The organism is Companilactobacillus sp. FL22-1, from assembly GCF_043951805.1.
In the GTDB taxonomy this organism is placed as follows: Bacteria; Bacillota; Bacilli; order Lactobacillales; family Lactobacillaceae; genus Companilactobacillus.
In genome coordinates this window covers 1-115343 of the sequence record NZ_JBINJY010000007.1, presented here as the reverse complement: position 1 = coordinate 115343, position 115343 = coordinate 1, and the positions used below count along the sequence as shown (strand labels likewise).

Here is a 115343-nt window from a genome sequence, read left to right as displayed (position 1 = left end):
TTTCGACTCAATCCGCTGAAAGCAAATTTTCAAAATGTGGCCTATTCATTAGACCAACCGATCCCCTATAGTAATATTGGTTATTATGGTGATATTGACGGTAACTCAATCGATCATTTGTCTGGCTATGTTTACAGTCAAGAACCTAGTGCAATGTATGTGACCGAGATCGTTGATCCACAAAAGAGCGATAAAATTCTCGACTTGTGTGCCGCACCAGGAAGTAAAACTACTTATATTGCCTCAAAAATGGCCTCTAAGGGACTTTTGGTTAGCAATGAGATAAATTCCAAGCGGGCCAAAGTATTGTCCTCAAATATCGAAAGAATGGGGATTACTAATACAGTTGTGACGAATAATTCCCCAAAAGATTTTGAGAAAAAGTTTGCCGGTTTCTTCGATAAAATTTTAGTCGATGCGCCTTGTTCCGGTGAAGGGATGTTTCGTAAGGACCCAGAATCGGTTCAGTATTGGTCTCTGGATTATGTTGAGCAATGTGCTAACCGACAACAACACATCTTAGATTCAGCCTATAAGTTGTTGAATAACGGTGGAGCATTGATTTATTCGACTTGTACCTTTTCGCCTGAAGAAAATGAGCAAAATGTTGCTTGGTTTTTGAATAAGTATCCCGATATGCATTTGGCAACAGTCAAAAAATATCCTGGTATGGAAGATGGTCGACCACAATGGGCTGATGGTAACCCAGAATTAACTAAGACGTTGCGAATGTTTCCTGATCAATTCAACGGTGAAGGCCACTTTATGTGCAAATTGGTCAAAGATGGTACTCCGGTTGAAGTCAAAGAACGTAAAATTAACGATGGCTTGAAAAAAGATGATTTCAAGTTTGTTCAAAAATTCAGTCAAGCTAATTTGATTACTCTTAAAGAACAAAATTGGTTAAAGATTGCTGATTTCTTATATCAGGCCGCTAGTTTGGATAATCGTTTCAAAGGTTTGCATATTCTTAGAAATGGTCTTAAACTAGGTGAATTCAAAAAAAATAGATTTGAACCCGATATCGCAATGATATTGGCGCTCAAACCTACTGATTTAAAGACAGTTTATGAATTAACGACGGAACAATTTGAGAAATACTTGCATGGCGAATCGATTATTTTGACTGCCAAACCTGATTTTGATAATAAATGGATCGGCTTGTCTTTTCAAGAAAAGCTATTCAGTTGGGGCCGTTACAGCAATCAGCAAATAAAAAACGTCTATCCCAAAGGATTAAGACGTTAGAAGTTGATTTGGCGTTGCTGCATATAATTTATCAAGCTCTCATCGAAAACGATGGGGGCTTTTTTGATGTCGTTGACCGATTTAGCACCAATAGCCGCCATAATGATTCGTAATTGTTTAATGAAGTCGTCGAAAAAGACTTCTGTTTCTTCAAAAGAATGTTTTTGGAGATGATGCAAGACTAGGCCTGACATACCCACAGCCTTTGCTCCCAGACGAATTGCCTTGACAACATCTAGTGGTGTGCGAATGCCGCCTGAAGCAAAAATCGTCATTTTATTTTGATAAGGGACCGTTTCTAAGAGAGCTTCAACAGTCGTCAAGGATAATTGATCTAAATAAGTTAAATCTAAGTCGTGGTTTCGAGCACTCTCGATTTGGGCAAAGTCAGTGCCACCATGACCAGATATATCAACGTTGCGAACTCCTATTTTATAGAGCTGAGCAATGTTTTCTTGGCTGATTCCAAAGCCAACTTCTTTGACGATTACCGGCACGGAAACATTTGAAATAATATCTTTAATATTATCGAGCCAGAAAAATTCCTGATCGCCTTCGGGCATAGCTAATTCTTGCAAAACGTTGAGATGAATCTGTAAAACGTCTGCTTTGATAAGGTCAATCGCCGTTTGTGCTTGAGTGGCATTAGCCTTACCAGAGACATTGGCTATTACTAGGCCATGAGGATTGTTTTCTCGCAAAGTTGTAAATGAACTTTTAGTTTCTTTAGGTAATCTGAAATAGACTCCCATGGAGCCACTGGATACGGGAATGTTAAGCTTACTTGCTAGCATGGCTAATTGTTGGTTGAATTTTTCAGATTGTTTTGAGCCACCAGTGATCGCATTAAAATAAAAGGGCACACTAATTTGGTGGCCCAGAAATTGTGTCGACATATCGATGTCTTTTATTCGTAATTCAGGTAGGGCATCATGCAAGAGTGAAACTCGATTAAAATCGGCAGATGCTGTTTCCTTAAAAAATTTTTCTGCTAAGAAAAGATGCTCAACTTTACGTTGAATTTGTTCATCTTGTTTAGGCATGAGCAATTATGTCTCCAATTTTTAAAGTCAGTGGGGTGATCCCAACTTGTTGCCATTCTTTTTTTAGTTCGGCTATATCAAGGGACTTATCACTGAGGACAATACCACAGTCACCACCGCCTGCACCGGAAGTCTTGGCCGAACCGCCAAGTTTTTCGGCAATATCACAAAGCTTTTCTAATAGTTCTGTTTCAATATGAACATCGCTGAAATCGGCTAAATCAGCCAATAATTGACGATATTCGCTGAACATTTTTTTGATTTTTGTGGAATTTTTAGTTTTGAAACCGTCAATTAAATCTTCGACGTTTTGACGGCTGGATTGCAAAAAGTGTTGATACTTATCGACCTTTTGTGCCTTAGTTAAGGCAATTCGGTCGACTAAGATCGAAGTTGAAGCGGGTGAACCAGTCCAACCGACGGTTAACTCCAAGTCATCAGGCAACTCTAAACTGTGAATCTGTAACTTAGGCCAATCTAGTGAAAGAATTTCAGTAATACTGTGATTGCGGACCATATTGAAGATCCAGTTACGATCAGGTGAATAGTAAGCTACAATGCCTCCAAAGGCGCTAGCAGCGATATCGCCTAAACTACCATTTCCTTGAACAGATAGATGGGAGATGGCAGCTATTTTATAAATATCCATTGCAGAAAGCTCCAAGTGATAGAAATCACCTAAAGTCTTTACCACTGCAACAGTAACAGCAGCAGAAGAACCCAGACCGTATTTTTTACCATCTTTTGAGTCTAACTCGCTAGTTACTAATAAATCATAATAATTTAACTTAACGTCTCTTTCGAGAGCGTATCTTTCAACGAACTTGATGGCCGCCAAGATATATTGCAACTGACTTTCAGAGTCATCAAAGACAAGCTGTGTGCCTTGACGATTCCAATGAATCAATTCTTTATTCAGATTTTTCGACTGAATCGTACCACCGTTTTGAGTTTTATTGATTGTAACAGTGACGTACTTATTGACTGAAGTTAGGACGGCAGGGAAACCTGTTTCAACGACAGCATATTCTCCAGCCAAATATAATTTTCCAGGTGCTTTTCCTGTAGACAAAAATATCATACCTTTCAATTTGTATCAGACGAGTTGAATACCAGGACCGATGTTTGCGATCACAGTAGAGACGTTTGATAATTGTTGTTCGATGTATTGCTGAACCTTTCGAAGAGATTCTTTCGTACAAATAATTTTAACATTCGGACCGGCATCAATTGTAGCATACGCAAAGATACCTTTTTGCCTAATTTCTTGAATTAATTGAATGATTTCAATGGTTTCCGGAGCAAAATATGTGAACGAAGGATTTGCTGAAAGCGTTAAAGCATGCATACTCATCGCATTGTGTTCAGAAATCTCACCGATTTTTTGTAGATCTTTTTTGGCAATTGCTTGCTTAATTTCATTTATCTCTGAAGCCACTAGTGTAACCCAATTTGAGTAAAAAGGGGAGGTCTTTACGCTATTTTTCATTCCTAAAGTTGAAGAAATTTTTTTACTATGCTTGTCAACAACTACAGAGAGTAAGGAAAGGTCGATATTTGGATTTTCATCAATTGGCGCGGCAAAAGACGATTGATTATCAGTTCCAGCTTGCCATTCGACAAAACCACCATAAATCGACCGACAGGCTGATCCAGAACCATTGCGCGCCAAAATCGACAATTGTCGTGAATCTAATTGCAATTGTTTAGTTTCATTGATTGCCACAGCTAAAGCTGCAAAACCTGATGCTGAGGAGGCAAAACCGGCAGAAGTTGGGACGTGGTTGACACTGTCAATTTGAAAATGTTCCGTAAATGAATACATCTGACGGACGGTGTTTAAATAATTAACGATGCGCTGATTTTTTGTGTCATCTAAGAGTTGCTCATTTAAATAAATCACGTCATGGTCAGAATCGATGATAGTGGCCTTGGTGTCGGTATAAAAACGATCGAGCGTCAAAGAAAGACTATTAGTGAAGGGCAGTTTCAATTGTGGATCTTTTTTACCCCAATACTTGATCAAAGCGATATTTGTATAGGCCCGTGCTGTCCTAGTCATTATCCGATTCCTCCGCATAAATTGATAAAGGTTGAATCCAAGTTTGTTCAGCTCCGGATTTAATTAATGCTTTTTGAATCATTTGAGCGTTCTTCAAATTTCTGGCTAAACAAATGATACAGCCGCCACGACCGCCACCAGTGATTTTGCTGCCCAAAGCTCCGGCATTGTTGGCGGCATCGATCAATTTGTCAGTCTTGGGGATCGACAGTTTGAGTTTGGTTAAAACTTCGTTGGCTAAGGAGAAAACTAAGCCTAATTTTTTTAAGTTTCCATTCGTCAAATATGAACTGGCTTTAGTAGCGTAGTCGCCTAATTGCTCTAGATAGGCACCAGTTTTTTCAGGCTGGTCGTCATACATTTGTCTGACATCGGCAACAGTTTCTTTAGTACGTCCTTTGACGCCGGAATCAGCAATGACGATGAAACCGTCCGAGTTGAAATTAAAGTGTTTAGGTGCATCGTTTTTACTGAATTTGATGGGGTCTTCGGAACTGACTGTTAAAGCATCTAAGCCACTGGCCTTGCCATGAGTGACAGTTTCAGATTTATTTACGTAATCTATTAATGTCTGATGATCTAATCTTTCTCCAAAGGCATCAAAAAAGGCACGTGTAATGGCGGCAGCAATTGCAGCTGATGACCCCATACCTCGTTCGATGGGTAAGCCACTATCGATACTGATGGTGTAATTTTGATGAGATGTATTCAATTTTTCATCTAAGAGTGCTATCAAATATTTCACGCCTGACAGTGAATCGGGGATGCGGTCGATTTTACCAGCGTAATATTTTGAAATTAAATTATTTTCAGAACTTTGTTTTATTTTTACAATGACGGGGGTACTTAAGAGGGGGATTGCAAAGGCTGGGTAGCCATAAACTACTGCATGTTCTCCCATAATAATCGTTTTCCCGTGACTTTTACCTATTCCTTTAAGCACATGCTCACCTCATATTCTCTAAGTCTATATTTTATACATCTATTGCACCGATTTCCACCTTATGTCCATCAACTATGATAGAATTTTTGCGGGTGAATAATTATGACATTAAATTTTGTACTTGGTAAAAACCAATTTGATCATCATCAAAAGCTGATGGAATTGTTCCAACAAGATTTTCAAACTGATCCAGAGGGTCAATTTTTCTTTCTGGTTCCGAATCACATAAAATTTGAATCGGAAGTAAATATTTTAAAATCATTTGATAAAGGTGATGACAAAGTCATTGCTACTAATAACGTCCAAACTTTTTCGTTCTCACGACTAGCTTGGTATTTTTTGCGTGACAGCAGTGATTATAACCGTGAAACATTAACGCAAACTAAATCGGCCATGCTTTTAAAAGAAATTGTGCAAAGCAATCAAAAGAATTTAAAAGTATTCAAGCATATGGTTGATAAACCAGGGTTCATAGACCAAATGATCACTCAATTCGATGAATTTATTAATGGTCAAGTGCAGCCAGATGACATTGGCGAGATCCTAGCTCAAAATCAAACGGATGTTTTTGCAGATAAAATCGGTGAATTAAATTTAATCTATACAGAATATCTCAAAAAAATTGCCACTTATCAAACAGCTGATTATCAATTGAATGCTCTGGCAGACTTTTTAAATCAGCAATTAGATACTAGTCACTATCATTTTTATATTGAAGGTTTCTCTAACTTCACCGCTACCGAGCTTAATCTTGTCAAAGCGATGATGATCAATTGTGCTGACTTGAACGTCTCTTTGGTGATCGAGAATACCAGTTTGAATCAATTGTCCGATCAAGAATTCTTTTATCGGCCACTGCACACTTACCAGGAGTTATTGGAATTTTCTAAGCAGCAAAAAAATGCTAGCCATGTGTATTTTAGTGATCAATTACGAGTTAGTCCCGATTTGGCTAATTTAGAAAATTACTGGATTCAATCAAGCGGCACAGGTTCAATTCAGTCCCATCACTTGGATAATCAAAACTCGATTCAAATTTGGAAAGCAACCGATAAGCAGACAGAAGTTTCGGCCATTAGCTCCTATATTCGCCGATTGGTAGCTCGTCAAGGGTATCGTTATAAGGACTTTTTAATTGTCAGTCGAAATCTATCTGAATATAGCTCCTTTATTGAGTCTTTCATGGAAAATAACGAAGTCCCATATTTCATTGATCTGCAAAAGAAAATGGCTAACCATCCCTTTAAGCGTTTGATCGATCTCTTATTTGCCATTCATGACTTAGGTATGCAAGAAGATGACGTGATCAGTCTCTTACGGACAGAGCTGCTGATCCCAGAAGTCTTTAAAGACGATATCGTTGGTTTTAGACAAGCAGTCGATTTAACAGAAAACTATGTTTTGGCAAATGGCATCACCAAACGGGGCTGGTTGGGTGACGATTTCAGTCCGAATGTCAAGCTTGATCAAAAGGTCGATGCGGTTCGTATCAGTGAATTTGAACAAATCAATTTGATCAAGAATTTTGTCAAAGGCATTTATCAGCAATTGACGAAGTTCCTAGATAAACCCAAAGATTCCCTGACTAGTGCGACAAAGCTTTATAGCTTTTTGACTACTCAAGGTGTCTTTGAAGTATTGTTAAAGTGGCAACAACAGGCGACTGAACAAAACAATCTCACTTTGGCTAATCAACCCGAGCAAATTATCAATCTGTTCAATCAAATCTTAGATGAATATGTCAGCATTTTTGGCGAGAAAACTTTTAATTCAACTGACTTTATCAGCATTTTGGATGCTGCTTTTGAGAGTGCAACTTATTCGCAGATTCCTTCAACTCTTGATGCCGTCAGCATTTCTGAAATTGGGATGATTCAGCCCAATAATCGTAAAATTACCTTTATTCTCGGCAGTACTACCAGCAATATGCCTGGGGCAACTGTCTCTAATAACTTGGTTACTGATGATGAACGAGGATTCTTAAATCAAAATCTAACTGATGGCAAGTTTTTGAAAGACTCAGATGAGGTTGTGAATAATTCCGAACCATTCTTACATGACTTAATTTTTACTACTGGTTCGCAGCGCTTGATCTTCACATACCCTAACTTATCGGAAGACAATAAGAAACAAGAATTATCCAGCTATGTCAAGCGAATTATCAATCATTTTGACCTGACAGTTGAAGATAAGTTGGCTAATCCGCAAATTGACGATGTTAATTACAATCACGTTTTGGAATACGTTGGTTCTAAGGACTCGACTTTGAATTATTTGATTCGTGTTTCTCGGCTGGCTTTGGATAAAAAAGTCGAGCTGCCAAAGATTTGGAATTATGTCAAACAGCAACTGACCAATAGAGCTCCCGAATCGACTGATTTTGCATTGAGTTCATTGACATATCAAAATAAGCCTGCTGATTTGGACCCACAGACCGTCAATGCTTTGTATGGCGACAAGATTCAAGTTTCAATTTCACAACTCGAAACTTTTTATATGAACGAGTACGAGTATTTTCTCAAGTACGGGCTTCGTCTGGCACCAAGGCAATTATTTGAAATTACGCCAGCTCAAACTGGTTCGGTTTTTCATGCAGTGTTAAATAGCTTAGTGAAATATTTGAACCAAACCGGCAAACGTTTAACTGACTTTGATGATTCAGAAATCGATCATTTGGTCAGAGATTTGTTTGCAAAGCAGGCCGAATTACCCGAAAATAAAATCTTTAAATCATCGGACCGAATGCTGTATATTGCTGACAAGTTGCAGAGTACGTTGGTTCAGTTGGCCAAAAATATGAAACTGCAATACCAACGTAATAACTTTGTACCAAAACGTTCCGAAGTAACTTTTGGCCGTTTGAATAACGAGGAAGACTTGCCTTATATGACTTATCATCTGGCTGATGGGCATGAAATCTACGTGCGTGGGAAAATCGATCGTATTGATGAAATGAGTTTGGACGACTTAACTTATTTAGCCATTATTGACTATAAGTCAAGTGATCGGAAGTTTGATTATGCTCAATTTCTTGATGGACTTACTATGCAAATGCCAACTTATATCCAAAGCGTAACTGACAATTTAGACCGCTTTAAAGAAAGTAATAAGGATATCAAGATTGGTGGAGCACTGTACGAGCATATCGTCAATCCGTTCATCCAGCTGTCTACAAAAAAAGTACCGTTGCATCAACAGATTCTGGCTAACTTTAAATTACAAGGAATTTTGTTAGATGATAAAGAATTATTGGATAATTTTGATTTACAAGCTCGGAATAAAAATCATACTCGCTCAAGCAATTCACCGGTGGTAAGTTTTAGCAAAAAAGACGTAATCAGTGATGCAGATCTCTTTAAGATTTTGAATTACAATCGACGTTTGATTAAAAATGCTGGTGAGAAAATCTATTCTGGTAAATTGGCGTTGAATCCATACCGCTATGATAAGAAAACCGCTCTACAATACAGTGATTATCGACCTATTTTTGAATTTGATGCAATGTTACCGGAAAACGATTATCACGACATTATTAATTACAACAAAGAAGACGTCTTAGAACGAATTGAGGAAATTTTGGAGGGAGAAGAAAATGCCTAAGTGGACTGACGATCAAATTAAAGCAATTGAACATCGAGGACATGACATTTTAGTCTCTGCCGCCGCTGGTTCAGGAAAAACTACCATCCTGATTGAAAGGATCTTACGAGAACTAAAGGGTGATCAAAATCATCAACCAGAAGATGTTGATAATCTGTTAGTGGTTACTTTTACTGAAGCCGCTGCACAAGAGATGAAGGAACGTCTTTTGGAGGCTTTGAAAAAAGCTGTGAATCAAGAAGACGACCCGGAAGTTAAACGTCATTTACAAAAACAGATTTTTCACATCCCGATGGCTAACATCAGTACGATTCATGCCTTCTGTTTGAGTGTTATTAAAAAATTCTATTATGTGATCGATCTTGATCCTAATTTCCGCTTGTTGAGTGATGAAACCGAAAAGTCGATCATTCAAGAACAAGCTTATGAACAGATTCGTGATAACTATTACGCCAAAGCTGATGAGGACTTCATTGCTTTGACTGATAATTTTACTGATGACCGTTCAGATGACGGACTCAAGGATATTGTGTTTAAAACTTATGACTTTGCAATCACGAACCGCGACACGACAGCTTGGTTAGATAACTTAGTTAAACCTTATCAATTTGACAAGAGCTTTGCTGACAGTGACTTTTACCGAGATGATTTCTTGCCTCAAATCAAACAACGGCTTGAGGATTTACGCCAATACAATTTAGAAGCACTCGACCTTTGTTCACCTGATGAATTAGCTTCATCGTATTCAAATGTCTTTCAAGAACGAAATGAGAAGTTAGAAGAACTTGAGAATTCACACTTTGGTTCATATCAAGAGTTAAGAGAAGCTGTCACAAACTTTAAGACGGCTGCTAAGAAGGAGCCTGTAAAAGCAGATGACAAAGCGGGCAAAGATCAGACAGTCCTAGAGGCTGCCACCAAAATGAACAAGGAATTTACTGCTCGACGCAACAAGATCGTCGAAGACTATTTTTTGAAGTCGGAAACTGAAATTAATCAATCATTAGTTGCAGCCCAAAAGTTGATCGCCAAATTAGTTGAAGTAGAGCGACGCTTCATGAAGAAATTTGCCAGCTTAAAAGCAAACAGTCACGTCTTAGACTTTAACGATTTGGAACATAAGGCGGTCGAAATTTTAACAGGTGCAGTCGATGGTCGAAAGATTGCCCAAGAGTATTACCAAAATAAATTTGACGAATTGATGATCGATGAGTATCAAGATGTTAATGAAATGCAAGATAGAATCATTGATCTCTTATCAGGTGAAACTAATCATCGCTTCATGGTCGGTGATATCAAACAATCGATCTATGGTTTCCGTCAGGCCGCACCACAACTTTTCACCGAGAAATATGACCGTTTCCAAAAAGCAGACAATGATAACGAGTTAGTCCAGTTATCAATGAATTTCCGTTCTGCAAAAGCAATCGATGATTTTGTCAATCAAATTTTCACGAGGGTGTTTGACAAACAAATTGGTGATATTGACTACGACGATAAAGCTAAACTTGTGACAGGTACCAAATTTCCCAAAAATGTCGATACTAAGAATGAGTTTGAAATCTATTCACTCCCAGAAGCCAAAGAAGCTGATGAAATAACTGATGGTCAAGCGGAGATCACTAAGCGACAAACTCTGATCAGTGCCGCAGCTAAAAAGATTCAAAGTTTGATGGACCAAGGTTTTGAAATTTATGACAGTAAATTAAAAGCTACAACAGAGGCTGAAAAAATTCGTCCGATGAAGTATTCGGATGTGGCTATTTTGGCTCGGACCCGCGATAGCAATACTGATATTGTTTCATATTTCTCCAAAGTCAATATTCCAGTTATGGTAACTGATGCTCAAAATTACTTCCAGACCACTGAATTGCAGATCATGATGTCGATGTTGAACATTATTGATAATCCTTATCAAGATATTCCATTGGTGGCAGTCTTACGTTCGCCAATCGTCGGTTTGAATGAAGAAGAGTTAGCGAAGATTCGTCTGATTGATAAGCGCAATATGTATTACACCGCGATTTTAAAATATCTAAAAGCAACGGATGATATCGACCAACATATTCAAAATAAGTTGAAATCATTCTTATTACAGCTCGAGAATTACCGTGATTTTGCCAATAAGAACAGTATTGCTCGCCTGATTTGGAAAATTTATCAAGAAACGGGAATTTTGGAATATGTTTCGGGTATGCCCGGTGGTAAACAACGTGCCGCTAATTTACACGCACTCTATCAGAGAGCCAATGCTTATGAAGAAAATAATTTTAAAGGCTTGCATCAATTTATTAATTTCATTCAACGGATGCAAAGTTTAGATAAAGATTTATCACAACCTAATAGTATCGAAGCTAACGATGATACCGTCAAAGTCATGACCGTGCATGGTTCAAAGGGCTTGGAATTTCCAATCGTGATTTACTTAGACATGGATAAGAAATTCAACCTTAAGGATGTCAATGCAAAGACGGTTTTTGACGCAAGAAAGGGTATCGGAATCACTTTAATTGACATTCAAAATCGCCTAAAGTATCGAATGCCCCAAAGAGGTATTATCAGTAATCAAAAGAAGATCTCAACGGTTTCTGAAGAGATGCGTCTGCTGTACGTTGCACTGACTCGCGCTAAACAAAAGTTGATCATGTTAGGCTTTACTAAAGATAAAGCAAAGCTCTTTCAAGACTTCGATAAAACTAGTAATGGCAAGCTGATCAATGCTTCAGCCCGATTGGCTGCTGGTAGTTTCCAAAATCTCGTAGGGATGAGTACCCTCAATGGTGTCGATAAATCTGATTATTTCGATCAGAAAATGAAACTTGATTTTAAAATCATTCCCGTCACGAGTGCTAGTGACCAGTCCAATCAGATTATTATTCCAGAACAAGCAGTTGGTGAAATTAACGATACGTTTAAAGAATCAGTCAATGGTATTTTAGATTTCAATTATCCGTATCAAGAATCAGTTGAGACGACAGCTTATCAGTCAGTTTCTGAGATTAAAGGTTTGTTTGCGGACCCTGATGATGAAAACATGGCTGAAGATTTGATCAGCGACCAGTCTCGCTATAATTTAGGTTCTTTCTCAAAGCCAAACTTTTTAACTAAAACAAAAAAGGTTACGAGTGCCGAAGTGGGTAGTGCTACGCATTTGGTCTTGCAAAAAATCAAGATTGAAACGACGCCCACAATCTCAGACTTTGAAAGCTTAGTTCAAGATTTGGTGAATCAAAAATTGTTGACGGCCGAGTTGGCTGAAAAAATCGACTGTCAAAGTCTAGCTGACTTTTATCAAAGCGATTTAGGACAACTGATCGTTGAAAATCATCAACATGTCAGTCGGGAATTTCCTTGTTCAATTTTAATGCCCGCCACCAAATTGTTTAAGAATGAAAACAAGAACTATTCCACTAACGATAAGATACTAGTTCATGGTATTATTGATGGTATGATTGAGTTGAAAGACGGAATAACGATTTTTGATTATAAGACGGATAATGTGACAGATAAAAATCGTAATGAATTAGTTTCAAAATATTCTGGACAAGTCAATTTATACGCAGAAGCAATTTCTGCCATCAAAAATCAACCCGTCAGAGGGAAATATCTTTACTTTTTGAAGGTCAATCAAGCAGTCGATCTTCAAAAATGACAAAGATGAGAGGTGAATGATTTGAAAAATACTTACGCTGTTGTTGATCTTGAAACGACCAATTCTAATTGGCATGACAACGGGCGTATAATTCAATTCGGCTGTGCTCTTATCGAAAATGGTGAAATTACGCACATATATGATCAGAAGATCAATCCCAAAGTGCCAATTCCTGGCAGAATCACGGCACTAACAGGATTAAGTGACGAAGATGTCAAGGATTCACCTACATTTGAAGAAGTTGCACCTGATATTTTTAAACTATTAAAAAATCGAGTTTTTATCGCTCATAATGTGAATTTTGATTTAACTTTTTTAAACCGTGAATTAAAACGAATCGGAATGAATCAATTAAATGTCAAAGCGATTGATACGGTTGAATTATCGCAAATACTTTTTCCAACTATCAGCAGCTATAAATTGCAAGATTTAACGAATTATTTGAGTATCGTGCATAAGAATCCGCACAGTGCTAATAGTGATGCTCATGTGACGGCAGAATTATTTCTCATTATTTTAAAACGAATTCAACAGTTACCACTAGTAACCTTAAGATCATTAGCTAAATTCGGTAAAAATACGATTCGGGAAACTAATTTGGTCTTTAAAACCATTTTGGAAGAACGTGAACAATCATCTCGGACCGAAGTTTTACCCGCTTTCTTGTTTGAGAAGAATGGCTTGATCTTACGAAAAAAAGATTATCACGTCACTGAACAAATCGACCATTCGACTAAATATCCAGCCACACGTGAAGCCAAAAAAGCCATGCTTGACGGTGTTTTGGATTATCGGGTCAATCAATCTAAGTTAATGGATAACATTTTCAAAACTAGTCAGCATCGTGACAAAACTAAAAAGTGGAATTTGATTGAAGCACCAACGGGTGCAGGGAAGACTTTGGGCTATTTATTACCCATGTCTTATTTGATTAACAACGATCAAAAACTGGTCATCGCTACGACAACTAAAGTTTTACAACAACAGATCGTTGAACAGTCGATTCCTTTACTGAATCAAGTTACCAATAGCAATTATCATGCGGAGATCGTCAAAAGCAGCTACAACTTTATCGACCTTGACCGTTTTTATGAGGCCTTAGACAATTATCGCTTGCATAGCCATACAGCCATCTTGAAAATGAAAATTATCGTTTGGCTGACCATGACTACTACTGGCGATTTAAGTGAACTGCACTTGACGAATTATAATATTCCGCTTTTTAGTATCATTCGTCATCGTGGTGAAGCCAAAGAGAATACGGCCTTTAGTAATGACGATTTTTGGCTCTATCAACAAAATCGTTATTTTGAAGCCAAAATCTTAGTCACCAATCAGGCTTTCTTGTCGCGACACTTAGACAGTCCTTATTGGGGTGGTAATTCATACTTAGTTATCGATGAAGCCAATCATTTTGCAGGCAGTCTGCGTGATGCAAGTTCACCAACGATCGACTTTTTGCAATTGAATGAATATGTCAAAAAAATCAGTGATATTCTTTATCAAAATCGGGTCACACTGCGCTATGCTTTTACCGAGGTCACGACGCAACTGTGGAATTATCAAGACTTACAAGATATGGAAACTCATTTTCAAGCCGTCGATGAATTGATGGAACGCTTGGAATACAACATTTTTGGTAATTATATCCGCAATAAGGTCAGTTTTAAGGATCGTGAGAACTTTGTCTCAATCTTGGACAGTAGTAATAATTTTGGGAAAGATAATCAGGCCTTGACGGAGTTGTTGTCGGATCTGATCGTTGAATTATCACTGATCTCTAATCGGGTTGAAACTTTATTCGACCAATATAATTTTCAAAAGAATTTCATTTCAGTCGAGTTGTCAAAAGTTATCTCTAACTTGACGATCGAGAATAGTAAGTTGATCGTGGTCTTGAAAAATCTCGATGAACTTCTCCAAGCAATGCAAAGCGAGAAAGATAAGTTTGGCATTCAATTAGAAATGCGCGATTACTATGATCCTAAAACCTTAAAAATCAGTTGGCGCCAATATGACATTCGTAACTTGATCGATCAAACGACTGACAAGTTCAGTCAGATCTTTGCGATTGGGGCGGCTATTACGATTCAAAAGGATTTCTCACATTTCATTTTGGACACGCAGCTGAATCAGAATCAGATCAATCAGATGGTCATTTTGCCAGACAATAACAGCATTTCGAAGAACAGTAAAATCTACTTACCAAGCGATTTATTAGACATTCAGAGTCTTTCTAGCGATGAGTACTTTGAGATGGTTACCAAGTATATCGTCGATGTCTTGGACCATTTAGATCATCAAACGATGATCCTCTTCAATTCTCTGAATACTCTGAGCAAAGTCTATGAACGCTTAATGGAAACTGACGTTAAGGAAAAATGGGAAATTCTGGCACAAGGTGTAACGGGATCGAATGAAAAGATCAAGAAACGCTTTGCCATCGGACAGAGATCAGTTTTGCTCGGAGCTAATTCTTTTTGGGAGGGCGTCGACTTTCCCAAAAAAGTTTTGGAGATTCTCATTGTGACGCGAATTCCTTTCGAATCGCCAGAACAACCCGATGTGAAGATCAAGCAAGATATTTTGAAACAACAGGATATGAATGTCTTTAAAGTTGACTCTTTACCAAATGCTATCTTACAATTACGCCAAGGATTGGGTCGTTTGATACGGACACCGAACGACCGAGGCGTCATCATACTGTTAGATAACCGCATTTTGACGAAGAGTTACGGCAAAACAATTTTAGACTCATTACCGAAAGGTTTACCAGTAGTCAATGAAAATATGGATTTAATTAAAAAAGATATAAATGAATTTTTGAATTAGACAAATTATTGCTATACTATTTTTGTTAATTAGAAAAAGGACGTATTATGAATAGAAGCACAAAAATTTTATTGACTATCTCGCTGATTGCACTTGCAGTCGTTTCGGTATTAACTTATATCAATCTCTCGTTTGCACCATATTCGAGTGCTAAGTCTCAGGCTAATCAAATCGCTAAGGACCGAGCAGGCATTGTTACGCCGGATTATTTTGGCAACTATACGCGTGATAAACAGTATTACTCTGTTGGTGGTTTAACTAAAAATCAAAAATATCGCTACATAATTATCAATGCTAAGTCTGGTAAAACAGAAATCATCAATAAGAATAATGCTCCGGTTCGTCAAACCGTGATGGACGAAGTAATTTCCAAATATAATGCCAAAAAGATCCTCCATGTTAATTTAGGGTTATATAAAAATAAACCTACTTGGGAAGTAGCGTTTGAGAATAAGAATGGCAGCATCGGTTATAATCTAATCGATTTTCGAACTGGTCAGAGTAAACAGATTATCAATAATATTTAAAACATAAAAAAAGTCGGGACAATTTGGTTTCTCGGGCTTTTTTTATTCAGCGGAGTAAAATATAAAATGAACGATGAATTATTTAATGACTTTGTTGACAGTGGTTCAACGACTATCAACAATTTAATTCTCAAAAATTATCACAAATTAGGCATGACAGAACAGGATCTAATAGTTTATTTGGCCTTGTCCATGTATGCTCAAAAGGGTAACACATTTCCGATGGCAGCTGATTTAGCTGTCGATACAGGACTTGATGAGACGACGATCTACGCCATCATTCAAGGGATGATCAAACTAGGAATCATTGAACTTAAAACCGTAATGGATCATCACCAGCAGCGTGACCTCTATTCATTAACACCAATCTATCATCGAATCAAGAATTTATTAGCTCAAGAACAGCAATCGAATCAAAAGGATAAATTGATGTCTGAAACTGAAGAATTATTCAAACAGATTGAAGTTGAGTTTGGGCGGCCTCTGTCTCCAATTGAGCAAGAACAGATTCATCAGTGGATCGACGACGACCATTACAGTATCGACTTAATTAGTTTGTCGCTACGAGAGGCAGTTTTGAATCAAGCTTATTCATTGAAATATATGGATCGAATTTTGATCAGTTGGGAAAAGAGCAACATTAAATATGCAGAACAACTGCAAGAACGGCGAAAGAAGTTGGGTTATTAATGTTAAAAGATGAACAAATTGTTTGGGCAATTCATCAAATGGAAGAGGATATTGGACCAGTCGGGCCATCACTTGATTCCCGCACACCATTTCAGTATTTGGTTTCGGTAATTTTAAGTGCTCAAGCAACTGATGTTTCGGTGAATAAAGTTACTCCAGTCTTATTTGCCAAATATTCTGAACCAAAGGACCTGATGAAGGCTGATATTGCGGATGTGGAACAAATTATTAAGAGTGTTGGGCTCTTTCACAACAAGGCCAAAAACATCATTAAAACTGCCGCAGTCGTCCACACAGAGCTTAATGACGTCGTCCCAGAAACTAGAAGCGGCATCATGGCACTTCCTGGAGCGGGTCGAAAGACAGCTAATGTCGTGTTGAGTGACGTGTTTAATCAGCCAACATTTGCCGTGGATACACACGTTTCAGCTATTTCAAAGCGTCTGCATTTTGTCGACCAGAAGGCTAGTCCTTTGGAAGTTGAAAAAAAGATCGTTTCGGTCATGGAACCACAAGAATTGCATTGAGCTCATCATACGATGATTGAATATGGCCGTAAGTATTCTATGAAACTTGATCCTGCTAAAGAAACTAATCAATTGATTATTGAGTGTGACCGACTGAACACCGAAAATGAAGCCAATTAAGTTTTGAATGCATTCAAATAGCCCTTGATTCCGAAGAATCAAGGGCTATTTTGTCGCTATTAATTACAGATAAATCAACTTATTGATTAGAATCGGTCGCACTATTCGTGCTTGCACCATTAGTTGATGAACCACCATTGCTGGACGTTCCACCATCGGTCGAACCACTAGAGTTGCCATCAGAGGAACCACCACCAGTTGTACCGCCGGTATTGCCACCAGTTGAACCGTTGTTATTACCAGTAGTCCCACCAGTATTGGAATCGGTATTACCAGTATTAGTGTTGCCAGAACTGTTGGAATTATCAGTTGAATTATTCGTTGTATTTTGATTATCTGAACCAGTACCAGTTTCAGTATTGCCATCAGAATTAGTTGTACTATTCTCATCCGTTGAAGACTCTGAAGTACTGCTTGAAGGACGGTTTGTTGTCACTTCATTGCTGCTTGAGCCCGTGGCGCTACTTGTACTGTAGTCGGAATCTTTGTAAGGATTATTTGGTGCATGACCCTTAACAAATAATTCTTTAGTGTAACTAGATGAACTTGAACTAGGGGAGGCGACTACTGGTGTAGTTGATCCAGAGTTCTTGATCATCATTGAAACAACCGAGCTAGGTTTCTTCCAGTTAGGGTTGCTGTTAGTTTGGCTAGCTAAGTAACTCATTTCCGCCTTGTAAATCTTGCCGGCAATCGATTGTTCGCTTGAAGAAATACCACTCTCGTTTGGAGAATCATAACCTGTCCAGACACTCATTGAATAGTTCTTGGTATAACCGTTATACCAAGAATCCATTGCAGTTCCACTTAGAGCAGGATTTGAGGCGATTGCCTCGCTGGAATAATTAGTTGTACCCGTCTTACCAGCCTGATGTAAGCCAGAGATGTTAGCGTAAGTTGCATAGGTTGCCGGAACACCTTTCAAGACATCGGTGATCATATAAGCAGTCGAATCTTTCATGGCTTGAGTACCAGACTTATCGTAGTTATGAACGATTCCATCAGCGGTCTCGATCTTAGAAACATAGTATGGCTTGTAGTACGTTCCACCGTTAGAGAAGGCCGCATAAGCACTAGCACCTTGAAGTGAAGATACTTTACTACCGATACCTGCTGATAGTCCTTCGTCACTTCCAATCGTGATACCAAGTTTCTTGGCAAAACTCTTAGCGCGAGTAAAACCAACTGTTGAAAGAGTTCTGATTGCAGGCACGTTTCGTGAATTGACTAGAGCTTTTCTTAAACTCATTTGTCCTTCGTACTGTTCATCCCAATCCTTCAATTGGATATCGGTTCCGGGATAAGTATATTCCGTATCTTCCAATTGATGGTAAGTTGACCAATTGAGATATTCGATTGCTGGAGCGTAGTCTAAGATAGGTTTCATAGTTGAACCATTGCTACGGCCAGTTTGAACAGCCCGATTAAGACCAAATTGAATATCACCCAAGTTACGCCCACCAATCATGGCAACAACTTTACCATTGTTAGGGTTAACGATAGTTGCTCCAACTTGCATTTTAGAATCAGGGAACTGGACGTAATTAGAAGTATTCACGATGTTATAAAGACGTCTTTGAGCATCGTAATCCATATTGACAGTAATTTTTAGATTATCTCGATATGGATCAAAGCCTTTTTTCTTAACTTCCGTTATAGCTTCTTTAATATATGGATCAGAAACAATTCGTTTTTCATTATTACTATTTGAGACTTTCTTGTATGGTTGTAAGCCAGAGCTGATTGGCGTGTTAATAGCTGCATCAGCTTGAGCCTTAGTGATTTTGTTGTTTTCGTACATCGCCCGAATAACTAGATCCCGACGTTGTTTTGATTCGGTAGGGTGGGTGTAAGGATCGTAGTTACTAGGAGCATTAGGTAAACCAGCAAGCATTGCCATTTCCGGCAAAGTAAGCTGTTTTAAGGTTTTTCCATAGTAATACTTTGCACCGGTCTCCATACCATAAATACCATTATTCAAATAGACCTTGTTCATGTAAAATTCGAGAATCTGTTGTTTAGAGAATTTTTGACTGACCCTCATGGCCAGCCAAGCTTCTTGCATTTTACGTTTAAATGTTTGATCTTTCGTGTCTGTGGAGAAGACAGTCAACTTGATCAATTGTTGCGTCAAGGTACTTCCACCTTGTAAAGTACCCGTAGTAGCATTGTTAAAAGCCGATTTTGCGATTCTAACCGGATCGATACCAAATGGCTCGTTGTAGAAGTTCTTATCCTCAATAGAAACTACTGCATCTTGCATCTGCTGTGGAACTTTATCAATCGTCACATAATTTCTTTTATTGTCTCCGAGTGAAGCGATGGTCTTACCAGTCGAATCAACAATCGTCGACGAACCGCCACTTTGAAGATTTTCTTGACTGACGGCTGGAGCACTAAAAGCATAATATATGAAGATAAACAAAAATATTCCGACTAAAACGGCTAATATGGAAGCAAGCCACTTTAAGATATTTTTGAAGGTAAAGATATTTTTATTATTCATTATTTCTCCTTCCCACTTTCTATTAGCTGCTGTACGGCATCAATATAGGGTAAAGTAGGATCGTAATTAGCCTTAATTTCAATTGAACTATTTACGATATCGTTTAATTGAATTGATTTGGCCCCCTCATGTTTTTGCGCATCCCAATGTTCAAATAGATCATCAGCTGGCATTACAAAATAGCGTTTTAAGGTCACATACTTTATAATGACAAAACAGATGCCACCTTGTTTTTGGCACAAGCGAAGATGATCGATTTGATGTTGATGAAAATTCTTCAATGGAAATGTATTTTTATTCTTAGTTTCCTTAGCCTCGAAATCGACGTAATGACCACGAAAAACACCATTATAGTCCGTTGTCGAAGCTTGTCTAAAGTAAGCTTCTTTGATAACTGCTCGACTACGTTTAGGATAATCGACCTTTACGATCTGAATAGGTGTTGGTTTTTTGTAGATCACTGCAATTTCATGAGCTCGATAGTACTTATTACTTTCATTAATTTCTTCCTCAAGAGTCATTCCACGATCGCCAAAAATCATTTTTTTCTTAGCGGTGGTATCGGTAGATGCCTTATTGGAGAGATTCGATGGACGGTTAAAAATTTGACCATCGGGGTAGTTTATTTTCAAAATATCAACTCCTACTGAGCAAATTATACCATGATGGTAAAGAGAATCATTATTAGGGAGGTTCTTTATGATTAAAAATTTATGGATCACTGGTTACCGATCTTATGAACTAGGTATTTTTAAAGATAATGACCCAAAAGCAAAAGTTATTCAAGACTTTTTTGAACAACGTATTCTCAGTTATGCCGAAGACGGCCTAGAATGGGTGATTACTGGTGCGCAAATGGGGACTGAACAAATTGTTGGGAAAGCTGTACAACAAGTTAAGAAAAAAGATTATAATATAAAACATGCAGTAATGCTACCATTTGCTAAATTTGGCAGCCAATGGAATGAGAACAATCAGCTATTGTTAAATGTTTTTTTAAGAAATGCGGACTATGTTAATAAAATTTCTAATATGAGTTACTATAATCCTAGGCAATTAAAAGTATGGCAGGAGTTTATGTTAGAACATACCGATGGGGCGCTGATCTTCTACGATCCTGATAGTGGTGGCAAACCTAAGTATGATTATGAGGCTATCAAAAACTACCAAGCTCGGGGTATTGATTACCAATTAGAACTCATTGATTTTGATTCTATGCAAGACTTTGCTAATATGTTGTATGATAGCTAAGAGAAGCAAGAATTTGACAATAATTAACACTGGGGTGTTTAAAAATGAACAACATGAATAATTCAATGAACCAACAGCCACAAGCAAGTAATGGAAATGGTAATGATTTTTCAATCAATTATCAACCAAACGACATTTTACAAAAAGAATTCAAGACTAAAATGCGTGGTTATGATCCAACGGAAGTTGATCAATTCCTTGATGGCATCATTAAAGATTACGAAACATTTATCAATGAAATCGACCAATTAAAGAGCGAAAATGAAAGTTTGATGAACAATCGTGGCAACGGTGCGATGAATAATCGTCCAAATTTTCAACAAGCCAGACCAAATAATCATATGAGACCGGCTCAGCCTAAGCCAGCAACTAGTGCTACAGCTGAAGCCTCAAAGAATTATGATATTTTGAAACGTTTATCAAATCTTGAGAAGCGTGTCTTTGGTCATGATTTTGCTAATGGTGTTCCAGAAGATAATGATGCTAAACAATTTGCTTCTGCTGCAGTGCCAAATAATATGGCTAATCACAATGGCTTCGAAAGTGGTCACACTGAAATCAATCCAGGTATGAACCAAAACAACCTGAATAATGGTTTCCAAAATCAAAATTCAAATAATTTCCAAGCAAATCGTCCTATGAACAATGGATCAAATCCATCTCAAAATAATTTTAATGGAAATTTTAATAATTCTAACAATTCTAACCAATTTTAGTGTATACTATTTAAGTCGGTAAATTACGAGTAATCGCGGTCTAGTTATCTAGGCTGAGGAAGGTCCACGCCCGCGCGAGCTGCGATGCTGGCAGTGTTTGTGCTTGGCCTAATAAGCCAAGGTACCTTTTAAGGTAACGGCAGCGAAAGCACTAAGGTCTTTGACTATGTGTGAATAGCTTGAAAGTGCCACAGAGACGTATTATTGCGAGAAATTGCAATAGTGGAACGAGGTAAACCCCGCAAGCGGGCAACCCAAACTTTGGTAGGGGCGCTTCACAACGAGAATTGAATCTACTGTGAAGACTTAATTGTAGATAGATGATTACTAACTGTATTAGGGCGCCATCCTAATACATGAACAGAACGTGGCCTATAGGAGTTTATCGAGGCAAAAGGGACGACTTGTTCGTCCTTTTTTTATACAAAAATTTAAAAAAATAAAAAATAGAGGAACAATATGAAATTAATTGCGACGATGTCGAGTGGCTTTGAGTCTGTAACAGCTAAAGAATTACAAGATTTAGGATATAAAACTAAAACTGAGAACGGTAAAGTTTATTTTGAAGGCGAATATGAAGATATTGCCAGAACTAACTTGTGGCTCCGCAGTGCTGATCGAGTTAAAATCTTGATCGACAGCTTTAAAGCAACGACTTTCGAAGAGCTATTTGACAAAGTTTATGCAATTGATTGGGATAATTGGTTACCTCTAAATGCAGCTTTTCCAATTAAAGCCCGGACGGTTAAATCACAACTTCATTCGGAACGTGATATTCAAGCCATCACCAAAAAAGCCATCGTCAATAAGATGGCCGATGTTTTCATGCGTCGAGGACGTTTACCTGAAACAGGGGCTAAATTTCAGATTGAAACCCGTATTCATAAAGATCTAGTTGAAGTTACTTTAGATACAACTGGCGAATCATTATACAAACGTGGTTACCGAATCGAACACGGTGCTGCTCCTTTGAAAGAAAACTTCGCTGCCGCCATGATTTTATTAACTGTCTGGCATCCCGCAGAAGATCCTTTCATGGACCCAACAACCGGTTCCGGTACAATTGCAATTGAGGCTGCTCGTTTGGCTAAGAATATTGCCCCCGGCATCCAACGTCATTTCTTGTTTGAAGACTTCGATTGGTTCGATAATAAGATCCTCGACAATCTCAAAGAAGAGGCTCAAGCAGGTGTAAAAGATATCGACTTAGATATTTTTGCTAGTGATATCGATGGCTCAATGATCGATGTGGCAAAATTGAATGCCCATGATGCCGGAGTTTTGCACGACATTCAATTTAAGCAAATTGCCGTTAAAGATTTGAAAATTGAAGGCGAGTTTGGAACGATCATAACTAATCCGCCATACGGCCAAAGAATGAGCGATATGGAAAATGTCCGTAGACTATACAAAGAAATGGGAGAAGTCTTTGCGACCGCTCCCACATGGAATAAGTATATTTTGACTAGTGATACTGAATTTGAAACTTATTATGGTCAAAAAGCAACCAAGAAGCGTAAGCTTTACAACGGTTCTTTAAGAACTGACCTTTATCAATACTGGGCTAACAAGCATTAAAGGCTATCCCGGCGATGCAAGTCCCAAAGAATTACTAAAATAATAACAACCGTGATGATTAATGAAAAGACCCAAGACCAACCTTGGTCAGCAATTGGCAATTTCATATTCATACCGTAAAAACCAGATACGATCGTGGGAATACTGAGAACAATTGTGTAAATTGTCAGTACTTTCATGGTCGTATTTGTTCTATTATTCAAAATATTGTTGTAAGTGTTAGAAATACGATCAATTATATCAGCAGAAAGGTCGACTTCGTTTTTGATCTGTTCAATTTCAACCAAGGAATCATGTAAATGTTCCCGTGTGGTTTGGCTAAAAGATAACGATTGAGAATTGCCCGTGGCAGTCATTTGTAACTGCTTGATGACGGTTAGATTACCATTGATCGCCGTACTCAAATAAGTCGTTAAATCTTCTAAGTCAGCCAATTCTAGGATCTGATTCTCTGATGAATGGTGTTTCTTGATCAAAGCTTGAATATGATTTCTTTGACCGTCAGTTTCGCTGATTTTATCGCTATAGTCACTAGAAATTTGATCCAAGGTGTTAAAAATAAACTCCCATATTTCCTTTTGCGTTCCCTCACTGAGACGGTACTTGGCATTTACCAAATAATCCTTAATGTAGTGGGTGGCATCATTGGTAAACAAAAACAATTGTTGTTCTTTGATGGCAAAAGAAATTGGTAATACCCTTTGTGACAGATCCTCGGTCTGTTCATTTTCGTTTTGAACGTTATAAACGATCAAAAAGGTATTAGTCAATTCATCGTATTCAAATCGAGCGCGTTCATTATCATCATCTGCGTAATCTAAAATTTCGTTATTTAAGTTGTACTTTTCAATTAAAATACTTCGATCATCATCTGATAAACTGTCTTCGGAATGAATGTCGATCAATTGTATTTTGGAATTTAATACTAATTCATTAATCATTTTTTTCTCCTCAATAACAATAATCATAGCAAAAAAAATAAAGAAACGAGAATATATTTCTCATTTCTTTATTTTTTTGCTAACAATGATTAAGGAGTAAAGAGTTTACCTAAATCTTCCTTAGGAATGCCTTTGAAATAATCATCTAAATCGAATTGATCGAGAACTTTCAAGATTTCGTCACGGTCGAATTTAACATTCAGCAATTTGTCTTTAATATCGGTCACATCTTTCATACCAAAGAAATCACCGTAAATTTCTACATGTTCGATTTTACCGTTTTCAACATTATATCTGACATCGACAGTTCCCATATCGAAGTGTTTTCTCTGTTTGGCCGTAAATGCTGGAGATTTGCCATAAACCCAATCCCAATTGTAATAATATTGTTCCTTGATCTTGTCAATTTCCTTTTGATCAGCTGGTGTCACAATATATTCACGGTCTTTAATTTCAGCTAAATCATTAGCATGGAATAATTCCAACAATAGACGGTCACGGAATTGTTCAGTAGTTAAGTTTTGGTACTCAGGAGCTAAGTAAGGGCGCAAATTAGTTACACGACTGCGAATTGATTTGATTCCTTTAGAAGCAATCTTATCTTTTTGGACGTGTAAAGCTTTAGTTAAAACGTCTAAGTCAACATCCAGTGATAGAGTACCATGAGAGAATGTTTTACCATTTCTAGAGTACATGGCATTGCCAGAGAATTTTTTACCATCAACTAATAAGTCATTTCGACCAGAAACTTCAGCAGTTGTGGCTCCCATTTCATGCAAAGCATTAATGATAGGTTGTGTAAATGATTTGAAATCACCGAAGTTCTTATCATCTGAGTCCACCACAAAACTAAAGCATAGATTGCCAAGATCTTGGTAGACGGCACCGCCACCAGAGATCCGCCGAGTAACAGTGATATTGTGTTCCTTAATATAATCACTATTTATTTCTTCCATCGTGTTTTGGTTACGGCCAACGATGATACAAGGTTTCTCAATATAAAATAGCACTAATGGTTCGTCGAATTTTACATTATTCATCAAATATTGTTCTGTAGCCAAATTATCACGAATATCACGATCTTTCATCACAACGTAGTACATAGAATAAACCTCCTCAACTATTTGGAAACGTTTTTATCGTAGCACAGTTTGTGAAAATCAGAAACTATTTATCTTCACTTGAACGAATCTTTAACATTTTTTGGTGAACGAGCGTGTGAGCTTGGCGATTATCTTTGTCTGCAATATGCTTGGCAAAGTAGCCTGGAAACTGATTGAGGTCGATTAAAATTTCATCAAGGATCGGTTGGTAATGCTTGGAATAGTGCTTATCCAAACTGTCAATCACAATCTGACTGTCAGAATGGATAAAAACTATCTCATCATTCCACCGTTCGGTTATAATCTTATCTAGGGCAAGTTTTAATGCCAAAAATTCCAAATAGTGGTTATCTAGGTTATCATGTTGGAGAGCCTCTTTATAAGTATCCTTATTTTTTGTTATTACAAATGCTACTACACCAAGATTTAGATTAGTATTTAGTCCAGCATCGGTGTACAATTTAATCATATTATTTAGAACCTTTCAGGAGAAATTATGTCAAAGAAACATTTCGTTCAACCAACTGGGGCATGGGGTATCATCATGTGGTCGATAGCGTTAAGTTTGTTTTGCTTAGGAATTATTTTACAATTAGAGATAATGAGTTTCAGCATCATTCCATTTTTAGTTTGGATAGTCGATGCGGCTTATGTTTTCTATATTATAACTAATTCTTGGATCAAGATAACTGCTGACCAAGTAATCATCAAAGAACCATATTATAAAACACGTGTCTTTGAACAGACTAATGTTAATATTACGGCAAATAAATGGACTTTGAAGTTTGATTTCAATAATCATGATTTCTTTCCATTTGAGATTACTTCTACTAAGGGAATTTTAAATATTATCAAAGAAGAAGCGGGTGAAAGCAATGTCATTTCCAAGTGATATCGAAATTGCTCAAATAAATGAGCACGATAAAATGAAAAACATTAACGAAATTGCTCAAAAGGTCGGTTTAACACCGGAAGATATTGAACCATACGGCCATTACAAAGCTAAGTTTTCTGGCCGAAGTATTCTTAAAAGTATGGAAAAAGACGATGGTAAATTGATTCTGGTCACATCGATCAATCCTACACCGGCCGGTGAAGGTAAGTCGACGGTTGCTATCGGTTTGGCTGATTCATTACAATCATTGGGCAAAAAGACTGTTTTAGCTTTACGTGAGCCCTCACTAGGACCAGTTATGGGTATGAAGGGTGGAGCCACTGGTGGTGGTTACGCTCAAGTTGTACCAATGGAAGATATTAACCTTCACTTTACAGGTGACATGCACGCATTGACTAGTGCGGTCAACACCTTGGCAGCCTTGATCGATAATCACATTCACCAAGGCAACGATTTAAATATCGATCCAAGAATAATCGTTTGGAAACGTGCGTTAGATATTAACGACCGTTCTTTAAGAAATATCGTGATCGGTTTAGGTGGACCTTTCAGTTCTGTTCCTCGGGAAGATCACTTTGAAATCACTGTTGCGAGTGAATTAATGGCTGTTTTATGTCTTGCTCAAGACATTGATGACTTAAAAGAACGAATCTCCAATATTTTGATTGCCTATACTTACGATAAAAAGCCAATTTTCGTGAGAGATCTTAGAGTTGAAGGTGCCATCACTGTTTTGTTGAAAGACGCCTTAAAGCCTAATCTCGTTCAAACTTTGGAAAATACTCCAGCTATTATTCATGGTGGTCCATTCGCAAACATTGCCCATGGCTGTAACAGTATCTTAGCTACCAAACTAGCGATGAAGTTAGGTGACTATGCCGTTACCGAAGCCGGATTTGGAGCTGACCTTGGTGGCGAGAAGTTTCTTGATATCGTGACACCAAAACTAGACTATGCGCCAAACGCAATTGTGATCGTGGCGACTGTTCGAGCCTTGAAATACAATGGTGGTCAAAAACTCGATGATATTAAGAATGAAGATTTGAATGCTTTGAATCTAGGATTCAAGAACTTGAAACGTCATATTCAAAATATGCGCTACTATCACATTCCCGTTGTGGTAGCGATCAATAAATTTGAAACAGATACTGACAATGAGATCAAGCTCTTAGAATCACTTTGTGACGAAGTCGGAGTTGATGTTCAATTAGCTGAAATTCACCACAACGGTAGCAAAGGTGGTCAAGAATTAGCCAAAGCGGTCATCAAGGCCACAGAAAAAGAAGCTAATTATACAAGACTTTATGAAGACGGCGAGACAACTGAAGCTAAGATCGCGACGATTGCTTCTGAAATCTACGGTGCCAATAATGTCGAATATAGTAGTAAGGCTAAGAAACAATTACAGATTCTAAAAGACCAAGCATGGGACGATTTGCCAGTCTGTATCGCTAAAACTCAGTATTCACTTAGCGACGATCCTAAACAACTTGGTTCTCCACGTGATTTCACCTTACATGTCACAGATATCGTACCTAAGTTAGGAGCCGGTTTTGTCGTTGTTCTGACAGGTAATGTTATGACGATGCCAGGCTTGCCTAAAAAGCCAGCCGCTTTAGGAATGGATGTCGATAATGAAGGAACAATTGGGGGACTATTCTAGTGCAGTTGATTTATTGGCTGCTCTTCGCAGTCTTAGTCGTCAGTGACCAAAGTTTGAAATATTACGTTTACACCAATATCGCTCCAGGTACAATCCACGATTTTATCCCGGGGTTATTGTCGATCACGCATATTACCAATACTGGTGCCGCTTGGAGCATGTTAGAAGGGAAGATGCTTTTCTTCTATTTAGTAACTATCATTGCAGTGGGCGTGTTGATGTATTTATTTGTCAAAGCTGATAAAAAAGAATACCTCTATCGTTTTTCGTTGATCTTTTTGTTAGCCGGCACAGTTGGGAATGCCATTGACCGTTTTACAAGACACTTTGTAGTTGATATGTTCAATTTGGACTTCATCAATTTCCCAATTTTTAATTTAGCCGATACTTTTATAACTGTCGGAGTTATCTTAATCGTGGTGTCGTTAATTATCCAAATAGCAGGTGAGAAAAATAATCAGTAAGTCGTATGAATTAGAATATCAAGAAGCTAAAAAAACACGTTTGGACGCCTTTTTGAGCGAACAGATCCCAGAAATGACCCGCTCACGTCTTCAAAAACTCATTAAAGATGGTGACGTCTTGGTTAACGACCAAGCTGTTATTAAGACTGGTGCTAAGTTAACTTTAGGTGACAAATTATTAGTCAATGTCCCAGAGGAGGAACCAATCAAGGCGATTCCAGAAGACATTCCTATTGATGTAGTGTATGAAGATGACGATGTGATCGTGGTTAATAAACCTCAAGGAATGGTTGTCCATCCTGCGGCTGGTCATCCTGATAAAACCTTAGTCAACGCTATCTTATATCATTGTAAGATCAATGACGATGACGTGATCCGACCAGGAATCGTGCATCGGATCGACAAGGATACCTCGGGCCTGTTGATGATTGCCAAAAACGATCTTGCTAAACAATCTTTGATGAAGCAGCTTAAAGATAAGAGCAATTTGCGCGAGTACTTAGCAATCGTTCATGGTAACTTTGAAGAGAAGACCGGCAAGATCAATGCGCCACTAGGTCGTTCCAAGTTTGATCGTAAGAAACAAGCAGTGGTTGAAGATGGTCGAAATGCGGTGACACATTTCACGGTCTTAGAGCAATTTGAGAACTATTCACTTTTAAAATTGAAATTAGAAACTGGTCGAACACATCAGATTAGAGTTCATATGCAATATATCGGACATCCCGTTGCTGGAGATCCCTTGTATGGACCAAAGAATACTTTGCCTGGACATGGACAATTTTTACACGCTAAGACATTAGGCTTTGTTCATCCAAGAACGAATCAGTGGATGGAATTTTCCGTGGAACCACCAAAGATTTTCTTAGACACGTTAGAACAATTACGACATTGACAGCCGTAAGCTCGTGCTATAATCTAACAATAGAATTGTGTGCGATGAAAAACTAAAAGCACTCACTTTGTGAGTGCTTTTTTGAAAGTAGGGAAAATTATGGCTAAAGAAATTATTGATGGTCAAACAATGACACGTGCATTGACCCGGATCACTTATGAAATTATTGAAAGAAATAAGGGAATCGACGATCTTGTTTTAGTAGGGATCAAAACTCGGGGTGTTTTTGTGGCCCACCGAATTGAATCCAGATTGAAACAATTAGAAAATATCAAAATTCCAGTGGCAGAATTGGATATCACACCTTATCGTGATGATCAAACTCACGAGGAAAAAGATATTTCAGCCGTAAAAACGCAACCATTAGATATCGATATAAATGATAAACATATTATTTTAACCGACGACGTTCTTTATACAGGCAGAACCATCCGTGCAGCTATGGATGCTTTGATGTCGGCTGGACGTCCCAAGAAAATCTCTTTGGCGGTATTAGTTGACCGTGGTCACCGTGAATTACCGATCAGAGCTGACTTTGTCGGCAAGAATATTCCAACTTCTCAAAAGGAAAAGATCAAGGTATCGATGAAAGAGATCGATGGCGAAGATAAAATCGAAATCGAATAAATAATTTGAGGAGTTGCTAGTAATGAAACGTTATTTAATTTTAGAAGATGGTACGGTCTTTCCTGGTGAAGGCTTTGGATCTTCTATCATTACCACGGGACAGTTGGTAATCTCAAATAATCGTACAGGAATTGAGCAATCCGTTACTGATCCAGATACTGAGGGTCAGATTTTGGCTTTCACAATTCCTTCAGTTGGTAACTCAGGGATAAACCGTGATTTTTATGAATCAATCAACTCACAATGTAAAGGTGTCGTCATCGGCTCCTCTAGTTTAGCGACGGTTGATGGTTCAATTCCATTTGAAAATTGGATTACAAGTCTGAAGATCCCCGGCATTAAAAATGTTGACGTACGAGCTTTAGCTAAACATATTGCTGAACATGGTGAGATGAAGGCCAGTATTATGGACACGCACGATGAACATGCAATCGACCAGATCAAAGCTCTAGTTTTGCCACCAGACTTAGTTAAACGGGTCTCGACGAGACAATCTTATCCCAATCCAAACATGGGCTTAAAAATCGTCATCGTCGATCTAGGGTTAAAGTATTCGATCTTGCGCCAGTTGTCGTATCGAGATTGCAATTCAATCATTGTTAATTACAATTCGAGTGTTAAAGAAATCGAAAACCTCCATCCCGATGGAATGATCTTTTCCAATGGACCTGGTGATCCCAAAGATCTACCGAAAGTGATTCAAACGATTCAAACTTTACAAAAGAGTTATCCTATTTTAGGCATCGGTTTGGGCAATTTGTTGATTGCCTTGGCCAATGATTGCCAAATAGCCAAATTAAAAGAACCACACCATGAATCTTCTTTAGCAGTTAAAGAAGTTGCCAGTGGCAAAATTGATTTTGTCAATCATAATCATTCTTATACCTTGGACGAAAAATTTATCGGTGGCTCGGACTTCATTGTTACGAATGTTTGTGTTGCTGATGGTTCGATCGAAGGAATTCGTCATGAATACTTGCCCATTATGGGGGTACTTTTTGAACCTGAAGCAGCTCCTGGACCAACTGATGGCTATTATGTTTTTGATGAATTTATCGACTTAGTTGAATCGGCCAAGAAGCAAGAAGGAGCTAAAAATCAATGGATTTAGATGATATACATACTATCTTAATTATCGGTCCGACGAGCAGCGACAAAAATGTTGATCTTTCGACCGCTCTTTATGATACCGTCGATATTTTGCACCAATTGGGTTACAAGACCTCAATTATCGTCGAAGATCCAACCTCATTATTATCGTCAGGTAGTTTCTTTGATAAGACGGTAGTCGAAAAAGTTACCGGTGAAAATGTACTCAATTTTGTGCAGAAGTACCATCCCGACGCTATCTTACCAACAGTCGGCGATCGGAATGCTTTAGGAATCGTCTCCAGTTTGAACGGTAAACTAGCTAATACCAAAGTCTTAGGGGCCAGTTTCTCTGCTTCTTTAGCAACCTTCAAACGGGAACTTTTCATCAAAAAATTAACCAAAGCTCACTTGCCAGTAATCAAGTTTGTTTCTTCAGATGATGAAAAAGAAATTTACAGTTTTATCCGTTCAATCGGGTTTCCGATAATCGCTCGTCGACGTTATTCGAATCGCCATTCGAGTGGCTGGACTAATATTAATAATCTGTTTGAACTCGATAACTTTATGGCCATGGAAGATATTTCCGACAGTAAGATTGAAATTGAACGAAGCATCAGAGGTTTCAGTGAGTATTCATTCACAATTTTACGTGACCGCTATGATAATTCGGCGTTGATTGGCACAATTGAAGATATCGAACCCATCGGTATTCACCATTTGGACTCTAACTTAGTCTCGCCAGCTATTTCATTGAATGATTCGAAGTTGCAACGTTTAAGAAACTTTTCGATAAAACTGGCTCGAGCCTTCAATATCATTGGGGTCTGCACAGTTCATTTTGCATACAACCATACGACGAATGAATCTTATATTACGGAATTTATTCCTCGTTTGAGTGAAGAAACGAAGTTTTTGGAATATGCGACAAGTTATCCCATCGCGACGGCGGTAGTCGAATTGTGTTTAGGTTATCATTTGGATAAATTACAACTAGACGCCGGAAATCCTTTTAATGGGGCGGCCGAACCATTTGTCGACCATTTAACTTCCCGATTCCCACAATGGAAGTCAGATGAGCAAATTTACTTGGGACCAAGTAAGACCTCAGATTCTAGTATTGTGGTCAACGGTTTTAGTTTGGAAGAAGTGCTCAATAAGGGGGCCTTAAATGATAAATTGAACAACAACTTTGACCGTTATAATCAGTTACGCAAGTTAGACGATGACGATCTGTTTGAAAAGATCATCCATCCGACGAGCTGGATTTTAGATGTCTTGTCAGAAGCCTTGCGGCGGAAATTTGAAATGCCTATGCTTTCAGAGATTACCGGGGTCAATTTGCCATATTTACAAGCTCTGCAAAACATCATCGACAATAGTCTGATCATTCGAGAAGGCGAGATCGATGGCAACAATGTTGAACGAATGGTCAATATGGGTGTTAAAGGGGTTGGTCACAGTAAATTACTGTTAGATAGTTCCGATATCGTGACCCGAACAGTAGTTAAAAATAAACGGGCTGTGTCGGTCGCAAACAATGAATATATCAATCACAATTATTTTGTTACCAGTGGTATCAGCAATGAACTGCAACTCAGCGACAGAAAGAAAATCATTGTCCGCACGCCGATCATTACTTCAAAAACCGATATCATGATTCGGCAATTTGTCTTGTTCCAATTAGCCAAGTCAATCGATCAAAATGGACTTGAACCCATTATCATTGGCCGTGAACCATGGAATGCTCCGTTGTCAATGCGACGCAAAGTTGTCGAAATTGATGACCCGCACATGGAAATGAAGAGTTTGGATCTGATCAAGCGTGAAAATGTCTTGAATATCATCGACCTTTCGAAAAATATCGTAAATACTGAAGATGGTCATGTCTTTCAATTCAGCGCCCAAGAGATCAAAAATATGGACCTCACTGGTGACTCAATTCTCAGAGTAATGGTCGTCAGTGATGGGAAAAATTATTTAGCCCCATCAGTAATTTATCGTGCTCAACGAGACAAACATATCTATGAAGTGAGTTCGATCAATAACTTCATGACAGCAGAAGATCGAGCTGAGGTAGCTAATTTAATCAATCAGGAGTTGGCAGAAGATAACCAAGTGGATATTTTCAATTTTGAGATGATCTTAAATCACGATCACTGGTTAGTAACTAAGAAGTATCGGGGGATGACCAACGATATTATTCGCCACGAACTAGCTAGTTCCGTTCATGTTTTAGATACCTTAGTGAAGTTATTGCTTGGTAACAAGATCGATGATGACCTGTCGCTTGAAAAAATCTTTGATAATTTTGATGAACAGTATTTGTTAACAATTGACGATAAACGTTATCAGTTGCTAGATAAACAAGAAGCTCAAGCGAAACTAAAAGAATTACGTCCTAAGAAAAAATAAAAGCCACTGGCTGATCGATTATTCAAATCATGAAGATTGAATAATCAGTCGCCGTGGCTTATTTTTATTTAACGCGTAACTTTTCTACTAACTTGCGGTCAGGATCGACTAAGATCGTCTTTTGACCTTCAAAGATTACAAAGCCAGGCTTAGCACCATTAGGCTTTCTAATATGTTTGATCTGGACATAATCGACTGGTACTTTGCTAGAATCTCTAGCCTTAGAATAGTAGGCTGCAATCGTAGCAGCTTCAGTGATTGACTGTTGGTCAGGATCACTATCCTTTAAAATAACGTGTGACCCGGGGATGCCTTTTACGTGTAGCCAGTAGTGATTCTTTTGTGAAAGTTTCATTGTTAACTGGTCGTTTTCAAGGTTATTTTTACCAACTGTGACTTCGATACCGGCTGAAGTTTGGAAGTTTTCACCGATTTTTTTCTTGCGCTTTTTAGGAGCATTCTTACGCTTCTTCTTAATGTATCCGGAGTCGATCAATTCTTCAACGATACCATCAACATCGTCAATATCCACATATTCCAAGGAAGCCAAGACTGATTCAAGGTAATTGACTTCATTAGTCGTGATTTCCAGTTGTTCTTTGATATGAGGAATCGAATTTTGAAGCTTACGATATTTCTTGTAGTAGCTTTGAGCGTTCAAAGAAGGTGAGTATTCTGGGTTGAGCTTGATAGTTACTTCTTCGTTATTGTAATAATTAGTCAAAGTGATTTTGCTAGAACCATGTTGAATTTTCGACATATATGTGGTCAAAAGTTCGCCGTAGAGGTTATATTTGTTCATCACATCAGTTGAATCCAGTTGTTGATTCAACTTCTTGATTTTAGACTTATCTTTTTTCAAAATAATGCTAAGACGATGAGTAATGCTCTTAGTTTGTTGTTCAATGCGGTCAAGGCGAGCTTTGTCCAAGTAATAATTATCGAGCAACTCACTGAGTGAATCGTATTCGTTAACCTGGGTGGTGGTATTTTCAAACGCAATTGGGAAGAAACCTAGTTTGTGTTTGTCATTATTGGCTGTATTAGGGTGAATCTGGGTTTGATAGGCTTTGATAAAGTCGTTCAAGTTTTGACCATTGGCCACTTTTTGCACTAATTCTTTGGAAGTGTCGATTCCGATTCCTTCATACTTTTGTCTGATATCGGCTGCGGTCAATCCAGTTAAATCCGTCTCAGTAGTCGAAAAGGGATTGATTTTATTTTGGGTTGGTGGCAATTTATAATCGTCTCCAGGCAACAGACCACGAAAACTATTATTTTCCGGCGAAACTCGTTTGATCAGATCAACAATCTTATCAGTGGCTTTTTCCACTAAAAAGATATTGCTGTGTCGGGCCATGATTTCCGTGATCAAAGTATAGTCATGGATATCGCCTAATTCATTTTTAGCTGAAAGGTCGATTGAAACTACCCGATCATTATTTAATTGGCGAAAATCTTGGACGATCGCACTGGTAATGTATTTTCGCAATGACATTACAAACGTTGACGGTTTAGCTGGATTAGCAAAAGGTTGGTCAGTGATCTGAACGCGAGCATATGAAGGGTGGGCTGATAATAAGAGCTGCCGATTTTTTCGGTTGCTCCGGATCGTTAAGATCAATTCGTTGGCAAAAGGTTGCTGAATCTTACTGATCCGACCGCCTTTCAAGTTTTGATTCAATTCGTCTACCATCGCATGGGTAAACATTCCATCAAAAGACATATTTTACTTCCTTTCTTAATTTACATTACAATTTCTGAAACTTTTAATCCCTAACAAATATAAAATAGCGTGAATATGATATAATCTAATGGTTATACAATCATTATACGTAACCAAACAAGGAATTGATAAATTTATGAAAATAGCCATTGTAACAGATAGTACATCTTATTTGCCACAAGAGATAGTCGATAAATATAATATAACAGTTGTGCCGATCGAGGTAGTATTTAATACTAAAACATACCGTGAAGACATTGATATTACAACATCCGAATTCTACGATATGCTTCAAAAGTCACCCGAATTACCTTCGACGGCTCAACCTTCCATTGGCGAAATGATGAAGGTATATGATAAATTGGCTAAAGAAGGTTATGATACCGTAATTTCAATCCATTTGGCAAGCACGATTTCTGGCTTCGTTAATAATTTGAAGAGTGCAGCTCAAACAATTGAAAATATCAACGTCGTGGTTTACGATTCCCAAATCACCGTTCGTTTGATGGGATACTTAGCTCAAGAAGCAGCCCGCATGGCTCAAGAAGATAAACCACTTGCAGAGATCATCGATCGCTTAGATGCCTTACGTTCATCTATTGGAGAATCTTTTGTCGTTGATGATTTGAAAAATCTCGTCAAGGGCGGCCGTTTATCTAATACCTCTGCCGTAATTGGAACGGTTTTAAATATCAAGCCCTTGTTAGAGTTTGATGATCAGTCCCACAAAATCGTCGCTTACGACAAAGTTCGTTCAATGAAGAAGGCTAAGCTCAAAGCCGAAGAAAAGCTCAGCCAAGCCATGAACGATAGTCCGTATCCTTTAAGATTATTAGTTCTTGACGCTGATGATCCAGAAGCTGGTGACCGTTGGGCAGATGAAGTGCATGAACATTATCCAGACGCAACTTTAGACCGTTCATATTTTGGACCTGTCATTGGAGCTCATTTAGGAAAAGGCGCTTTAGCCGTAGCCTGGATTCGTGATTTTGATAAATCTTAAAGAAATTATTGTGACTCAACAAAAAGAAATTTTTGTTGGGTATTTTTTTAAACCGTTTACTATTCCAAACTATGTCAATTAAAGTTATACTTTAAGAGTAAAAAAGTTTTTTTATTTGCTGAGATATTATAAACTTGTCATTATAGTTTATTAATGTATTTAGTGAGTTAAAATAAACCTAGTAATGATTTCTACAGTGAAAAGGGGAGTAGTATCATGTTTTCAAAAACCAAAAGAGCCGCAATTTTAGTGGCTGCGAGTGCACTGCTTGCTACAAGTTTAGGAGGTAACGTTGTTTTAGCTGATGTCGATTCTAGTATTGATGGCACGACAACCAGCGTAACCACACCTAATAAGACTAACACTAATGCCGATTCAAATCTCGCATCAACCACCAAGAGTACAGCTAATTCAACTGATACTAGTTCATCTAATAGTAGCAGTACTAATAATTCCACTAATGCCAGTACCCAATCTGGATATCAAAACATTGATACCGCTTCTGTTAAAGCAGCCATGCTGGCTGAGTTAAATCGTTTGCGAGCTCAAAATGGTTTGTCACCATTGACATCAGTAAATATTTTGAACAATTACGCTCAAAAGAGAACTGATTCCTTTATCAATGGCGGTGGAGTAGATAACCATGCTGGCTGGAACTCAGCTGAGATGTATCCTTATAATCTGACGGCGGAAGAAAATATCGCTCAAATGCCTTATTCGATGATCGGCTCAACTGATCCCACAGTCATTGCTCAAAAGATGACTCATGAATTTTATGCGGAAATGTATGATAGTCAACCAAATTATGGTCACCGTAAGAACATGCTCAATCCATACATTAATTACGTTGGAGTTGGGGTAAGTATTTCTAGTAATGGAATGATTTATTTCTCTCAAGAAATGGGAAATGATCAAGCTGCATACAGTAAATACGATCCAAGTGATGTTTACGCATATTACCTAACAAATAACAATGATTATGCTAACGTTTCGCAATATGATTTGGCTGACTCACACAAGAATGATCCCGATTACGCTAATAACGCCAACCGTGTAACTGTCGATCTTCGTGGTGGAGTTTCAACTAAAGATGCCGTTACTGTTTTATATGACCGCAATGGCAACAAGCGGACTGATCTAGCCTTAGGACCAAACAGTAACTGGATCTCTGATTTGATTGCTGTCATTGATGGTAACTATTACTATCACGTATGTACTAATGGCTTTGTTTCAGCTAACGATGCGTTGCCTTGGGCTTCATTTTTAGCAGGTGCCAGTGTCACAACTACTACTAAAGCAACTGTTTACGACAACAATGGTAACGTTACTGGTGCCGTTCTCGATGCTAATAGTAAGTGGGTTGTTGACCGCCGGGCAGTAAATCCTAAGACCGGTATCAAGATGTATCGTGTTGCTACTAACTCCTGGATTCAAGAGAATCAATTGAAGCAAAACTAGTAAAGAAGTAAGTATTATTTTTTAAAATATCAAGAAAAGACCTCTCTGATTCAAATAGTTTCAGAGGGGTCTTTTTTGTGTTGTTTGAAATGAATCTTACTTAATGCTATTTTTTGTTTCTCGTCTGATTGATCGTATCACGGATCTCTTGTAGCAAGGAATTAGTTTGGAATTCATCCTTTACGGCAATAATGGCATACAAAGTATCAACCAGTGAAATTTGAGCAATGATAGCGTGCAAGGCTTCATTTTGATATTTAGTCTCATCAGAAACGGACAGTAAACAAACGTCTACCAGTTCAGTTAAAGCTGAATTGCCATAACTAGTAATACCAATAATTTTAACGTTATTTTTTTTGAGTTCAGAAACAATCTGTAAAGTGTCTTTGTTTTCGCCACTGTGTGAGATGACCACTGCGCAATCCTTTGAGGTCATTTTAGCGGCCAACATCAATTGCATATGATAGTCAGCTGAATAATAGGGCTGTTTATCGGACCGCAAGAATTTGTGAAAGCCATCTTCAGCCACGATCGAAGATGCACCCAAACCAAAGAAGCCGACGGCTAAGCTATCTGTGATGATGTTGATTGCCGAATTCAATTGTTTATTGGTCAAAACTTGTACCGTTGCTTCCAAGGTAGAAATATTGGCTTGAAAGATTTTTTTAGTGATCGCCATATAAGAATCTTCTTTGGTAATATCCAAAAATAACGTACCTGAAGCTTCCTTATTAGAAGTTAACAAGCTTATTTTAAAGTCTTGAAAACTATTGAATCCTAATATCTTGGCGAATCTCGAGATGGTTGAGATGGATACTTTGGCGTCTTTAGCTAAATCATTTATAGTCAGATCAGGCGCAAACTTATCAGTAGACAATATGTAATCAGCAATTTCTTTATAAGTTCCCTTTAAGTTGTGATAATAAGTGTGAATCACATAATTCATGTTTTTTACCATAGTCTTTACCTCACCTATAAAATACCATATTTTTTAGTTAAAGAAAATAATTTTCAACAAATAAATTGATTCTTGAAAATTATTTTTGTATAATAGGTTTTGTTGAAAACGGTTACACAGGAGATGTTTATTGATGAAATTAGCAATGATAGGCCTGGGAAAGATGGGCATGAATTTAACAGAGAATTTGATCAGAAATGGCAATCAAGTTGTCGCCTTTGATTTAGATGAAAGTGCCAAAGAGTTAGCAGCAACCAAAGGGGCACAGACGGCAAGGGATTTAAACGATGTGGTTAATCAATTGGAAGCACCAAAAATCGTCTGGGTAATGTTACCAGCGGGCAATCCAACAGATAATACCATCAAAAAATTGAGCGAATTATTAAGCAAAGACGACATCGTAATTGATGGTGGTAATTCATTTTATGAGGATTCCTTACGACACAACGAGATCCTCAAACAAAAACAAATCAATTTCTTTGATTGTGGAACTTCTGGCGGAATGAGTGGTGCTAATCACGACGGCAACTTTATGATCGGTGGAGATAATTCCAAATTATTCTCATACATCGAACCGATTTTTCAAGGGATTGCCCAAAAGGATGGTTATCTCTACACCGGAAAAGCCGGCAGCGGTCACTACTTGAAAATGGTCCATAACGGGATCGAGTATGGCATGATGCAAGCCATTGCAGAAGGATTCGATGTTTTGGAACACAGCAAGTTCGATTATGATAACGAAGCAGTCGCAAAAGTTTGGTCACATGGTTCTGTAGTCAGAGGTTGGTTGATGGAATTGGCTGAATCAGCTTTTGCTAAAGACCCTGATCTCGATCAACTAAAGGGAGTCATGCATTCATCTGGAGAAGGCAAATGGACCTTAGAAGAGGCTTTAAAGCAACAAGTACCAACTCCAGTCATCGGCTTGTCTTTGATGATGCGTTACCGCTCGATGGAGGACGATACCTTTACCGGAAAAGTTGTCGCCGCTTTACGAAACGAATTCGGTGGTCACGATGTGGTTAAGAAATAATTGAACCAGGAGGAATTTCAAATGGAATATATGATTGGCGCAGACATAGGTACGACTAGTACTAAAGCAGTTTTGTATGACATGAATGGAAAAGTTATCGAGTATGCGAACAAAGGTTATCAACTATATCAAGATACTCCCGATATGGCCGAGGAAGATCCAGAGGATATTTTTAACGCTGTCGTTGAAGTACTGGGTCAAGTCATGCGTAAAGGTCAAGTGAAACCTGATGAGCTCAAAGGAGTTTCCTTTTCTTCAGCCATGCACAGTCTAATTTTGATGGATGAAAACGATCAACCGTTAACTCGGGCAATAACTTGGGCTGATAATCGTGCTGCAGCATACAGTGAAGAGCTCAAGCAAAATGGTCTCGGAGCTGAAATCTATGCCAAGACCGGTACACCGATTCATCCGATGGCACCGCTCTCAAAAATGCTCTGGTTAAAGAATGAACAGCCTGATTTATATCAACGAGCTAAGAAATTTATCGATTTGAAAACATATGTCTTTTTCCGTTTATTCGGTGAATATAAAATGGAATACTCGATTGCTTCGGCAACGGGGATGTTCAATATCTTCAAACTAGACTGGGAAAAACAGGCCCTCGACTTACTCGACATCACACCAGATAAATTACCTCAATTAGTTGAACCGACTGACTCAATCACTGGAATCAACGAGAATTACGGTCAATTACTAGGTATCAGCGAAACAGTCCCATTTGTTTTTGGAGCCAGTGATGGGGTACTTTCCAATTTGGGCGTTAATGCGATTGATCCTGGTGTCGTCGCTGTTACGATCGGAACATCTGGCGCAGTCCGAGTAGTGGTCGACAAGCCGGTAGTTGATCCCAATGGAAACTTATTCTGTTATGCCCTAACTAAGGATAAGTGGGTTGTAGGTGGTCCGGTCAATAACGGTGGAATCGTATTTCGCTGGGTCAGTGATCAATTGTTTGCACCCGAAAAAATCACCGCTGAACAGATGCAAGTCTCTTCATACGATATCTTGACTCAGATTGCTGAAAAAATTCCAGCTGGTTCTGATGGCTTGCTATTCCACCCATACTTAGGTGGCGAGCGGGCACCAATTTGGAATGCCTATGCCAGAGGATCGTTCTTTGGTTTAACACGTCAACATACACGTGCCCATATGGTCAGAGCCGCTTTGGAAGGCATCGTCTATAATCTCTACATGGTTATGTTGATGATTGAAGGCGTCGCCGGCAAACCTAAGAGCATTCAAGCAACAGGTGGATTCGCCCGTTCTGCTTTGTGGAGACAAATGCTGGCCGATATTTTTGAACAAGATGTTACGATCCCGGAAAGTTTTGAAAGCTCTTGCCTTGGAGCAGCAGTACTGGGGATGTATGCACTTGGTTATATCGATGATCTTTCAGCGGTTAAAAATATGATTGGCGTAACTAATGTTCATCATCCAGACGAAAAAAACTTTCCAGTATATCGTGAATTATTACCAATCTGGATTCGCTTGTCGAAAATCCTTGCTCCAGAATATAAGAGTATTGCCGAGTTTCAAAAGAAACACATGCAGGAAAAACAAAAATAACTCGTCTTTAGACGGGGATTAATAAAAGCTGATGCGCAAGCATGTACCCAGCTGATGGAGGTTTATTATGACACCTTTTATTGTATTGATATTGGGGATTGCACTACTTTTATTATTGATCATCAGAGTTAAAATGAATACCTTTGTCTCCTTGATCATAACTTCAATCGCAGTCGGAGTGGGATTAGGGATCCCCCTGACAAAAATTGCCACGAGTATCCAAAACGGGATCGGGAGTCAATTAGGCGAACTTTCAATCGTCTTTGGTTTTGGAGCAATGTTAGGACGCTTAGTCGCTGATGCGGGTGGAGCCTATCGCATTGCCCACACCTTGATTCAAAGATTCGGTAAAAAAAGATTACAACTAGCAATCGTTTTAGCTTCATTTATTATCGGAATTGCCTTATTCTTCGAAGTCGGAATGGTACTGTTGGTACCGATTGTCTTTGCCATTGCCGTAGAGGCCGGAGTGTCAATTCTGTACTTGGGAATTCCAATGGCCGCAGCCTTGTCTGTCACCCACGGATTCCTGCCACCACATCCAGCTCCAACCGCAATCAGTGCAGTACTTGGTGCTAATGCTGGTCACGTTTTACTTTATGGTATTATCGTCGCTATTCCAGCTGTTATCGTTGCCGGTCCCGTATATACAAAAGTTGCTGAAAAATTAGCCCCAAAAGCTTTTGATCGTAAAGGTAATTTATCAGCATTGGGACCACAAAAAGAATTTAAACTTGATGAGACACCAGGATTTGGTATTTCAGTTTTGACATCATTATTTCCAGTTATCTTGATGGCCATTACAACAATTTATCAATTAATGTTTAACAATGGACATTTGCCTAAGAACCTCACAACCTTAGATTCAATCATTGCCTTTATTGGAACGCCTTCAATCTCAATGACAATTTCACTACTATTAGCCATGTACACTATGGGATGGGCAAGACGATTTAAGACCCCAGAGATCATGCATTCAGTTGAAGAAGCAGTCAAATCAATCGCTATGTTGCTACTAATTATCGGTGGTGGCGGTGCTTTTAAACAAGTCTTAATCGATGGCGGCGTCGGAAATGCAGTTATGAAATTATTCTCCGGTTCCAACTTATCACCATTGCTTCTCGGTTGGTTAATTGCCGTAGTTCTAAGAGTGGCACTAGGGTCTGCTACGGTAGCTTCATTGACCGCTGCCGGCTTGGTCTTACCATTAATGCAATCATCAGGTATAAACTCAGCCTTGATGGTTTTGGCCATCGGTGCTGGTTCCTTAGCTGCCTCACATGTGAATGATGCAGGTTTTTGGATGTTCAAAGAATATTTTGATCTGACGATTAAAGAAACCTTATTGACATGGACAGTTTTGGAAACAATTATTTCCGTAGTTGGTCTGATCGGCGTATTATTACTCAGCTTAGTTATTTAAAATAATCTCTTCAAAAGGCAGGACGAATCCTGTCTTTTTATTTTTGAAAAGGGCAGAAATCCTTCCCACTGACCAGATTGGTATCTTGTCAAGATTAAGGACAGACTTGACAAAAATTATACTTATTATTATTGTATTTATGAAAACTGAATATGATTTCTTCGGGGCAGGGTGTAATTCCCGACCGACGGTAACAACCTAGTTGAAGTCCGTGACCCGCGCAAGCGGTTGACCCAGTGCAAGTCTGGGACCGACAGTAAAGTCTGGATGGGAGAAGAAAAATTATTGCTTTATTTATTAGGCAGTAGTGACTAAAAATGGCTATTTATAGTCTTATTTGGTGATTCCTACTGGTGAAATCTATTTGGCAATCCATCACAAGACCTCGTTATCAAAAAAAGATAATGAGGTCTTTTTTTATTCTAGGAGGTGTAATTTGTTAAATGATTATATGAATTTAGCAATTGAACAGGCCAAACTTGGTGGAGTAGCAACTTTTCAAAATCCCCAAGTCGGAGCCATTTTGGTAAAGGACAATCAGGTAATAGCCAAAGGATATCACCATTATTTTGGCGGAGATCATGCTGAAGTCGATGTTTTAAAACAGGTGACCAATGAACAGAGTCAAGGTGCAACATTGTTTGTAACACTCGAGCCATGTTCTCATTTTGGAAAAACACCACCTTGTTCCCATCGAATCGTCGAGGCCGGGATTAAGAAAGTGGTAATCGGTCAATTAGACCCACATCCGATTGTAATGGGAAAGGGTGCAGATTATCTAATTCAACATGGGGTGACAGTCGTCAAAGATATTTTAAAAGATAAAGTGGAAAAATTGAATCCGCACTACAACTTCTTTTATCGTTGGCAACGACCTTGGGTAACTTTAAAAGTCGCGATGACTTTGGATGGAAAGATCAATCAAGGGCATGCTCAAAGAACTATTATTTCTAATAAAGATAGCTTTGTAGATAGTCAAAAACTTCGGGCTCAACACCAAGCCATACTAATTGGAGAACATACTTTAAAAATTGATGATCCAAAATTAACAGTAAGAACTATAAAAATGGCTCATCCACCGGTCAGATTAATTGTCTTAACAGATGCCGCAACGATTTTGAACAAGAGTCTCTTACAAGATAAATCAGTAGAAACTTGGCTATTGGTCAAACAAGACACTACGAATAATCGACTGGCAAAATACGAAAACGTGCATGTCTTAAAAGGAAATTGGATACCGCAAAATATCGTTGCTTTTTGTTATAAAAAGGGTTGGCAATCACTGCTAGTAGAAGGCGGCTCATATTTACAAGCCCAATTCGTTCAGAACCATTTAATCGAACAGTGGATCAGTTATCTTGCACCAAGAATCTTTGGCGGAAATGCATTGCCAGCGGTGGTTAATCAGGCTGGATTGGGTCGGGACATCCACTTTACAAAACCAAAAATAAAGTATTTCGACGATAACTTGAGAATAAGTGCACTAAGAAAAGAGGAATAAGCAATGTTTTCCGGGATAGTACAAACCCAAGGCATCATTCAAAATATTCAGCAAGTCCAAAAAAATCTTCAATTGAGTATTAAAACATCAGAACTTTGGATTGATAAAGTCAAAAATGGTGACAGTATTGCGATTGATGGTGTTTGCTTAACAGTTGTAAATAAAGATAAGACGAATTTTGATGTGGAAGTCATGCCAGAAAGCATCAAACGGACCAATTTAAAAGATCTATGTGTGAATCAACAGGTCAATTTAGAAAAGGCTTTACGGCTTCAAGATCGAATTGATGGTCACATCGTACAAGGACATGTTGATTTTTGTACAGAGCTCATCGAACAGCAAGCCGATCAAAATGCTTTAAAATTAATATTTTCTTTACCAAAAGCATACCAGCAATTCGTAGTTGAAAAAGGTTCCATTGCGATTGATGGCGTCAGTTTAACTGTTGTTTTGACAACTGGAGATTCTTTTGAAGTAGATTTGATTCCGTACACAAGGGAGAACACAGTTTTAGGTAATTTAAAGAAACACGATAAGGTCAATGTTGAAACAGATATTTTAGGAAAATATTTAGTTCGACAAATGGATTTAGGGGTGAAATTGAATGGATACAAATAGTAAAGTTGAAACTGCAATTGCGACTTTAAAAAATGGTGGTTTGATTATTTTAGCTGATGATGAAACTAGAGAAGCGGAAGGCGATATGGTTGGTCTAGCAAGTAAAGCTACAACTGAAAGTGTGAATCGAATGATAACTTCCGCCCGGGGCTTACTGTGTGTGCCTGTAGCACCAGAAGTTGCGGATAGATTAGACTTGAAGTTAATGACGAGCGAAAACGATGCTTTTGGAACTGCCTTTACCGTGTCTATGGATCACAAAAGTACCACCACTGGAATTTCAGCCCAAGATCGGGCCAGAACCATACGGGCAATCGCTAATCCTCAAAGTCGTCAAGCTGATTTTTATCATCCAGGGCATATTTTTCCTCTGATTAGTCGAAAAGAAGGCTTACTGGAACGACGAGGACATACCGAAGCCGCAATTGAATTGGCAAGATTAACCGGCGAATCACCAGTCGCATACATTTGTGAAGTGGTTAAAAAAGATGGCTTGATGGCACGCCGAAAGAATCTCAAATCTTTAGCTGAAGGTTTACGAATTCCGATGTTGACGATTGAAGAAGTAACACAATACTTAGTTAAAAAAAGTTTAAAAAGGCTAGAACCGACACCCACAGTTAATTTGCCCACTAAATATGGTGATTTTAAGTTAACTGGTTTTAAAGTGCCTGGTCAAAATCAAATTACTTTAGCCTTACAAAAGGGAGATCTTGACACACAAAAGCCAGTTTTAGTTCGATTACATTCGGAGTGTTTTACAGGCGATGTGTTTGGATCTTTACGCTGTGATTGTGGCGCACAACTACATCATGCGATGAGGGAATTGGAAAATAATGGCTCTGGATTAATTCTCTATTTACCTCAAGAAGGCCGTGGAATTGGCTTATTCAACAAACTAAAGGCTTATCATTTACAAGAAAATGGGGTCGATACTTATGATGCCAATGTACAGCTTGGTTTCTCTGCTGATGGCAGAAATTACAATCAAGCCAGTATCATTTTGCATCAATTAGGAGTTAATAAAATAAAATTATTAACAAACAATCCCAATAAAGTTAAACAATTGACTGATTATGGGATTGAAGTTATTCAGAGAGTACCCTTAGAAATTCCAGCTAATAAGTTCGATTATGATTATTTAAAAACCAAGCAACAAAAGTTTCATCATCAATTAAATTTGAATGAGGTAAATTAAAAAAATGAAAACATATAGCGGCAGTTACAACGGGAATGGACTAAAAGTAGGTATTGTAGTAGCCAGATTTAATGACTTTGTTACAACGAAGCTATTGAATGGAGCCATTGATACTCTAAAGAGAAATGGAGTGTCAGATGAAGATATTGAGGTCACTTGGGTACCAGGAGCTTTTGAAATTCCTTTGGTCACACAGTTATTAGCAAAAAAGCAACAATATGATGGATTAATCGCATTAGGAGCAGTGATACGAGGAGAGACATCCCACTTTGATTATGTCTGTAACGGCGTGTCAACTGGAATTGCCAACGTCAATTTAAAAATCGAAACACCTGTCATGTTTGGCGTTCTTACAACTGATACGATCGAACAGGCTATGAATCGTGCTGGCCTCAAGGGTGGTAATAAAGGCAGTGATTGTGCTTTGAGCTTATTAGAGATGGTTAATCTAAAAAAGCGTATTTTTGAAAAATAAAAGCTTATGAATCGGAAATAGACATCTTAAAATAAATCTTTAGTCAAGAGAGAACCTGATATTATTGGGTTCTCTTTTTAATATTGTGATATAGGTGAGAATCAGAGTATTCCTAGAAATGAATTATCAAAATTAAAGTAAACTAAATAACACCTCATAGTACAAGCTGATGTTGGTTGGAGTGTGTGTTGAGGCGGAAATTATAATCATCCAGAAATTTATTAGCTTCATTCCGATTTTTAAAGATAATTATTCGTTTTTTATTTTGATACTGCTGTAATAACTCATAGATTTCCGGCAATTGTTCTTTCGAAAAATTAATGATCCATTCTTTAAATTCAGGATCAAAAACTTTTTCTACCCATGGCAAGTCTTCACGTGGATGGCCAACACGTGATTCAGCTCCATTCAAACAAACTTCGACAGGATAATCTAATAGAAATACCGTGTCACATGCTTGAAGGCGCATCTCAATCGTTCGTTGATAATTACCATCAATGATCCATTTATCGCCTTGAAGTATCTTTTTTAATTTGCTGTCAAATTCCGCTTTAGTATAGTTAGTTTGATCTTTTTTGTGCCACAGCAAATCCAAATAAAGCAAGGGTAGGTCAGTTTTATCACGTAACTTTCTAGCAAAAGTACTTTTTTCAGTACCGGGACAACCTAAAATAATTACCTTTTGCATTTGATTTTTCTTCCTTAATTTTCTAATTTCAAACTTAATTTAATAGTAGTACCAGATTCTTAATTATTAGAAAATTTGATAAAACATTTTCATTTATATAAACTGTGAGTTTTAATAATCGAATCCAAAAATAATTTAGTAGGTTTAGAAAACACTTGATATTTTTTCCAAATGAGATTCACATCGGTTTTAATTTCAGGTGAAAGAGGTACACAAATGTAGTCAGTATTTGAATAATCAACTAAATTATCGAAAACCATTGCAATACCCAGATCACTTTCAACCATTTTTTGGGCACTCAAATACATACCAAAAGTACCAACAATATTTAAATCTCGAGTATGAAACCATTCATATAACAAACCATTATCAAGTGATTCCTGATAAAGAATCAAAGGCTGATCTAGCAAATCTTCTGGAGTTAGAAAGGCCTTTTTTGCTAAGGGATTATTCCGTCGCATCAACATTCCAAACCGATTTATTTGATGTAGAGAGATGTGCTGATAGATATTTTGGTCAACATTGCCAAAATAGAGTCCTAAATCAACTAATCCATTATTAACCATGTTCAAAATTGATTCATTATCGCCATTTTTAAGTTTTAAAGTAACTTTGGGATTATCAGAAATCAAAGCTTTTGCTCGTTCACTAATATAACGAATTGAATCGGTTTCACTGACACCTAATAAAATGTCACCAGCAATTTCATCATTACTGGCCGATAATTCAGCAGTTGTTTTAGCGGTTAATTTAATAATTTCGTTAGCTCGTTTTCGCAAAAGAACTCCATCTGGAGTGAGGGTTACACGTTTATTTTCTCTAGTTAACAACTTTTTACCAAATTCATTTTCTAATGCTTTGATCTGACGAGAAAGGGCCGGCTGTGAGATGTGTAGATATTCAGCTGCATGGGTAATATTCTCTTCTTGAGCAACAATGAGGAAGTTTTGTAATTGTTGTAATTCCATTTTTGTCCTCCATGGTTTTGACATGCATACAAGTTATGTCACATCATACTTAATCAGTATTTAACATTACACCCGATTGCATATATAGTAAATGACATAGAAAGGACGTAATTGTTTATGCCGAATAAAAACGAAATAATTGCGATTCTTAAAGACGCCGGATTGTCTGATTCATGGATAAATAATTTCTTACGATTACCAGTAACTGAACAAAACAATTTGTTAGAAGGATATCGAACTGATATTTTAGAACAGCTGCATGGCTCCAAGAAAAAATTGGACTGTCTCGACTATCTGCGTTATCAATATAAATTTTCACAACAAGAGGAGAAATGACATGACTAAATTAGCAAACGACACTAGAGTTTTTAAAATCAATCCCGAAATTGACGTGCAAAACGTACGATTTCAAAACCGTTATGGATTCACTTTAGCAGGTCACTTATATTTACCATTGAACTTTGATGATATGAAACAATATTCAGCTATCGTAATTTCGGGGCCTTTCGGAGCAGTCAAAGAACAATCAAGTGGTCTTTATGCTCAAACTTTAGCTGAAAAAGGATTTGTAACTGTAGCTTTTGATCAATCAACTACTGGAGAAAGCTCTGGATCAATTCGCAATGTTGCTTCGCCTGATATTTTTGTAGAGGACTTTTCGGCAGCTGTCGATTTTGTAGGAATGCAGAAGTTTGTTGATAGAGAAAGAATTGGGGCTATCGGTATTTGTGGTATCGGTTCACACGCTTTAACAGCAGCTTCAATTGACACAAGAATCAAGGCTGTGGCAACCTCAGTTATGTATGATATGTCAGATTCTATGTGGAAAGGTTTGAATTTTAATCCCAAAACTGACGAACAACGGAAAATTGAAAAAGATTATTTAGCACAACAACGTTGGATTGACGCTGACAAGGGAACTTTAGCAAATGGCCCTCATGAATTGAACTTTGATGCTAACAACAAGCCTATGACAGACATGGTTGGTCTACCCGACAAATTACCAGAAAATGCTGATCCAGTAACAGCAGCTTTCTTCAACTATTATAAAGGCCGCGCTTTCCATCCACGTTCCGTAAATTCGACTAATGGTTGGACCGCCACAACTCCATGGGGATACTACAATTTCCACTTGCAAGCACATATCGATGAAATTTCACCACGTCCTGTTTTAATCGTAACCGGTGAGAAAGCCCATTCCCGTTATATGGCAGAAGAATCATACAATCGTATCAAAGATCATAAAGAATTAGTCGTTGTACCAGGTGCTGACCATGTTGATTTGTATGATCAGATGGATAAGATTCCTTTTGATAAATTTGATTCATTCTTTAAAGAAAACTTGTAATAATCATAAGAGGAGTAGAGAATATGACTTTAAAAAATAAAGTGGTAGTAATAATGGGAGCTTCTAGTGGAATAGGTGAAGCAACAGCTAATCTTTTGGCAAAAAGTGGAGCCAAATTAACCATTGCTGCCCGGAGAATGAATCGATTGGAGAAAATTGTTCAAAATAATGTTGGAGCAGAAATCTTACCTGTTGCAGCTGACGTTTCAAAGGCTGATGAAGTGCAAAATGTGATTGACAAAACTGTTGAAAAATATGGCCGAGTTGATGTGATGTTTAACAATGCTGGTATCATGCCAGTCAATAATTTAGATGCGATTGCTCGCGATGAATGGCAGAATATTATGGATATCAATATTAAGGGTGTTTTGAATGGTATTGCAGCGGTTTTACCTGTAATGAAAAAGCAGCAAAGTGGTCACATCATTACTACTTCATCCGTTTTAGGATATGAAGTGTTGCCAGGTTATGCAGCATACTCAGGTAGTAAATACGCTGTACGTGCAATTATGGAAGGCCTTCGCCAAGAAGAACGGACTAATAATATTAAGACAACCGTTATTGCTCCGGGTACTGTTCAGACTGAATTATTCAATTCTATCAATAATCAAGAGATAAAAGAACAGCTTGAGAGTTTGAAGAATCTTCCTGGAGCGGATATGCAAGCCTTACAACCAGAGGAAATTGCGGAAGCAGTAGCATTTGTGATCAATACACCTAAGAATATGGCCGTCAATGAAATGGTTATTAGACCTACTGGTCAAGAAGTTTAATTTAATCGAGATTGAAGCTAATATAAAATACCGTTTAATTAGATAACTACCAAAAGTTGTCTTAATTAAACGGTATTTTATTAACGAAACTATTTTAAAACTATTATAAAATGAATATGCTTTTTCAATTCTATACTTCAATTATGTAAATAGTTGTAATTTTTTGATTATTAATAATTATCCAAAATCAATCTGATCCAACATAGCTTCACGTGATTCCTGATCCAATCCCAAATATGCCAAGGTCATCTGTTGACTACTGTGGTTCAATAACCGCATAACCAAACCAATATTATAATTTGACTGAACGTAAACCCGATAGGCTCCAGTTTTCCTCATAGTATGGGTACCCAAATAATTAATATCAAGTAAATCACCGGTTTTGGCCATTACTTTATAAAACTGCTTTTCAGTTATGTGCCGGTCTAGCCTTTGCATAGATGGGAAGAGCCAATCTGATTTCACTTTGTTTTCCAACAGCCATTTTTGATAGATCAATAAATCGCGAGTGATCGGTTTCAAATACAAAGTGTTCGGTTTGCCCGTTTTTTTATCGTGAATAAAGGCCGTTTTTCTCAACTCGTCATAATTATCAAACACATCGTTATATTTTAAAGCCAAGACATCTGAAACTCGAAGTAGGGTAGCCTTGCCAGTTTGGAAAATCGTGTAATTTCTTCTGCCATATTTAAAATTGCGTAATAACGTATCTTGAACTTCACTTAAAATATTACTGTCTTTAATCGGTAAAACTAATTGTTTCATTATTTCTCCATTCAAATTCAATCTATAAATTACTAAAATGGTCATCCATTAATCTTTGTTTTACGACAATTTCGATTTTAAAGGGTAAAATAGGCCGTTTTATAGGTTATTTATAACGGGGACTATTATTAAGTATTAATGATAAATAACCCCTAGACTTATATTGTAATTTTTTGAGACTGATGCGTCAATGTTTTACAGGGGTCATTTATTACAAATAACCCCTATTTTTGACAAAATTTAGCTATTTTTACAAATCTTGATTCTAAGAGTCGGTTGCCATATTTAACGGTCAACTACCCATTGACGTTTCATAGAATGCGCCTCTCAGCACCATCAAAATTAGGTCCTTAAAAGATAGAATTCGGACCAATATTCTAGAGCCACAAATCAACTGTATAATGACAATCAAGAAGTCTCAAAAAAAGTATGTCTCCCTGCGTAAAGAGAACATGCCTTATAGTTTTTTTACTGTATTTAATACATATTTAGATAAGTAGAATAGGTCGGGGAGTAATCGGTTTGTCCCAAGCTAAATCAATATCTTCCAACTTATAAGTTTCAAATGGAGTAGTCAGCTCTCCCTTAGCAGTCAAATCAAAAACATAACTGATTCCTTCTAGGTAATCTTTATCGGTCACACTTTTGATACCACTTCCTAATAACTCGATACCGGAAGCCCGTAAAAAGGCAGATGGCAGATCAATATCAGGCTGATTTGCGGATTGTCCAAGATTAGCAAAGCGTGTTGGGTAATTTCCCGGAGCGACTGCAATGGCATTGATTATTGCTAAAGCACTGTCGCCCCACAAGTAATCAATAACAGCGTCAACTTTATCAATTAGATATGGTTGTAAGTCTTTAATAAACTTTTCTCTGCCTTGAGGAGTTGTCACATCAAATGCGACAAAAGCATCGGCACCCAATTTTGACAACTTTTCAGCATTACGTCCGGTGACGATAACTTTTTTTGCACCTAAACTGTAAGCAATCTTAACAGCTAAGCTACCAGCACTGCCAGTAGCTCCATTTATTAAGACTGTCTGGCCTTTCTTTAAGTGAATTCGTTTAACTAAAGCGGTCCATGATGACATTCCAGGATTGGCAATAGCTGCTGCCATTATATCATCGACCTCATCTGGTACTGGTATGATCTGACTTTTATCAACTAAAGTTTGTTCAGCAAAAGCCCCAAAGGGAGCCACTGTTGTGAAAAAATAGACTCTTTGGCTATCTAATAATCCAACTCCATCCATACCGGCGACATTCGGATATGTTTTTGGCGAAGAATAGTGTTGACCAGTTGCACGTAGCTTAGCCAGATTATTCAATGAGGCTGTAGAAACGTCAATAACCACACTGTTGCCTGATGCAATCGGATTTTTAAAATCTTTATATACGGGTCTTTGACCTAATTTGTCAATAACTGCTGCCTTCATAATGAAACGCCTCTTTTCTGTTTAAACAGAAATTAGCATTATTATATGAAATTTGCAAAGATAGTGTAAATACGTTAAGGCAAGGAATATCTATCTTGGAAGTTTTGAAACCAATTACCTAAAAAAATGGATTGTCTCCTATAGAATACGGGGAACAATCCATTTTTTTGAAAACTTATAAAAATATTCTTTAAGTCTGTTAATTCAGTAGCGGTTAGTTTACTCCAAAATTTTAATAATATCTTTCAAATCTGATACTTCATAAGTAGGTGAGACTTTTTCATTCGCAACTTGATAGCGATTGAACCAAACACTATCGATTGACGCATTATTTGCCCCTTGAATATCAGCCGATAGGGAATCGCCAATTACTAACATATCTTTTCTCTGATATGGTTTTAGTTCATCTACGACGGCATCAAAGAACTTGGCATTTGGTTTGCTATAACCGATATTTTCAGCTAAAAACATTTTATCAAAGTAGTGTTCAGTCGCTGAATTATGGAGCATCTGCTTTTGTTTTAAAATTGTTCCGTTGGAGATTACTTCTAATTGATAATCTGCTTGTAAAGTTTCTAAGAGCATTTTGGCATGGGGCATTAATTCATGTTGAGTATAAAAGATCTCTTCATATTGTTGTTCCAGACCTACGCTGTCAACTTTTTGATCAAAGTAATCGAAGTAAGCTTGAAAACGAGTGTCGTTAAGTTGTTGCCGTGACAACTTGCCTTTTTCCAAATCACCCCACATTTTTTGCTGCAAATGGTGCCAGTGCAAAATGCGATCATCGGTAAATGTAAATGAAAAAGGCAATTCGAGTTTTTTGAGCGATTTTTCGGCGTTTAAGTCGGTGTCAAATAACGTTTGATCCAAATCGAATAAGATAACTGAATACTTCATGACTTCTCCCCCTGGTTAACTTGATTTAACAATAATTACTACTCATTATATCATTTTCAACTCGATTAATATTGGCTGATTGTAGGGGCAAGAAATGTTCAGATTGTCTATTGGAACTTCCAAAATCTGCATGCTTAGGACTATTTCGGAAGTCTTAGTGTGAGTAAGATTTGATGAAAGGTCGCTACTAATTCTGATAATTTTTCAGAAAACACTCAGTTTCTATAAGTTGAATCAAGAAAGCAACTGCCTAAAATTATAGCTGCAATCAAAATCAGTAATGTTTGCGTTAGAAATTATGTTATAGGGATGATTTTTTAATTTAAATTAGTTAGAAGATGATTTTTGTTGAACAAATTATCCAAACGTATGCAGTACAACGTTTTAATTGGCATGCTGTTTGTTTTAATGAGTATTGCAGCAATTGTAATTCTGAATTATCGGACTGGTTTGATCTTCTCAACTGGCGATTATCATTATCATGTCAATCGAATTCAAGCACTGGTATATTCATTTCAGCATGGTAACTTTTTACCAAAAGTGGATGGCTATTTCAGTGGTGGCTACGGTTATGCTTCCAGTATGTTCTATCCTGATATTTTCCTTTATCCAGCGGCAATCTTGAAATTGTTAGGAGTTTCATTGACCACTGCTTACTTAGTTGAACTCGTTTTGATCAACTTTGTAACTTTAGTTATTTGTTACTGGGCAGGGAAGCGGCTAGACTTTTCTACCAGACGGTCCTTATTGTTCACTAGTTTGTACTTTTTGGGTGCCTATCGTCTGCAAGTACTCTTTAGCCGTCAAGATGTCGGAGAATTGCTGGGGATGATGTTTCTCCCACTGATTTTGTCGGAAATGATCCGCTTTAAAAACGATGCCCGCAATCACTGGTACGTTTTAGCATTTGCGATCTTCGGTTTAGCGATGTCGCATTTAATTTCACTCGTAATGGCCATAACCTTTATGGCAATGTTTGTGCTCTTGAATTTTCAGAGCTTTTTTAAACTCAAGATAATTGCCAGTTTTGCCAAAGCAGCTGTTTTAGACTTCGGTTTAGTAGCTTGGTTCTACTTGCCTTTGATCGAGCAAACTTTGAGTCAAAAATTCACTCTTTCAACTGATCCACTCGTTAGCATCAATAATGAAAAGTTACCATTGAATCAACTAGTAACTAACTCCTTAAACAACCAGGTTTTCCATGCGTCGACGGTTAATTTAGGCTTAGTGATTTTTTTAGGTTTAGTTGCTTATACGATGTATAATTTTTGGCACAAAGAAAATCTCAGTTTGACCATCATTGCCCTAAGCTTGTTTTTCGCCTGCACACAATACTTTCCCTGGAACTTTTGGAAAGGTGACCCCTTGAAGATGATTCAATTTCCTTGGCGATTCTTCTCAATTATTTCACTGATCGTGGCTTACTTTATTGCTAAAGATGATTTACATCTGATGAGCATCAAGTACTTCAAAACTGCTTTAGTCTTAGGACTATTACTGTTTAGCTTTGATTTATCGCAAGATACTGTCCAAGCTTCTGCTTATGATTTGAAGACGTATTCTTCATATGATGAGCTCAGTTCTTTCATGATTGGGGCAGGACACGAGTATTTGCCAAGTAAAGTCGATTACAACGAGATTAATTCCAGTCGCCAGCTACAATATAATCCAAAAGATATCAATATCGATCGAACAACTATCAACGATAATGAAGTTAAATTCAACTTTTCTACTAAGAAAGAAAATTCTGCCGTCGTCTTGCCCTTATTTTACTATAAAGGTTATCAGGCAACGATGACTGGAAATGGGAAAGCCACCACACCAATGGAAAGTAGTCATGGCCTGGTCAAAGTCGTCCTTAAGGGCAAAGGATCGGTTTTAGTTCAGTATCACTATACTTTGGTTCAAAAACTCAGTCTGTTGCTTTCAGTTTTAACGGCAATCGGTAGCCTAGGATATGTCGTTTTTAAGAAAAAATTTGCAAGAATTAGACATAGAGTAATTAATGCATACTAAGCTATAGTTTTTTCGACTAATCTGTTATACTATCCATAAACAAGGGAGTAACTTGCAGAGATGTGGTTGCCTGTGACAAAATCGTCAACAAGACTTCGGTCTGGTTTTGTCTTAAAAAGTGAGACTTGTACGCCTATTTAGCGTGCAAGTCTCTTTTTTTACCCGGTAAATCGAGAGGAGAGTTCAAATTGAAAGAAAATCAAAGTACCACTCGTTATTATGCTTTAGATACCACAGAATTAATAAAACGCTTCGATACTGATGAACAAGGTTTGAACCAAAATGTTGCTGAACAACGTTTGACTACTGATGGACCCAATGTCTTAGCCCAAGGCAAGAAGCAGACTATCGTTCAGAAGTTCTTCAACCAATTTAAAGACTTCATGATTATCGTACTGCTGATTGCGGCAGTGATTTCCGGTGTAGTGGCTCAGGAATGGGCTGATGCTGGATTAATTCTTCTAGTTGTGATTATCAATGCAGTTTTTGGGGTTTTCCAAGAGTCAAAGGCTGAGGAAGCAATTGATGCTCTAAAAGAAATGTCCACTCCGGAAGCACATGTACGTCGTAATGGCAAGATGGAGACTGTCAGCAGCGAAAATCTCGTCGTCGGCGATATCGTCTTGTTGGAGGCCGGCGATATAGTGCCCGCTGATATCAGATTGATCGACTCGGCTTCAATGAAGATTGAAGAGTCAGCTTTAACCGGTGAATCAGTTTCAGTTGAAAAAGACACCCAAGTTCTATCAGATGAGGATATTCCTTTAGGTGATCGGAAAAATATGGCCTTTATGAACAGTAATGTTACTTACGGTCGAGGAACAGGAGTTATCGTCGCCACTGGTATGCAAACCGAAGTCGGACACATTGCCGGAATGATCAACAAAGCCGAAGATAACAGTACCCCTTTACAAGAAAATCTCAATTCTTTAGGGAAAACTTTGACTTGGTTAATTTTGATTATCGCCGCCGTCATCTTCGCAGTCGGAATCTTCAATAACCCTACTGGCTTACCGATGAATCAATTGATTGTTGAAATGATGTTAGTAGCCATCTCACTAGCAGTAGCTGCCATCCCTGAAGGTTTACCAGCGATCGTGACGATTATCTTAGCATTGGGAACGACCCGCATGGCGAAACGAAAAGCTTTAGTGAGAAAGTTACCAGCCGTGGAAACACTTGGTAGTACCGATATTGTTGCCTCTGATAAGACCGGCACTTTAACTCAAAACAAAATGACCGTCGAAAAATTCTATCAATATGGACAGTTGCATGATGCAAGCGACAAGATCACTGGTGCAGACAAGCTCTTACAAGTGATGACTTTTAGCAATGACACGAAGATTCAAAGTGATGGAGCCTTAGTCGGTGACCCTACCGAAACAGCATTAGTCCAATTTGGCTTTGATCACGGCTATCAAATCGAAGACGAATTGAAAAAAGAACCTCGTGTGGCTGAAGTACCATTTGATTCAGAACGTAAGTTAATGTCAACGATTCATCAATTAAGTAATGGACAATATCTGGTAGCTGTTAAAGGGGCACCCGATATGTTGTTACAACGTGTAACTAAGATTCAAGCTCAAATTGATCAGATTCGTGACTTTACTAACGAAGATCAAGCTGCCATTCTTCAACAGAATAAATCTATGGCTACTCAAGCATTACGGGTTCTATCGATGGGTTACAAAATCATTGATAAGATTCCGGAAACGCTTGATTCATCGACTGTTGAAACTAACCTAATCTTTGCCGGATTGGTTGGAATGATCGATCCAGAACGTCCGGAAGCTGCTAAAGCGGTAGAAGATGCTAAAAATGCTGGTATCAGACCACTAATGATCACTGGTGATCATCAAGACACCGCGGAAGCAATCGCCGCTCGATTGGGAATCATTGAACCGGGCGATGATGATGCCGTTATTACCGGGGCCCAGTTGGATCAGATGAGTGACCAAGAATTTGCCAAAAAAGTTAAACAATATTCAGTCTATGCCCGTGTTTCACCTGAACATAAAGTAAGAATCGTTAATGCTTGGCAACAAAAGGGCAAAGTCGTTGCAATGACAGGCGATGGTGTTAACGATGCTCCAGCCTTAAAGTCAGCTGATATTGGTATTGGGATGGGAATTACAGGTACCGAAGTTTCCAAAGGAGCTTCCGATATGGTTTTAGCCGATGATAACTTTGCTACGATCATTGTCGCTGTTGAAGAAGGCCGGAAAGTTTTCTCCAATATTCAAAAATCGATTCAATACTTATTGTCAGCCAACCTAGGTGAAGTTTTGACTTTGTTTATGATGACGATTCTTGGCTGGGATATTCTCTTACCAGTTCAATTGTTATGGATCAACTTAGCAACTGATACTTTTCCAGCGATTGCTCTAGGAGTTGAACCAACGGAACCAGGTATTATGAAACGCAAACCAAGAGGGCGTAAATCAAGTTTTCTTAGCGGCGGTATTGGTTCAGCCATCGTTTATCAAGGAATCCTTGAAGGTGTCATCACTTTAAGTGTCTACGCTTTAGCTTTAATGTTCCCAGTCCATACAGGTAATGCTGCTATGCACGCTGATGCTTTAACCATGGCATATGCAACTCTAGCTTTGATTCAGTTATTCCATGCCTTCAATGTTAAATCAACATATCAGTCAATCTTTAAGATCCATCCATTTAGAAACAGAGTCTTTAACTTAGGAGTTGTCGCATCATTTATTATGGTTGCAGCAACAATCGTTGTCCCAGGCTTCAACAAATTATTCCATGTGACAGAATTGAATCTGCTGCAATGGAGTATCGTTTTAGGAGCTGGCTTGTTAATGATCTTGATTGTGGAAATTGTTAAATTTTTCCAGCGTAAAGCTAATAAGAACTAAATTAGTTTTAACAGCAGTCCAGCAGTATAATAGCTGCAATATTACTAAAAGGGATGTTTATTATGCGTCGATTCTTAGTCATGATGTACCCAGGATTTTGTAACTACGAAATTGCTTTATTAACCGAAACTTTGGCTTTTACCAAAGACAAATGGCAATTGACTACTGTTGCTGCGGAAAAGAAACTCTATGAAGGTGAAGACCACATGCAAACTTTAGCCGAAAAGGAGTTCTCCGAAATCGATTCTCTCGACTATCAATTGTTGATTCTTCCCGGGATCACTGATTACCATATTCCTTTAGCTGATAGACGAAATATCGACTTTTTAAAGCAACTGAATACTCAAAGTAAACGTCCGCTGATTGCATCGATCTCTAGTTCACCAATTCTATTGGCCAAAGCTGGATTGTTGGATCAAACCAAGTTTATGGCAGGGCTATATGAAGAGGCCTATGATGAAAATACCTTTATCCCCAAACAGAATCTAACTCGAAAAGTTGTTGTAGCTGATAAGGGAATCGTCACTGCCAGTGGTCAGTTCTTTCGTGAATTTGCGATTGAGGTGTTACGTCAATTGGATTATGCCGTACCTGATGATTCTTTTGCTCCAGCACGAAAAGAGCCGCCGTACACAGATGAAGAATTGACTTACCGTTAAACCTTTGTATCTTCTTAAAATTTTTTTGCATTTGAATAGCCACTAAACTCATCTAACTAATGAAGTTTAGTGGCTATTTTGGTTGCCAATTTACTTTGTTGACGCTACTTATCGATTAGTATTTTTAATTTGAGCATAAAAAAAGAGGCTATCCGATAAATATTAAAGGATAGTCTCAAACCTATGTTGTTGGAGTTACCTCATCTTGTTCCTTTAAAGAATCGCAGACCGTCGTCTGTTTGAAACTTTAAACCGAATCATAACCTAGGTCAATCATCAAATACTAGACATTTCTACCTAACATTGAAAAAGAAGAAACATGTCAACAAAGAGGTTTTTTCTTATGCCTTGAGCATGCTATTCATGTAACTCGATCCCTTTTAGGGTCAGACGACCACTTCGACGAGTGGTGAGGTCTTATTTTAAATCTAATCGCCACACTGGCTTCTTATCAGTCTTTAAAGTTGAACAAAACTTAGCTTGTTCATCTTAAACTTTAACGGACCTGTGACCTTTATAGAGGTCACATCAGATATTATTTTCTACCCGGATATGGGGAAGAAACATATGGATAAAAGAGGTCTTATGCCCTAAGCACATTGTAATAATAACACGGTTAAATGATTATGTATCCTTTAAAGGATAGACGTATCGAATAGCCTGTAAACCTTGATTTGACGGCAAAAATCAGCTGTATATTTTTAGCCCCAATTTAAAATTTGAGTTAAACACAATTGACTATTTTAAAATGGAATATCATTTTAGGGATGATAATTTTGGTGAAAAAAATTTCGATATGACTAACGATAACTAAAAAAAGCCTCTTTGACCAATTTGAAACAACTATTTTGACATATTGTATGTTAAGGCCCAGCTTAGTACCTCTTGATTTACCATACCTTAGATTGTCTATATACTAAATTTGATAATTAATAATAATGTATAAACAAGGAGAATTTTATGACAACTAAAATTGGAATTAATGGTTTCGGAAGAATTGGGAGACTCGCTTTTCGTAGAATTGCTGAATTGCAAGGTTTGGGTCAAACTGATCTTGAAGTAGTGGCCATTAATGATTTAACCTCACCACACATGTTGGCACATCTTTTAAAATATGATACGGCGCACGGTAATTTTAAGATCGATGCGATTACCAATGATGACGATGCGATTATAGTCGACGGTAAACGCATCCCTGTGTATGCGGAAAGAAATGCTCAAGATTTGCAATGGGTTGAAAACGATGGCGTCGATATTGTCCTAGAGTGTACCGGATTCTATACTTCGATGGAAAAATCTCAAGCTCATTTAGATGCTGGCGCAAAGCGTGTTTTAATTTCGGCACCTTCTGGTAAAATGCCTACAATTGTCTACGGCGTCAATGAAGATACACTAACCAACGATGTGAAAATTGCTTCGGTTGGCTCCTGTACAACTAACTGTATTGCCTTACTAGCAGACGCTTTAAACAAAGAATTCGGTATCAAGGCTGGATCTATGACTACAATTCATGCCTATACAGCTACGCAAATGTTGCAAGATGGTCCCGAGCGTAATGGAAATGTTCGTGCAGCCCGTGCCGCTGCCCAAAATATTATTCCACATACTACTGGTGCAGCTAAGGCTTTAGGATTAGTTATTCCCGAACTACAAGGTAAGATGGACGGTCATGCGCAACGTGTACCCGTTGTAACTGGTTCGGTGACTGAACTTGTAGCCACTTTGGATCAAGAGGTTACTTTGGATGAACTAAATGCTGGTATTAAGAAGCATACTGATAACAGTATCTCATTTGGTTATAACGACGACGAAATTGTTTCATCAGATATTATCGGGTCGACTTATGGTTCGATTTTTGATCCAACGCAAACACAAATCGTTGGCAATGGGGCAGATCAAGTTGTTAAAGTAACCGCTTGGTATGATAATGAATCAGGCTTCACGGCCCAAATGATTCGTTGTTTAGAAAAATATGCAACCTTAGACTAAGTTTATACTAAGTCGTTAAAGTGTTGCCATATTCAAATAGCCACTAAACTTCATTTTGTAGATAAGTTTAGTGGCTATTTGGTGTCTTAAATGAATTCAATAGTGATAGCGACATTGAATAATTATTATATAGAGCTGATGCGATAAATATTTTCGTAAGTCAATCAATTGACGTACCTGATAGCGTACATTATATTATTCATTAGTAAAAAAGGAGGTATAGAGTCATATGCAAAGAACGGTCAATCCAACCCAAGCACGTAAGGATTTTTATAAAATAATCAAATCCGTAAATGAGGATTCTACTCCTATCGAAATTAATGGTAGATCCGAAGAGGACAGTGCAGTGATTATGAGTTCTAAAGACTATAGAGCCTTGCAAGAGACACTTTATCTCATGCATGATGGGAACCGCTTAATAAAGTACATAAAGCCGCTAAAGATGATTCAGGAGGCCTTGATATTACTAATGGTGTTGATTGGGATAAAATCTAATGCCAAAATATCAGGTGAAATTTCGTAAGTCATCTAGGGGCGACTTGAAAAAACTAAAGCATAGTCCATTACGAAAGAAGTTTGACGAAATAGTCCAAAAATTATCTGATAATCCATCTGATCCATCTGATAGTTTCGAAAGACTGGTCCCTCCAGAAAATAATTATTATTCTAGAAGACTTAATATTCAACATAGGATAGTTTATTCAATCGATGAAGAACACAAAATAGTTTATATTTATTCGGCTGGGAATCATTACGAATAATCAATAAAAGCAGTTATCTCGGATATGAAATCATTCGAGATGACTGCTTTTTGTGTATTTCTGATATTATTCAATTATAACTTTCCATTCGTAAACTGAGCCTCACCATTACCGAAACTCCAATCATCTTTACCATGAGGAGTAATATTTATCATGACATCCTATCGATGGTGGTCGCTTTGCTCTTGAAGCTCATTAGCAAGAAATTGGACGTTTGATTATTGATAAATGGGCACTATAATCGAGATTAGAAAATCACAAAACGCCACATGATCTGTAAATTTAGATTATGTGGCGTTTTATTTGCGTAAGAAAAGTTATTCTATCATTTTTTATTATTGATAAAATCAGCTAATCCCTGAATATCAATATTAGTTAATTCTCCTATTTCAGTTATCGGACCGATACTATTCTTTTCGATTCTTAAAATCTGGCCAGTATCAATATAAGATTGTTTTCTTAAACCCGATTCTTTCCATTGAATAATCTGATAATATTGTTTTTTTATTGAATTCGATTTTTTATTGAATTTACTAGTTATTTTATAGAAAGTTAATCTTTCATCAACATCTTGTAAGACAAGAACCGGACGTTTTTTGCCACCATATTACCATCAGTATAAGCTACATAAAGCGTGACAATCTCATTAATACCCGTCATCGTCATCATCCTCATACATTTTTTCTAGTTCTGTACGAGAAATATCTTTGACCGGTAAATCCTTAGTTGCTTCTAGCAGATTTTTCGTTGCAACTTCGCGCTCAGTCAATTTAAGATTTACAGGGTAGGAATCCGTAGCAACAATTCTTTTAAATAACATTGTAATAGCCGTAGTAGAGTTCATTCCTAAACTTGATAGAACATCTTCAGCTTTGGATTTTAGTTCCGGATCAACCTGAACTTGAATACGGGCTTTACGAATATTTTTACGTGGTTTATCCATAATACATACTCCCTTCAAATTTAAGCTTTTGCTCATTTACTACTCATATCATACTACTTTATGAGTATTTTAACACTCAATAAAGCTTATACATCATACTATATTTTCTTGTTTGAATTTTACCCACATACCAGAATTGTATTGCCTTAGCTGACACTGAAGATGTTCTTCCGCTATATTGATTCAGATAAGACTCCAAGTTTGATCAGTAAAGATGCTATTTCTTTCCGGTTACTCTAAATAAAGTGTTTTACTGTGATAAAATTCGATTTTTGCAAGTTTCATTGCTTGCTTAAGCAAAGTTTTCTTTGAATTTAAGGGGAAATCTTTTTGATAAAAACCTCTTTCTTTTATCAAATATTGATTATCATGACAAATTAAAGTCAAACTACGATCTTTTTTGTAAGTTAATATTTTTAAAGTCAAATCATCATTATTTTTAAACTGAGTTTTAATAATACTTTTTAGTTGAGTGATTTTTATCCTTTTCGTAATTTTTTTTGAACCTCCTTGTCAAAACTTCTTTTTTGCAGACTAGTACTCAAATAAAAGACAGAGGCAAGGTGATCTTTTAAACAAAAAGCTATTCGATAATTTTTTGAATCAAGATGAACCCTCATTTCAAAAGTTTGGTGGTCCTTATCTGTTCGAATTGGTTTGATTCTGTAAAAGTTATTATTTAAATTAGTAATTACTTTAGTTTCGATGATATTAATATCTTCGATACGGTTCTGTTTTGGGAATGAATTCTTTATTGAATCTGAAATAATTACGTTGAACAATATTATCAATCCTTTAGTGTTTAATAAGTTAACTTTTAAATAAATTAAGTAATTCGTCAAGTTATCTCAAGAACATTTTTACAATAATGAACTCATTGCATCCCAGCATAGATGAAACTAAAACCAGGGCCGCTGCCTGAAATTTATACTGACTCAATGATCAATTTCTCCGCTATTTAATCCCAAAATATCATAAGGACTGAGATATCTTGATTTCATGATAATATCTATAATCTCATCTGGACTCTCACGTTCTTTTTGATTCAACCATAATGACGATTATTATACATACGGCGCAAATGCCAAGCAAATTGATATGCTATCGAATACTTTTCCACTCATTTTCTTTGCGATTGCATTATTAGTTTGTTTGACAACTATGTCTCGTATGGCCGAACAGAAGCGTCAAAAAAGTGGAATCCTCATTTAAAAATATCATTTTTCCTGAAGAATCCAAGGTAACGTTTAGAAAAATTGATACAGTTCGCCCAAACGTTATAGAGTCCGCCAATAAATTATATGATAATAATACTGATCTGATGAAGAAAATAGGGAACTGAGATACTTCCAAATATATAATTTAAAATCTGTGATTTTTAATTTGTAATCAAATTTTAACTTATGAAGATTTTTCTAACGTGATATATTAAAATCCTGTTGTTAAATATAGGAGGGTATTAAATGCCACGTAATTTAAAAGAAGAAATTGTTTTCACTGCCATCATGGCTGGATTGATGGTACTAGTAATGACGGGATATAATGTTGCCATGGCTCAAGGACTCAGTAATGAGCTGCCAATGGCGATTCTAAGTGGTTATCCACTTGGCTTGATAGTTGCTATTATCTTGGATCTAATCGTTGCCTTGCCACTACAGTTATTGATAGTTGGACCAATTGCTCGTGGAGTATTAGGTACAATGCAAAAAGCTAGTGTTAAAAACGAAGAAACAGTTGAAGATGAAATTTAATGAAAAAGCATCTCAATCAGAAAATAAAGATCTGATTGAGGTGCCTTTTTTACTAGTTATTTAGATTAGTAATGATAACGACATTGAATAATAATGATTGAATCCTTTGTTACGGTATAAACAATACGATCTGTTTTATTAATTCTTCGAAACTAACAGTTATCGAGGTTATATTTCAAGGGTTCAGGCTCCGATTCCTTCAAAGGGATGTCGAACGATTTCATCGATTATTTTATTCAGTGATTTCAGAGTCTTTCGATCCTGCTTTTGCCAGTATTGATAGTCAAAAAGGGCACTGATCGTAAAGGAAACTCGATTAATTTTCATGAGATAGTTTATCCCATTCAGCTTTTGATAACGTCTTTATATCACCATTTTTCAATTGACTTAAAGACTCATCCAAGTTTCGACGATTCTCTGCCGTACCAAATAAATACATCGTTTCCTTCCAAGATTCATATTCTTTCTCAGACATGATCACAACATTACGATTCTTTGGTTTTGTAATAATAACGTGATCATCGTAATCAACCACATCATCGGTAATTTTTTTTAGGTTTTTTCTGGCTTCCGAAATATTAGTAGCAGTAGTTGCCATAAGTAACACTTCCATTCATCAGTGATATTGTACTATATTACGTACAGTTCATCACTTTATTGTACTTGATACAGCACCTTTTAAAACGATTTTGTCCTATCAATATCAAGGATAAAGTGATAGGTTAAAACCTTCCTAATAAAGTTTCTACTTTGCTATTGTGATTCAATAGGACAAATTTTAGGAACTATACCAGCTAAGTTGTTAGGCAATAAGTTAATTTCAACGATTTTTAATAAAATTGGCTTGATAGGAGCAAGTTTGAATATTCCTATTTATTCTATAAGGATATTAAAAGTATTGGTTTCAGTATAAAGTTTTTCATATTATATATTTGAACCTGTAAGTACAATTCAAACGTATGACATCGACATGCCAAAATTAAATATTTGCATTAAAAGTTCTGATGCCAAAAGAACTGACTTTAAATAAATCCGTTAGCTGAAGAAAAACTGTCGGCCGACGTTGAAATGTTATTTCTTTAGACAACTTCTGCAAAAATGCTTGAGCTAGATTACTTAATGGAATTGAATCAAGTTAAGCAAATAAAAAAACAATTCGATTATGAATCTCTAATAACAGACAACAGAAAGATTCAAAAGGAATTGCTTTTATTTTAAATTAAGAACTTCATAAAAATAGAGAAGTAATTTGGCTGAAGAGAGCTATTTGTTTATTTGAGGTTACATAATACATATTATAGGAAGTTAGATATTTTTACCAAATAGGGCTAGTTTATTTAAATAATTTAATGTATCAGTTCGATAATCATATTTCTCAATGATCTCATTCAACGCCTGATCATTATGCGTGAAAGCTTTGCCGTCAGTAAATATTTTGCGATACAGTTCAATAAATGGCAATTGATTCTCTGCTGCGAACTCTAATTCATCTTTGATCGAGTAATCAACTTTTCTGAAGTCGATTCCAGCATAACTGTCGGCATTAAAAGTTAAAATTGCATACTGAGCGCGTCTGTCAGCACTGAATTTTGACCAAGCTGTATATGGTTGACCAATTGATCCAGGATTAATGATTAGTTGATCGTGACTGCTAGTTCTTAATAATTGATGATGTGTATGACCATAAATAGCCATATCATAAGGTTTGCTGAACAATAATTGGTCAAAATTCGTCTGTTTTTCATATGGTAAAAGCTGATGACCATAGTTTTGGGCTGGATAATTGTGTGATAAAGCTATTTTTAAGCCATTTACCGACGTTTCTAAGGCAATTGGCCAAGCCTTGATTTGCTGAAGATAGCGTGATTCAAGGTGATCCTTAACGTATTTGACTAATTCAACAATGTAGGGCGTTTGTGGCTGGTCCAGGTATTTTTTCCCGATGGCTACAATATCCTCAAATAGGAAATCGTCCCAATTACCACGAATCATCAGAGTAGTATTAATTGAATTGAGCAATTTTAAGATTGAATTTGCTCCAGGTCCTGGCATTAAAAGGTCGCCAAGAAACCAGTATTCCGAAACTTTTTGCTTTTTTGCGTCAGCAATTACACTACGAAAGGCCGTATAATTGCTGTGGATATCTGATATTAGGGCTACCTTCTTCATTTTGCTGCCTCCCTGCTTAGTCCCTCTTGCTTCAAATTCATTTTACACTTTCTGCTCCTGACCGTTAATTAATGTTTTTGTTTTCTATTATTATGTTTTCGTAAAACATTTATTTAAAATATTTGTTTTAAGTTATTTTTTGCATCAAATATATGCCTTAAATTGCTCATTTCACGATTTCTAACCATGAGTTCATCATTGGACATTCATAGAATACGCTTCTCAGCACTTTCCCACCCCATTAATTAGTCATTATTTGACATTTATTTAGACTAATAACCTATTACATCTAATTGAATCCTTGATATAACAGTGTTTTTAATTATTGCTCTCCTACTCCCTTTTTTTGGCTAAAAAGGCAAAAAAAATAATCAATTATTGAATTGATTATTTAACTGACCTGTTCAGCTTGATAAGTCTTGATTTCTTGAATGAAACTTTCACCGTATTGTTCTAGTTTTACCTTACCTACTCCACTCACAGCCAAGAATTCTTGGCTATTAGTTGGTAAACGAACGCACATATCTTTCAAGGAACGATCCGAAAAGATCATAAACGGTGGTAAAGCTTGTTTACGTGCAAATTCCAACCGCAAACTCCGTAGCTTTTCAAATAAAGCGACATCAAAACTACCATCGGCCAATAAGGTCTTACTTGGGGTGACTTGATTGACATCATGCTTCTTAGCGACATTCAATTCCCCTTTTAGAACCGCTGCGCCTTTTTTAGACAGCATCAAAGTCGGATACTCGCCGCCACTACTCTGCAAGAAGCCATTAGCGGACAAGAATTCAATGAGGCGACTCGTCTCTTTTAAAGTACGGTCTTTAAAAATGCCAAAAGTTGATAGTCTTTCAAAGTGACGCCAATCGTTTGCAACATCATCTTTACCGACTAACACTCTGGTAGTTACCTTTTTGCCATATCTTTGACCCATTCTCACGACGCAACTGAGAATCTTTTGTGCATCTGCCGTCACATCATCCAAATCTCGATCATCTAAACAATTAGAACAGCGGCCACAAACAGTAGTATCGCTCTCACCAAAATAATTCAAAATGAATTTCATTAAACAAGTTTCAGTTTCAGCATAACGACTCATTTCGAAAAGTTTATTCTTCAAGCTTAATTTATATTGGTCATCCCCCATTGATTTATCAATGAAGAATTGGTGCAACCGCAAGTCAGCTGGCGTATAAAGCAAAATTGCTTCAGCTGGTAAGCCATCACGCCCTGCACGGCCAACTTCTTGATAATAGCTTTCAATTGTTCCAGGAATAGTAAAATGAAGCACGTAACGAACGTTAGTCTTATTGATCCCCATACCAAAGGCATTGGTCGCGACAATTACATTGATACGATCGAATAAGAAATCCTCCTGCTGAAGATGGCGTTCTTCATCGCTAAGACCCGCATGATACCGACCAACGCTGACATCATTTTCTTTTAAGAAGTGGTAAATATTGTCAACGTCTTCACGACGGCCAGCATAGATGATCCCTGACTCATCAAGATGAGCTTTCACATAATTTAAAATATATTCCGGTTTATCGACGCCACGTTCAATCTTTAAAGCCAAATTATCTCGATTGAAACCAGTCTTAACAATATTTTCTGCTGGTACATCCAAAATACTTGCCAAGTCATCTTGCACTTGTTCCGTAGCCGTAGCCGTTAGAGCCAGCCAAGCTATTGAACCTGGTAATTGTTTCAGTGGTTGAATCATTTTCAAATAGCTACCACGAAAATCATGACCCCAAGATGATAAGACATGTGCTTCATCGATTGCAATCAATGAAATATCTAATCCTGACAGCCAACTATAGAACTCATCATCGACGATCTTCTCTGGCGCCACAAATAAGAGCTTGACCGCACCGCTCTCGATATAGCGCATTCTTTCTTCACGGTCATGCCACTCAACTGTACTATTCAAATACGTAGCCGGAATCCCAGCTTCAATTAAACTGTCCACTTGATCCTTCATTAAAGAAATCAGTGGAGAAACGACTAAGGTTATTCCTGATAAAATAGTTGCCGGTAACTGGTAGCAAATTGACTTGCCACCACCAGTTGGCATGATCCCCATCGCCTTTTTACCGTCCATGACCATTTCAATCAGTTCTTTTTGACCAGGTCTAAAAGTGTCATAACCAAATTCTTCTTTTAAGATGGCCTCTAATTTCAAATTTAAGTCTCCTCATCACATGAAAATAATCTTCTTAAAGCATATCACAAACTACTACAACAAAATTATCTTGATGCCTTTACACCTAATTGAAATTACGAAAGTCCAGGCTATTTTTCTAACTCTAAGAGTGATTTCTTCATTGACATCCCACCACGATAACCACCTAATTGACCGGTTTTGGTTATTACTCGATGACAAGGAATGACCATCAAGAGTGGATTTTTTCCGACTGCTGTACCGACGGCTCGACTTGCTTTATCATGGCCGATCTTTTGTGCTAATTGAGTATAGGTCGTCGTCTGGCCGTAAGGAATCTCTTGCAGAGCCTGCCAGACATTTTTTTGAAATTCAGTTCCAGAAATATCGAGCGGTAAAGTGAATTGTTTACGTTGACCACTAAGATATTCTTTGATCTGGTCAAAATAAAGCTTATTTAGTTTAGTTTCAACTAATTCAGCGTCAGGATAAAAACGGCTTAATTCTGATACATCCTGATCTTGTGATCCAACAAAAGCTAAACCTTCTTCGGTTGCTGCAATTAAATATTTATGACCTAGGATTTCATAGTCTTGATAAAAGATTTTTTTCATTATTTACACCTACTTTCAAAAGTTATGGTTTTATTTGCCAAATTTTTCTTTATATTCCTTGACTAAATCATGTGATTTATTCAGAAACTTCGAGCTGTCAGTAAACGTTTGACTGACAAAGTCATAGAAGATCATGTCAACCAGCATAAATTGCGCTAAGAGTGAGTTAGTGGCTGCAATCCGATTGGGACTCTCTTTAGGCTGTGAAGTATGGACAACAATTTGGGCAAGCTTACTCAAATCATTCGTTCCAAATTGAGTAACTGCCGCCACGGTCAACCCAGAACTTTCTGCAAATTTCGCTGCCGCTAGAGCTTCAGGTGATTCTCCCGAATTTGAAATGATCCAGAGAAGATCGTCATGATTAGCATTTACCAGTTTAGGCAACAAAATGTTCAAATCATTGTCAGCCATTGTGGCATAACCTAAGCGATTCCATTTTTGAGCGATATTTTGTGCAGTTAGATACGACGCCCCCACGCCAAAGACAAAGACGTTAGTGGCTTTAATGATAGCTTTGACTAAACTGTCAACCGCACTTTCATTGACTTGATCGGTCGTTTCCGCGATCGACTGCAAAGCATTGTTCAACAGCTTTTCTTTGATGGAATCAAAAGGCTCCTGCGCTAAAATATCGATTTCTTTACTGGGATTAGCTTGATCCTTAGTTAAGTCTGATGACAACAGAATCTTTAACGTCGTGAAGCTGTCGATCTCTAAACGTTTGGTCAAGCGAATGACTGAAGCCGGACTAGTTCCAGCAACGGTTGCTAATTGTGCCGCAGTCATTTTGATGGTTGCTTGCGGATTCTCTAAAATATAATTAGCAATCTTACTTTCAGCCGTTGATAATTCATTCTTAGCATTGACGATCCTACCTCTAACTGACATGTGACCACTCCTTTTACGTTACATTTTATCAAACTAGCTTGCCACCGAAGAGAATTTTTTGATCATTAACGATAAAGTGAGCTTTTCATTCAATAAAAAACTAGTTGCTAACGGCACCTGTTCAATCAACTTATTGCAAATTCGAAAAAATTAATTATAATTGAACTATTAACAATGTAAGCGCATTAGTAATTTTACCACGGTCAAATACCAGTAACTAATTGCTATGAACTTCAAGGAGGAAGATTAATTATGGGGTTATTCTCTAGAAAAAAGAAAGTTGACGAATTCGTTGCACCAGCCACTGGTGATTTGATTCATCTTGAAAAAGTTAGTGATCCAGTCTTTTCCCAAAAATTAATGGGTGATGGTTTTGCCATTGCTCCTAGTGAAAGTGAGATCGTGGCACCGATCGGTGGTGTCATTGGTACCGTCTTTCCTACTAAACACGCTTTAATGATTACAAGTAAAAATGGTCTGGAAGTCATGTTACACTTGGGAATCGATACGGTTGAACTAAAGGGCGCTCCCTTTGAAGTTTTTGTCAAAGAAGGCGATACAGTTGCCTCCGGAGAAAAATTAGCTACGATGGACTTAGATCAAGTCAAAGCAGCTGGTAAAGATACTTCCATCATGGCAATTATCACTAATTCTGATGCCGTTAAAGCAATGGGTGATTTTTCTGATAAGAATGTTACGGCCGGGGACGCTGTTTTATCGATCGATGTTAATTAAATATCTTTTGAGCTAGGATGATCTAGCTCTCTTTTTTTACGCTCAGATATAAAAATGTATAATATTTAAGGAAGGAGGTTTTATTATGGTCAAAATTCCCTACTTAACTGGCTTTGAAGCCCATTTAAAAACGCGTCATATTTCCGAAAAAGCTCACACGGAGTATCTCAACTCGTTAACTGATTTTTTCAACTATACGATTCAACATAATCTCGATTATAAAATCTCCGAGGATATTAAAGAGATTCATGAAGCCGACGTACGTCATTTTAAAGACTTCATGCTTGATAACTTGAAATTATCCGCTAGTACGATCAACAAAGTACTTAGCAATTTGAACGTTTACTTCAAATACCTCTTCAGCGTTAAAAAAACACCGGAAATACCAACTTTAAACATTAATAGTGTAACTGTCCCTAAACAAAGTGATTTCCCCGTAGAAGTCTTTTTAAAGCTTGATGATTACCTTAAAGCTGATCTAAGTATTTATACTCGGCTACTGATTTTGATCATCGCTAAAGGTTTCAATTACAAAGAAGCGATGGCTGAAGGCTTTTATCGCAAATTTCAACAGATCGACTTCAATCAAACCGAACAACAATTTTTAAATTTATATCAAAACTTTATAGAACCTTATCGTTCATTTTGGAATAATGATAACCTATTCTTGAGTCGCAACCGAGGAGCTAATTCGCCTCTTTTGACCGTCCCCGCTATTCATCGTGACCTCAAAAGAGATAGTGAAATAACTAAGCTTGATCTGGCGCCCAAGAAACTATATACAACTTTTATCCTCTTAGCCTTGAGTACCAATAGTCTGACAACTGATCAGCAAAGAGCCCTCGATGCCTTAGATACCCCTTCTTTGATGTATTATCGTCGCCTCAAACGCGAGACAAATTTTAAAGTATAGAAAGTGAAATTATGGAAAATATTGCAGTTTATTGTGGTGCCTCCACTGGTAATGAAGAAATTTTTACCTTAGGTGCCGAAAAATTAGGTCATTGGATCGTGGAAAACAACTATGGTTTAACATATGGCGGCGGCCGTTATGGATTAATGGGTGTGATCGCCAACAGTGTCCTTGAAAAAGGCGGCTTCGTCCATGGAATCATCACTAAGGAACTAGCTGGCCGAGAATTATCACATAATACTCTGTCAAAACTCGATGTCGTCGAAGATATGTCACAAAGAAAGCAAGCCATGTTGAATGACTCGATTGCAAACATTGCCCTTCCCGGAGGTCCAGGAACTTTGGAGGAGATTTCCGAAGCCTTCTCTTGGACAGTGATTGGTGACAGTCAAAACCCTTGTATCTTTTACAACATTAATCACTATTATGACAAATTGGAAAGTTTCTTCGACTCAATGACAGCTAATGGCTTTATGGAAAAAAGGACCCGCGACACCTTATTATTCAGCGATTCTCTGCCAGAAATCGGAACTTTTATCAAGTCATATACGCCGCCAACATTACGTCATTATGCTGGTTAACTTGAGCAAATGATTTAACTATCGAACTAATTGGCGGTATATTCTAGTCGTCAGATAGAGAAAAGCTATCTGACAAATATACTCCTTAGATATACATTACAAAAAAATATAATTTTCTCATTAATACTACGTATAAATAAGTATCCTCCCAATTTGTATAGTTAATAAAGATAGACCAATTAAATTTATAAACTCTCTGATATGAAAAAAGCACGCTGGAATCGATCTCCAACGTGTTTTTTGTTTGCTTTAAAGTAAAGTTGTGACTGCTCCTGCAATTACGACCAAGACTAAACCAGAAATAATATAAACCATTTCCTTCTTGGTCTTGCCTTCATGCAAGATATAAATACTACCAATCGTTGCAATGACCACATTCATCTGCGACAAGATAAAACCTGTTGCCAAACCATTAACGTTTGGTCGAGCAGAGATTAAATATGTCAAAGCAGCAAAGGCAAAGAAGAAACCACTGATAATATTAGTATAAGAACTCTTAGTTTTGAAAGGTTGAGTTTGACGATTGCTCTTAGTTGCTAGAGCAAAGATCGTTGCTACCACAGCCATGCCCAGTGCTTGAGGTAAGAAAGCTGAAAAACCGCTGACCTTAACTCCTTGAGGAAAAGCGGAATAACCTAGATAACCGATTTCAGCACAGGCAACCAACAAGACACCCTTAACGGCATTCATCCCGCCATCAGACTTCGGCAATTTCTTTTCGCTAAAAGTCGTTAACCAGACACCGACGATGATCAAAATAATAGCTGAAAAGCCAATCAATTTTGCTTGTACGCCTGCCCATTCACCTAAAACGATCACGCTCCATAGTGAAGCTCCAATCAATTGAAAACCAGTTGAAACCGGCATAGTTCTGGAAACACCCATCTCAGCAAAAGCATAAAAAACTAAAATTTGTCCTGCGGCCCAGAAGACACCTGATAAGAAGGTAAACAGCAAAGCCTTGCCGCTCAACATTGGTGTTTGTTTGACCAAGGCAACTACGATGGCAAAGATCAAGGTACCGTATGTAGTTCCGAGGATCTGATTGACCGGTTTACCTCCAAATTTACCAGTTAAGATTGGGAAGAATCCCCAACCAATCATTGGCATAAGACCAATCAATAAATTTAATGCATTCATTTATTTGAACTCCCTTATAAAAAACTCTCCATTTAAAATCAAGTTGATATTTCACAATAATGTTGATTTTGAACAATGCTAGTATTATATCAGAAAATAGAATGCGTTTTCAAGATTTACATTATTTAAAATTATCATTTTTCATAATTTATTTTTGAAGGCATAAATAGCTTATACCTCTAATTACTGCAGAGATAGTCTTTTAAGCAAAAAAAATAAACTGACGACTTATCCAGTTATCAGTTTATTTTCAATAATAGCTTGAAATTTTATTTGAATTGTTCATCCAATGGAGGAACAACTTGCTTCTTACGTGAAACAACACCAGGCAAGGCAGCCTTGTTATCATTTACTTTGGTATTAAGAGCTGTTTCAAATTTAGCGATAGGATCTGCATCACCGATAATTAAACCAGTAGTGTCACTAGTCAAAATATTTGTGATCAAAAGTACGAACAAGTTATAACCCTTGTCAGCATTTTCAGCCTTAATATCTTTAATGAATTCAGCTTCACGCTTCAAAGTATCATCAACATCAACTGTGTTAACTTGGGCAACACGTACACTTGTGCCGTTCATATCAAAGCTCTTAGCATCCATATCGATCAATTCTTGAGTTGATTTGCTGTCTAAGTTTGTTCCAGCTTTCAACATTTCAAGACCATATGATTCATAGTCGATGCCAGCTGTTTGAGCAAGACTCTTCAAAGCAGCACGATCTTCGTCAGTAGTTGTTGGTGATTTCAATAGCAAAGTATCGGAAATAATTGATGAAGCCATGATTGCGGCGATTTGACTTGGAATTTCAACATCATTTTCTAAGTACATCTTCCAAATAATTGTACTTACACAACCAAGTGGTTCTGCCCGGTAATAAAGAGGCAAAGCTGTTTCAAAGTTAGCAATTCTGTGGTGATCGACAACATGCGTTACTTCAACATCATCAATATCACTGACGCTTTGTTGTCTTTCGTTGTGATCTACTAACATAACTTTTTTAACTTCGCCGTTGATAGCAGAAATAATTCTTGGGAACTTAACATTAAAGTGATTGTAAACAAATTTTGTTTCAAGATTTGGTTCGCCCAATGCGACCGCTTCTGTATTGTATCCCAATTGATTTTGTAAATATGAATATGCAATTGCTGCTGAAACAGCATCTGTATCAGGATTTTTGTGTCCGAAAACTAATTCTTTTTCCTTTGGCATGTGTACTATACCCCTTTTTAATATTTATCTAGAAGATTTAAGACGATCAATGTAACTCATTTCGTTCAAGAAGTTATCCCATTCATCTAAGAATTCCTGAATCCGTGGAATCTTTTCTTTATCCTCTCGATATACAAATGATAAATCACTTGATATGGCTGGTTCAAGTGGTGTTTGGTAAAGTTTAAACATTGCTTTGTGAGCAATGCAAAAACTCAATGGTAAAACGGTGTAGACGTCCTCAGATTCTTGAGTAAATTTCAATAACTGATATGGCGATGAAAAACGGGCTACGACTTGTGGTGCGTCGACTAATGCATCCCTAAAACGTTCTCGCAACAGTTCAGAGAAATAATAACTTTGTAAATAAGTCGCCCAAGGTTTGGTGATCGCGTCTTTGTAACTGATCGACTTACGTTTGCTAAATTTCTCATTGTTGTGGATCAACATGATATTGTCGCTGATGATCTTCTTGGACTTATAAATCTTCCAACTCTTAATATTACGATCTGGTAAATACATAATTGCAAGATCGATGCGATTATTTTGAATATTATCCCAGAGTTCTTTTCGAGTTAAGAGATTCAAGTCGATCACAACATTGGGATTGATTTTGTTGTATTCAACGATAAAGTCCTCAATTACAACTGATTCAGCCGTCGATAGTAAGCCAATGCTGATCGTACCGCTTTTTTCAGATGAAGCTTGTTGAATCTGGTCAGTTACATTATTGATTAAATCAAACATCTGATGAGTTGCTTTCAACAGCGATGTTCCGGGATCTGTCAGATAGATTTTCTTACCGACGCTGTAAAACAACGGTGCTCCAACAACTCGTTCGATTTTTTTAATTTGTTGCGTCAAAGCCGGCTGCGTAATGCCTAATAGTTGAGCCGTCTTGGTATAACTCATATTCTTGGTCAATTCATCAAAGTAATTTAGAGCTTTGGAACTAAAGACTCTTCTTGATTTTTCGTCCAGCAATAAAAGAATCCTCCTCAGTATTTGTACAAGTAAAAATTAATGCAATTTATAAGATTAATCATACTATATAAACTTAAACATTGTTATTTATATTACATATTTTCTGTAATTTTTTTTACAAATCTGATTGGATTACCATCAGTTGCTGGATCCATGATAAATGAACCGTTGGAATAACGATCAGTGCTTTGGTGACTGCTACGATCGATTGTTATCTCTTGATTGGTATCGGTAATAACCGATAATTCCATCTCATTAGACAGATTAGTTACTAAGCTGATGCGATGTGGTTGTTTCTTCAATTCCCTTAATGTCAAGACTCCTCGACGGGCACGACTAGTTACCGGGATTTCAGAAAGTTTCATTTGCTTGAAGGAACCACGTTGTGTCAAGACGGCGATTTTTTCTTCATCATCGTTGGCTAAGAAGTATCCAGCCAATTGGTCATCATCTTTCAGACTGACGAATTTCACACCCATAGCTTTGCCACTGACAACTGGTACTTCTGAGATTGGGAAAGCTGAAGCATAGGAATGCTTGGTAAAGACATAGACTAAGTTTTGTGCATCACTTGGAACATAGTAGACATCCATCACTCGAGCCGCGGCGTCTTTGATCTTACAATACTTCGAAGCTCTGGACTTGTAAGTTCGACCAGGCAAGAGGTCACTAAAGGAAACTTGCTTAATGTAATTTTCATTAGTTGCGGCTAAGAAGTTGCCTTTTTGCTTCAAATCTTTGAAGACGAACGCACGTAGGATCGATTCATCGCTATCAAGACCAATTTCTTGAGATAAATGCGAGCCCATATCCTTCCAACGACTGTCGTCGATCTCAAAAATTTGACGATAGATCAAATTACCTTTATCAGTAAAGATAAAGAGATGATCCAAGGTATTAACATTTTGATCAATAATTGGATAATCTTCATCTTTTAGACCATTGTCATCTGCAGTGGAAGCTTGATAAGAACGCAAGCTACTACGTTTGACATAGCCATCATGACTGACCAATAACCGGACATCTTCACTAGCGACCATGACACGAGTATCGACTTCAATCTCTTCGACTTGTGCTTCGATCTTGGTACGACGTTGATCCGCATAAGTATTGCGAACTTCAGTCAATTCTTTTTTGATAACTTTCATCAAGGTACTGTGATCTTCAATGATCTTCGTCAAAGAACTGATTTGATCTTTCAAGCCCTTATCTTCTTTTTGAAGTTCGGTCACATCAGTATTAGTCAAACGGTAAAGTTGTAACGATACGATTGCCTCGGCTTGTTCTTCCGTAAATTGATATTCTTTCACCAAATTGTTCTTCGCATCTGATTTATTCTTACTGCCACGAATCGTCTTGATTACTTTATCCAAGATCGACAAAGCTTTGATCAAACCTTCAACGATATGCAGACGTTTCTTCGCTTTAGTTAAGTCAAATTGACTACGGCGTAAGACCACGTCTTGTTGATGTTTGATATATTCCTTTAAGATCTGGACCAATCCGACTTGTTGAGGCCGCATGTCAGCGATTGCCACCATGTTGAAGTTATAAGAAATTTGCAAGTCAGTATTTTTGAACAAATAGTTGAGAATTCCTTGGGCGTCGACATCCCGTTTCAATTCAACAACAATCGACAAACCTTGACGATCACTTTCGTCTCGAACTTCCGCGATACCATCGACTTTCTTCAAGACTCGGATTTCGTCCATCTTTTTAACTAATTGAGCTTTGTTGACCTCATAAGGGATCTCAGTGATGACAATCTGTGATTTATGACCACGAATCTCTTGAATCGATGTCTTAGAACGTAAGTAAACTTTGCCTCGCCCTGTTTTATAAGCATCTTTGATTCCAGCCTTGCCTTGTAAAATACCACCTGTAGGGAAGTCTGGTCCCTTAACGATTTTCATCAATTCATCCAAAGTGATATCGGGATTATCGATCATCTTAATCGTTGCGTCGATCACTTCACCCAAATTATGTGGTGGAATCTCAGTCGCATAACCAGCTGAAATACCAGTCGCACCATTAACTAGCAAGTTAGGAAAACGTGCTGGTAAAACTTTGGGTTCCTTTTCAGTATCATCAAAGTTCCATTCTTCATCAACAGTGTCTTTGTTGATATCACGTAACATTTCCCCAGAGATTTTACTCAAACGGGCTTCAGTATAACGCATGGCAGCTGGTGGATCACCATCCATCGAACCATTGTTACCGTGCATTTCAATCAAAGGATTGCGTAATTTCCAGTCTTGGGATAAACGGACCATCGCTTCATAAATTGAAGAGTCACCATGGGGATGAAAGTTACCCATGACATTACCGACACCCTTAGCGGACTTACGAAAGCCCTTGTCATAAGTATTGCCATCCAAAAACATTGAATACAAAATTCTTCGTTGAACAGGCTTTAAACCATCACGAATATCAGGTAGAGCACGTTCTTGAATAATTGATTTAGAATATCTCGCAAATCGATCTCCCATGATTTTTTCGAGCGAAATATCTTGAATTTTAGAAGAATTTTCAGTCACTATCTATCACCTATTCCTTATTCAATAAATCGTCAACGATTTTACTATCAATTGGGTCAGTTTCATCATCGACTTTTTCCAAAATATTGTCGCCTTCTTCTGTACCATTGAAACGAACATTGCTTTCGATCCAATCACGACGAGGCTTAACTTTATCACCCATCAAGGTAGTAACTCGGCGTTCGGCTAAGGCTGCATCATCGATATTAACCCTGATCAAAATTCGATTCTCTGGGTCCATCGTCGTCTTCCAAAGCTGATCAGCATTCATTTCACCTAAACCTTTGAAACGTTGTAGGTCGTAGCCTTTACCCATTTGCTTAATGTCAGCCTGTAGTTCATCAGGTGTCCAGGCATATTTAATTTGGGTCTTGGCACCTTTACCCTTTTGTAGTTTATACAGTGGCGATAAAGCGATGTAGACGTGGCCAGATTCAACTAACGGTCTCATGTAGCGATAGAAGAACGTTAACAAGAGAATTTGAATATGTGAACCATCATCATCGGCATCGGTCATGATGATCACCTTGTCATAGTTACGGTCTTCCAACTTAAAGTCAGCTCCGACACCAGCACCAATTGTATAGATCATTGTGTTGATTTCTTCGTTTTTGTAAATATCTTCCAGTTTAGCCTTTTGCGTATTTAAAACTTTTCCTCGCAAAGGTAAGATGGCTTGGAATTTCCGATCGCGGCCTTGTTTAGCAGAACCACCAGCGGAATCCCCTTCGACCAAGAACAATTCATTCTTATCGGCATTCTTAGATTGAGCCGGAGTTAATTTACCAGACAATAAACCATCGGTCTTTTTATTCTTTTTGCCACTCCGAGTACTTTCACGAGCTTTTCTAGCAGCATCACGGGCTTCACGAGCTTTTAAAGCCTTCTTGACCAACATTTGAGCCTGCTCACCATTTTCTAACAAGTAGAAACTCATCTGTTCGTATACTAATTGATCGACCGCTGAACGGGCTTGTGGCGTACCAAGTTTGCCTTTAGTTTGACCTTCGAATTGTAAGATCTCTTCGGGAATGCGGACCGAAATGATAGCTGACAAACCTTCTCGAACATCACTACCTTCGAGGTTTTTGCTATTTTCCTTGAGAAGCCCAACTTTACGAGCATAATCGTTGAACGCCTTCGTCAAACCAGATTTCATTCCGACTTCATGTGTCCCACCATCAGCTGTTCGAACATTATTGACAAAGGAGATAATATTTTCCGAATAACCGTCATTATATTGGCCGGCAAATTCGATCTCAATCTCTGAATTAGTTCCTTCAACGTAAAAAATGCCCCCTAAGACATCTTTGTCTTCGTTGAGGTACTTAACAAATGATTGAATACCATCCTCATAATGGAAAATATCTTGTTTTTCTTCTTCACCACGTTTATCTGTAATCGTGAATTTGACACCTTTTAGCAAGAAAGCTGATTCTCTCAATCTTTCAGCTAAAGTATCATAATTAAACTTTGTGGTTTGGAAAATACTTTTATCTGGTTTGAAGCTGATCGTCGTACCAGAGTCTTCTTTAGTTGTTCCAGTCTTTTTCAACGTTCCCACTGGATGACCACCGTTTTCGAAACGTTCCTCATAAACTTTGTGGTCACGGACAACCCGGACAGTCATCCACTCCGAAAGCGCATTCACGACTGATGAGCCGACACCGTGCAAACCTCCAGATGTTTTATAACTGTTCTCAGAGAACTTTCCACCAGCGTGAAGTACGGTTAAGATAACTTCGATCGTTGGCTTACCAGAAGCATGCATCCCTGTTGGCATCCCACGTCCATGGTCAACTACAGTAATACTGCTGTCCTTGTTAATTGTTACATTGATTTCTTTACCAAATCCTGATAAAGCTTCATCGACCGCATTATCAACGATCTCATAGACCAAGTGATGTAATCCACGTGAATCAGTGGAACCAATGTACATACCAGGTCTTTTTCGTACGGCTTCTAGTCCTTCAAGGATTTGAATCGACGAATCATCATAAGATGATTTTGGCATTTATATCATTCCTTTTCATTTACTACTCTTCCAATATTCTAGTATTATAACACTATTCATCTTATGCGAATGTACGTTCGCTTTCAAGAGAAATCTTTTACTTTTTCTAGAAATAGTGGATAATATCTAGGTTGGTATTTACATTTCCTTTAAAACACCATAGAGTTACAATATACCAAAAAAATAAAGCTAAGAGAGTGATTTTTTAATGAAACTTCTCATTTGTGTAATTTTAGCCTATCTAATCGGCTCATTTCCAACCGCATATCTCGTTGGTAAAATATTTTTCCATAAAAATATCTTCGACTACGGTAGTGGAAACGTTGGGACAACTAACGCTTATCGGGTTTTCGGTAAAACTGCTGGGACGGTCGTTTTAGTGATCGATATTTTAAAAGGAACCTTAGGCGCATTGATGCCAGTTTTCTTTGGTCTTAACCGTCACTTGATCCTATTCGTCGGTATCTGTGCTGTTATCGGACACTGTTATTCGATTTTCCTCAAGTTCCGTGGTGGTAAAGCTGTTGCTACTAGTGCAGGTATTTTACTAGCATACAATCCACTGTTGTTTTTGATCTGCTTTATCTTACTAGCAAGTATCGTTTACGTGACTAGCATGGTCAGTGTTGCTAGTTTAACGACGATCTTAGTCTTCACCATTATGACCCTCTTCTTGCATGACTGGATCTTAACCACTGTCGCTGTAATTGTTACTGTCATTATTTATTATCGTCATATTCCTAATATCAAGCGACTTTTGAAAGGTCAAGAGAATCTGGTTCCAATTGGTTTACGTTATAAAAAGCAACAAGCAAAGGCCAACGAAAAAAATAAATAAGGAATTTTTAAGCAAAACTAAAATTAGTTTTGCTTTTTTTATAATATCAATACTTTTAGGTACTGTTACTGATAGAATGAGTTTAAAGCGTTATCAATATGGGAGGAGTCAGTTATGGATCACAATAATAATTTGCCATCCAGAACGCAATATCAACGTTCTTTGCGACGCAAAAAACAACATTTCTATCAAAAATGGTGGTTCTGGACCATTATCGTCTTAGTTCTCTTAGCTGGAGGAGGCGTAACTGCGATGAAATTGACCGCTACTGGTCCTTTCCATACCACAACCAAAGTCGCTAAATCGACCAAGTCAAGTCAGAACAAGTCTAAACAGACTAAGGTAAATAAATCTGGCGTAACTTTTGCTCAATACAGTGGAATTTATCTGAATGAAGCTCAAGGTACACCTGTAGAAACCGTTGAGAGATTGCTCGGTAAAGCCGATTCAACAAGTACTTCTAATGCCAACAACACTAAAATCCAAACTAAAACTTGGAATAAGATTCAAAATGGTGGCAACGGCTCAAATCTAAAAGTCAATTTCATCCATGGGCGTGCTGTTAGTAAAGTCTTGAATGGCTTAAAAGTCACTCGTGATAAGAAGTTGGGCTTAGATGCTTACATGTCGATTCAAAATGGGATGCCTGAAAGCACTATTTTAAATAACTTGGGTAAACCTAACAGCTATAGCGAATCACTCAACAATAATCAGCTATCAAAGAGTTACACATATAGCACAGGCATTTCTGGCAAGACAGGAGCTCAATTCACCGTCAAGTTCACCGATGATAAGGTCAGTGGTAAAACTCAATCAGAACTGCAATAAAGCTTAATTTGAGCCATCGGTTATTTAACGTCATTCACTTCGGTGAGTGACTTTTTTTTTGCTTTCAAAAGTCTGATTGACAAACGCCGTTCTCATATCTGAATACCTCAAGTGTTATATTGTTATTAATGGATTTAAATAATATTCAGGATATGGGGGATATCAGGATGAAAAAAATTATCACATCAGCTCTACTAATTGCTGCTACCCTTTCACTAGTAGCATGTTCAAATAATAGATCAGCTAGCTCTTCAACTGAAAAAAAAGATAAAACTACCGCCGTTGCCAAAAAGACAGTCACCAAAAAGAAGACTCCTGCAGCTAAGAAAAAGACTGCAAAAAAATCTACTACATCCAACCAACCTGCAAATGATCAGAATAATAACCAGCAAAATAATTCTAATCAACAAGTTCAGAATCAGACCTCTGATCAATCGCAACAGGCAACTAGTACAAATACTAATGCTCAGCAACAAAGCGCTCAGAACTCGCAACAACAGTCAAACGGTATTTCATATGATGAGAATACTTTAAGTGGTTTCATCAATAAATACGGTGAATCTCCAGCCGCTTACAAAGTGGACCATGGTATGTCACAATTACAAGCTTTACAAAGTACGCCTGATGATATGAAAACCTTTGGCGAAAAACAGACCCAACAAGGCATGGAAAAGGGCTATTTGAACCCCGATGGTAGTGCTGCTAACCAATATGGCTATTAATATTTGATAATGAAAAAACTACAAAATAAAGCCTCAACATTCTTAATGAACGTTGGGGCTTTAAATATGTGTTGTTTAAATTTACGAAAAAACGTAATACTACTTAACGCTGATTGAGAAGTAAGCTTCAAATTGTTCTTTAGGAGCTAACTTATTGATTGCGTATTTATTCTTAAAGTCATTATCTGAGTCAGTCTTATCAGCAAGTCCCCACCATGGTTCGATACACATGAACTTACCATTGTCGTCAGGATATGTTGACCACATACCGAAGAATTTAGCGTTTCCGGTATCCAAAGTTAATTTGTGATCAGATTTTGGACTAGAAATAGTTACTTCTGCCGGTGCATTCAAACGATAAACTACAGCGTCATCGACGAAGTAGTCACGTGTCATTGGGAAGTTTTGATTGTCGACTTTCTTTTCGCCATTCAAATCAATCAAATGGTTGTCAATTGGAATATGAGTTCTAGTTTCAACCGGATCAACTTCAACTTGATAGTCTTCAAATTGTAAATCCTTGTCAAATGGTACCTCAAAGCCTGGATGTGCTCCAATTGAGAAGTACATGTCGTCTGATTCTTCCAAACTATCAACTAAATATAAGATCTGTACAGTATCTTTAACTAGTTGATAAATAATTCTTAACTTAAAGTGATATGGATATTTTTCCAAGCTGGCTTCGCTCGTAGTTAAGCTCAAAACCAATTTTGAATCAGTCTGTGAATCGAGGCTAAATTCTTGGTCACGAGCAAATCCATGTTGAGTCATCTTGTATTCTTTGCCATCAACAAAGTAGTGATCATCCTTTAGGCGACCGACAATTGGGAACAAAACAGGTGCATGTCTGCCCCAAACGTTTTTGTCTGCTTGCCAGATAAACTCTGAATCTTCATTGTTCTTGATACTGCTCATTTCAGCACCGAGTGAATTTACTTTTAAAGTTAAGAAGTCGTTCTTCAATTGATAAACTGTCATTTTTATCCCCCTAAAGAATATAACGTGAAAGATCTTGATCAGAAGCAATTTTACCAACTTGTTCGTGGACATATTCACGAGTAATGGTAATGTCGCCCATTTGCATATCAGGTCCTTCGTAAAGAATATCTGCCAAGATCTTTTCCAAGACAGTAGAAAGTCGTCTAGCACCAATATTCTGATTACTATTATTTAATTCAAATGCGATTTTTGCAATCTCTTCCACGGATTCTTTAGTAAAAGTTAAATGTATCCCATCAGCTCTTGTAAGCGCTACATATTGTTTTGTCAAAGCATTGTCTGGCTTTGTCAAAATTTGAATGAAATCGTCTTCTGTCAAATCGTTCAATTCAACTCTGATTGGGAAACGGCCTTGCAACTCAGCAATCAAATCGCTTGGTTTACTTTCAGCAAAGGCACCGGAAGCAATAAAGAGAATGTGATCGGTATCAACCGGACCATATTTAGTGTTGATTCGTGAACCTTCGACGATTGGCAAGATATCACGTTGCACACCTTCACGAGAGACTTCACCCGAATTACGTTTATCGCCAGCGGCAATCTTATCAAACTCATCGATAAAGATGATACCGTTGTTTTGAGTTCTTTCGATAGCTTTTTGATAGATCTCGTCATGGTCAACTCGCTTTTGTGACTCTTGTTGGATCAACAATTCTCGAGCTTCTTTGACTGGCAAAGTTCTCGTAATTGTCTTCTTAGGCATCAATGAATCCATCATTCCGGACATGTCGATACCCATTTGACCCATTTGGTCGTCCATTGGCCCAACTTTTTTAGACTCTTCGACCTTGATCGTAACTTCAGTGTCTTCTAGCAACCCTTTATCCAATTGTTCTTTGACAGACAAACGTTGGTCACGGACTTCATCAGTTACTTCTAAATTAGCATCTGGATCTTCATCAACTGTATCAGAGTTGTTAAAAATGTTGCCCAAACCTTGACCGCCATTTTGCATGTTATTGAGCATGCTCATAAAGTCATTGTTATTTTGGCGTTGTTCTTTTTTAACACCAGGTGCAATCAACTTAACCAAACGCTTATCGACGTCACGGCGAACTTCAGGTCTGATCTCGTCAAATTTTTCTTTTTCGACCATTGAAACGGCAACGCTGACTAAATCACGGACCATTGATTCAACGTCATGGCCCACATAACCGACTTCCGTAAACTTAGTTGCTTCCACTTTTACAAATGGAGCATTGACGATTTTAGCCAAACGGCGGGCAATTTCAGTCTTACCAACACCAGTAGGTCCAATCATCATTAAGTTCTTTGGAGTGATTTCTTGTTGCAATTTCTTTGGTACTTGCATCCGGCGGTAACGATTGTAAAGCGCGATCGCCACAGCCTTCTTTGCATCAGTTTGACCAATAATGTAATTATCTAGTTGAGCCACAATTTCTTTTGGTGTTAAAGTTTCCATTTATTTAATAATCTCCACTCTAAAATTTGTCAGAAATAATGTTATCGTTAGTAAAAATATCGATATTTGAAGCAATATTGATTGCCTCAACGGCAATTTGTTCAGCTGTCATATCTTGGGCATGACGTTGCATAGCAATGGCTGCGGCTTGCGCGAAATTACCGCCAGAACCAATAGCGACTACATCTTCGTCAGGTTCGATCACTTCTCCACTACCAGAGATCAAAAGCAAGTCATCCTTATCCATTGCGATCAACATGGCTTCAAGCTTTTGCAAAGTTGGATCTTTACGCCAATCTTGAGCAAGTTCAACAGCTGCTCGTTTTAAATTACCTGAATAAGCTTTGAGCTTCTTTTCTAGCCAGTCTTGTAAAGTGATAGCATCAGCTACCCCACCGGCAAAACCGATCACAACTTGGTCGTTAAAAATACGTCTAACTTTGTGTGCGGAACCTTTCATAATAAATTTTTCGCTTAATGTAACTTGACCGTCACCAGCAATTGCGGTGTGGCCATCATGCTTTACAGCAACTATTGTAGTCATTGATTTACCTTCCTCTTATCTTGGAAAATATTTTTTGTAGTCTTTTTGTAAATGCTCCATTGTCACATGAGTATATATCTGTGTCGTCGATAAACTGGAATGTCCCAGTAACTCCTGCACAGTCCTCAAATCTGCCCCATGATCTAACATGTGCGTGGCAAATGTATGACGTATCATATGCGGATGTATATCAGATGTCAAGCTTGTTTGCTTGATTATCTGATTCAAAATATATTCGATCCCACGACTAGTCAAATTTTTACCACGACTATTTACAAAAACATATTGATGGTCTTGATGATTCTTCGTCATCAACACTTTTCGTCCTTGATCAAAATAAACCTCTAATGCACTCTTGGCATAGCTTCCAAAAGGAACATAGCGATCCTTGTCACCTTTACCATGAATCAACACGATTTCATTAGAAAAATCCAATTGATCTAACAATAGATTAGCACACTCACTGACCCGCATGCCAGTGGCATAGAGCAATTCTAATAAAGCTGCGTTTCTTTGAGAAAGTGGATCATCCCCTTTGACTGCTTCAAAGAGTTGATTCATCTCCTTTTCATAGAAAAATCGTGGCAATTTTCGCCCTTTATGACGCAATTGCACGAGATCGAAGGGATTGGACTTAATAAACTTATTCCGAACTAAAAAGTTATAAAATGACCGCAACGCCGAGATCCGTCGAGAAACGGTCTCATCTGCATAGTTTTTTTCATCTAAATAAGTCAAATAAGTTTCGACATCGATTCGATTGATCTTCGTAAATCCATGAAAACCACCATTTTGGTCTAAAAAAGAAACAAAATTATCTATATCTTCTAAATAAGATTTTTTTGTTTCTTTCGAGTAATGATGATTAACCATTAAATTTTCGACAAATTTATCGATTAATTTTTTTTCTTTCATTTATTTCTGAATAGCCTCTTCATAATCACCATTTGGACAGATTACTTGACGGCCACCCTTAACCTTTTTCTCAACTAAGTAGTGACCATCTTTTGGACAATCACGGCCAATTGGTTTGTCCCATGAAACAAAGTCACAGTCAGGATATCTTGAACAACCGTAGAAGATACGATTCTTCTTGGATTTTCTTTCGATGACTTGACCCTTTTTACACTTAGGACAAACGACGCCTATCTCTTTAACGATTGGTTTAGTATTACGACATTCTGGGAAACGTGAGCAGGCGTAGAACTTACCGTAACGTCCCATCTTGATAACCATTGGTGCACCACAGATATCACAATCCATTCCCGCTGGTTCGTCTTTGATTTGAACTTTTTCAATCTTGTCTTCAGCAGACTCAAGTTCCTTAGCGAAAGGCTTGTAATAGCGATCTACGACTTTGACCCAATTTTCGTTACCTTCTTCGATATTATCAAGTTCATCTTCCAAATGGGCAGTAAAGTCCACGTTAACAATGTCAGGGAAGTAGTCTTGAATCAAATTATCAACGATTTCACCAAGTTCAGTCGGTTCAAAACTCTTTCCATTTAATTTTACGTAATAACGACGCTGGATCGTATCAATCGTTGGAGCATAGGTTGAAGGACGACCAACTCCGTTTTCTTCCAAAGCTTTGACCAATGAAGCTTCAGTGAAACGTGCAGGTGGTTGAGTAAAGTGTTGTGCTGGATCATTTTTATCAAGTTTAGCTTTGTCGCCTTCGGCTAATTCTGGTAAGATGTTATCTTTTTTCGAGCTGTCTGCAGCACTTTGATAAACCTTACGGTAACCTTCAAACTTGATTTTTGAACCATTAGCTCTGAACATAACACCATTTTGTGACAAATCAACTGTCATAGTATCAAAGACAGCTGGTGTCATTTGACTAGCAACGAATCTTGACCAAATCAAGCTGTACAAGCGGAATTGATCACGACTAAGGATCTCTTTAAGTGAAGCTGGAGTACGAAAGACTGATGAAGGACGAATGGCTTCATGGGCGTCTTGTGCACCTTCTTGGTTCTTATCCTTACGTTCTTTAACAATTGCGTATGGCTCGCCATATTCTTCATGAATGAACTTGGAAGCATCAGCTTCAGCTACTTTTGAAATACGTTTCGAATCGGTACGCATATAAGTAATTAAACCAACGGTACCCTCTTTGCGGCCCAGGTTGATTCCTTCATACAATTGTTGCGCAATCATCATGGTCTTTCTAGTTTTAAAGTTGAGTCGTTTGTTGGCTTCTTGTTGAAGTGAACTAGTTGTAAATGGAGCAGCTGGCATCCGTTTACGTTCCTTTTTCATCACTTTATCAATATTAAAGTCTTTTTTCTTGTCGACTTTTCCTAAAACAGCTTGAACCTCATCATTATTTTTGAGGTCAGCTTTTTTTCCGTCAAGTCCATAGAAATTAGCCTTAAATTTCTCTTTTCCGTGTTTAAAAGTTGACTCGATCGTCCAGTACTCTTCAGGCACGAATTTCTTGATTTCATTTTCACGTTCAATTACAAGTTTTAAAGCGATTGACTGCACACGACCTGCACTCAAACCTTTTTTAACTTTGGCCCACAAAATTGGTGAGATCGAATAACCGACCAAACGATCTAAAACACGACGGGCTTGTTGAGCATCGACCAAGTTCATATCGATCGAACGGGGTGTTTTAAAGGCTTGTTTAACAGTGTCTTTAGTAATTTCATTGAAGACAACTCGATTTTTATCGTCATCATTTAATCCCAATAGATGTGAAACATGCCAAGCGATGGCTTCACCTTCACGATCCGGATCGGCTGCTAAATAGACACGTTTAGCTTTTTTTGCTTCTTTTTTGAGATCTTTAATTACGGGGCCTTTACCACGAATCGAAATATATCTTGGTTCATAGTTATGTTCAATATCAACACCCATTTGACTCTTAGGCAGATCACGAACATGTCCCAATGATGCTACTACGTGATAGTTACGTCCCAAATATTTTTCAATAGTTTTTGCTTTTGATGGTGATTCCACGATCACCAGATTTTTTTGCTTAGTTGATGGCACGTAAAGTGCTCCTTTCCAATGGATCAATTAAAACTGACAATATATTAATCACAGATTTTTTCATTTGTCAATCTAAACAATAAACTGACAAGTTTAAATTTAAAAATTATTAAAGTCGATCAATGGCGTAGCGCCTTCCTCAATTAACCGGTTACATCCAATAGACAAAGGACTGTCGATTGCTCCAGGAATTGCCAGCACCTCGCGATTATTTTCTAATGCTAGATCCGCAGTGATCAGTGAACCACTGTGACGATTGGCCTCAGTCACGATAACCTTTTGACAAAGACCAGCAATGATTCGATTTCTTTGCGGAAAATGTTTACCCATCGAAGGAGTCCCTGGTGGGTACTCACTGATAACCAAACCTTTATCCATAATTAAACTTTGCAATTCCAAGTTTGACTTCGGATAAACCTGATCTAAGCCACAGCCGATAACAGCAATCGTTCGACCAGAATTATGTAAAGTATGATAATGAGCAAACGAATCAGCTCCGCTTGCTAGACCGCTCACAATAGTATAACGATTTACCAAACGTGGGACAAGCTTTTGCAAGCAACGAAAACTATAATCTGTCGCTTTTCTGGCCCCAACAATTGCAATGCAATCAGTCTTAAGTAAATCAATCTTTCCTGAAAAAAACAAGAGTGCCGGCGGATTATAAATCGTTCTTAATAATTGTGGATACTCTAAATCTAAAAAATTGATAGCTGACGGCAATTTCTGAGGTTGCACTGTTAATAATAGAAGAAACTGGTTATATTTAGCAATTCCTAATTGTTTTTTTAAGAAATTACTGACTTCCAATTCTAGATTAGCACTTTTTATAGATATTTTTATAATTTTTAGCATCAATTCATTTGAAACTATGCCAGTCATTTTGCATCTAATTAATATTTCTGTCAAATTAGCCATAAGAAAAACATCACTCCTTTGAATGAAATTACGGAATGATGTCTACTCGTGATACAATTTAACAATTTTTTTTACTGGGGCAAAACTTAACCGATGGATCTTGGTGCGACCGACAGCATCCAAAGCTTGCAAATGCTGCTTAGTACCATAGCCATCGTTTTGTTCAAAGCCAAATTCCGGATAGAGCTGACCATACATCGACATTAACCGATCTCTGGCTACTTTAGCCACGATACTTGCGGCACCGATACTTAGAGATTTGGCATCGCCTTTGATCAATTTAGTCTGTGGTATATCAACTGGTATAGTCATTGCATCAACCAAAATATGGTCTGGCTTGAGGTACAAATTGTTGATCGAATCACGCATTGTTAGTTCAGTAGCGTGATAAATATTCTCTCGATCGATTCTCTTCGGACTACCTACTCCAAGACTGATATCAAGCGCTTGATCACAAATTTGACGATACAATTCAGCACGTTTTCCTGCCGAAAGCTTCTTTGAATCATCGACTTGATAGAGCGTATTATCAGGTGGCAAAATAACCGCGGCTGTGACCACTGGCCCGGCTAATGGTCCACGTCCAACTTCGTCCACGCCAGCAACCACTTTGCCGTTATCCCAATATGGTTTTTCTAAAAACTCTTTACTGTGAAATCTGGCAATCAAAGCTTGTTGCTTACGTAATTTTTCTTGATAGCTAGCCAATAATTTTTGCACGCCAACTCTGGGATCACCAGCTAATTCAGCCAGCAAGTCAGCGGAAACATTCGTTTGACTTAACAGTGTTTTTATGTCTGAGATGGTATATTTATTCTTCATAAAACTCCCCAGGAACATCAAACGTCAAGCGGCCTAGCTTTAATTTACGCACATCATCGATGATCCGTTTAGAAGCTCGGTCATAGTCATCTTTATAGCCAAATTTCTTGGTTAAATTCATCAACAACTCTGGTGTCGTATGATTGAAGATGTCAGTATTAGTTAGTTTATAGGCTTCTTGTAATTGGTCCATATAATGCTCCTCGAGGAAGTTCAGAGCATAGATAGCTACATCATCAGCCGCATAGATTTTGTCCTTAATAGCGCCTGAAAGAGCCAATTTCATCCCTACCTTAGGATCATCTATTTTAGGCCACAAAATACCAGGAGTATCGAGTAAATCGATACCAATATTAGTTTTTAACCAATTTTGATTCTTCGTCACACCAGGCTTATTACCCGTGACGGCCACATTTTTACCGACCAGTCTGTTCAAAATGGTCGATTTGCCAACATTGGGAATACCGACACACATCGCTTTGATTTGGTAATTCTTAACGCCATTTCTTTCATAACGCTCAATCTTTTCAGAAAGTTCTGAACGAATCATACTCTTAATTTGATTCAAACCTTTATTGTGCTTGGCGTCTAGCTCAATTGAATTGGTACCTTCCTGCTCAAAATTAAGCTTCCAATCCCGGGTAACTTTAGGATCGGCCAAATCCGACTTATTCAAAATAATAATATGCTTCTTTTGGTCAATTATTTGTTCCAAAACAGGGTTTCTCGAAGAGAAGGGTAATCTTGCATCGACAATTTCAAGGACGATATCGACTAATTTTAAGCGATCCTGTACTTGATTTTTTGCCTTGTTCATATGTCCGGGGTACCATTGTAAAGCCATTGCCATCACCTGTTTTCCTCAAATTATTTTTTATCTATTTCTTGATACTTCTGATAAACCTCATCAAAAATCGTCATACTAGGCAAATAGCCAGCATTCAATTCTAAATATTCGGATAATTTTTGATAATCTTGCTCTTGTTTAGGAAAAGACGAGTCATGAAAAGCATTGTTGGCAAATTCTGCTTCTGGTTCAACGCTTTCCACATTACGAAGAGTCATTAAAAACTCATAAAAGCTGCGTCTCATTGTGGTCTCCTTCCTACTGATTATCCGTAATTTTACTATTCATCACGTCAAAGGACAATTTATTATTTTTCAAATCAATCTTCTTAGCACGGATGCCATAGCCCTCTTTGGTCGTAAACTTAGTGAATTTCAACAAAATCGATTTATCATGTCCATCGATATTGACCCATTCAGGAGTCTTAAAACTATTCTTAATATAATTCAAGACAAATGAGATTGGCAATGACAAATCTCCTATTTTCATCTCTTTAGCCTTCAGTAAAACATCACCATTAGTCTTGGCATATGGTTGCATGAGAATCGTAAAGTGAATTTTTGCGCCTAAAAAGTCAACTGAGCCGGTCAATTCGGCATCTTTTTTCAAAATCAACTGATAATCAGTTTTTCCATCATTCAAAGTATTCTTTAAATAGTACTGAGCCATTTTATTTGCTTCTTGCTTATCCATATTGACGGTAAAAACCTTGCTGCTCTTGTCGGCAATAGTGGAAGATACTTGATAACTATCAGAAGAGGAACTAAAAGCTTTGATCCCCACGTATCCAAAACAAATAACTAAGACTGCTACAAGTGTGATAAATGCATATTTCCAATAATTTTTCTTCATGATTATTTATAAAGCCACTCCTTTGTCGTTCCCTTAACCTTACTAAAAACCTTGTCTGTCATCATATCATAACCAGTTCCATTTGGGTGAAAGTGATCTTTCTGGTAAAGATAAGGATTACTGCCAGTCTTTTTGACCTTCTTAGTAATTCCTTTTGGCTGATAAAGATTATTGATATCGACAAAGTAAGTGTCATTAATCCCAGCAGCTACTTTGGCTGAGCCTTTATTCCAATTGATGAAAGCTGTCTTTGCATTTTGAACGTTGCTTAGATAAATACTGAATGGATTGTAAATTCCAATCAGATAGATCGGTGCATTTTTGTTGTAAGATCTAATATCTGTTAGTAAAGTTTTCAAACGCTTGTCAAATTGCACTTGCTCAGCTGCAATTTCGCCAGTAGTCAAATCCAATCCCTTCTTTTGCAAAAGGTGCATGAAATCATTGCCGCCAACCGTGACCGTAATGATATCAGCATCAGGAAGATCACGGTGAATATTTTTATCATTTTCGATTCTTTTCATGATCTGTTGACTAGTATCGCCAGAAACACCATAGTTATGTGACTCAGTCTTCACTTTATATTTAGTTTGAACTTTTTTTGTCAACCGAGTGACATATCCGCCACCGACTGATTTAGAATCGCCCACTCCTTGTGTCAGTGAATCGCCGATTGCAACGATACTGATTTTTTTCTTCTTAGGAATAACTTTTTTCTTAGGCTTAGTTGTCTTAGTAACTTTAGTTTGCGTGACTTGATTCTGACTGTTGCGGACAAAGTAATAGGTCCCTCCACCAGCCAAGAAGATCAAAACGATTAATCCTATAATCCAAATACTTTTTCTTTTCATTTAATAATCCACTTTCAAAAAAAAGCTGATGACATCATCAGCTTTACTCAGTATAAAATTCAATTGCAAAGGCTCCAGAACCAGCATGGGTAGCAATTACCGGACTCGTGACTCTAATCAGTAATGGGACTTCCGGAACTATTTCCGCTAATTTTGCTTTCAATTCATTGACATAATCCATATTATCAACGTAAGAAATCCCAATTGCTTTGATGTTCTTCAAACTTTTGATTTCTTCCATCACATTATTCATATATTTTTCAATTGTCTTGCGACCACGGCCACGTTTAGCAATGTCCAAACTATTATTCTTGAGTGTTAAAACCAAATTGATATTCAACAACGTTGACAAAGTTCCGGCAAAGCGACTCAAACGTCCACCACGCAAGATATTTTCAATACTAGTAACGCCCATATATAAATAAGTATGGTCTTGAATTTTCTTAATAGCTGTTTTAATTTCTTCAACCGACTTACCCGCTTGAGCCATTTTAGCAGCTTCCAAAACTTGGAAACCTTGGGCACGGTCAGTGAATTCTGTATCAATAACTTCCATGTGACGATCAGTCATCTCGGCTACTTGACGTGCTGCATTGATAGTTCCACTAATAGCAGGCGTCATGATCAAAGCTAAGATGTCAGTGTAATCTTCTGGAACTTCATCGATAATATTCATGAAAGTCCCGATTGATGGTTGAGATGTCTTGGGTAAATCTTTCGAAGAATCCATTTCTTCAACAAATTTTTCTCTGGTAATATCTACGCCGTCGACATATGTCTTATCATCTATACTGATAGTTAATGGAACAATACCAATATTATATTTCTGAATTTCCTCTGGTGTTAATTGTACCGATGAATCGGCAAGGATTTTTACTTTACTCATTTTATCCCTCTTTCATAGGGTCTTAATTCTTGATTGTTTCAATTATAACAATAATATAGCGATTTTAAAAAAACTCTTTTACATCAAGGCATACAGCCATTACTTTTTTTGACGACATAAGTTTCATTAAATAAATAATAACCCATGATCCAAATGATTGTGGGTTTCATCACTAGACTTTATTTTATCATTTATTATTCAGGTTGTTTACTGATTTTTTTATAACGTTTAACAAACACTCACGATATTACACACTGGGTCATTCTCAATAAAGCCAATTATTTTTTGCGATTATCTATATATTAAAAATCTTGCGATACAATAACGGCATAAAGAACGTTAATTTAGACCAAAGGAGCTCTAGTAGGTATGAACTAGAGTTTTTTTGCTGCCAACAGCAACTTGAGGCTGGCCCTACATAAGATGATTAACTGTCACAGGTATAAGGAATTATATAAGAATGTTATTGTATGAAGGGTCAAGAGTTGTTTATAATAATATTATTACCAAAAAATTGGAGTTGTCCTACATGTCAAACAAACATAATTTTTCACGCGCCTATATAATCACTGACCAAGTATTCAGCGCAGTGACTCACGGAATTGGGATTATCTTAGCTATTATTGGAGCAATTTTCCTATTGATCAAAGGCTTTCATCAAGGTAATGCCTTGAATATCACGGCTTATTTCATCTATGCCTTCACGCTGTTTTTCTTATACTTGAGTTCAACTTTGTTTCATTCGTTGTACTTCACCAAAGCAAAAGGTGTTTTTCAAATTTTTGATCACAGTTCCATCTTCTTGATGATTGCCGGAACATACACACCTTATTGCTTGGTAGCTTTGCATTCAGCCTTTGGTTACAGTATCTTAGCCTTTATCTGGGTGTTAGCTATCGGTGGGATTTTGTATAAGATCTTTAATGTAGGCCGCTTCAAATATTTTGAAACTTTGCTGTACGTATTGATGGGATGGGCCATCATCATCGCTATGAAGCCCCTTTATCTGGCCATTGGAAGCACGGGAATTTGGCTATTGGTCGCTGGTGGAATCGCCTTTACGGTCGGTGCCTGCTTATATCTGATGAAAAACCTGAGATACATTCACGTAATTTGGCACATTTTCGTCATGATTGGGACAGCTTTAATGTACTTCTCAGTTTATTTTTTCGTTCATTAAATTCTTTGATAAGTTTCGAAGGTATGGGGATAGATATTCTTATCATCCACAATGCCTTCTTTTTTTTCGGTCAATTTGAATTTGCTATAGTCAATTTTAACCATTTTCACGTCACCAGTAAATTCATAGTCGATCTTAGTCAGATACAATTGGTCCACTTCGTCTGCAAATAACTTAAAAATACCCTCGCCGCCGATTACCATCACTTCTTCATCTGCGTCAACGTATTGAGAAAGTTCACGCTTATCATTTAGCAGCACGACTGATTTCGGAACTTGATAATTGGTATTACGAGAAATCACAATATTTAAACGATTTGGCAAAGGACCGTTGGGAAAACTTTCAAAAGTCTTGCGTCCCATAACGATTGGGTGACCTGTCGTCAAATTTTTAAAATGTTTCATATCATCAGGCAACTTCCAAGGTAGATGTCCATTACTGCCAATCAGATGATTCTTATCTTCTGCCCAAACAAAACTTAACATATTATCACTCCTAGACCGCAACTGGAGCCTTAATAGCAGGCTGCGGATTATAGTCTGTTACTTTGATATCGTTAACGTCGATCTCAAAAATGCTCTTATCGCTAGTGATCTCTAGCTTAGGTCCTGCAAGAGGTTTGCGACTTAATTGAGTTTTCACTTGTTCTAAGTGATTAGAATAAATATGCGCATCACCTAACGTGTGAATGAATTCTCCGACTTCTAAGCCGGTTTCTCGAGCAATCAAGTGCGTCAAGAGAGCATAGCTGGCAATATTAAACGGTACTCCCAAAAAGAGATCGCCGCTTCTTTGATAGAGTTGACAAGATAACTTGCCGTCATTGACATAAAATTGGAACATCGTATGACATGGTGGTAAAGCCATTGTTGGGATATCTTCAGGATTCCAAGCACTGACGATCAAACGTCTTGAATCAGGATTTTGTTTGATCTGTTGTATCACGTCACCAATCTGATCAATAAAACCACCATCACGCTTTTGCCAATGGCGCCATTGAGCTCCATAAACGTCGCCTAGGTTACCAAACTTTTTGGCAAACTCGTCGTCATTAAGAATACTTTGATCGAACTTTTGCTTTTCCACTCGATAAGCTTGAGCAAATTCGTCATCGATCAAACTCCGTCTGCCAAAGTCGGTCATATCAGGTCCATGATAGTCAGAACTTTCAATATAGTTTTTAAAAGCCCACTCATCCCAAATGTGGTTCTTGTGTTCTAAGAGATATTTGATATTGGTATCTCCATGCAAAAACCACAACAATTCACTTTTAATCAAACCAAATGGAATTTTCTTAGTTGTCAGTAAAGGAAAGGATTCTTGAAGATCAAATCGCATTTGGTAACCAAAAGTACTGATCGTACCAGTCCCAGTCCGATCGTTTTTCTTATGACCGTGTTCTAAAACATAGTTTAATAAATCCAAATATTGTTGTTCGTTATGCATGATTTTCTCCTAAATGAATTGGCCGAGGTATTCCCAACGGTCCATTAATTTGTCAGATTCTGCCGTTAATTCGTCTAATTGGCGTTGATAATCCATTAACTTTTCATAATCATTCGATGAATCATTCAATTGCGTCTTCAACTCGGCCATTTGGTCGTCGATTTTTTCAATCTTTGGTTCAAGCTTGTCAAATTCAATTTGTTCCGCATAGGTTAATTTTTTCTTCGGTTCAGCTTGTGTTTGCTCTTCAACCTTTTGTTTTACTTCTTCATGTTTTTGCGTCTTGATTTCGTGATGTTTGGCTTGCTTAGCAGCGGTCTGTTTTTCCAGATAACCAGTATAAGAGTCATAGCTCTCCTCAATATCGCCCTGGCCTTCAAAGATCAACAGCTTATCGGCAACTTTATCTAAGAAATACCGATCATGAGAAACTGCTAGGACCGTACCCTTGAAACTCTCTAAATAATTTTCCAAAATCGTCAAGGTTTCAATATCGAGGTTGTTCGTTGGTTCATCTAGCAACAAGACATTCGGTTGGTCCATCAAAATTGCCAAGAGATATAGACGGCGTTTTTCTCCACCAGAAAGTTCGCGAATGAAAGCTCCTTGCATCTGATGGTCAAATTTGAAAGTATCTAACATTTGCGAAGCTGACATGTGCATTCCATCGTTATTCTTGACCCCTTGACCGATCGATTCCAAATATCTGATAACCCGTTTATCAGGGTCCATATCACGTGTATGCTGAGTATAATATCCCAAATGAACAGTTTGACCAGTCTTGATCTCACCAGAATCTAGTGGCAATTGATCTGCCAGTGTATTTAAAAAGGTCGTCTTTCCTGAACCGTTTGAACCGGTGATACCGATGCGGTCACCACGTGAAACTAAATAGTTAAAGTCGTTTAAAATTACATGATTTTCAAATTTCAGACTGGCATCTTTGATATCGAAGACATCATTTCCCAAACGTTGTTGAGCAATATCGATCGACATCTCTTTTTGAACTTCCGGCTTATTTTGCAAGTCTTCCTTTAGATCATTAAATCGGTCTTTTCTGGCCTGCTGTTTCGTTCCTCGAGCTTTAACTCCCGCCCGCATCCAATTCAATTCTTGCTTATAGAGTTGTGTCTTATGATGCTGCTCTGACGCATAGATTTCTTCGTTTGCGGCTTTTTGTTGGAGGTATTTCTCGTAATTTCCATCATATTCAGTCACGTTACGATTTTCAATTTCAAAAATTCTAGTGGCAACTTCATTCAAGAAGTAACGGTCATGGGTCACGAACAGAACTGAGCCTTTATACTTGCTGAGGTAATTTTGTAACCAATCGATTGCTTCATAATCCAAATGGTTAGTCGGTTCGTCTAAGATCAATAGATCCGCTTCAGAGATCAAAGTTTGGGCGAGCGCCACTCGTCTCTGTTGACCACCTGACAACTCGCCGATCAGTTTATCTAATTCAGTGATTCCCAACTTATTGAGGATCGCTTTGACATCTGATTCCAATTGCCATGCTTCAGCCGCATTCATTTTTTCTTGCAACTTAAAGAATTCATTTTGAATCGTTTGGTCAGTTGAATTAGCGTTGAATTTCGCTAATGAATTTTCATATTGGCGGACCAATTGAAATTTTTCACCACTACCATTGAAGACAGCATCGATGACAGATGAATTGTCGTCCAAATCAGGCTGCTGTTTCAAATATGAGATCTTATAATCTTTAGGTTTCTCGACATTGATCGTATTCAAATCGCTATTGTTGACGATCCCATCTAAGAGCGTTGTTTTACCAGTTCCATTCAGTCCTAGCAAACCGATCCGGTCGCCTTCGTTGATAGTAAAAGTCACGTCAGTAAAAAGAGTTCTTTCGCCAAATGATTTTGATGCATTTGAGATGTTTAAGGTTTTCAATTATTTCACCACTATAAATAAAAAATTCCTCTACCCACGCAGATAGAGGTCAGTCTTTCTTGTCTGTTCTATTATCACATTGTCTTAATATTCTTTCAACTGGTCGCGCCTATAATACCACTGTTTTTCTCCACCGAATCGCACCAGAATTTTATTATTAATTTCATCATAAAATACAACTGATCCCATTTTATTTTTCATGGTATCGTCTTCATCGATGATCGAAACTATCGATCCTATCTTCAAATTGCCCATTTTGCCCTCTCTCAAGAAAATACGGGATTTTAGTCAACTTTTATCAACTAACATCCCGTATTTTTTATTATTAAAGTTCTGTTTTATAAATGTCGTAAACAGTATTATCTGGATCAATTGAAATATAAAGGTTACCAGTCTTGCTTGAAATTGCTGAAGATTGATAAGCATTATCCAATCCTTCGACATCCTTTTGTTTGAATGGGAAGTAAATTTGCATTGGTTCTTTATCTTGATCATCCTCAAAAACAATATCGCATTTTTCAATATCTTGATACTTGATAATACGATTGAACATACCATCTGCCATAGCGGCTGTGGAAACATCAGTATCCTTAATGTAATCAGCGTCAGGTAAAATTTCAATTCTAAAACGCTTACATGGATGAATTTCTTGCATCCGTCCACCATTGATTCTGCCATAACTTGTTGTAACACGAGCGATCCAAATATCTCTCATCTCACTGTGACTAACGGTCCAAGTATCGTCATTTCTAAAATAGAATTTCAGTTCCTTAAAAACGTGTTTTGTCATATTACCACCCTTTCAAATCCTAAAATACTTACTGATTTCATAATACCACAGCATTATTGAATACTTAACAAATAATGTCTTAAATCATCAAAATTATTGGAAACGTTTCCTTCCACGACAGCACGCTCTATTTGCGACATCGACTTACCGATAATTGGACCAGGTTTAACCTCTAATATTTCACAAACTTCTTTTCCAGAAATTGCCAAATCGCGATTCGTTTTGATAGAAATATTATTTACTTCTGCTTTCAAACTGGCGTAGTCGAATTCGATCAAAAACATCTGACACAACGAAATCGTCCGGCTTAAATTATCGACCCCTAATTTATAAATATTCCAGAGATCATAATCTTGATTTTCAAAGAGGTGCATCAGATTCAAGGTATTCAAACTAGCCTCGCGAGTTTTATTGGAAACCTTCCAATCCCGCAATAATTTATTGAATTCACTATGATTCAAGTTCAAAACATAGCCAATCGCGCTCCAGACTGCATCCTCATCAAAAAAACTTTGTCCTTTGATATCGAGTAATTCTTCTAAATCAATGCGTTTATTAGTAAAGTCAGGACAGTATTCACTCAAGCCCAGATCTAAGAAATTACTGAAGCCCTTTTGCCAGGAAGAACTGAGCATCAGCTTAACAAATTCCTCGCGAATTCTTTCCACGGCAATTTTTTCTAGTAAAGGTGCATGATCGAACACGGCTTGAGCAGTCTGAGGTTCAATCGTAAAATCTAATTGTGCTTGGAAACGAACGGCCCGCATCATTCTTAAGGCATCTTCATGAAAACGTTCCTCAGCCTTACCGACGGCTCTAATAACATGCTGGTCTAAATCTTCTAAACCATTGAACTTGTCGATAACAACCCCATTACGGTCAACCGCGAGGGCATTGATCGTAAAATCACGTCGCTTCAAATCATCGGCTAAGGAGCGGACAAAGGTTACTTTATCAGGACGGCGGTAGTCTTGATAACCTGATTCAGTTCTGAAAGTGGTGATCTCATATGAGTCATCCCCCATCAAGACAGTAACGGTCCCGTGTTGAATACCTGTATCAACTGTTCTTCTAAAAATTTCTTTGATTTCTTTTGGATAGGCACTGGTAGCAATATCGACATCATGGATCGGTAAACCTAAAATGTGATCTCGAACACTTCCTCCGACAAAATAAGCCTCAAAACCGGCTTGTTCAATTTTTTCTAATACTGGCAGTGCCTCTACGAAATCGGCAGGAAGTTGTTTAAGTTGCATATCTTTACCTCACATTTAAAAAATAAAAGTCTCGTATTTTATTATATACCAACTCGACAACTTCTTCGAAATCTACTGGTTTTTCTGGATAATAATAAATTAATTTCAACATTTTGTTGCATTATTATAACTATTTACTCTAAGTCAGTATACGATTTAGTAAAAATAGCTATAATGGAATCAACAAGGGATGTGAAAATATATCAGAAGAGAAGGCTTTACAAAAAATTCAGGGGTTCTGATATTGGATAAATATGATAGACATTATTCTTTTAATCACACTTATTTGCGTTTGGGTCGGGGCTATCTGTAGCATTAATTGGTTGCTTTTTGGAGGATTGCTCTTTCACTCCGTAGTTTTCTTAATCCGCCTTGTTGGTGGTAAAGATAAAAATTAATTTCGAAATTATTCCGCAACCATTGTCAAAATTTCTTTTTGCACAACTAATAATATTCATTTCAAGCAAGATAAAGCTTCATTGCCAAAAAAAGCTGCCGATTCGATTACAGAATCAGCAGCTTTTTTCTTTGAAATTTAGAAAGCAATCACTTTTGCAGCTTCAACCCATCCAGCGCAATCGAGTCTGACATCGAATTCAGATTGTATCTCTTTCCAAAAGCGAAGCCGTAAATGACTATCAACAAAGGATTGATCCAGACGTAGAAGGCGCATGAGATGAAGACGATTGGACTTACACCCAAGACGCTGGAAATAAAGATTCCCGTTACGCCCCAAGGTACTAAGGCATTGATATCGGCACCACCACTTGCCAGAACACGTGACAAGTACTCAGGGTTTAAATTCTGTTTAACGAAATTGTCTTTAAAAGTGGCACCAGGAAGAATGATTGAAATGTATTGTTCACCTACTAAAAAGTTAACGCCGATGGCACTGAGCATTGATAATAGAATTAATTTACCAGGCGTATTGACTTGTTGATTCATTTTACCGATCAAATTATTGACGATTCCCATTTTGAGTAAGATTCCTCCTAAAGCCAATGCTACCAAAATCAGGGAAATACTACTCAACATGCTAGTTATTCCTCCGCCACTGACCATGGCGTTAATTTGTTTATCAGCTGACTTCAATTGGAAACCGTTCATTATTTGATTGCTGACATCAGTCAGTTTAGGATGATTAATCACGACATGCATAACGATGGCACTGACAGAACCTGCCAATAAAGTTGGGATTGCAGGTACTTGCAGTCCGGCACAGACGATCAAAATAGCGATTGGAATCAACATTAATGGTGAAACGAAGAAGTTAGTCTCTAAAGCGTTGATAATATGATGAACTGAAGCAAGATCAGGGTTAGCAGTCGTGTGACCAACGATCAAAAAGATTATCGAAGTGATGATAGCGGCAGGAACCGCAGTGTGGGCAATCGTTTTGATATGATCAAAGACATTGTCTACTCCAGCTATCCCAGTAGCTAAATTAGTTGTGCCTGAAAGTGGTGACATATTGTTACCGAACAAAGCTCCTGAGACGATTGAACCAGCCGTCAAAGCGATATTGATGCCCATCACATGACCGATACCCATAAAGACGATACCCAAGGTACTGATGGTTGTAAACGAGCTCCCGACAATCACCCCAACGAGACAACAACTAACAAAGACAGTAAAGAGGAAAAATCTGACATTCAAAATTTTTAATCCATAAACCATAATTGTCGGAATAACACCAGACATCGTCCAAGCAGCGACTAAAACTCCAATCATAATAAAAATGATCATCGGAATAATACCTGGTTTTATACCTTCAGTGATCCCCGCTTGCAGCTGATTCCAGGTAAAGCCGCGTAAGCGTCCGTAGAACAACAAAATCGTAAAAGCTAATAAAATTGGAATCTGGGGTGTCATCTTGAATCCGATCATCATCGTTGCTAACAGGCCAAACATTATGACCATAATAATTAAACTTTCTTTAAACGTTAACTTAATTTCTTTTTTCATCCTATTCACCCTGTCTTCCTAAAAAATGAGTATCGTTTGATACAGCTTGATTTTTATTGGCAGTTCCAATAGGGACGATAGAGATAATTACGTTTAACTTGTTTGACCTCAGTTTCTGATAAGACTTGGCTAAACTTTGCTTGCAATTGAAGTTTTTCGATGAATTTCATAACATTCCTCCTTCTATTTGCCCATAGAGTAAAAAAATAGCGCCCCTGCAATTTAATGCAGGGACGCTATTTGGCGCGGTACCACCCAAAATTCAAATGGACTATTGATCCATTTGCTCTTTACTCCTGAAACGTAGGACACGTGATTTTAACTTTGTATTTCATCACAATACCCTGCATGGCTCACACCGACCGCCAATTCTCTGAACACTCAGATATCTGATTACTTATTTTAAAGCCAAAATCAATTTATGTAAGCAATCATAACAGATATATTAGATTATGCAAGTAGTAAATCACATTAAATTAGATTAATTTTAATTTTCATTCAATTGATCTAGTAAATCTTGCATCTGTTCATTATCTGGATCTTGTTTCAAATAAAGCGTTACAGCCGATTTCAATATTGCCTTGTTACCAGTACTACGTAAAATTTCAATCAAATCCGATAAGTAATCTAGGTTAGTTTTGTACTCATCTAGAACTAACAAAATATTCTCTTGGGCCGATTCGACGTCATCTGTTTCGAATTGCGACTTAGCCAAGTTCCAAGTTAATTTCGGATTATTGGAAACATCCCGACCGTTTAAGAGGTCTAAATTAGCTTTGTACTGTCCTTTGGTTAAGTAGTAATCACTCAATTTGATGATCAAAGGCATTGGATTTTCAACCTTTTGAATGCCTGTCTCAAGAATTTTAATCGCAGCACTAGGATCTTCTGAGGTTCCCGCTTCAAAGGCAATCTGATACAAACGGTCATCCAATTCATTCAAATTCAAGCCTAACTGAGCATATTTAAAGGCATCAGAGTTTTTCTTAATATTCAAATAGTCTTCCGCCAAAATCGGATAAGCCGTTGGATAATCACGATTCGAATCCAGCAATCCCTCCAAAATTGAGATCGACTTGTTATAATTTTTCACTTGATTGTACAAGAAGCCCAATTGAAATTGAGCGTCTTCATTCAGTTCGAGTGCGTTCAATTTTTCATATTCACTGATAGCTGCTTCATACTGACCATCACCAGCCAAGGAACTAGCTTTACGAAAGATGAGGGAAATTCCGGAGTAATTTTTGATTCCCATATCTAGTAACATATCGTAATACGTCAAAGCCTTGCTAAATTTGTTCTCGTCGAAATAAACTTCTGCCAAAGCAAATTTGAATACTTCTTCATCAGGAAATTCCCGAATACCAGTCAAAAGCTTCTGTTCGCTGACCTCGTATAATCCTTGTGCCTGATAGATGTCGGCAGAAACCAAGAGGTTTTCGGCATAAGCAGGCGAATCCGGGGTGATTTGAGAAATATAATCCAATGCTTGGTCGCTATTACCATCAGAAACGGCAATTTCCGCCAATCTTGAGAGGATTTGTCCTTCAGTTGGGTAAATATTCAAAAGATGCTCATAAATCGTTTTAGCTTGAACTGAGAGGCCTCTGCTCATCAAAGTTTCAGCTAAAGAAAATTGAGTTTGTTCATCGTCTTCTGCCAACGATGCTTGAATCAAGCGGTCAACTGACGAAAAATCTCCATCGTCAATTCTTTCAATTACTTCATCTGCTTTACTCAAATTAATACCTCCGTTATTTTGCAAAATAAAAAAGACGGTCCTTCGACCGCCCCCAAGATAGCTAAAAATTAACTATTTAACTGAATCCTTCAAAGCCTTACCTGGTTTGAATGCAGGTACTTTGCTAGCAGGGATCTTAATTTCTTCGCCAGTTTGTGGGTTGCGACCCTTACGAGCAGCACGTTGACGAACTTCGAAGTTACCAAAGCCAATTAATTGAACCTTGTTACCTTCTGATAAATTATCTTGGATAGTTTCGAAAACAGCATCAACAGCAGAAGTTGCATCCTTCTTTGTCAAACCTGTCTTACTTGCTACACTATCAATAAGTTCAGCTTTATTTGCCATATGTGAATACCTCCGGAAAATGTAAAATATTTAGAACACATGAACTATTATTAATGCGTTCATTATTCTATTTACAAAAATACCATAGCAATGCCGATGTGACAAGCATTTACCGTTGATTTTAGGATAAATCTTTATTTTTATTAAGATTTTAATAAAAACGGCTAAAATACTATCATCATGGCCTATTTTCGCTTTCTTGGTAAAATTTTAATTGGCGTACCTTCAAAGTCAAAAGTTTCTCGTAGTTGGTTCTTCAAGAAACGTTCATATGAGAAATGCAACAATTCAGTTTCATTTACAAAGACGACAAAAGTTGGTGGTTGAATGGCTACTTGCGTCATGTAATAGATCCGCAATCTCTTTCCGTTAACTAAAGGTGTTGGTGCAATTGAAGTTGCACGCAATAACAAGTCATTCAATACAGATGATTGAATTCGACGATCACGGTTAGCATAGACCCGTGAGACAAGTTCTGGAATCTGATCTAGTCTTTGATTCTTCGTTGCTGAAGTGAACAGAATTGGTGCATAAGACAAGTATTGGAACTCGGCTCTAATTTGGTTTTCAAAGTCCTTCATGGTATTGGTATCTTTTTTCAAAGTATCCCACTTGTTAACCACGATAATAACACCTTTACCGGCATTATGAGCATAACCAGCCACTCGCTTGTCTTGTTCACGAATCCCTTCTTCAGCATTCAAAACAACACATACGACATCCGACTTATCGATCGCACTTAAAGCCCGTAAGACGGAATACTTTTCGGTATTTTCGTAAACCTTACCACGTTTTCTAATTCCGGCCGTATCGATCATGGTAAAGTCTTGATCTAACTTTTCATCATGATACTTAGTGTCAATCGCATCCCGCGTCGTTCCTTGCATATCAGAAACAATTACTCGTTGGTCACCCAAAATAGCGTTGACAAGTGATGACTTACCAACATTGGGACGACCAATGAAACTGAATTTAACAGTATCATCTTCTTCAGCTTTGTCATCATTGGGGAATGCCTTGACAACAGCATCCAACAGATCACCTAAGCCAGTACCTTGAGCACCAGAAATAGGATTGGGATCGCCAAAGCCTAAAGTATAGAAGTCATAAATATTTTGACGTTGTTCAGGATTATCAGCCTTATTAACGGCCAAAATCACTGGCTTATTAGTCCGATAAAGAATCTTAGCAACATCTTCATCTTCTTTAGTAACGCCGTTTTGACCATTGGTGATAAAGACGATAACATCAGCTTCATCAATCGCAATTTCGGCTTGGTTCTTGATTTGAACTGACATTTTTTCGCCGCTCATTTCAATACCACCGGTATCGATTAAACGGAATTCTTTTCCGAGCCAACTAGCCCGAGAATAAATTCGGTCTCTAGTAACTCCGGGTGTATCTTCAACAATCGATAATCTTTCATTAATGATTCGATTGAAAATTGTAGATTTTCCAACATTGGGGCGTCCTACTAACGCAACAACTGGTACAGACATATTGTACCTCCCTACTTATGTTCGTTAACTATCTCAATTACGCGATTGACAACTTGTTCGATGGTCATATCGGAAGTATCGACCTCGATAGCATCGCTAGCTTTTTTCAGTGGTGAAATAGCGCGATGTGAATCTTTATAATCTCTAGCTGCAATCTCATCTTGGAGCTCTTTTAGAGGCGTTTTAATCCCTCGTTCTTGATTCTCTTTAAACCGTCTCTGTGCACGGACCTCAACACTGGCAATCAAGAAAATCTTGACTTGTGCATCTGGTAGTACAGTTGTACCGATATCTCTTCCATCCATTACAATACTGACATCGTCAGCCATTTGTCGCTGCATTTTAACTAATTCCGTTCTCACTTCTTTAATAGCTGAGACTTGAGAAACATTATTGGTTATCTCTTCGGTTCTAATTGCATCTGAGACATCTTCGTCATCCAATAAAACGTGTTGACCATCCGCTTGGTTAAGAAAATGGATCTTATGCTCCGACATTAATTTCAAAATATTGAGAGTATCACCATAACCCACATTATGCTTTTTTGCAAGCAAAGTTACTGTCCGATACATTGCACCCGTATCACAGTAGACGAAGTTTAGTTTTTTTGCGATTAATTTAGCGATTGTACTTTTGCCAGCAGATGCTGGACCATCGATTGCGATTTGCATTAATTTCTCTCCTTAAGAAAAGGGCCCAGACAATAACGTCAAGGACCCTAGACAAATTTGCTTATTTAACTCGTAAAGTAGTACCTGGTGTCAAAGTTCCAACATTTGGATTCATGCTCTTCAATCCAGCAGTTGTCAAATTATTGTTATAAGCGATTCTAAACCAGTTATCACCTGCTTTGACAGTGTAATACGAAGCAGTTGAACTGCTTGAATCAGTTGAATTAGTTGTATTCGTATTGTCAGAAGCTTGTTGGTTAGTTTGCTCTTGAGAACTGGAATTGGAATTGGAGTTAGAACTATTTTGATCTGTTGTTGTTTGACCACTATTAGTATTGTCAGAAGCAGTACTATCTGAAGCAGTTGAATTACTGTTAGAATCAGACGCACTATTTGAACTCTTTGTACCAGTAGAATCAGACTGCTTTGTACTTGAAGTAGTTGACTTCTTAGCAGTAGATTTCTTGGTAGTCGATTTCTTCTTCGTAGTCTTCTTAGTCGACTTGTCTTTACTTTCGACTGACTTAGTTGACTGAGTACTGTCTAAGGCACCACTACTACTACCTTTAACGGCATTAATAACCACCGGTGTGAACATGATCACGATCAAAGCAATCACTAAAGTAACCACTAAAGTATGGTTGCCTCGTTGTTTTTCCTTTGAAACTTTTCGAGAAACATGACCTGCTTCATCAGTGTCAGAGTCAAAACTCTTTTCCCAAGGTTTGACATCGTCATCGGCTTTATTTTCAGATTGATCCTTTGACTCAGCGACATTTTCCTCGACTGATTGAGAATCACTCGTATCTTCTGAATCATCAGTATCTTGTTCTGGTTCTGGTGTTACTGGTGGTGTAGGGACAAATGTAACATTATCGGTTTTGTCGTCAGCATCATTTTGTTTTTCTTTTGATTCATTCAAATGATCGTTGTTCTCTTCAGATTGAAGATGATCAGCTGAAGCGGTTGCTGATTCAGAAGCTGTCTCATTAGAAGTTTGAGTATCAGATACGGCATCATTACCTGCATCCTCTCCCGAATCAATTAGATGATACTTTTTCAAATCCTCAAGACTGACAGATCCTTCCAGTCCCTGAGTAGATTTAGGAACACGTGAATCGCCAGACATATTGTTTTTATCATTATCGGCCATTAGAAACCAACCTCCTAATTTCTATCCCTTAAAGCATATCATAAAAGTTTAAAATTTTTCTTTAAAGATTTATAAAATTTCCCTATTTAACAGCAAAATGCCCTTTTAATCTAGGATAGACGATCATTACCGCCGCAGAAATGATCAAAGCCTTAATGATATTGAATGGTACAACCCCGGTTGCCACGTACATTGGCAAGCTCATATTCAGTTTCATACCAACTACTCCCATATATAAAGGCATGATAACTAAATAATTAAGCACTGACATAATAACGGTCATCGAGAGTGTGCCAAAGACAACGGCCGAAGTCTTTTTATTCTTTTGCCAAAAATGATTGAACGGTATCAACAAAGCCACTGAACCAACGAAGGCCGCTGTGTTACCAATCAATCCAGCCACGCCGCTGCCGGTTACTAAGACGTGAACCATTGACTTGATCAAAGCAATCAATATTCCTCCGACTGGTCCATAGGCGAACGTTCCAATAACTGTAACGACATCACTTAGATCGACCTTTAAAAATGGCATCCATATCAGGATTGGAAATTCAAAGAACATCAAAATCGTTCCCAATGCTGCAAAAATCGATACCCCAATTATTGATTGAAACTTATACGTACTCTTTCCCATTAAAATCAACCTCTCTCAATTGATTTTCAAAGAAAAAAGGCCTATTTTGGGCACACCAAAACAGACCTTACTCTGTTTTCTTCCATCTAGACTCTAACTATCGGTATTGGAATCGCACCAATTCAACCAACTTGCGTTGGGTCGCGGACTGTACCGCCGGTCGGGAATTACACCCTGCCCTGAAAACCAATTTATTAAATTTTATAAGCTTATAATAGCAAACCCCATGCAGTAGTGCAACTGAAGCGTTGTTATAGATATAATTCTATTTAGTTATAAGAATATATATTAATCGTTTTTCTTCAATTCTGCTACTTCTTGGCGACTCAAATCACGATATTTACCCGATACTAAGCCCTCAAGAGTCAAGAAAGAATAACTCTCCCGAGCCAATTTTTCAACTTTGTGGCCCACGGCATCAAACATATTCTTAACTTGATGATTGTGACCCTCATGAATCGTAATCTTCACGATTGAAGAATTCTTCTTTTTATCCTTGGACATCACTTTGACTTTACTCTTAGAAGTCGTATAGCCTTGCAGTTTTAGACCATTTTCCAACTTTCTGATCTCTTCGGTTGTTAAGACACCTTCAATCTTAGCCACATAAGTCTTATCGACGTGGTATCTGGGGTGCATCAAGTGGTTAGCAAATTCGCCATCATTGGTCAATAACAATAAACCAGAGGTGTCGTAGTCCAATCTACCAATTGGATAAACTCGTTCTCTAACGTCATCTTCCAAAAGGTCAGTGACGACTTTACGACCTTTGTCATCTTTCACTGCGGAGATAACTCCTCGAGGCTTGTACATCAAGATGTAACGTTTCTTTTCCTCTTGTAAGGGCATGCCATCGACTTCGATCTTATCACGGTGATCTACCTTGATGCCCATTTCTGTGACGACTTTGTCATTTACTTTAACGTGACCTTTAGCGATCAACTCTTCTGATTTACGACGTGAAGCCACACCTGCTTCCGCCATAAATTTTTGTAATCTAATTTTGTCCATAAATATCTCCTGTATCTGAAACATCCTCAAATTTTTCTATCTTAGGTAACTCTTTGATACTTTTAATACCAAAATAATCGAAAAATTCATCCGTCACCACGTATAAATTGGGGTGTCCGGGTACATCTTTTTTACCATGTTCTTTGATCAATTTTCTCATCAATAACGTATTCAAACTACCTGAACTTTGAACGCCACGAATCTCATCGATCTCAATTCTAGTAATTGGTTGTCGATAAGCTACGATCGAAAGTACCTCTAACGCTGCTTGACTGAGTTTTGTCCCTAAACCGGACTTGAAGTACTTGGTCAATAAGTCCGCGAATTCGTCTTTGGTAACCAATTTATATAATGAATTGTATTCCACCAACTGGATACCTGAATCTATATCAGTCAACAGTTTAACTTTCAGTTCTTCAATATTTTGCCGTAAAGCTGCACTGTCAATTTCCAACAATTGTGCTAAATCTTTTTCCTTAATTCCTTGATCGCCAGCAACGAAAAGCAAGGCAATAATTTTTGCTTGATACACGTTTAATCCCTCAATTCAATATATAACTCGCTGTTACGATCAGCTTGTTGAACTGATACTAATTGTTTCCGAGCTAATTCTAAGATGGCCATGAAGTCAGTGACGATTTCTTCAATATCGTGATTCAATTTCAATAACGCTTTAAAAGTCGTCTTCTTAGTATTTTTTAATTCGTTCATTATATTATCAGTTGCATCTTCAATCGACAACGTTTCATTTTCAATTGTTTCCATTTTAGGTTGACTATGCCGCTGTTCCCGCAACAATTCTGTATAAGTCGAAGCCAAATCATCCAAAGCTATTGAGCCCGGTTCCAAAAATTGCGCCAATTGCTTAGCTGGAATACTGACTTCTTTATCGAATTTCTGCTTTCGAGCTTGTTCTTTTTCTTCAAAGTAGGCTGCGACCTGCTTAAAGGTCTGATAAGTCAAAAGTTGCGAGACTAATTCATCTCGTGGATCTTCACTTTCCAAATCATCATCGATCTCATCAGGGGCTTGTGGCAATAGCATCTTACTCTTGATTGACATCAAAGTTGAGGCCATCACCAAATAGTCACCAGCAATATCCAGTTGTAAGACTTTCATACCTTGTAAGTAGTCGATATATTGTTGAGTGATTTGTGCGATAGGGATGTCATAGATATCAACTTTTGATTCCTTGATCAAATGCAACAACAAGTCGATAGGACCTTCAAAATCGCTTAAAACCAAATTTAATTTTTGCATTAATCTGTTTCTTTCATATCTTTTTCAAATTTTTCTTTATTCTTACGCCACTTTGCTAACTCAGTACTCAGATTAAAATTAGTCAAAATCACTAACTTAGGGAATTTGCGCTGCACATCGTCAAAAATCTTAAAGATGTTGCTTTGGGAACGATAAGATGGGCTCAAGGAAATATATTCAATGAAGACGGTCTTATCTGAAAATGATAAGGCGACGATACCCGAATAATCTTCCAAATTGCTCTTCCACAAGTAAAGCTGGCGATTCTCATCTTCAGAATACAATTGCAGCTCCTGTTCCATATTATCTAAATCTTTTAAGTCATTGATATATGACAAAAATCCCATCGCAATTTTCTTATTCTCATCACTATATTTATTTAGCATTCAAATCCTCCTAGGCTCGTGGAAATGATTCATTATAAACTTGTTTCATATGGGTTTTATTGACGTGGGTATATATTTGCGTAGTTGAAATATCGGAATGTCCTAATAACTCTTGGACGACTCGCAAATCTGCTCCATTTTCTAATAAATTAGTAGCAAATGAATGTCTCAAAGTATGCGGTGTAACATCTTTTTTGATACCTACTTGCGCAATGTATTTCTTGATCATTCGCCAAATTGATTGACGGGTCAACTTCTTACCCCGAAAATTCAAGAAAACTTCTTTTTGGGGACCATATTTAGCCACCAGTTCACCCCGAGTTTCGGAGAAATATTTCTTCAACCAGGCGATAGCAGTATCACCAATGGGAATCAGTCTTTCTTTACTACCCTTACCCAGAGTCTTAACTAATCCCAGATCCAAATGCAAGTCATCCATCGTTAGATTGACTAGTTCACTGACCCGCAAGCCAGTCGCATACATGACTTCAAAAATAGTTCGATCTCGCAAACCTAACGGAGTTGACACATCAGGCGATTCAATCAACGAATTGACTTCTTCCATTGATAAAACCACGGGCAGGTGAGTTCCTTTTTTAGGAGCATCCAATTCATTCATCGGATTGACGGCAATCTTATCGACAATTTCCATCCACTGGTAGAACTTACGTAACGATGAAAACATCCGCATTTGCGAGGTCTTGGACTTCTCTAATTTATCCTGTTCCGCAAAAAACTGTGTCACGATGAAATGATCTTCAGGATAAAACTGGATATTTTTCTTTTCTAAAAAACTGCTAAATTCTAAGAGATCCGTCTGATAAGATACAATTGTATTCTTTGACAATCCCCGATCTAAGCGCAAGTATCGAGCGTAATCGGCAATCGTATCTTTCATGACTTGATTCTTGATCGTTAATTTACCACTCATGCCAAAAACCTCTATTTAAGATAGGTGTATCCATCTTTTTGCTCAATCTTACGTTGCTTCATCAAATTACCTAAAGCACGTTTAAAACTACCCTTGCTGATACCGAAATACTCTTTGATATCATCAGGATCACTTTTATCAGTATAAGGTATCCGTTTGTCGCGTGAGTGTTCCAAAACTGCAATGATCATTTGTGCATCAGGCGTGATTTCTTCATAGGCCCGAGGTTTCATCGACAAGTTTAACCGACGATGACTTGAACCGATAACCCGAGCCTTAACGTGTTGGCCAATATGCAGTGGTTGTCCTTGTTCGTTCTTATGAATGAAAGCCATATAATAGCTGTCCGTCATAACAAAAGCTCCAGATTCACGAATAGCAATCACAGTGCCCTCTTCATCTTTATTCATCAGAGCTTTAAGGTTGCTCTCTGGACTACGGGCAATCTGTGTATAAAGCTCAATATCAGCTAATTTGCCCCATAAACGCCCCTTGTGATCGATCTCTAATTTGACCATCACATTGTCGCCCTTTTTGGGCCATTCATTATGCTCCAAAGGTAAGTCATCCAAAGAAACAACAATATCTTTATCGTCCAAACCAACGTTAACAAAGACACCCAAGTCAGTTCTGACCTCTGTCACTTCCGCAAAGTCCCAAACACCTTCAGTAACGAATGGTAAGACGGTCGTCATCTTGTTCTTGTGTGCTTGATTTTCGTAAACAAAACCTGCAACTTGATCGCCTAATTCGGGAATTTCTGTTAATTCAGTTAAATCTAAAGCAAAGGTCTTGCCGTCAATTTGTACAAAGGCCTCATCCTTATTTAGGTCAGTGACAGTACCTGCCAATACTTGACCATACATTTCTGTTATATCCATTTTTCACCATACTCTTTTGTATTTAATCAGTATATATTCTACATTATTTCGACGTTACATAAAACTTTTTTCTAGTGAATCCCAATTATTTTTTGAAATCATGGTAAATAATGACAGCCAATTTATAATAATTAGTTTATTTTAATCTTAAGATTGAATTTATTAAAAAATAGTGAAATAATTTTAAATGTAGTAAGCGTTTACACATTTAATTGAGAGAGGGATTCAATATGAAAATTAAAGCTGCTGTAGTTGATAAAGTTAATGATCCATTTGTGATCAAGGATGATGTCGAATTAGCTGATATGACCGATGATGGTTTGCAAGTTAAAGTCGTGGCTTCCGGTATTTGCCATTCCGATGAAGCTTTGCGTAAAGGTGATGCTGCCTTTAACTTCCCAGTTGTACTTGGACATGAGGGTTCAGGTATCGTTGAAAAAGTCGGTAAAAATGTCAAAAACTTTCAACCTGGTGATCACATTATTATGTCATTCTATTCATGTGGTGAGTGTGACAACTGTTTGAAAGGAAAACCTACTCAATGTCGCAAATATGCGGCTTCCAATCTTTCTGGAACTCGTCCAGATTGCTCGGACCACTTTACTGAAGATGGCCACCACGTTAGTGACATGTTCAATCAATCATCATTCACAACTCATACGGTGATCGATAAACGTAATGCTGTTAAGGTTCCTAAGGACCTTGATTTAAGGAAATTAGGACCTCTAGGCTGTGGTTACGTAACTGGTTCAGGTACTGTTTTCAATACCCTTCAACCAAAACCTGGCGATACAATTGCTGTCTTTGGTACTGGTGCCGTTGGACTTGCTGCCATGATGGCTGGTAAGATCTCTGGTTGTGTCAAAGTTATCGCTGTTGATATTATTGACTCTCGTTTGGAATTGGCTAAGAAAATGGGTGCCACAGATGTTGTCAATAGTTCTAAAGAAGATGCCGTCGAAGCTATCAAGAAAATCACTGGCGGCCTTGGTGTAGATTGGGCCGTTGATACTACTGGTGTCGCTAAAGTTATGACTGATTCAATCGCTGCTTTGACACAAGGTGGAACAACTGCTACCATCGCTGTTACTCCTAAAAATATTGAGATCAGCACTTGGAATGACCTTTGCGTTGACGATAAGAAGATTGTTGGTGTTAACATGGGTGACTCAATTCCTCAAGTTGATATCCCTCGTCTAATTGAATTCTATCAAATGGGCGTTTTCCCATTCGATCTAACTGAAAAGTTCTACGATTTCGACCAAATTAACGAAGCTGATGCTGATTCTGTCAGTGGTAAGACTATCAAACCAGTCTTGATCATTGATAAAGATTATCAACCAGAGGCTTAATAAAATTTAAAAGATGGTTCCGTTTAGACTCTTGCCTAGACTGAACCATCTTTTTTTCTTTAAAAATCAGTTTTTTGAATTACGATACCTTTTGAGGAGGTTTTCAACGTATAATATCAAGCTTTGGTTTTTAATTATTTTTTGTTTTCGTAAAACATATATGTTAACCGGAACAATTAATCTTCTTTAAAGTTTCAAAGTTACATAACATTAATTAAAACAAGTTGTGCTAAATTGATTTGTGAACATCTATTATCAGTGAAATTAAAAATTTAAAATTATACTCAGCGCCTGAACTCGAAAAAAAAAGCTTAATTATGCTTGATACATAATTAAACTTAAAAGTTTATTCTAAACTAATTTCTTTCGACTGTGCCTGCTCTTTTAAACGTTCTAACAAGGCTTTTGCGATTCCACTGACCTGCTTATCACCGTCACGTTGCGAAAGACGATAACCTACAAAATAAGGAGAAACAACGTACCGCGCAGTCAATTTACAAATAATCTTCTTTCCTTCACGATAAAAGAAAATATTATAAGAATCGAACTTACCACCGTAAAAGTCGTTCAAAATATATTTGACAGTTACTCTCGCGAACTCAGCCAAATCGGCTAGATACTTAGGATTATTGATTACAATATTAAATTCAACAAATCCCATCACTGGTTTTTCAGAGATATTGACGTTGATATGTTTATTGTCAAAGACATTCATGCCAGTAAAATTCTCCGGCTCCACGTGCTTATAACCATCGACCTTATTCAAGCCAATGATTTGGAAATGTGGATGACGCAGCGAACCGCCAGACATAGGGCCAAAATTCTTGTACATCAAAACACTAGTATATTTCTTAGTTTGAATCATGGTATTCCAACATTGATAAATATATTAAAAGACTTCACGATTTTTTTCAACTGAATAATTTGATATATCACCTTCGTGATCATGGGATTCGATCACAATTGTCTGATTAGTATCTTTCAAAGTCTTAAACTTATTTTCTAACCAAATCATATCGTTCTTTTGATCAATAATATTCGTTAAATGCTCCGTGTCGCAAAAGGGACAATAGTCAGCTTTCTTTTGAACGTCGCGGGGCTTTCCCTTTGCTTGCTCGATTTCAAAAACTAATACATCTTTATTTGACAAAGCTTTCACCTCAAAAAATTCATTATTCAAATAATAACGCAAAACACAAAAAAACTGAAAGAAA

Annotated in this window: 103 protein-coding genes, 1 other RNA gene, 3 pseudogenes and 2 riboswitches (1 of these 109 running past the window's edge); of the genes and pseudogenes, 45 read left to right on the top strand and 62 right to left on the bottom strand. The window is 37.7% G+C overall.

The genetic code is table 11. From position 1 onward, the window contains the following. On the top strand, positions 1-1248 hold the 3' portion of the coding sequence (locus ACG72T_RS07355) for an RsmB/NOP family class I SAM-dependent RNA methyltransferase (RefSeq protein ID WP_395265535.1). It extends 105 nt beyond the left edge of the window; 1248 of the gene's 1353 nt are visible here — the last part of the coding sequence; its start codon lies beyond the left edge, outside the window; its stop codon occupies positions 1246-1248. Here ACG72T_RS07355 and fni read toward each other — a convergent pair. Genes fni through mvk form a run of 4 tightly spaced genes read right to left on the bottom strand, consistent with a single transcriptional unit; the run spans position 1245 to position 5296 of the window. Further along, the gene (gene fni, locus ACG72T_RS07350) at positions 1245-2291 is read right to left on the bottom strand and encodes a type 2 isopentenyl-diphosphate Delta-isomerase (protein ID WP_395265534.1); all 1047 of its coding nucleotides are present in this window, start codon (positions 2289-2291) and stop codon (positions 1245-1247) included. The genes ACG72T_RS07355 and fni overlap by 4 nt on opposite strands. Beyond that, positions 2284-3363 carry a phosphomevalonate kinase gene (locus ACG72T_RS07345; RefSeq protein WP_395265532.1) on the bottom strand — a complete coding sequence of 360 codons (1080 nt, stop codon included), beginning with the start codon at positions 3361-3363 and terminating at the stop codon, positions 2284-2286. The genes fni and ACG72T_RS07345 overlap by 8 nt, the downstream gene beginning before the upstream one ends. 24 nt (positions 3364-3387) lie before the next feature. Further along, the gene (gene mvaD, locus ACG72T_RS07340; RefSeq protein ID WP_395265531.1) at positions 3388-4353 is read right to left on the bottom strand and encodes a diphosphomevalonate decarboxylase; all 966 of its coding nucleotides are present in this window, start codon (positions 4351-4353) and stop codon (positions 3388-3390) included. Further along, entirely contained in the window at positions 4346-5296 is a 951-nt protein-coding gene (gene mvk / locus ACG72T_RS07335; protein WP_395265530.1) for a mevalonate kinase, read from the bottom strand. The genes mvaD and mvk overlap by 8 nt, the downstream gene beginning before the upstream one ends. A 102-nt stretch (positions 5297-5398) precedes the next feature. Between mvk and ACG72T_RS07330 the strand changes: the two genes are divergently transcribed. The 6 genes and pseudogenes from ACG72T_RS07330 (at position 5399) to nth (ending at position 17244) form a co-directional block, all read left to right on the top strand. Then, positions 5399-8896 carry a PD-(D/E)XK nuclease family protein gene (locus ACG72T_RS07330; protein ID WP_395265529.1) on the top strand — a complete coding sequence of 1166 codons (3498 nt, stop codon included), beginning with the start codon at positions 5399-5401 and terminating at the stop codon, positions 8894-8896. Further along, entirely contained in the window at positions 8889-12548 is a 3660-nt protein-coding gene (gene addA / locus ACG72T_RS07325) for a helicase-exonuclease AddAB subunit AddA (protein WP_395265528.1), read from the top strand. Before ACG72T_RS07330 ends, addA begins: the two co-directional genes overlap by 8 nt. Positions 12549-12569: 21 nt before the next feature. Continuing rightward, positions 12570-15380 carry a helicase C-terminal domain-containing protein gene (locus ACG72T_RS07320; RefSeq protein WP_395265527.1) on the top strand — a complete coding sequence of 937 codons (2811 nt, stop codon included), beginning with the start codon at positions 12570-12572 and terminating at the stop codon, positions 15378-15380. Between the two features lie 47 nt (positions 15381-15427). Beyond that, entirely contained in the window at positions 15428-15907 is a 480-nt protein-coding gene (locus tag ACG72T_RS07315; protein ID WP_395265526.1) for a DUF5590 domain-containing protein, read from the top strand. 66 nt (positions 15908-15973) lie between these two features. Further along, positions 15974-16597 carry a DnaD domain protein gene (locus ACG72T_RS07310; protein ID WP_395265525.1) on the top strand — a complete coding sequence of 208 codons (624 nt, stop codon included), beginning with the start codon at positions 15974-15976 and terminating at the stop codon, positions 16595-16597. Next, positions 16597-17244, top strand: a pseudogene (gene nth, locus ACG72T_RS07305) (endonuclease III domain-containing protein). Before ACG72T_RS07310 ends, nth begins: the two are co-directional and overlap by 1 nt. Before the next feature lie 79 nt (positions 17245-17323). On the opposite strand, the gene ACG72T_RS07300 reads toward nth, so the two are convergent. Together ACG72T_RS07300 and recU are read right to left on the bottom strand one after the other, a co-directional pair. Continuing rightward, positions 17324-19750: a PBP1A family penicillin-binding protein gene (locus tag ACG72T_RS07300; protein ID WP_395265524.1), complete on the bottom strand. Its 2427-nt coding sequence runs from the start codon at positions 19748-19750 to the stop codon at positions 17324-17326. Further along, a complete protein-coding gene (gene recU, locus ACG72T_RS07295; protein ID WP_395265523.1) occupies positions 19750-20382 on the bottom strand; it encodes a Holliday junction resolvase RecU in 633 nt (210 codons plus the stop codon). Before recU ends, ACG72T_RS07300 begins: the two co-directional genes overlap by 1 nt. 67 nt (positions 20383-20449) lie before the next feature. Between recU and ACG72T_RS07290 the strand changes: the two genes are divergently transcribed. From ACG72T_RS07290 to ACG72T_RS07275, 4 genes and pseudogenes are all read left to right on the top strand, one after another. After that, positions 20450-21001 (top strand): DUF1273 domain-containing protein, encoded by a 552-nt coding sequence (locus ACG72T_RS07290; RefSeq protein ID WP_395265522.1) that lies wholly within the window; start codon positions 20450-20452, stop codon positions 20999-21001. Between the two features lie 65 nt (positions 21002-21066). After that, positions 21067-21447, top strand: a pseudogene (gene gpsB / locus ACG72T_RS07285) (cell division regulator GpsB); the annotation flags it as partial. A 291-nt stretch (positions 21448-21738) separates the two neighbouring features. Next, positions 21739-22097: RNase P RNA component class B (gene rnpB, locus ACG72T_RS07280), an RNA gene on the top strand. 79 nt (positions 22098-22176) lie between these two features. After that, complete coding sequence (locus ACG72T_RS07275; protein ID WP_395265521.1) at positions 22177-23295, top strand: class I SAM-dependent RNA methyltransferase; 1119 nt, start codon at positions 22177-22179, stop codon at positions 23293-23295. Here the strand turns inward: ACG72T_RS07275 and ACG72T_RS07270 are convergent. From ACG72T_RS07270 to ACG72T_RS07260, 3 genes are all read right to left on the bottom strand, one after another. Further along, positions 23292-24236: a magnesium transporter CorA family protein gene (locus ACG72T_RS07270; protein WP_395265520.1), complete on the bottom strand. Its 945-nt coding sequence runs from the start codon at positions 24234-24236 to the stop codon at positions 23292-23294. The genes ACG72T_RS07275 and ACG72T_RS07270 overlap by 4 nt on opposite strands. An 89-nt stretch (positions 24237-24325) precedes the next feature. Next, on the bottom strand, positions 24326-25339 hold the full coding sequence (locus tag ACG72T_RS07265; protein WP_395265519.1) for a lipoate--protein ligase: 1014 nt from the start codon (positions 25337-25339) through the stop codon (positions 24326-24328). 64 nt (positions 25340-25403) lie between these two features. Beyond that, complete coding sequence (locus tag ACG72T_RS07260; RefSeq protein WP_395265518.1) at positions 25404-25808, bottom strand: reverse transcriptase-like protein; 405 nt, start codon at positions 25806-25808, stop codon at positions 25404-25406. 27 nt (positions 25809-25835) lie between these two features. Between ACG72T_RS07260 and ACG72T_RS07255 the strand changes: the two genes are divergently transcribed. From ACG72T_RS07255 to ACG72T_RS07225, 7 genes are all read left to right on the top strand, one after another. Further along, complete coding sequence (locus tag ACG72T_RS07255; RefSeq protein WP_395265517.1) at positions 25836-26231, top strand: EbsA family protein; 396 nt, start codon at positions 25836-25838, stop codon at positions 26229-26231. After that, positions 26215-27897, top strand: coding sequence for a formate--tetrahydrofolate ligase (locus ACG72T_RS07250; RefSeq protein WP_395265516.1), 1683 nt, complete (start codon positions 26215-26217; stop codon positions 27895-27897). The genes ACG72T_RS07255 and ACG72T_RS07250 overlap by 17 nt, the downstream gene beginning before the upstream one ends. Then, on the top strand, positions 27897-28361 hold the full coding sequence (gene lspA / locus ACG72T_RS07245; protein WP_395265515.1) for a signal peptidase II: 465 nt from the start codon (positions 27897-27899) through the stop codon (positions 28359-28361). Before ACG72T_RS07250 ends, lspA begins: the two co-directional genes overlap by 1 nt. Then, a complete protein-coding gene (locus tag ACG72T_RS07240) occupies positions 28354-29256 on the top strand; it encodes an RluA family pseudouridine synthase (RefSeq protein ID WP_395265617.1) in 903 nt (300 codons plus the stop codon). The genes lspA and ACG72T_RS07240 overlap by 8 nt, the downstream gene beginning before the upstream one ends. A 99-nt stretch (positions 29257-29355) precedes the next feature. After that, entirely contained in the window at positions 29356-29883 is a 528-nt protein-coding gene (gene pyrR, locus ACG72T_RS07235; RefSeq protein WP_395265514.1) for a bifunctional pyr operon transcriptional regulator/uracil phosphoribosyltransferase PyrR, read from the top strand. Between the two features lie 22 nt (positions 29884-29905). Beyond that, a complete protein-coding gene (locus ACG72T_RS07230; protein ID WP_395265513.1) occupies positions 29906-30994 on the top strand; it encodes a carbamoyl phosphate synthase small subunit in 1089 nt (362 codons plus the stop codon). After that, on the top strand, positions 30985-33387 hold the full coding sequence (locus ACG72T_RS07225) for a carbamoyl phosphate synthase large subunit (protein ID WP_395265512.1): 2403 nt from the start codon (positions 30985-30987) through the stop codon (positions 33385-33387). The genes ACG72T_RS07230 and ACG72T_RS07225 overlap by 10 nt, the downstream gene beginning before the upstream one ends. Before the next feature lie 64 nt (positions 33388-33451). Here ACG72T_RS07225 and ACG72T_RS07220 read toward each other — a convergent pair whose 3' ends face one another. Further along, on the bottom strand, positions 33452-35113 hold the full coding sequence (locus ACG72T_RS07220; protein WP_395265511.1) for an NFACT family protein: 1662 nt from the start codon (positions 35111-35113) through the stop codon (positions 33452-33454). Positions 35114-35249: 136 nt separating this feature from the next. Here ACG72T_RS07220 and ACG72T_RS07215 point away from each other — a divergent pair, with 136 nt between their 5' ends. Both ACG72T_RS07215 and ACG72T_RS07210 read left to right on the top strand, forming a co-directional pair. Next, complete coding sequence (locus ACG72T_RS07215) at positions 35250-36116, top strand: DegV family protein (RefSeq protein ID WP_395265510.1); 867 nt, start codon at positions 35250-35252, stop codon at positions 36114-36116. Positions 36117-36332: 216 nt separating this feature from the next. Continuing rightward, on the top strand, positions 36333-37574 hold the full coding sequence (locus ACG72T_RS07210) for a CAP domain-containing protein (RefSeq protein WP_395265509.1): 1242 nt from the start codon (positions 36333-36335) through the stop codon (positions 37572-37574). Between the two features lie 106 nt (positions 37575-37680). Here the strand turns inward: ACG72T_RS07210 and ACG72T_RS07205 are convergent, their stop codons facing one another. After that, complete coding sequence (locus tag ACG72T_RS07205; protein WP_395265508.1) at positions 37681-38532, bottom strand: MurR/RpiR family transcriptional regulator; 852 nt, start codon at positions 38530-38532, stop codon at positions 37681-37683. 133 nt (positions 38533-38665) lie between these two features. Here ACG72T_RS07205 and gnd point away from each other — a divergent pair, with 133 nt between their 5' ends. The 7 genes from gnd (at position 38666) to ribE (ending at position 46349) form a co-directional block, all read left to right on the top strand. Further along, complete coding sequence (gene gnd, locus ACG72T_RS07200) at positions 38666-39565, top strand: phosphogluconate dehydrogenase (NAD(+)-dependent, decarboxylating) (protein WP_395265507.1); 900 nt, start codon at positions 38666-38668, stop codon at positions 39563-39565. 21 nt (positions 39566-39586) lie between these two features. Beyond that, positions 39587-41134, top strand: a complete 1548-nt coding sequence (gene gntK, locus ACG72T_RS07195; protein ID WP_395265506.1) for a gluconokinase — start codon at positions 39587-39589, stop codon at positions 41132-41134. A gap of 67 nt (positions 41135-41201) precedes the next feature. After that, complete coding sequence (locus tag ACG72T_RS07190) at positions 41202-42557, top strand: gluconate:H+ symporter (RefSeq protein WP_395265505.1); 1356 nt, start codon at positions 41202-41204, stop codon at positions 42555-42557. 153 nt (positions 42558-42710) lie between these two features. Next, positions 42711-42840, top strand: a riboswitch (FMN riboswitch). Positions 42841-42993: 153 nt separating this feature from the next. Further along, positions 42994-44058 (top strand): bifunctional diaminohydroxyphosphoribosylaminopyrimidine deaminase/5-amino-6-(5-phosphoribosylamino)uracil reductase RibD, encoded by a 1065-nt coding sequence (gene ribD, locus ACG72T_RS07185; RefSeq protein WP_395265504.1) that lies wholly within the window; start codon positions 42994-42996, stop codon positions 44056-44058. A 3-nt stretch (positions 44059-44061) separates the two neighbouring features. Beyond that, on the top strand, positions 44062-44676 hold the full coding sequence (locus ACG72T_RS07180) for a riboflavin synthase (protein ID WP_395265503.1): 615 nt from the start codon (positions 44062-44064) through the stop codon (positions 44674-44676). Continuing rightward, on the top strand, positions 44663-45874 hold the full coding sequence (gene ribA / locus ACG72T_RS07175) for a GTP cyclohydrolase II (protein WP_395265502.1): 1212 nt from the start codon (positions 44663-44665) through the stop codon (positions 45872-45874). The genes ACG72T_RS07180 and ribA overlap by 14 nt, the downstream gene beginning before the upstream one ends. A 4-nt stretch (positions 45875-45878) precedes the next feature. Beyond that, the gene (gene ribE / locus ACG72T_RS07170) at positions 45879-46349 is read left to right on the top strand and encodes a 6,7-dimethyl-8-ribityllumazine synthase (RefSeq protein ID WP_395265501.1); all 471 of its coding nucleotides are present in this window, start codon (positions 45879-45881) and stop codon (positions 46347-46349) included. Between the two features lie 154 nt (positions 46350-46503). Here ribE and ACG72T_RS07165 read toward each other — a convergent pair whose 3' ends face one another. Then, positions 46504-47037, bottom strand: coding sequence for an adenylate kinase (locus ACG72T_RS07165; protein WP_395265500.1), 534 nt, complete (start codon positions 47035-47037; stop codon positions 46504-46506). Positions 47038-47126: 89 nt separating this feature from the next. Continuing rightward, complete coding sequence (locus tag ACG72T_RS07160; RefSeq protein WP_395265499.1) at positions 47127-48005, bottom strand: LysR family transcriptional regulator; 879 nt, start codon at positions 48003-48005, stop codon at positions 47127-47129. Between the two features lie 117 nt (positions 48006-48122). Between ACG72T_RS07160 and ACG72T_RS07155 the strand changes: the two genes are divergently transcribed. The 3 genes from ACG72T_RS07155 to ACG72T_RS07145 are packed head-to-tail and all read left to right on the top strand — an operon-like array spanning position 48123 to position 50126. After that, a complete protein-coding gene (locus ACG72T_RS07155) occupies positions 48123-48341 on the top strand; it encodes a hypothetical protein (protein WP_395265498.1) in 219 nt (72 codons plus the stop codon). 1 nt (position 48342) lies between these two features. After that, a complete protein-coding gene (locus ACG72T_RS07150) occupies positions 48343-49353 on the top strand; it encodes an alpha/beta hydrolase (RefSeq protein ID WP_395265497.1) in 1011 nt (336 codons plus the stop codon). A 23-nt stretch (positions 49354-49376) separates the two neighbouring features. Continuing rightward, entirely contained in the window at positions 49377-50126 is a 750-nt protein-coding gene (locus tag ACG72T_RS07145) for an SDR family oxidoreductase (RefSeq protein ID WP_395265496.1), read from the top strand. 177 nt (positions 50127-50303) lie between these two features. Here ACG72T_RS07145 and ACG72T_RS07140 read toward each other — a convergent pair whose 3' ends face one another. The 3 genes from ACG72T_RS07140 to ACG72T_RS07130 all read right to left on the bottom strand — a co-directional run bounded on the left by ACG72T_RS07140 (position 50304) and on the right by ACG72T_RS07130 (position 53230). Then, the gene (locus tag ACG72T_RS07140; RefSeq protein ID WP_395265495.1) at positions 50304-50891 is read right to left on the bottom strand and encodes a tyrosine-type recombinase/integrase; all 588 of its coding nucleotides are present in this window, start codon (positions 50889-50891) and stop codon (positions 50304-50306) included. Between the two features lie 488 nt (positions 50892-51379). Next, the gene (locus ACG72T_RS07135; protein ID WP_395265494.1) at positions 51380-52330 is read right to left on the bottom strand and encodes a zinc-binding alcohol dehydrogenase family protein; all 951 of its coding nucleotides are present in this window, start codon (positions 52328-52330) and stop codon (positions 51380-51382) included. A gap of 219 nt (positions 52331-52549) precedes the next feature. Continuing rightward, entirely contained in the window at positions 52550-53230 is a 681-nt protein-coding gene (locus ACG72T_RS07130) for a YjjG family noncanonical pyrimidine nucleotidase (RefSeq protein ID WP_395265493.1), read from the bottom strand. Between the two features lie 345 nt (positions 53231-53575). On the opposite strand from ACG72T_RS07130, the gene ACG72T_RS07125 reads away from it, so the two are divergent. The 6 genes from ACG72T_RS07125 (at position 53576) to ACG72T_RS07100 (ending at position 61531) form a co-directional block, all read left to right on the top strand. After that, entirely contained in the window at positions 53576-55246 is a 1671-nt protein-coding gene (locus ACG72T_RS07125; protein ID WP_395265492.1) for a hypothetical protein, read from the top strand. A gap of 188 nt (positions 55247-55434) precedes the next feature. Then, positions 55435-58122, top strand: coding sequence for a cation-translocating P-type ATPase (locus ACG72T_RS07120; RefSeq protein ID WP_395265491.1), 2688 nt, complete (start codon positions 55435-55437; stop codon positions 58120-58122). A 62-nt stretch (positions 58123-58184) separates the two neighbouring features. After that, positions 58185-58781 (top strand): DJ-1/PfpI family protein, encoded by a 597-nt coding sequence (locus ACG72T_RS07115; RefSeq protein ID WP_395265490.1) that lies wholly within the window; start codon positions 58185-58187, stop codon positions 58779-58781. 960 nt (positions 58782-59741) lie between these two features. Beyond that, a complete protein-coding gene (gene gap / locus ACG72T_RS07110; RefSeq protein WP_395265489.1) occupies positions 59742-60770 on the top strand; it encodes a type I glyceraldehyde-3-phosphate dehydrogenase in 1029 nt (342 codons plus the stop codon). Between the two features lie 229 nt (positions 60771-60999). Then, positions 61000-61293 carry a type II toxin-antitoxin system Phd/YefM family antitoxin gene (locus tag ACG72T_RS07105; RefSeq protein WP_395265488.1) on the top strand — a complete coding sequence of 98 codons (294 nt, stop codon included), beginning with the start codon at positions 61000-61002 and terminating at the stop codon, positions 61291-61293. After that, positions 61265-61531 carry a Txe/YoeB family addiction module toxin gene (locus ACG72T_RS07100; protein WP_395265487.1) on the top strand — a complete coding sequence of 89 codons (267 nt, stop codon included), beginning with the start codon at positions 61265-61267 and terminating at the stop codon, positions 61529-61531. Before ACG72T_RS07105 ends, ACG72T_RS07100 begins: the two co-directional genes overlap by 29 nt. Before the next feature lie 646 nt (positions 61532-62177). On the opposite strand, the gene ACG72T_RS07095 is transcribed toward ACG72T_RS07100, so the two are convergent. Then, a complete protein-coding gene (locus ACG72T_RS07095; protein ID WP_395265485.1) occupies positions 62178-62474 on the bottom strand; it encodes a type II toxin-antitoxin system RelB/DinJ family antitoxin in 297 nt (98 codons plus the stop codon). 1463 nt (positions 62475-63937) lie between these two features. On the opposite strand from ACG72T_RS07095, the gene ACG72T_RS07090 reads away from it, so the two are divergent. Further along, complete coding sequence (locus tag ACG72T_RS07090) at positions 63938-64225, top strand: DUF2798 domain-containing protein (RefSeq protein WP_395265484.1); 288 nt, start codon at positions 63938-63940, stop codon at positions 64223-64225. 65 nt (positions 64226-64290) lie between these two features. On the opposite strand, the gene ACG72T_RS07085 is transcribed toward ACG72T_RS07090, so the two are convergent. The 7 genes from ACG72T_RS07085 to ACG72T_RS07055 form a co-directional block, all read right to left on the bottom strand. After that, complete coding sequence (locus ACG72T_RS07085) at positions 64291-64350, bottom strand: hypothetical protein (RefSeq protein ID WP_395265616.1); 60 nt, start codon at positions 64348-64350, stop codon at positions 64291-64293. A gap of 58 nt (positions 64351-64408) precedes the next feature. Next, positions 64409-64552: a type II toxin-antitoxin system YoeB family toxin gene (locus ACG72T_RS07080; RefSeq protein WP_395265483.1), complete on the bottom strand. Its 144-nt coding sequence runs from the start codon at positions 64550-64552 to the stop codon at positions 64409-64411. Next, positions 64542-64823, bottom strand: coding sequence for a type II toxin-antitoxin system Phd/YefM family antitoxin (locus ACG72T_RS07075; RefSeq protein WP_395265482.1), 282 nt, complete (start codon positions 64821-64823; stop codon positions 64542-64544). Before ACG72T_RS07075 ends, ACG72T_RS07080 begins: the two co-directional genes overlap by 11 nt. A 707-nt stretch (positions 64824-65530) precedes the next feature. After that, positions 65531-66394: a metallophosphoesterase family protein gene (locus ACG72T_RS07070; RefSeq protein ID WP_395265480.1), complete on the bottom strand. Its 864-nt coding sequence runs from the start codon at positions 66392-66394 to the stop codon at positions 65531-65533. Between the two features lie 391 nt (positions 66395-66785). Beyond that, positions 66786-68582 carry a DNA helicase RecQ gene (gene recQ / locus ACG72T_RS07065; protein ID WP_395265479.1) on the bottom strand — a complete coding sequence of 599 codons (1797 nt, stop codon included), beginning with the start codon at positions 68580-68582 and terminating at the stop codon, positions 66786-66788. A gap of 110 nt (positions 68583-68692) precedes the next feature. Then, positions 68693-69178 carry a methylated-DNA--[protein]-cysteine S-methyltransferase gene (locus ACG72T_RS07060; protein WP_395265615.1) on the bottom strand — a complete coding sequence of 162 codons (486 nt, stop codon included), beginning with the start codon at positions 69176-69178 and terminating at the stop codon, positions 68693-68695. Between the two features lie 27 nt (positions 69179-69205). After that, on the bottom strand, positions 69206-70066 hold the full coding sequence (locus ACG72T_RS07055) for a MurR/RpiR family transcriptional regulator (protein WP_395265478.1): 861 nt from the start codon (positions 70064-70066) through the stop codon (positions 69206-69208). 249 nt (positions 70067-70315) lie between these two features. On the opposite strand from ACG72T_RS07055, the gene ACG72T_RS07050 reads away from it, so the two are divergent. The 3 genes from ACG72T_RS07050 (at position 70316) to ACG72T_RS07040 (ending at position 72295) form a co-directional block, all read left to right on the top strand. Further along, positions 70316-70801, top strand: a complete 486-nt coding sequence (locus ACG72T_RS07050; RefSeq protein WP_395265614.1) for a PTS glucose transporter subunit IIA — start codon at positions 70316-70318, stop codon at positions 70799-70801. A gap of 85 nt (positions 70802-70886) precedes the next feature. Then, on the top strand, positions 70887-71714 hold the full coding sequence (locus ACG72T_RS07045; protein ID WP_395265477.1) for a phage integrase N-terminal SAM-like domain-containing protein: 828 nt from the start codon (positions 70887-70889) through the stop codon (positions 71712-71714). Positions 71715-71725: 11 nt separating this feature from the next. Continuing rightward, positions 71726-72295, top strand: coding sequence for a TIGR00730 family Rossman fold protein (locus ACG72T_RS07040; protein ID WP_395265476.1), 570 nt, complete (start codon positions 71726-71728; stop codon positions 72293-72295). A 249-nt stretch (positions 72296-72544) separates the two neighbouring features. Here ACG72T_RS07040 and rbsU read toward each other — a convergent pair whose 3' ends face one another. From rbsU to parE, 5 genes are all read right to left on the bottom strand, one after another. Beyond that, positions 72545-73435 (bottom strand): ribose/proton symporter RbsU, encoded by an 891-nt coding sequence (gene rbsU / locus ACG72T_RS07035; protein ID WP_395265475.1) that lies wholly within the window; start codon positions 73433-73435, stop codon positions 72545-72547. A gap of 269 nt (positions 73436-73704) precedes the next feature. Then, complete coding sequence (locus ACG72T_RS07030) at positions 73705-74643, bottom strand: manganese-dependent inorganic pyrophosphatase (RefSeq protein ID WP_395265474.1); 939 nt, start codon at positions 74641-74643, stop codon at positions 73705-73707. A gap of 24 nt (positions 74644-74667) precedes the next feature. After that, positions 74668-75624 (bottom strand): LysR family transcriptional regulator, encoded by a 957-nt coding sequence (locus tag ACG72T_RS07025; RefSeq protein ID WP_395265613.1) that lies wholly within the window; start codon positions 75622-75624, stop codon positions 74668-74670. A gap of 95 nt (positions 75625-75719) precedes the next feature. Next, complete coding sequence (gene parC, locus ACG72T_RS07020; protein WP_395265473.1) at positions 75720-78164, bottom strand: DNA topoisomerase IV subunit A; 2445 nt, start codon at positions 78162-78164, stop codon at positions 75720-75722. A 10-nt stretch (positions 78165-78174) separates the two neighbouring features. Beyond that, positions 78175-80178 (bottom strand): DNA topoisomerase IV subunit B, encoded by a 2004-nt coding sequence (gene parE, locus ACG72T_RS07015; protein WP_395265472.1) that lies wholly within the window; start codon positions 80176-80178, stop codon positions 78175-78177. A gap of 208 nt (positions 80179-80386) precedes the next feature. Between parE and plsY the strand changes: the two genes are divergently transcribed. The 3 genes from plsY (at position 80387) to ACG72T_RS07000 (ending at position 82566) form a co-directional block, all read left to right on the top strand. Beyond that, positions 80387-81016: a glycerol-3-phosphate 1-O-acyltransferase PlsY gene (gene plsY, locus ACG72T_RS07010; protein WP_395265471.1), complete on the top strand. Its 630-nt coding sequence runs from the start codon at positions 80387-80389 to the stop codon at positions 81014-81016. A 114-nt stretch (positions 81017-81130) separates the two neighbouring features. Next, positions 81131-81844, top strand: coding sequence for a DUF3862 domain-containing protein (locus ACG72T_RS07005; protein WP_395265470.1), 714 nt, complete (start codon positions 81131-81133; stop codon positions 81842-81844). 167 nt (positions 81845-82011) lie between these two features. Beyond that, positions 82012-82566, top strand: a complete 555-nt coding sequence (locus tag ACG72T_RS07000) for a hypothetical protein (protein ID WP_395265469.1) — start codon at positions 82012-82014, stop codon at positions 82564-82566. A gap of 99 nt (positions 82567-82665) precedes the next feature. Here ACG72T_RS07000 and ACG72T_RS06995 read toward each other — a convergent pair whose 3' ends face one another. The 12 genes from ACG72T_RS06995 to ACG72T_RS06940 all read right to left on the bottom strand — a co-directional run bounded on the left by ACG72T_RS06995 (position 82666) and on the right by ACG72T_RS06940 (position 93711). Then, the gene (locus ACG72T_RS06995; RefSeq protein WP_395265468.1) at positions 82666-83544 is read right to left on the bottom strand and encodes an aldose 1-epimerase family protein; all 879 of its coding nucleotides are present in this window, start codon (positions 83542-83544) and stop codon (positions 82666-82668) included. Positions 83545-83554: 10 nt separating this feature from the next. Further along, positions 83555-84988 (bottom strand): ATP-dependent protease ATPase subunit HslU, encoded by a 1434-nt coding sequence (hslU, locus tag ACG72T_RS06990; protein ID WP_395265467.1) that lies wholly within the window; start codon positions 84986-84988, stop codon positions 83555-83557. 19 nt (positions 84989-85007) lie between these two features. Continuing rightward, positions 85008-85532 carry an HslVU peptidase proteolytic subunit gene (hslV, locus tag ACG72T_RS06985; RefSeq protein ID WP_395265466.1) on the bottom strand — a complete coding sequence of 175 codons (525 nt, stop codon included), beginning with the start codon at positions 85530-85532 and terminating at the stop codon, positions 85008-85010. A gap of 15 nt (positions 85533-85547) precedes the next feature. Beyond that, positions 85548-86447 (bottom strand): tyrosine recombinase XerC, encoded by a 900-nt coding sequence (gene xerC / locus ACG72T_RS06980; protein ID WP_395265465.1) that lies wholly within the window; start codon positions 86445-86447, stop codon positions 85548-85550. Beyond that, positions 86448-88535 carry a type I DNA topoisomerase gene (topA, locus tag ACG72T_RS06975; RefSeq protein ID WP_395265464.1) on the bottom strand — a complete coding sequence of 696 codons (2088 nt, stop codon included), beginning with the start codon at positions 88533-88535 and terminating at the stop codon, positions 86448-86450. Positions 88536-88634: 99 nt separating this feature from the next. Then, on the bottom strand, positions 88635-89453 hold the full coding sequence (dprA, locus tag ACG72T_RS06970; RefSeq protein WP_395265463.1) for a DNA-processing protein DprA: 819 nt from the start codon (positions 89451-89453) through the stop codon (positions 88635-88637). Positions 89454-89495: 42 nt separating this feature from the next. Then, positions 89496-90275 carry a ribonuclease HII gene (locus tag ACG72T_RS06965; RefSeq protein WP_395265462.1) on the bottom strand — a complete coding sequence of 260 codons (780 nt, stop codon included), beginning with the start codon at positions 90273-90275 and terminating at the stop codon, positions 89496-89498. Next, a complete protein-coding gene (gene ylqF, locus ACG72T_RS06960) occupies positions 90265-91119 on the bottom strand; it encodes a ribosome biogenesis GTPase YlqF (RefSeq protein WP_395265461.1) in 855 nt (284 codons plus the stop codon). The genes ACG72T_RS06965 and ylqF overlap by 11 nt, the downstream gene beginning before the upstream one ends. Positions 91120-91142: 23 nt before the next feature. Beyond that, positions 91143-91367 (bottom strand): YozE family protein, encoded by a 225-nt coding sequence (locus ACG72T_RS06955; protein ID WP_395265459.1) that lies wholly within the window; start codon positions 91365-91367, stop codon positions 91143-91145. Between the two features lie 13 nt (positions 91368-91380). Next, complete coding sequence (locus tag ACG72T_RS06950) at positions 91381-91974, bottom strand: YpmS family protein (protein WP_395265458.1); 594 nt, start codon at positions 91972-91974, stop codon at positions 91381-91383. 2 nt (positions 91975-91976) lie between these two features. Continuing rightward, positions 91977-92825 (bottom strand): GDSL-type esterase/lipase family protein, encoded by an 849-nt coding sequence (locus tag ACG72T_RS06945; RefSeq protein ID WP_395265457.1) that lies wholly within the window; start codon positions 92823-92825, stop codon positions 91977-91979. A gap of 43 nt (positions 92826-92868) precedes the next feature. After that, positions 92869-93711, bottom strand: coding sequence for a DegV family protein (locus ACG72T_RS06940; protein WP_395265455.1), 843 nt, complete (start codon positions 93709-93711; stop codon positions 92869-92871). A 529-nt stretch (positions 93712-94240) separates the two neighbouring features. On the opposite strand from ACG72T_RS06940, the gene ACG72T_RS06935 reads away from it, so the two are divergent. Beyond that, positions 94241-94891, top strand: coding sequence for a hemolysin III family protein (locus tag ACG72T_RS06935; RefSeq protein WP_395265454.1), 651 nt, complete (start codon positions 94241-94243; stop codon positions 94889-94891). Here ACG72T_RS06935 and ACG72T_RS06930 read toward each other — a convergent pair. From ACG72T_RS06930 to ACG72T_RS06840, 19 genes are all read right to left on the bottom strand, one after another. Continuing rightward, positions 94888-95376, bottom strand: a complete 489-nt coding sequence (locus ACG72T_RS06930) for a dihydrofolate reductase (RefSeq protein ID WP_395265453.1) — start codon at positions 95374-95376, stop codon at positions 94888-94890. The two genes, ACG72T_RS06935 and ACG72T_RS06930, sit on opposite strands and share 4 nt — an antisense overlap. A gap of 10 nt (positions 95377-95386) precedes the next feature. Beyond that, positions 95387-96337: a thymidylate synthase gene (locus tag ACG72T_RS06925; RefSeq protein ID WP_395265452.1), complete on the bottom strand. Its 951-nt coding sequence runs from the start codon at positions 96335-96337 to the stop codon at positions 95387-95389. A gap of 9 nt (positions 96338-96346) precedes the next feature. After that, positions 96347-98251 (bottom strand): ABC-F family ATP-binding cassette domain-containing protein, encoded by a 1905-nt coding sequence (locus ACG72T_RS06920; protein ID WP_395265451.1) that lies wholly within the window; start codon positions 98249-98251, stop codon positions 96347-96349. Positions 98252-98335: 84 nt separating this feature from the next. Then, positions 98336-98506, bottom strand: a complete 171-nt coding sequence (locus tag ACG72T_RS06915; protein WP_395265450.1) for a hypothetical protein — start codon at positions 98504-98506, stop codon at positions 98336-98338. 70 nt (positions 98507-98576) lie between these two features. Then, positions 98577-99041, bottom strand: a complete 465-nt coding sequence (locus ACG72T_RS06910) for a hypothetical protein (RefSeq protein ID WP_395265449.1) — start codon at positions 99039-99041, stop codon at positions 98577-98579. Between the two features lie 53 nt (positions 99042-99094). Next, positions 99095-100297, bottom strand: a complete 1203-nt coding sequence (locus tag ACG72T_RS06905) for a CCA tRNA nucleotidyltransferase (RefSeq protein ID WP_395265448.1) — start codon at positions 100295-100297, stop codon at positions 99095-99097. Positions 100298-100843: 546 nt separating this feature from the next. Then, positions 100844-102262 carry a Na+/H+ antiporter NhaC gene (nhaC, locus tag ACG72T_RS06900; protein ID WP_395265447.1) on the bottom strand — a complete coding sequence of 473 codons (1419 nt, stop codon included), beginning with the start codon at positions 102260-102262 and terminating at the stop codon, positions 100844-100846. Between the two features lie 487 nt (positions 102263-102749). Continuing rightward, positions 102750-104003 carry a tetratricopeptide repeat protein gene (locus ACG72T_RS06895; protein ID WP_395265446.1) on the bottom strand — a complete coding sequence of 418 codons (1254 nt, stop codon included), beginning with the start codon at positions 104001-104003 and terminating at the stop codon, positions 102750-102752. Positions 104004-104075: 72 nt separating this feature from the next. Continuing rightward, complete coding sequence (locus ACG72T_RS06890; protein ID WP_057739444.1) at positions 104076-104351, bottom strand: HU family DNA-binding protein; 276 nt, start codon at positions 104349-104351, stop codon at positions 104076-104078. Positions 104352-104536: 185 nt separating this feature from the next. Beyond that, positions 104537-105850, bottom strand: coding sequence for a ribosome biogenesis GTPase Der (gene der / locus ACG72T_RS06885; RefSeq protein ID WP_395265445.1), 1314 nt, complete (start codon positions 105848-105850; stop codon positions 104537-104539). Between the two features lie 11 nt (positions 105851-105861). Beyond that, positions 105862-106521, bottom strand: coding sequence for a (d)CMP kinase (gene cmk, locus ACG72T_RS06880; RefSeq protein WP_395265444.1), 660 nt, complete (start codon positions 106519-106521; stop codon positions 105862-105864). A gap of 61 nt (positions 106522-106582) precedes the next feature. Beyond that, positions 106583-107674 carry a LysM peptidoglycan-binding domain-containing protein gene (locus tag ACG72T_RS06875; protein WP_395265443.1) on the bottom strand — a complete coding sequence of 364 codons (1092 nt, stop codon included), beginning with the start codon at positions 107672-107674 and terminating at the stop codon, positions 106583-106585. A gap of 82 nt (positions 107675-107756) precedes the next feature. After that, positions 107757-108308, bottom strand: coding sequence for an ECF transporter S component (locus ACG72T_RS06870; RefSeq protein ID WP_395265442.1), 552 nt, complete (start codon positions 108306-108308; stop codon positions 107757-107759). A 70-nt stretch (positions 108309-108378) separates the two neighbouring features. Beyond that, a riboswitch (FMN riboswitch) is annotated at positions 108379-108499 on the bottom strand. 97 nt (positions 108500-108596) lie between these two features. Then, positions 108597-109319 (bottom strand): pseudouridine synthase, encoded by a 723-nt coding sequence (locus tag ACG72T_RS06865; protein ID WP_395265441.1) that lies wholly within the window; start codon positions 109317-109319, stop codon positions 108597-108599. Further along, the gene (scpB, locus tag ACG72T_RS06860; protein ID WP_395265440.1) at positions 109306-109851 is read right to left on the bottom strand and encodes an SMC-Scp complex subunit ScpB; all 546 of its coding nucleotides are present in this window, start codon (positions 109849-109851) and stop codon (positions 109306-109308) included. Before scpB ends, ACG72T_RS06865 begins: the two co-directional genes overlap by 14 nt. Before the next feature lie 2 nt (positions 109852-109853). Further along, positions 109854-110579 carry a segregation and condensation protein A gene (locus tag ACG72T_RS06855; RefSeq protein WP_395265439.1) on the bottom strand — a complete coding sequence of 242 codons (726 nt, stop codon included), beginning with the start codon at positions 110577-110579 and terminating at the stop codon, positions 109854-109856. Beyond that, the gene (locus ACG72T_RS06850) at positions 110579-110965 is read right to left on the bottom strand and encodes a RibT protein (RefSeq protein WP_395265438.1); all 387 of its coding nucleotides are present in this window, start codon (positions 110963-110965) and stop codon (positions 110579-110581) included. The genes ACG72T_RS06855 and ACG72T_RS06850 overlap by 1 nt, the downstream gene beginning before the upstream one ends. Before the next feature lie 10 nt (positions 110966-110975). Then, positions 110976-111896, bottom strand: coding sequence for a site-specific tyrosine recombinase XerD (xerD, locus tag ACG72T_RS06845; protein ID WP_395265437.1), 921 nt, complete (start codon positions 111894-111896; stop codon positions 110976-110978). Positions 111897-111907: 11 nt separating this feature from the next. Next, positions 111908-112777, bottom strand: a complete 870-nt coding sequence (locus tag ACG72T_RS06840) for a S1 RNA-binding domain-containing protein (RefSeq protein WP_395265436.1) — start codon at positions 112775-112777, stop codon at positions 111908-111910. Between the two features lie 230 nt (positions 112778-113007). Here ACG72T_RS06840 and ACG72T_RS06835 point away from each other — a divergent pair, with 230 nt between their 5' ends. Continuing rightward, on the top strand, positions 113008-114129 hold the full coding sequence (locus ACG72T_RS06835; protein WP_395265435.1) for an NAD(P)-dependent alcohol dehydrogenase: 1122 nt from the start codon (positions 113008-113010) through the stop codon (positions 114127-114129). Between the two features lie 346 nt (positions 114130-114475). On the opposite strand, the gene ACG72T_RS06830 is transcribed toward ACG72T_RS06835, so the two are convergent. Both ACG72T_RS06830 and ACG72T_RS06825 read right to left on the bottom strand, forming a co-directional pair. Continuing rightward, positions 114476-114940, bottom strand: coding sequence for a hypothetical protein (locus ACG72T_RS06830; protein ID WP_395265612.1), 465 nt, complete (start codon positions 114938-114940; stop codon positions 114476-114478). Positions 114941-114943: 3 nt separating this feature from the next. Then, positions 114944-115288 (bottom strand): annotated as a pseudogene (locus tag ACG72T_RS06825) (DUF4931 domain-containing protein); the annotation flags it as partial. Positions 115289-115343: the final 55 nt, after the last annotated feature.

What these genes read in the sequence shown, in the direction of transcription:
- ACG72T_RS06935 (WP_395265454.1), top strand. Translation starts at nt 94,241, where the DNA reads ATGTCAAACAAACATAATTTTTCACGCGCCTATATAATCACTGACCAA.
- ACG72T_RS07145 (WP_395265496.1), top strand. Translation starts at nt 49,377, where the DNA reads ATGACTTTAAAAAATAAAGTGGTAGTAATAATGGGAGCTTCTAGTGGA.
- ACG72T_RS06840 (WP_395265436.1), bottom strand. Translation starts at nt 112,777, where the DNA reads ATGGATATAACAGAAATGTATGGTCAAGTATTGGCAGGTACTGTCACT.
- der (WP_395265445.1), bottom strand. Translation starts at nt 105,850, where the DNA reads ATGTCTGTACCAGTTGTTGCGTTAGTAGGACGCCCCAATGTTGGAAAA.
- ACG72T_RS07275 (WP_395265521.1), top strand. Translation starts at nt 22,177, where the DNA reads ATGAAATTAATTGCGACGATGTCGAGTGGCTTTGAGTCTGTAACAGCT.
- xerC (WP_395265465.1), bottom strand. Translation starts at nt 86,447, where the DNA reads ATGAAAGAAAAAAAATTAATCGATAAATTTGTCGAAAATTTAATGGTT.
- ACG72T_RS07105 (WP_395265488.1), top strand. Translation starts at nt 61,000, where the DNA reads ATGCAAAGAACGGTCAATCCAACCCAAGCACGTAAGGATTTTTATAAA.
- ACG72T_RS07215 (WP_395265510.1), top strand. Translation starts at nt 35,250, where the DNA reads ATGAAAATAGCCATTGTAACAGATAGTACATCTTATTTGCCACAAGAG.
- ACG72T_RS07225 (WP_395265512.1), top strand. Translation starts at nt 30,985, where the DNA reads ATGGATTTAGATGATATACATACTATCTTAATTATCGGTCCGACGAGC.
- ACG72T_RS06955 (WP_395265459.1), bottom strand. Translation starts at nt 91,367, where the DNA reads ATGAGACGCAGCTTTTATGAGTTTTTAATGACTCTTCGTAATGTGGAA.
- rbsU (WP_395265475.1), bottom strand. Translation starts at nt 73,435, where the DNA reads ATGAATGCATTAAATTTATTGATTGGTCTTATGCCAATGATTGGTTGG.
- ACG72T_RS07210 (WP_395265509.1), top strand. Translation starts at nt 36,333, where the DNA reads ATGTTTTCAAAAACCAAAAGAGCCGCAATTTTAGTGGCTGCGAGTGCA.
- parE (WP_395265472.1), bottom strand. Translation starts at nt 80,178, where the DNA reads ATGCCAAAATCATCTTATGATGATTCGTCGATTCAAATCCTTGAAGGA.
- ACG72T_RS06945 (WP_395265457.1), bottom strand. Translation starts at nt 92,825, where the DNA reads ATGAAAAGAAAAAGTATTTGGATTATAGGATTAATCGTTTTGATCTTC.
- ACG72T_RS07270 (WP_395265520.1), bottom strand. Translation starts at nt 24,236, where the DNA reads ATGATTAATGAATTAGTATTAAATTCCAAAATACAATTGATCGACATT.
- ACG72T_RS06850 (WP_395265438.1), bottom strand. Translation starts at nt 110,965, where the DNA reads ATGCTAAATAAATATAGTGATGAGAATAAGAAAATTGCGATGGGATTT.
- ACG72T_RS07040 (WP_395265476.1), top strand. Translation starts at nt 71,726, where the DNA reads ATGGAAAATATTGCAGTTTATTGTGGTGCCTCCACTGGTAATGAAGAA.
- ACG72T_RS07165 (WP_395265500.1), bottom strand. Translation starts at nt 47,037, where the DNA reads ATGCAAAAGGTAATTATTTTAGGTTGTCCCGGTACTGAAAAAAGTACT.
- ACG72T_RS06875 (WP_395265443.1), bottom strand. Translation starts at nt 107,674, where the DNA reads ATGGCCGATAATGATAAAAACAATATGTCTGGCGATTCACGTGTTCCT.
- ACG72T_RS06910 (WP_395265449.1), bottom strand. Translation starts at nt 99,041, where the DNA reads ATGACAAAACACGTTTTTAAGGAACTGAAATTCTATTTTAGAAATGAC.
- ACG72T_RS07070 (WP_395265480.1), bottom strand. Translation starts at nt 66,394, where the DNA reads ATGAAGAAGGTAGCCCTAATATCAGATATCCACAGCAATTATACGGCC.
- ribE (WP_395265501.1), top strand. Translation starts at nt 45,879, where the DNA reads ATGAAAACATATAGCGGCAGTTACAACGGGAATGGACTAAAAGTAGGT.
- ACG72T_RS06930 (WP_395265453.1), bottom strand. Translation starts at nt 95,376, where the DNA reads ATGTTAAGTTTTGTTTGGGCAGAAGATAAGAATCATCTGATTGGCAGT.
- ACG72T_RS06870 (WP_395265442.1), bottom strand. Translation starts at nt 108,308, where the DNA reads ATGGGAAAGAGTACGTATAAGTTTCAATCAATAATTGGGGTATCGATT.
- gnd (WP_395265507.1), top strand. Translation starts at nt 38,666, where the DNA reads ATGAAATTAGCAATGATAGGCCTGGGAAAGATGGGCATGAATTTAACA.
- dprA (WP_395265463.1), bottom strand. Translation starts at nt 89,453, where the DNA reads ATGGCTAATTTGACAGAAATATTAATTAGATGCAAAATGACTGGCATA.
- ACG72T_RS06915 (WP_395265450.1), bottom strand. Translation starts at nt 98,506, where the DNA reads ATGGGCAATTTGAAGATAGGATCGATAGTTTCGATCATCGATGAAGAC.
- ACG72T_RS07255 (WP_395265517.1), top strand. Translation starts at nt 25,836, where the DNA reads ATGTCAAAGAAACATTTCGTTCAACCAACTGGGGCATGGGGTATCATC.
- addA (WP_395265528.1), top strand. Translation starts at nt 8,889, where the DNA reads ATGCCTAAGTGGACTGACGATCAAATTAAAGCAATTGAACATCGAGGA.
- ACG72T_RS07115 (WP_395265490.1), top strand. Translation starts at nt 58,185, where the DNA reads ATGCGTCGATTCTTAGTCATGATGTACCCAGGATTTTGTAACTACGAA.
- ACG72T_RS07135 (WP_395265494.1), bottom strand. Translation starts at nt 52,330, where the DNA reads ATGAAGGCAGCAGTTATTGACAAATTAGGTCAAAGACCCGTATATAAA.
- ACG72T_RS06855 (WP_395265439.1), bottom strand. Translation starts at nt 110,579, where the DNA reads ATGCAAAAATTAAATTTGGTTTTAAGCGATTTTGAAGGTCCTATCGAC.
- ACG72T_RS06940 (WP_395265455.1), bottom strand. Translation starts at nt 93,711, where the DNA reads ATGAGTAAAGTAAAAATCCTTGCCGATTCATCGGTACAATTAACACCA.
- ACG72T_RS06890 (WP_057739444.1), bottom strand. Translation starts at nt 104,351, where the DNA reads ATGGCAAATAAAGCTGAACTTATTGATAGTGTAGCAAGTAAGACAGGT.
- ACG72T_RS07005 (WP_395265470.1), top strand. Translation starts at nt 81,131, where the DNA reads ATGGATCACAATAATAATTTGCCATCCAGAACGCAATATCAACGTTCT.
- ACG72T_RS07310 (WP_395265525.1), top strand. Translation starts at nt 15,974, where the DNA reads ATGAACGATGAATTATTTAATGACTTTGTTGACAGTGGTTCAACGACT.
- ACG72T_RS07220 (WP_395265511.1), bottom strand. Translation starts at nt 35,113, where the DNA reads ATGTCTTTTGATGGAATGTTTACCCATGCGATGGTAGACGAATTGAAT.
- ACG72T_RS07250 (WP_395265516.1), top strand. Translation starts at nt 26,215, where the DNA reads ATGTCATTTCCAAGTGATATCGAAATTGCTCAAATAAATGAGCACGAT.
- ACG72T_RS07180 (WP_395265503.1), top strand. Translation starts at nt 44,062, where the DNA reads ATGTTTTCCGGGATAGTACAAACCCAAGGCATCATTCAAAATATTCAG.
- ACG72T_RS06925 (WP_395265452.1), bottom strand. Translation starts at nt 96,337, where the DNA reads ATGCATAACGAACAACAATATTTGGATTTATTAAACTATGTTTTAGAA.
- ACG72T_RS07330 (WP_395265529.1), top strand. Translation starts at nt 5,399, where the DNA reads ATGACATTAAATTTTGTACTTGGTAAAAACCAATTTGATCATCATCAA.
- plsY (WP_395265471.1), top strand. Translation starts at nt 80,387, where the DNA reads ATGAAACTTCTCATTTGTGTAATTTTAGCCTATCTAATCGGCTCATTT.
- ACG72T_RS06950 (WP_395265458.1), bottom strand. Translation starts at nt 91,974, where the DNA reads ATGAAGAAAAATTATTGGAAATATGCATTTATCACACTTGTAGCAGTC.
- ACG72T_RS06905 (WP_395265448.1), bottom strand. Translation starts at nt 100,297, where the DNA reads ATGCAACTTAAACAACTTCCTGCCGATTTCGTAGAGGCACTGCCAGTA.
- ACG72T_RS07190 (WP_395265505.1), top strand. Translation starts at nt 41,202, where the DNA reads ATGACACCTTTTATTGTATTGATATTGGGGATTGCACTACTTTTATTA.
- ACG72T_RS07140 (WP_395265495.1), bottom strand. Translation starts at nt 50,891, where the DNA reads ATGAAACAATTAGTTTTACCGATTAAAGACAGTAATATTTTAAGTGAA.
- ACG72T_RS07080 (WP_395265483.1), bottom strand. Translation starts at nt 64,552, where the DNA reads ATGAAAATTAATCGAGTTTCCTTTACGATCAGTGCCCTTTTTGACTAT.
- ylqF (WP_395265461.1), bottom strand. Translation starts at nt 91,119, where the DNA reads ATGGCTTTACAATGGTACCCCGGACATATGAACAAGGCAAAAAATCAA.
- ACG72T_RS07265 (WP_395265519.1), bottom strand. Translation starts at nt 25,339, where the DNA reads ATGTACTACGTTGTGATGAAAGATCGTGATATTCGTGATAATTTGGCT.
- ACG72T_RS07000 (WP_395265469.1), top strand. Translation starts at nt 82,012, where the DNA reads ATGAAAAAAATTATCACATCAGCTCTACTAATTGCTGCTACCCTTTCA.
- ACG72T_RS06995 (WP_395265468.1), bottom strand. Translation starts at nt 83,544, where the DNA reads ATGACAGTTTATCAATTGAAGAACGACTTCTTAACTTTAAAAGTAAAT.
- cmk (WP_395265444.1), bottom strand. Translation starts at nt 106,521, where the DNA reads ATGCAAATCGCAATCGATGGTCCAGCATCTGCTGGCAAAAGTACAATC.
- ACG72T_RS07130 (WP_395265493.1), bottom strand. Translation starts at nt 53,230, where the DNA reads ATGAAGTATTCAGTTATCTTATTCGATTTGGATCAAACGTTATTTGAC.
- ACG72T_RS07095 (WP_395265485.1), bottom strand. Translation starts at nt 62,474, where the DNA reads ATGGATAAACCACGTAAAAATATTCGTAAAGCCCGTATTCAAGTTCAG.
- ACG72T_RS07205 (WP_395265508.1), bottom strand. Translation starts at nt 38,532, where the DNA reads ATGGTAAAAAACATGAATTATGTGATTCACACTTATTATCACAACTTA.
- ACG72T_RS07155 (WP_395265498.1), top strand. Translation starts at nt 48,123, where the DNA reads ATGCCGAATAAAAACGAAATAATTGCGATTCTTAAAGACGCCGGATTG.
- gap (WP_395265489.1), top strand. Translation starts at nt 59,742, where the DNA reads ATGACAACTAAAATTGGAATTAATGGTTTCGGAAGAATTGGGAGACTC.
- nhaC (WP_395265447.1), bottom strand. Translation starts at nt 102,262, where the DNA reads ATGAAAAAAGAAATTAAGTTAACGTTTAAAGAAAGTTTAATTATTATG.
- xerD (WP_395265437.1), bottom strand. Translation starts at nt 111,896, where the DNA reads ATGAGTGGTAAATTAACGATCAAGAATCAAGTCATGAAAGATACGATT.
- fni (WP_395265534.1), bottom strand. Translation starts at nt 2,291, where the DNA reads ATGCCTAAACAAGATGAACAAATTCAACGTAAAGTTGAGCATCTTTTC.
- ACG72T_RS06835 (WP_395265435.1), top strand. Translation starts at nt 113,008, where the DNA reads ATGAAAATTAAAGCTGCTGTAGTTGATAAAGTTAATGATCCATTTGTG.
- ACG72T_RS07260 (WP_395265518.1), bottom strand. Translation starts at nt 25,808, where the DNA reads ATGATTAAATTGTACACCGATGCTGGACTAAATACTAATCTAAATCTT.
- ACG72T_RS06865 (WP_395265441.1), bottom strand. Translation starts at nt 109,319, where the DNA reads ATGGACAAAATTAGATTACAAAAATTTATGGCGGAAGCAGGTGTGGCT.
- ACG72T_RS06965 (WP_395265462.1), bottom strand. Translation starts at nt 90,275, where the DNA reads ATGAAGAATAAATATACCATCTCAGACATAAAAACACTGTTAAGTCAA.
- ACG72T_RS06830 (WP_395265612.1), bottom strand. Translation starts at nt 114,940, where the DNA reads ATGTCTGGCGGTTCGCTGCGTCATCCACATTTCCAAATCATTGGCTTG.
- ACG72T_RS07160 (WP_395265499.1), bottom strand. Translation starts at nt 48,005, where the DNA reads ATGGAATTACAACAATTACAAAACTTCCTCATTGTTGCTCAAGAAGAG.
- ribA (WP_395265502.1), top strand. Translation starts at nt 44,663, where the DNA reads ATGGATACAAATAGTAAAGTTGAAACTGCAATTGCGACTTTAAAAAAT.
- gntK (WP_395265506.1), top strand. Translation starts at nt 39,587, where the DNA reads ATGGAATATATGATTGGCGCAGACATAGGTACGACTAGTACTAAAGCA.
- ACG72T_RS07290 (WP_395265522.1), top strand. Translation starts at nt 20,450, where the DNA reads ATGATTAAAAATTTATGGATCACTGGTTACCGATCTTATGAACTAGGT.
- ACG72T_RS07045 (WP_395265477.1), top strand. Translation starts at nt 70,887, where the DNA reads ATGGTCAAAATTCCCTACTTAACTGGCTTTGAAGCCCATTTAAAAACG.
- ACG72T_RS07315 (WP_395265526.1), top strand. Translation starts at nt 15,428, where the DNA reads ATGAATAGAAGCACAAAAATTTTATTGACTATCTCGCTGATTGCACTT.
- hslV (WP_395265466.1), bottom strand. Translation starts at nt 85,532, where the DNA reads ATGACTACAATAGTTGCTGTAAAGCATGATGGCCACACCGCAATTGCT.
- mvaD (WP_395265531.1), bottom strand. Translation starts at nt 4,353, where the DNA reads ATGACTAGGACAGCACGGGCCTATACAAATATCGCTTTGATCAAGTAT.
- ACG72T_RS07150 (WP_395265497.1), top strand. Translation starts at nt 48,343, where the DNA reads ATGACTAAATTAGCAAACGACACTAGAGTTTTTAAAATCAATCCCGAA.
- ACG72T_RS07300 (WP_395265524.1), bottom strand. Translation starts at nt 19,750, where the DNA reads ATGAATAATAAAAATATCTTTACCTTCAAAAATATCTTAAAGTGGCTT.
- ACG72T_RS07075 (WP_395265482.1), bottom strand. Translation starts at nt 64,823, where the DNA reads ATGGCAACTACTGCTACTAATATTTCGGAAGCCAGAAAAAACCTAAAA.
- pyrR (WP_395265514.1), top strand. Translation starts at nt 29,356, where the DNA reads ATGGCTAAAGAAATTATTGATGGTCAAACAATGACACGTGCATTGACC.
- ACG72T_RS07100 (WP_395265487.1), top strand. Translation starts at nt 61,265, where the DNA reads ATGCCAAAATATCAGGTGAAATTTCGTAAGTCATCTAGGGGCGACTTG.
- ACG72T_RS07055 (WP_395265478.1), bottom strand. Translation starts at nt 70,066, where the DNA reads ATGTCAGTTAGAGGTAGGATCGTCAATGCTAAGAATGAATTATCAACG.
- ACG72T_RS07230 (WP_395265513.1), top strand. Translation starts at nt 29,906, where the DNA reads ATGAAACGTTATTTAATTTTAGAAGATGGTACGGTCTTTCCTGGTGAA.
- hslU (WP_395265467.1), bottom strand. Translation starts at nt 84,988, where the DNA reads ATGGAAACTTTAACACCAAAAGAAATTGTGGCTCAACTAGATAATTAC.
- ACG72T_RS07090 (WP_395265484.1), top strand. Translation starts at nt 63,938, where the DNA reads ATGCCACGTAATTTAAAAGAAGAAATTGTTTTCACTGCCATCATGGCT.
- ACG72T_RS07030 (WP_395265474.1), bottom strand. Translation starts at nt 74,643, where the DNA reads ATGCCAAAGGAAAAAGAATTAGTTTTCGGACACAAAAATCCTGATACA.